At 71.9% G+C, this 111,957-nt stretch carries 107 protein-coding genes (1 of these 107 only partly in view); 53 read left to right on the top strand and 54 right to left on the bottom strand.

Annotation, left to right across the window (positions count from 1 at the left end; all coding sequences use genetic code 11):
* Positions 1 to 1,359: the beginning of a M36 family metallopeptidase gene (locus tag AB0O15_RS33505; RefSeq protein WP_364326983.1), read on the bottom strand. Its footprint begins 1,401 nt before the window's first position; the window shows 1,359 of its 2,760 coding nt (coding positions 1-1,359); the start codon lies at positions 1,357 to 1,359; its stop codon lies beyond the left edge, outside the window.
* A 145-nt stretch (positions 1,360 to 1,504) separates the two neighbouring features.
* On the opposite strand from AB0O15_RS33505, the gene AB0O15_RS33500 reads away from it, so the two are divergent.
* Positions 1,505 to 4,231 carry a hypothetical protein gene (locus AB0O15_RS33500; RefSeq protein WP_364326980.1) on the top strand — a complete coding sequence of 909 codons (2,727 nt, stop codon included), beginning with the start codon at positions 1,505 to 1,507 and terminating at the stop codon, positions 4,229 to 4,231.
* Positions 4,232 to 4,244: 13 nt separating this feature from the next.
* Here AB0O15_RS33500 and AB0O15_RS33495 read toward each other — a convergent pair whose 3' ends face one another.
* The gene (locus tag AB0O15_RS33495; protein WP_364326977.1) at positions 4,245 to 5,165 is read right to left on the bottom strand and encodes a LysR family transcriptional regulator; all 921 of its coding nucleotides are present in this window, start codon (positions 5,163 to 5,165) and stop codon (positions 4,245 to 4,247) included.
* Between the two features lie 137 nt (positions 5,166 to 5,302).
* Between AB0O15_RS33495 and AB0O15_RS33490 the strand changes: the two genes are divergently transcribed.
* From AB0O15_RS33490 to AB0O15_RS33460, 7 genes are all read left to right on the top strand, one after another.
* Entirely contained in the window at positions 5,303 to 6,214 is a 912-nt protein-coding gene (locus AB0O15_RS33490; RefSeq protein ID WP_364326974.1) for an NADP-dependent oxidoreductase, read from the top strand.
* Positions 6,215 to 6,556: 342 nt separating this feature from the next.
* Positions 6,557 to 8,020 (top strand): endo-1,4-beta-xylanase, encoded by a 1,464-nt coding sequence (locus AB0O15_RS33485; RefSeq protein ID WP_364326971.1) that lies wholly within the window; start codon positions 6,557 to 6,559, stop codon positions 8,018 to 8,020.
* Between the two features lie 83 nt (positions 8,021 to 8,103).
* Entirely contained in the window at positions 8,104 to 9,390 is a 1,287-nt protein-coding gene (locus AB0O15_RS33480) for an extracellular solute-binding protein (protein ID WP_364326968.1), read from the top strand.
* A 1-nt stretch (position 9,391) separates the two neighbouring features.
* Positions 9,392 to 10,387 (top strand): sugar ABC transporter permease, encoded by a 996-nt coding sequence (locus AB0O15_RS33475; protein ID WP_364326965.1) that lies wholly within the window; start codon positions 9,392 to 9,394, stop codon positions 10,385 to 10,387.
* Between the two features lie 2 nt (positions 10,388 to 10,389).
* Positions 10,390 to 11,220: a carbohydrate ABC transporter permease gene (locus tag AB0O15_RS33470; RefSeq protein WP_364326962.1), complete on the top strand. Its 831-nt coding sequence runs from the start codon at positions 10,390 to 10,392 to the stop codon at positions 11,218 to 11,220.
* A 30-nt stretch (positions 11,221 to 11,250) separates the two neighbouring features.
* Positions 11,251 to 11,991 (top strand): FadR/GntR family transcriptional regulator, encoded by a 741-nt coding sequence (locus AB0O15_RS33465; RefSeq protein WP_364326959.1) that lies wholly within the window; start codon positions 11,251 to 11,253, stop codon positions 11,989 to 11,991.
* Positions 11,992 to 12,112: 121 nt separating this feature from the next.
* Positions 12,113 to 12,646: a hypothetical protein gene (locus AB0O15_RS33460; RefSeq protein WP_364326956.1), complete on the top strand. Its 534-nt coding sequence runs from the start codon at positions 12,113 to 12,115 to the stop codon at positions 12,644 to 12,646.
* A 51-nt stretch (positions 12,647 to 12,697) separates the two neighbouring features.
* Here the strand turns inward: AB0O15_RS33460 and AB0O15_RS33455 are convergent, their stop codons facing one another.
* The 4 genes from AB0O15_RS33455 to AB0O15_RS33440 form a co-directional block, all read right to left on the bottom strand.
* The gene (locus AB0O15_RS33455; protein ID WP_364326953.1) at positions 12,698 to 13,852 is read right to left on the bottom strand and encodes a mandelate racemase/muconate lactonizing enzyme family protein; all 1,155 of its coding nucleotides are present in this window, start codon (positions 13,850 to 13,852) and stop codon (positions 12,698 to 12,700) included.
* A 28-nt stretch (positions 13,853 to 13,880) separates the two neighbouring features.
* Positions 13,881 to 14,756, bottom strand: coding sequence for a carbohydrate ABC transporter permease (locus AB0O15_RS33450; RefSeq protein WP_364326950.1), 876 nt, complete (start codon positions 14,754 to 14,756; stop codon positions 13,881 to 13,883).
* Positions 14,757 to 14,759: 3 nt separating this feature from the next.
* The gene (locus AB0O15_RS33445; RefSeq protein WP_364326947.1) at positions 14,760 to 15,605 is read right to left on the bottom strand and encodes a sugar ABC transporter permease; all 846 of its coding nucleotides are present in this window, start codon (positions 15,603 to 15,605) and stop codon (positions 14,760 to 14,762) included.
* Positions 15,606 to 15,688: 83 nt separating this feature from the next.
* Complete coding sequence (locus AB0O15_RS33440) at positions 15,689 to 17,050, bottom strand: carbohydrate ABC transporter substrate-binding protein (protein ID WP_364326944.1); 1,362 nt, start codon at positions 17,048 to 17,050, stop codon at positions 15,689 to 15,691.
* A gap of 142 nt (positions 17,051 to 17,192) precedes the next feature.
* Here AB0O15_RS33440 and AB0O15_RS33435 point away from each other — a divergent pair, with 142 nt between their 5' ends.
* Positions 17,193 to 18,518 (top strand): DNA polymerase IV, encoded by a 1,326-nt coding sequence (locus AB0O15_RS33435; RefSeq protein WP_364326941.1) that lies wholly within the window; start codon positions 17,193 to 17,195, stop codon positions 18,516 to 18,518.
* A gap of 83 nt (positions 18,519 to 18,601) precedes the next feature.
* Here the strand turns inward: AB0O15_RS33435 and AB0O15_RS33430 are convergent, their stop codons facing one another.
* The 6 genes from AB0O15_RS33430 to AB0O15_RS33405 form a co-directional block, all read right to left on the bottom strand.
* Complete coding sequence (locus AB0O15_RS33430) at positions 18,602 to 19,444, bottom strand: GDSL-type esterase/lipase family protein (protein WP_364326938.1); 843 nt, start codon at positions 19,442 to 19,444, stop codon at positions 18,602 to 18,604.
* 34 nt (positions 19,445 to 19,478) lie between these two features.
* Complete coding sequence (locus AB0O15_RS33425; RefSeq protein ID WP_364326935.1) at positions 19,479 to 20,303, bottom strand: carbohydrate ABC transporter permease; 825 nt, start codon at positions 20,301 to 20,303, stop codon at positions 19,479 to 19,481.
* Entirely contained in the window at positions 20,300 to 21,223 is a 924-nt protein-coding gene (locus AB0O15_RS33420) for a sugar ABC transporter permease (RefSeq protein ID WP_364326932.1), read from the bottom strand. Before AB0O15_RS33420 ends, AB0O15_RS33425 begins: the two co-directional genes overlap by 4 nt.
* Before the next feature lie 4 nt (positions 21,224 to 21,227).
* Entirely contained in the window at positions 21,228 to 22,568 is a 1,341-nt protein-coding gene (locus AB0O15_RS33415) for an ABC transporter substrate-binding protein (protein ID WP_364326929.1), read from the bottom strand.
* 183 nt (positions 22,569 to 22,751) lie between these two features.
* Positions 22,752 to 23,744, bottom strand: a complete 993-nt coding sequence (locus tag AB0O15_RS33410; RefSeq protein ID WP_364326926.1) for a LacI family DNA-binding transcriptional regulator — start codon at positions 23,742 to 23,744, stop codon at positions 22,752 to 22,754.
* Between the two features lie 115 nt (positions 23,745 to 23,859).
* Entirely contained in the window at positions 23,860 to 25,272 is a 1,413-nt protein-coding gene (locus AB0O15_RS33405; RefSeq protein ID WP_364327296.1) for a non-reducing end alpha-L-arabinofuranosidase family hydrolase, read from the bottom strand.
* A 235-nt stretch (positions 25,273 to 25,507) separates the two neighbouring features.
* Between AB0O15_RS33405 and AB0O15_RS33400 the strand changes: the two genes are divergently transcribed.
* Together AB0O15_RS33400 and AB0O15_RS33395 are read left to right on the top strand one after the other, a co-directional pair.
* Entirely contained in the window at positions 25,508 to 26,947 is a 1,440-nt protein-coding gene (locus AB0O15_RS33400) for a sigma-70 family RNA polymerase sigma factor (protein ID WP_364326923.1), read from the top strand.
* A 236-nt stretch (positions 26,948 to 27,183) separates the two neighbouring features.
* The gene (locus tag AB0O15_RS33395; RefSeq protein WP_364326920.1) at positions 27,184 to 27,915 is read left to right on the top strand and encodes a GAF and ANTAR domain-containing protein; all 732 of its coding nucleotides are present in this window, start codon (positions 27,184 to 27,186) and stop codon (positions 27,913 to 27,915) included.
* Positions 27,916 to 27,922: 7 nt separating this feature from the next.
* Here the strand turns inward: AB0O15_RS33395 and AB0O15_RS33390 are convergent, their stop codons facing one another.
* Entirely contained in the window at positions 27,923 to 28,348 is a 426-nt protein-coding gene (locus tag AB0O15_RS33390; RefSeq protein WP_364326917.1) for a hypothetical protein, read from the bottom strand.
* A gap of 308 nt (positions 28,349 to 28,656) precedes the next feature.
* Between AB0O15_RS33390 and AB0O15_RS33385 the strand changes: the two genes are divergently transcribed.
* From AB0O15_RS33385 to AB0O15_RS33365, 5 genes are read left to right on the top strand one after another with little or no spacing between them, the layout of a single operon-like run.
* A complete protein-coding gene (locus tag AB0O15_RS33385; RefSeq protein ID WP_364326914.1) occupies positions 28,657 to 29,118 on the top strand; it encodes a DUF5994 family protein in 462 nt (153 codons plus the stop codon).
* Entirely contained in the window at positions 29,115 to 29,288 is a 174-nt protein-coding gene (locus tag AB0O15_RS33380) for a hypothetical protein (protein ID WP_364326911.1), read from the top strand. The genes AB0O15_RS33385 and AB0O15_RS33380 overlap by 4 nt, the downstream gene beginning before the upstream one ends.
* Positions 29,285 to 30,433: a glycosyltransferase gene (locus AB0O15_RS33375; RefSeq protein WP_364326908.1), complete on the top strand. Its 1,149-nt coding sequence runs from the start codon at positions 29,285 to 29,287 to the stop codon at positions 30,431 to 30,433. The genes AB0O15_RS33380 and AB0O15_RS33375 overlap by 4 nt, the downstream gene beginning before the upstream one ends.
* A complete protein-coding gene (locus tag AB0O15_RS33370; protein WP_364326905.1) occupies positions 30,430 to 31,488 on the top strand; it encodes a glycosyltransferase in 1,059 nt (352 codons plus the stop codon). The genes AB0O15_RS33375 and AB0O15_RS33370 overlap by 4 nt, the downstream gene beginning before the upstream one ends.
* Positions 31,485 to 32,273, top strand: coding sequence for a TIGR03943 family protein (locus tag AB0O15_RS33365; RefSeq protein ID WP_364326902.1), 789 nt, complete (start codon positions 31,485 to 31,487; stop codon positions 32,271 to 32,273). Before AB0O15_RS33370 ends, AB0O15_RS33365 begins: the two co-directional genes overlap by 4 nt.
* Positions 32,274 to 32,276: 3 nt before the next feature.
* Here AB0O15_RS33365 and AB0O15_RS33360 read toward each other — a convergent pair whose 3' ends face one another.
* Together AB0O15_RS33360 and AB0O15_RS33355 are read right to left on the bottom strand one after the other, a co-directional pair.
* The gene (locus tag AB0O15_RS33360) at positions 32,277 to 33,338 is read right to left on the bottom strand and encodes a hypothetical protein (protein WP_364326899.1); all 1,062 of its coding nucleotides are present in this window, start codon (positions 33,336 to 33,338) and stop codon (positions 32,277 to 32,279) included.
* Positions 33,335 to 34,267, bottom strand: coding sequence for a permease (locus AB0O15_RS33355; RefSeq protein WP_364327293.1), 933 nt, complete (start codon positions 34,265 to 34,267; stop codon positions 33,335 to 33,337). Before AB0O15_RS33355 ends, AB0O15_RS33360 begins: the two co-directional genes overlap by 4 nt.
* Positions 34,268 to 34,533: 266 nt before the next feature.
* On the opposite strand from AB0O15_RS33355, the gene metH reads away from it, so the two are divergent.
* A complete protein-coding gene (metH, locus tag AB0O15_RS33350; protein ID WP_364326896.1) occupies positions 34,534 to 38,310 on the top strand; it encodes a methionine synthase in 3,777 nt (1,258 codons plus the stop codon).
* Between the two features lie 87 nt (positions 38,311 to 38,397).
* On the opposite strand, the gene AB0O15_RS33345 is transcribed toward metH, so the two are convergent.
* Complete coding sequence (locus AB0O15_RS33345) at positions 38,398 to 38,991, bottom strand: TetR/AcrR family transcriptional regulator (protein ID WP_364326893.1); 594 nt, start codon at positions 38,989 to 38,991, stop codon at positions 38,398 to 38,400.
* A 69-nt stretch (positions 38,992 to 39,060) separates the two neighbouring features.
* Between AB0O15_RS33345 and AB0O15_RS33340 the strand changes: the two genes are divergently transcribed.
* The 3 genes from AB0O15_RS33340 (at position 39,061) to AB0O15_RS33330 (ending at position 41,056) form a co-directional block, all read left to right on the top strand.
* Positions 39,061 to 39,990, top strand: coding sequence for an alpha/beta hydrolase (locus tag AB0O15_RS33340; RefSeq protein WP_364326890.1), 930 nt, complete (start codon positions 39,061 to 39,063; stop codon positions 39,988 to 39,990).
* A gap of 66 nt (positions 39,991 to 40,056) precedes the next feature.
* Positions 40,057 to 40,575: a PH domain-containing protein gene (locus AB0O15_RS33335; protein ID WP_364326887.1), complete on the top strand. Its 519-nt coding sequence runs from the start codon at positions 40,057 to 40,059 to the stop codon at positions 40,573 to 40,575.
* On the top strand, positions 40,556 to 41,056 hold the full coding sequence (locus AB0O15_RS33330) for a PH domain-containing protein (protein WP_364326884.1): 501 nt from the start codon (positions 40,556 to 40,558) through the stop codon (positions 41,054 to 41,056). The genes AB0O15_RS33335 and AB0O15_RS33330 overlap by 20 nt, the downstream gene beginning before the upstream one ends.
* Positions 41,057 to 41,066: 10 nt before the next feature.
* Here the strand turns inward: AB0O15_RS33330 and AB0O15_RS33325 are convergent, their stop codons facing one another.
* Positions 41,067 to 42,050, bottom strand: coding sequence for an aldo/keto reductase (locus tag AB0O15_RS33325; RefSeq protein WP_364326881.1), 984 nt, complete (start codon positions 42,048 to 42,050; stop codon positions 41,067 to 41,069).
* A 149-nt stretch (positions 42,051 to 42,199) separates the two neighbouring features.
* Between AB0O15_RS33325 and AB0O15_RS33320 the strand changes: the two genes are divergently transcribed.
* Positions 42,200 to 42,358 carry a hypothetical protein gene (locus AB0O15_RS33320; RefSeq protein ID WP_364326878.1) on the top strand — a complete coding sequence of 53 codons (159 nt, stop codon included), beginning with the start codon at positions 42,200 to 42,202 and terminating at the stop codon, positions 42,356 to 42,358.
* 1 nt (position 42,359) lies between these two features.
* Here the strand turns inward: AB0O15_RS33320 and AB0O15_RS33315 are convergent, their stop codons facing one another.
* Genes AB0O15_RS33315 through AB0O15_RS33305 form a run of 3 tightly spaced genes read right to left on the bottom strand, consistent with a single transcriptional unit; the run spans position 42,360 to position 44,824 of the window.
* A complete protein-coding gene (locus tag AB0O15_RS33315; protein ID WP_364326875.1) occupies positions 42,360 to 43,043 on the bottom strand; it encodes a hypothetical protein in 684 nt (227 codons plus the stop codon).
* A gap of 27 nt (positions 43,044 to 43,070) precedes the next feature.
* Entirely contained in the window at positions 43,071 to 43,586 is a 516-nt protein-coding gene (locus tag AB0O15_RS33310) for a hypothetical protein (protein ID WP_364326872.1), read from the bottom strand.
* A complete protein-coding gene (locus AB0O15_RS33305) occupies positions 43,583 to 44,824 on the bottom strand; it encodes a helix-turn-helix domain-containing protein (RefSeq protein ID WP_364326869.1) in 1,242 nt (413 codons plus the stop codon). Before AB0O15_RS33305 ends, AB0O15_RS33310 begins: the two co-directional genes overlap by 4 nt.
* 343 nt (positions 44,825 to 45,167) lie before the next feature.
* Between AB0O15_RS33305 and AB0O15_RS33300 the strand changes: the two genes are divergently transcribed.
* The 12 genes from AB0O15_RS33300 to AB0O15_RS33245 are packed head-to-tail and all read left to right on the top strand — an operon-like array spanning position 45,168 to position 56,477.
* Complete coding sequence (locus tag AB0O15_RS33300; protein WP_364326866.1) at positions 45,168 to 45,779, top strand: hypothetical protein; 612 nt, start codon at positions 45,168 to 45,170, stop codon at positions 45,777 to 45,779.
* 32 nt (positions 45,780 to 45,811) lie between these two features.
* Positions 45,812 to 46,576, top strand: a complete 765-nt coding sequence (locus AB0O15_RS33295; protein ID WP_364326863.1) for a hypothetical protein — start codon at positions 45,812 to 45,814, stop codon at positions 46,574 to 46,576.
* 5 nt (positions 46,577 to 46,581) lie between these two features.
* Positions 46,582 to 47,544 carry a hypothetical protein gene (locus AB0O15_RS33290; RefSeq protein ID WP_364326860.1) on the top strand — a complete coding sequence of 321 codons (963 nt, stop codon included), beginning with the start codon at positions 46,582 to 46,584 and terminating at the stop codon, positions 47,542 to 47,544.
* 11 nt (positions 47,545 to 47,555) lie between these two features.
* Complete coding sequence (locus tag AB0O15_RS33285; RefSeq protein WP_364326857.1) at positions 47,556 to 48,329, top strand: ABC transporter ATP-binding protein; 774 nt, start codon at positions 47,556 to 47,558, stop codon at positions 48,327 to 48,329.
* Positions 48,326 to 49,084 carry an ABC transporter permease gene (locus AB0O15_RS33280; protein WP_364326855.1) on the top strand — a complete coding sequence of 253 codons (759 nt, stop codon included), beginning with the start codon at positions 48,326 to 48,328 and terminating at the stop codon, positions 49,082 to 49,084. The genes AB0O15_RS33285 and AB0O15_RS33280 overlap by 4 nt, the downstream gene beginning before the upstream one ends.
* 19 nt (positions 49,085 to 49,103) lie before the next feature.
* Complete coding sequence (locus AB0O15_RS33275; RefSeq protein WP_364327290.1) at positions 49,104 to 49,898, top strand: ABC transporter permease; 795 nt, start codon at positions 49,104 to 49,106, stop codon at positions 49,896 to 49,898.
* Positions 49,898 to 51,082, top strand: a complete 1,185-nt coding sequence (locus AB0O15_RS33270; RefSeq protein WP_364326852.1) for an MCE family protein — start codon at positions 49,898 to 49,900, stop codon at positions 51,080 to 51,082. The genes AB0O15_RS33275 and AB0O15_RS33270 overlap by 1 nt, the downstream gene beginning before the upstream one ends.
* Entirely contained in the window at positions 51,079 to 52,101 is a 1,023-nt protein-coding gene (locus tag AB0O15_RS33265) for an MCE family protein (protein WP_364326849.1), read from the top strand. The genes AB0O15_RS33270 and AB0O15_RS33265 overlap by 4 nt, the downstream gene beginning before the upstream one ends.
* Entirely contained in the window at positions 52,098 to 53,102 is a 1,005-nt protein-coding gene (locus AB0O15_RS33260) for an MCE family protein (protein WP_364326846.1), read from the top strand. Before AB0O15_RS33265 ends, AB0O15_RS33260 begins: the two co-directional genes overlap by 4 nt.
* Complete coding sequence (locus AB0O15_RS33255; protein WP_364326843.1) at positions 53,099 to 54,109, top strand: MCE family protein; 1,011 nt, start codon at positions 53,099 to 53,101, stop codon at positions 54,107 to 54,109. The genes AB0O15_RS33260 and AB0O15_RS33255 overlap by 4 nt, the downstream gene beginning before the upstream one ends.
* Positions 54,109 to 55,362, top strand: coding sequence for an MCE family protein (locus AB0O15_RS33250; RefSeq protein WP_364326840.1), 1,254 nt, complete (start codon positions 54,109 to 54,111; stop codon positions 55,360 to 55,362). The genes AB0O15_RS33255 and AB0O15_RS33250 overlap by 1 nt, the downstream gene beginning before the upstream one ends.
* Complete coding sequence (locus tag AB0O15_RS33245; protein WP_364326837.1) at positions 55,362 to 56,477, top strand: MlaD family protein; 1,116 nt, start codon at positions 55,362 to 55,364, stop codon at positions 56,475 to 56,477. Before AB0O15_RS33250 ends, AB0O15_RS33245 begins: the two co-directional genes overlap by 1 nt.
* Here the strand turns inward: AB0O15_RS33245 and AB0O15_RS33240 are convergent, their stop codons facing one another.
* Entirely contained in the window at positions 56,478 to 58,058 is a 1,581-nt protein-coding gene (locus AB0O15_RS33240; protein ID WP_364326834.1) for a methyl-accepting chemotaxis protein, read from the bottom strand. It lies immediately after the preceding gene.
* Between the two features lie 374 nt (positions 58,059 to 58,432).
* Here AB0O15_RS33240 and AB0O15_RS33235 point away from each other — a divergent pair, with 374 nt between their 5' ends.
* Positions 58,433 to 58,864 carry a ricin-type beta-trefoil lectin domain protein gene (locus AB0O15_RS33235; RefSeq protein WP_364326832.1) on the top strand — a complete coding sequence of 144 codons (432 nt, stop codon included), beginning with the start codon at positions 58,433 to 58,435 and terminating at the stop codon, positions 58,862 to 58,864.
* 175 nt (positions 58,865 to 59,039) lie between these two features.
* Positions 59,040 to 61,133, top strand: a complete 2,094-nt coding sequence (locus AB0O15_RS33230; protein WP_364326830.1) for an MMPL family transporter — start codon at positions 59,040 to 59,042, stop codon at positions 61,131 to 61,133.
* 3 nt (positions 61,134 to 61,136) lie between these two features.
* On the opposite strand, the gene AB0O15_RS33225 is transcribed toward AB0O15_RS33230, so the two are convergent.
* From AB0O15_RS33225 to AB0O15_RS33195, 7 genes are all read right to left on the bottom strand, one after another.
* Positions 61,137 to 61,388 (bottom strand): hypothetical protein, encoded by a 252-nt coding sequence (locus AB0O15_RS33225; protein WP_364326828.1) that lies wholly within the window; start codon positions 61,386 to 61,388, stop codon positions 61,137 to 61,139.
* A 257-nt stretch (positions 61,389 to 61,645) separates the two neighbouring features.
* Positions 61,646 to 62,824, bottom strand: coding sequence for a glycoside hydrolase family 76 protein (locus AB0O15_RS33220; RefSeq protein WP_364326826.1), 1,179 nt, complete (start codon positions 62,822 to 62,824; stop codon positions 61,646 to 61,648).
* 61 nt (positions 62,825 to 62,885) lie between these two features.
* Entirely contained in the window at positions 62,886 to 64,277 is a 1,392-nt protein-coding gene (locus AB0O15_RS33215) for a hypothetical protein (protein ID WP_364326823.1), read from the bottom strand.
* Between the two features lie 63 nt (positions 64,278 to 64,340).
* On the bottom strand, positions 64,341 to 65,150 hold the full coding sequence (locus AB0O15_RS33210) for a ThuA domain-containing protein (protein ID WP_364326820.1): 810 nt from the start codon (positions 65,148 to 65,150) through the stop codon (positions 64,341 to 64,343).
* Positions 65,151 to 65,213: 63 nt separating this feature from the next.
* On the bottom strand, positions 65,214 to 66,404 hold the full coding sequence (locus AB0O15_RS33205) for a GNAT family N-acetyltransferase (RefSeq protein ID WP_364326817.1): 1,191 nt from the start codon (positions 66,402 to 66,404) through the stop codon (positions 65,214 to 65,216).
* Between the two features lie 40 nt (positions 66,405 to 66,444).
* The gene (locus AB0O15_RS33200; RefSeq protein ID WP_364326814.1) at positions 66,445 to 66,696 is read right to left on the bottom strand and encodes a hypothetical protein; all 252 of its coding nucleotides are present in this window, start codon (positions 66,694 to 66,696) and stop codon (positions 66,445 to 66,447) included.
* 84 nt (positions 66,697 to 66,780) lie between these two features.
* Positions 66,781 to 67,644 carry an MFS transporter gene (locus tag AB0O15_RS33195; RefSeq protein ID WP_364326811.1) on the bottom strand — a complete coding sequence of 288 codons (864 nt, stop codon included), beginning with the start codon at positions 67,642 to 67,644 and terminating at the stop codon, positions 66,781 to 66,783.
* A gap of 164 nt (positions 67,645 to 67,808) precedes the next feature.
* Between AB0O15_RS33195 and AB0O15_RS33190 the strand changes: the two genes are divergently transcribed.
* Together AB0O15_RS33190 and AB0O15_RS33185 are read left to right on the top strand one after the other, a co-directional pair.
* On the top strand, positions 67,809 to 68,330 hold the full coding sequence (locus AB0O15_RS33190; protein WP_364326808.1) for a sigma-70 family RNA polymerase sigma factor: 522 nt from the start codon (positions 67,809 to 67,811) through the stop codon (positions 68,328 to 68,330).
* On the top strand, positions 68,323 to 69,186 hold the full coding sequence (locus AB0O15_RS33185) for a hypothetical protein (protein WP_364326805.1): 864 nt from the start codon (positions 68,323 to 68,325) through the stop codon (positions 69,184 to 69,186). Before AB0O15_RS33190 ends, AB0O15_RS33185 begins: the two co-directional genes overlap by 8 nt.
* Position 69,187: 1 nt before the next feature.
* Here AB0O15_RS33185 and AB0O15_RS33180 read toward each other — a convergent pair whose 3' ends face one another.
* Positions 69,188 to 69,892, bottom strand: coding sequence for a GntR family transcriptional regulator (locus AB0O15_RS33180; protein ID WP_364326802.1), 705 nt, complete (start codon positions 69,890 to 69,892; stop codon positions 69,188 to 69,190).
* 130 nt (positions 69,893 to 70,022) lie between these two features.
* On the opposite strand from AB0O15_RS33180, the gene AB0O15_RS33175 reads away from it, so the two are divergent.
* Positions 70,023 to 71,375, top strand: coding sequence for an RICIN domain-containing protein (locus AB0O15_RS33175; RefSeq protein WP_364326799.1), 1,353 nt, complete (start codon positions 70,023 to 70,025; stop codon positions 71,373 to 71,375).
* A gap of 7 nt (positions 71,376 to 71,382) precedes the next feature.
* Here AB0O15_RS33175 and AB0O15_RS33170 read toward each other — a convergent pair whose 3' ends face one another.
* From AB0O15_RS33170 to AB0O15_RS33160, 3 genes are all read right to left on the bottom strand, one after another.
* On the bottom strand, positions 71,383 to 75,222 hold the full coding sequence (locus tag AB0O15_RS33170; RefSeq protein ID WP_364326796.1) for a CHAT domain-containing protein: 3,840 nt from the start codon (positions 75,220 to 75,222) through the stop codon (positions 71,383 to 71,385).
* 101 nt (positions 75,223 to 75,323) lie between these two features.
* A complete protein-coding gene (locus tag AB0O15_RS33165) occupies positions 75,324 to 76,499 on the bottom strand; it encodes a 4-hydroxybenzoate 3-monooxygenase (protein WP_364326793.1) in 1,176 nt (391 codons plus the stop codon).
* Between the two features lie 81 nt (positions 76,500 to 76,580).
* On the bottom strand, positions 76,581 to 77,330 hold the full coding sequence (locus AB0O15_RS33160) for an AraC family transcriptional regulator (RefSeq protein ID WP_364326790.1): 750 nt from the start codon (positions 77,328 to 77,330) through the stop codon (positions 76,581 to 76,583).
* Positions 77,331 to 77,392: 62 nt separating this feature from the next.
* Between AB0O15_RS33160 and pdxY the strand changes: the two genes are divergently transcribed.
* From pdxY to AB0O15_RS33145, 3 genes are all read left to right on the top strand, one after another.
* Positions 77,393 to 78,244, top strand: coding sequence for a pyridoxal kinase PdxY (gene pdxY / locus AB0O15_RS33155; RefSeq protein ID WP_364326787.1), 852 nt, complete (start codon positions 77,393 to 77,395; stop codon positions 78,242 to 78,244).
* Between the two features lie 73 nt (positions 78,245 to 78,317).
* Complete coding sequence (locus tag AB0O15_RS33150) at positions 78,318 to 78,569, top strand: DUF4242 domain-containing protein (RefSeq protein WP_364326784.1); 252 nt, start codon at positions 78,318 to 78,320, stop codon at positions 78,567 to 78,569.
* Positions 78,570 to 80,321 carry a tetratricopeptide repeat protein gene (locus AB0O15_RS33145; protein WP_364326783.1) on the top strand — a complete coding sequence of 584 codons (1,752 nt, stop codon included), beginning with the start codon at positions 78,570 to 78,572 and terminating at the stop codon, positions 80,319 to 80,321.
* Here the strand turns inward: AB0O15_RS33145 and AB0O15_RS33140 are convergent.
* Positions 80,302 to 80,907: a TetR/AcrR family transcriptional regulator gene (locus AB0O15_RS33140; protein WP_364326780.1), complete on the bottom strand. Its 606-nt coding sequence runs from the start codon at positions 80,905 to 80,907 to the stop codon at positions 80,302 to 80,304. The genes AB0O15_RS33145 and AB0O15_RS33140 overlap by 20 nt on opposite strands.
* Positions 80,908 to 81,024: 117 nt before the next feature.
* Here AB0O15_RS33140 and AB0O15_RS33135 point away from each other — a divergent pair, with 117 nt between their 5' ends.
* On the top strand, positions 81,025 to 81,492 hold the full coding sequence (locus tag AB0O15_RS33135) for an SAM-dependent methyltransferase (protein WP_364326777.1): 468 nt from the start codon (positions 81,025 to 81,027) through the stop codon (positions 81,490 to 81,492).
* Here the strand turns inward: AB0O15_RS33135 and AB0O15_RS33130 are convergent.
* The 4 genes from AB0O15_RS33130 to AB0O15_RS33115 all read right to left on the bottom strand — a co-directional run bounded on the left by AB0O15_RS33130 (position 81,458) and on the right by AB0O15_RS33115 (position 84,332).
* Positions 81,458 to 82,375 (bottom strand): HEAT repeat domain-containing protein, encoded by a 918-nt coding sequence (locus AB0O15_RS33130; protein WP_364326774.1) that lies wholly within the window; start codon positions 82,373 to 82,375, stop codon positions 81,458 to 81,460. The two genes, AB0O15_RS33135 and AB0O15_RS33130, sit on opposite strands and share 35 nt — an antisense overlap.
* 76 nt (positions 82,376 to 82,451) lie before the next feature.
* On the bottom strand, positions 82,452 to 82,631 hold the full coding sequence (locus AB0O15_RS33125) for a DUF418 domain-containing protein (RefSeq protein ID WP_364326771.1): 180 nt from the start codon (positions 82,629 to 82,631) through the stop codon (positions 82,452 to 82,454).
* Positions 82,624 to 83,412, bottom strand: coding sequence for a hypothetical protein (locus AB0O15_RS33120; protein WP_364326769.1), 789 nt, complete (start codon positions 83,410 to 83,412; stop codon positions 82,624 to 82,626). The genes AB0O15_RS33125 and AB0O15_RS33120 overlap by 8 nt, the downstream gene beginning before the upstream one ends.
* A 278-nt stretch (positions 83,413 to 83,690) precedes the next feature.
* Entirely contained in the window at positions 83,691 to 84,332 is a 642-nt protein-coding gene (locus tag AB0O15_RS33115) for a hypothetical protein (RefSeq protein ID WP_364326766.1), read from the bottom strand.
* Between the two features lie 287 nt (positions 84,333 to 84,619).
* Between AB0O15_RS33115 and AB0O15_RS33110 the strand changes: the two genes are divergently transcribed.
* Positions 84,620 to 84,823: a cold-shock protein gene (locus AB0O15_RS33110; protein ID WP_116503721.1), complete on the top strand. Its 204-nt coding sequence runs from the start codon at positions 84,620 to 84,622 to the stop codon at positions 84,821 to 84,823.
* Between the two features lie 216 nt (positions 84,824 to 85,039).
* On the opposite strand, the gene AB0O15_RS33105 is transcribed toward AB0O15_RS33110, so the two are convergent.
* Entirely contained in the window at positions 85,040 to 86,101 is a 1,062-nt protein-coding gene (locus tag AB0O15_RS33105) for a carboxypeptidase-like regulatory domain-containing protein (RefSeq protein WP_364326763.1), read from the bottom strand.
* A 123-nt stretch (positions 86,102 to 86,224) separates the two neighbouring features.
* Between AB0O15_RS33105 and AB0O15_RS33100 the strand changes: the two genes are divergently transcribed.
* Entirely contained in the window at positions 86,225 to 86,620 is a 396-nt protein-coding gene (locus AB0O15_RS33100; protein ID WP_364326760.1) for a nuclear transport factor 2 family protein, read from the top strand.
* 12 nt (positions 86,621 to 86,632) lie between these two features.
* Positions 86,633 to 87,427 (top strand): helix-turn-helix transcriptional regulator, encoded by a 795-nt coding sequence (locus tag AB0O15_RS33095; RefSeq protein ID WP_364326757.1) that lies wholly within the window; start codon positions 86,633 to 86,635, stop codon positions 87,425 to 87,427.
* Here the strand turns inward: AB0O15_RS33095 and AB0O15_RS33090 are convergent.
* Complete coding sequence (locus AB0O15_RS33090; RefSeq protein WP_364326754.1) at positions 87,424 to 88,227, bottom strand: DNA-formamidopyrimidine glycosylase family protein; 804 nt, start codon at positions 88,225 to 88,227, stop codon at positions 87,424 to 87,426. The two genes, AB0O15_RS33095 and AB0O15_RS33090, sit on opposite strands and share 4 nt — an antisense overlap.
* Positions 88,228 to 88,351: 124 nt before the next feature.
* Here AB0O15_RS33090 and AB0O15_RS33085 point away from each other — a divergent pair, with 124 nt between their 5' ends.
* Together AB0O15_RS33085 and AB0O15_RS33080 are read left to right on the top strand one after the other, a co-directional pair.
* Positions 88,352 to 88,999 (top strand): NAD(P)H-binding protein, encoded by a 648-nt coding sequence (locus tag AB0O15_RS33085; RefSeq protein ID WP_364326752.1) that lies wholly within the window; start codon positions 88,352 to 88,354, stop codon positions 88,997 to 88,999.
* A 46-nt stretch (positions 89,000 to 89,045) separates the two neighbouring features.
* Entirely contained in the window at positions 89,046 to 90,836 is a 1,791-nt protein-coding gene (locus AB0O15_RS33080; protein ID WP_364326749.1) for an ATP-binding protein, read from the top strand.
* Between the two features lie 7 nt (positions 90,837 to 90,843).
* Here the strand turns inward: AB0O15_RS33080 and AB0O15_RS33075 are convergent, their stop codons facing one another.
* Genes AB0O15_RS33075 through AB0O15_RS33045 form a run of 7 tightly spaced genes read right to left on the bottom strand, consistent with a single transcriptional unit; the run spans position 90,844 to position 95,858 of the window.
* On the bottom strand, positions 90,844 to 91,848 hold the full coding sequence (locus AB0O15_RS33075) for a HAMP domain-containing sensor histidine kinase (protein ID WP_364326746.1): 1,005 nt from the start codon (positions 91,846 to 91,848) through the stop codon (positions 90,844 to 90,846).
* Positions 91,848 to 92,561, bottom strand: a complete 714-nt coding sequence (locus AB0O15_RS33070) for a response regulator transcription factor (protein ID WP_364326743.1) — start codon at positions 92,559 to 92,561, stop codon at positions 91,848 to 91,850. Before AB0O15_RS33070 ends, AB0O15_RS33075 begins: the two co-directional genes overlap by 1 nt.
* Positions 92,554 to 92,790: a hypothetical protein gene (locus AB0O15_RS33065; protein ID WP_364326740.1), complete on the bottom strand. Its 237-nt coding sequence runs from the start codon at positions 92,788 to 92,790 to the stop codon at positions 92,554 to 92,556. The genes AB0O15_RS33070 and AB0O15_RS33065 overlap by 8 nt, the downstream gene beginning before the upstream one ends.
* Positions 92,787 to 93,974 carry a molybdopterin-dependent oxidoreductase gene (locus AB0O15_RS33060; protein WP_364326738.1) on the bottom strand — a complete coding sequence of 396 codons (1,188 nt, stop codon included), beginning with the start codon at positions 93,972 to 93,974 and terminating at the stop codon, positions 92,787 to 92,789. Before AB0O15_RS33060 ends, AB0O15_RS33065 begins: the two co-directional genes overlap by 4 nt.
* On the bottom strand, positions 93,947 to 94,591 hold the full coding sequence (locus tag AB0O15_RS33055) for a methyltransferase domain-containing protein (RefSeq protein WP_364326735.1): 645 nt from the start codon (positions 94,589 to 94,591) through the stop codon (positions 93,947 to 93,949). The genes AB0O15_RS33060 and AB0O15_RS33055 overlap by 28 nt, the downstream gene beginning before the upstream one ends.
* The gene (locus tag AB0O15_RS33050) at positions 94,588 to 95,202 is read right to left on the bottom strand and encodes a TIGR04282 family arsenosugar biosynthesis glycosyltransferase (RefSeq protein WP_364326732.1); all 615 of its coding nucleotides are present in this window, start codon (positions 95,200 to 95,202) and stop codon (positions 94,588 to 94,590) included. Before AB0O15_RS33050 ends, AB0O15_RS33055 begins: the two co-directional genes overlap by 4 nt.
* Entirely contained in the window at positions 95,199 to 95,858 is a 660-nt protein-coding gene (locus AB0O15_RS33045; protein ID WP_364326729.1) for a glycosyltransferase family 2 protein, read from the bottom strand. The genes AB0O15_RS33050 and AB0O15_RS33045 overlap by 4 nt, the downstream gene beginning before the upstream one ends.
* Before the next feature lie 112 nt (positions 95,859 to 95,970).
* Here AB0O15_RS33045 and AB0O15_RS33040 point away from each other — a divergent pair, with 112 nt between their 5' ends.
* The 4 genes from AB0O15_RS33040 (at position 95,971) to AB0O15_RS33025 (ending at position 100,390) form a co-directional block, all read left to right on the top strand.
* The gene (locus AB0O15_RS33040; RefSeq protein WP_364326726.1) at positions 95,971 to 97,014 is read left to right on the top strand and encodes an NAD-dependent epimerase/dehydratase family protein; all 1,044 of its coding nucleotides are present in this window, start codon (positions 95,971 to 95,973) and stop codon (positions 97,012 to 97,014) included.
* Positions 97,011 to 98,489, top strand: coding sequence for a hypothetical protein (locus AB0O15_RS33035; protein ID WP_364326723.1), 1,479 nt, complete (start codon positions 97,011 to 97,013; stop codon positions 98,487 to 98,489). Before AB0O15_RS33040 ends, AB0O15_RS33035 begins: the two co-directional genes overlap by 4 nt.
* A gap of 154 nt (positions 98,490 to 98,643) precedes the next feature.
* Entirely contained in the window at positions 98,644 to 99,657 is a 1,014-nt protein-coding gene (locus AB0O15_RS33030; protein WP_364326720.1) for an RNA polymerase subunit sigma-70, read from the top strand.
* Positions 99,658 to 99,688: 31 nt separating this feature from the next.
* Complete coding sequence (locus tag AB0O15_RS33025; RefSeq protein WP_364326717.1) at positions 99,689 to 100,390, top strand: SDR family oxidoreductase; 702 nt, start codon at positions 99,689 to 99,691, stop codon at positions 100,388 to 100,390.
* Here the strand turns inward: AB0O15_RS33025 and AB0O15_RS33020 are convergent.
* Positions 100,376 to 101,275, bottom strand: coding sequence for a nucleoside hydrolase (locus AB0O15_RS33020; RefSeq protein ID WP_364326714.1), 900 nt, complete (start codon positions 101,273 to 101,275; stop codon positions 100,376 to 100,378). The genes AB0O15_RS33025 and AB0O15_RS33020 overlap by 15 nt on opposite strands.
* Positions 101,276 to 101,371: 96 nt before the next feature.
* Positions 101,372 to 102,016, bottom strand: a complete 645-nt coding sequence (locus tag AB0O15_RS33015; RefSeq protein WP_364326711.1) for a TetR/AcrR family transcriptional regulator — start codon at positions 102,014 to 102,016, stop codon at positions 101,372 to 101,374.
* 167 nt (positions 102,017 to 102,183) lie between these two features.
* On the opposite strand from AB0O15_RS33015, the gene AB0O15_RS33010 reads away from it, so the two are divergent.
* A complete protein-coding gene (locus AB0O15_RS33010; protein ID WP_364326708.1) occupies positions 102,184 to 103,335 on the top strand; it encodes a beta-ketoacyl synthase N-terminal-like domain-containing protein in 1,152 nt (383 codons plus the stop codon).
* A 108-nt stretch (positions 103,336 to 103,443) separates the two neighbouring features.
* On the opposite strand, the gene AB0O15_RS33005 is transcribed toward AB0O15_RS33010, so the two are convergent.
* The 3 genes from AB0O15_RS33005 to AB0O15_RS32995 form a co-directional block, all read right to left on the bottom strand.
* Positions 103,444 to 103,599: a hypothetical protein gene (locus AB0O15_RS33005; RefSeq protein ID WP_364326705.1), complete on the bottom strand. Its 156-nt coding sequence runs from the start codon at positions 103,597 to 103,599 to the stop codon at positions 103,444 to 103,446.
* A 141-nt stretch (positions 103,600 to 103,740) separates the two neighbouring features.
* Positions 103,741 to 104,298, bottom strand: a complete 558-nt coding sequence (locus AB0O15_RS33000; protein WP_364326703.1) for a hypothetical protein — start codon at positions 104,296 to 104,298, stop codon at positions 103,741 to 103,743.
* An 87-nt stretch (positions 104,299 to 104,385) separates the two neighbouring features.
* Positions 104,386 to 105,210: an SAM-dependent methyltransferase gene (locus AB0O15_RS32995; protein ID WP_364326701.1), complete on the bottom strand. Its 825-nt coding sequence runs from the start codon at positions 105,208 to 105,210 to the stop codon at positions 104,386 to 104,388.
* 261 nt (positions 105,211 to 105,471) lie between these two features.
* Here AB0O15_RS32995 and AB0O15_RS32990 point away from each other — a divergent pair, with 261 nt between their 5' ends.
* Entirely contained in the window at positions 105,472 to 107,046 is a 1,575-nt protein-coding gene (locus tag AB0O15_RS32990; RefSeq protein ID WP_364326698.1) for a DHA2 family efflux MFS transporter permease subunit, read from the top strand.
* A gap of 31 nt (positions 107,047 to 107,077) precedes the next feature.
* Here AB0O15_RS32990 and AB0O15_RS32985 read toward each other — a convergent pair whose 3' ends face one another.
* The 3 genes from AB0O15_RS32985 to AB0O15_RS32975 are packed head-to-tail and all read right to left on the bottom strand — an operon-like array spanning position 107,078 to position 111,800.
* Positions 107,078 to 107,362, bottom strand: coding sequence for a hypothetical protein (locus AB0O15_RS32985; RefSeq protein ID WP_364326695.1), 285 nt, complete (start codon positions 107,360 to 107,362; stop codon positions 107,078 to 107,080).
* 44 nt (positions 107,363 to 107,406) lie between these two features.
* A complete protein-coding gene (locus tag AB0O15_RS32980; RefSeq protein WP_364326692.1) occupies positions 107,407 to 107,703 on the bottom strand; it encodes an STAS domain-containing protein in 297 nt (98 codons plus the stop codon).
* The gene (locus AB0O15_RS32975) at positions 107,700 to 111,800 is read right to left on the bottom strand and encodes a SpoIIE family protein phosphatase (protein ID WP_364326689.1); all 4,101 of its coding nucleotides are present in this window, start codon (positions 111,798 to 111,800) and stop codon (positions 107,700 to 107,702) included. The genes AB0O15_RS32980 and AB0O15_RS32975 overlap by 4 nt, the downstream gene beginning before the upstream one ends.
* Between the last annotated feature and the right edge of the window lie 157 nt (positions 111,801 to 111,957).

The following is a 111,957-nucleotide window of genomic DNA, read 5'->3' as shown; positions in this document are numbered from 1 at the left end:
GTAGACCACGTCGGCCTCGTCGCCCGAGTTGGCGGCCAGGAAGGGGTCCTCCGGCCAGGACGGGGCCCGGAACAGGAACATCTGCATCCGGCCGGGCACGCCGTCCGGGGTGGGCAGCATGGTTGCGTTGTCGGCGTGCTCCTCGTCCGGGAAGCCGTTCGCGGTGTCGGCGCCGTCGATCGCGTCGACCTCGATCGGGTCACCGTCCGCGGTCTCGTAGTTGCCCGCCGCCCGGGTGAAGCCGATCGGGGCCTTCTCCAGGTGGTCGTGGAAGCTGCTCACGTAGTAGAACAGCTGGGCCGCGTTCTGCTTCGCGTTGTCCTTCCACGAGTACGCGACCTTCGGGTCCCACGAGCACTGCTTGTCCGCCGCGCAGGGCGGGCCGACCTGGCCGGTGAAGTCCTTGAACGGGAACCGCCAGTCACCCGGCCTGTTCGGGGCGACCTCCTCACCGGCGTCGGCCACGTCGTCGTCGTTCACGTCGAGGAACACGTGCGCCGACTCGCCGGACAGCGTGGTCGCGTCGGGCGCGATCCAGCCCGCGAGGGATCGGCGCTGCTGGGCGCCGCCGAGCGGGGCGCCCGGGTAGTTCCGCCACACCAGCGCGGACGGGTCGTTGTCGTGCACCAGCAGGTCCTGGCGGTAGAGGACGCGGCCGGTCGCCGCGTCGACCACGTGCAGGTAGCCGGTCTTGGTGGAAAGGATCTGCCAGGCCGGGGTGGCGCCGCCCGGGGTGACGAAGGCGACCGGCTCGGCCGGGCCGTCGGCCGGGCCACCGACGTCCTGGGCCGCGGCGTCGCGGGCCTGCGCGGCGGACAGTTTGGCGCGGCCCAGCGAGGCCGGCAGCGACGCCGCCGGGGAGCCGGTGACCTGGACCAGCTCGCCGTTCCTGGTGACGTCGGCCTTGACGCCGTTGCCGAACACCGGCACGTTGCCCACGACCTGCTCGTAGCTCAGGTGGTGGGTGCCGTCGACGTCGACGTAGTCCTTGCGGAACCGCAAGGCGGCGGTGTCGCCGAAGACGCCGGGATTGGCGGCGAGGTAGCCGGCGACGATCTCCTTGGCCGGCTTGGCGCTGGCGGCGGTCAGGAACCCGTCGAGGCGGGCGACGCGCCGGGCCGTCCCGGTGACCGGGTCGATGTCGACCAGGCCCTGCGTGCCGAGGCCCTCGTGCAGCCTGGTGACGGCGGCAGGCCGGTGGGCGCCGGGGGCGCCCGGCTGGAGCGTCCGTGCGTCGAAGTGCACCCGACGGCCCGGCTCGGGGCGGGGCGCGGCGGACGCCGGGACGGGGACGACGCCGATACCGAGGAGCACCGCGGAGGCGACCGCGACCGCCCGGCGTGCTCGTGCCGATGTCATCGGATGACTCCTTCACGCCGCCTGAACGGCATCTAATGTGGAAGGCCACCGTAGGCAACCAGGCGTTGTTCAGGATCGGTCGCGATCACTGAACAACAAACGCCGAACACGGCGGGACCCAGCGACGACGACGGATGGAGGTCCGGTGCCCCGACAGGAACGGCCGCTGGAGTCCGAGGACACCCCGCTGCTGCGATTCGCCGGTGACCTGCGGCGACTTCGCCGCCGGGCCGGCCTGCCGTCGTACCGGGAGCTCGGGAAGCGGACGAACTACTCGGCGGCGGCGCTGTCCGAGGCGTTGTCCGGCCGCCGGCTGCCCAGCCTCGCCGTCACCGGGGCGGTGGTCCGCGCCTGCCATGGTGACCTCGACGAATGGACCACCCGGTGGCGTGACCTGGCCGCCGCGCAACCGGCCGCGGGCAGCGACCCGGTGGCGCCGTACGTGGGGCTGGCCCCCTATCAGGTCGGTGACGCCGACCGGTTCTTCGGCCGCGAGGCCGTCACCGACACGCTGGCCACGCTGGTCGAGGACCGCCCGTTCGTCGGCGTCTTCGGCGCCTCCGGCGCGGGCAAGTCGTCGCTGCTGCGGGCCGGTCTGATCGCCCACAGCAAACGCACTCCCCTGCTGCTCGCACCGGGCGCCGATCCGATCACCGAGCTGGCCGCGGCGGTGGCGCATCTCGCCGACGAACCCACCGACCGGGTCCGCCGCGACCTCGCGGCCGGCCCCGAGGCCCTGCGCGGCTGGCTCGCCAAGGCCGCCGACGACCTGCTGCTGGTGGTCGACCAGTTCGAGGAGGTCTTCACGCTCTGCGACGACCCGGCCCGGCTCTGGCTGATCCGGGCGCTGACCACGGCCGCGGGACCACGCGCCCGGGTCGTGATCAGCGCCCGCGCCGACTTCTACGGTCACTGCGCACGCCATCCCGAGCTGGTCGCCGCGCTGCACCGGGCCCAGGTCCTGGTCGGCCCCATGTCGACCGAGGAGCTCCGGTCGGCGATCACCGAACCGGCCGCGCGGGCCGGGGCGTCGATCGAGACGGCGCTGGTGGCCCGGCTCGTCGCCGACGTCGCCGGTCAGCCGGCCGCCCTGCCGCTGGTGTCACACACCCTGGCCGAGACCTGGCGCCGGCGGCGCGGGATGGTCCTGACCCTGGCCGGCTACGAGGACGTCGGTGGCATCGAGCACGCGCTGGCCCGGACCGCCGAACACACCTTCGAGGCGCTCTCCGACGACGACCGGGGCGCGGCGCGGCGGTTGTTCCTGCGGCTGGTGGTGCCGGGCGACGGCACCGCGGACACCAGGCGCCGGGTCCCGCGCACCGATCTGGACGTGCCGGACGCGCTGCTCGACCGGCTCGCCGCCGCGCGGCTGATCACCATCGACCGGGACAGCGTCGAGCTGACCCACGAAGCGCTGCTGCGGGCCTGGCCCCGCCTGGCCGGGTGGATCGACCAGGACCGCGACGACCTGCGCGCCCAGCACCGGCTCACCGAGGCGACCGCGGCCTGGGCCGCCCACGACCACGATCCCGACACCCTCTACCGCGGCGCCCGGCTCGACCAGGCCGCCCGGTTGCGCGACCGGCTCAACCCGGGCGAGCGGGCCTTCCTCGACGCCGGCCTGGCCGCCGAACACGCCCGCACCCTGGCCGGCCGGCGCGCCACCCGCCGGTTGCGCCGGCTCGCCGCCGGGCTGACCGCCCTGGCCGTGCTGCTCGCCGGCACCGCCACCCTCGCGGTGGCCGCCCAGCACAGGGCCGCCCGGCAGCGCAACGAGGCGCTGTCCCTGCGAGCCGCCGACGCCGCCCGGAGCCTGATCACCTCCCAGCCCCGCGAGGCCGCCGCCCTGGCCCTGGCCGCGTACCGGCTCGCGCCCACCGCCGAGTCCCGGGACGCGCTGATCCTGGCGGAGGCGGCGGCCGGCGCCACCACCCTCGGCCAGGGCTTCTCGAGCCCGCCCGGCCGGTACGCGGTCACCTACGACAAGGAGACGCAGGGCGAACGGCTCTGGCGCCGGGACGGCACGACCTGGCGACCGGCGGGCAGCCTTCCCGCCACGACCGGTTACCTCCACCTGAGCAGCCTCGACGAGCACCGGGCCATCTACTGGAACGCGGACAACAGATCCCTGCTGTGGGACCTGACCGACCTGGACCACCCTCGCCACATCCGGGCCCCGGCCGATCTGGAGATGAAGGACAGCATGGACCGGACCGGTTCCGTGCTGGGCGCGGTGGGGGCCGACCGGGCGGCCCGGGTGTGGCGGGTCGGTGACCGGTCGGCCCGCCGGCTGCCGGCCGACGGCGTGGTCGGGACGGCCGTGCTCGCCGACGGCACCGGCATCGTCCTGAGCCGGCGGGTCGGCGACCAGGACGCGATCGAGCTGTGGACCCTCGACGGTCGCCGGAGCGCCACCCTGCTGCGGGTGCCGCACCCGGCGGTTCTCCGGGCCGGGCCGGGCGGGCTGATCGCCGTCACGTCCTACGCTCGTGAGGTGTCCACGACCATCATGGACGCGACCGACCCCGGCGCCCCGCGAATCGTGGCCCGGGCCGGTGGCCTGGACGAGACGGCGGCCATCACCTTCGACGCGGCCGGCCGGGCGGTGGCCGTCGTGGACGGCACCCAAGCCCGGATCTGGGACGTCGCGACCGGCCGGAACCTGCTGACCCTGCACACCCAGGGCCTCCGCCTGAACGCGCCCCGCCTCGACGGCCATGACCTGGCCGTCATCGACGGGAAGTCGGCGATGTGGCGGATCGATCCCGACCTGACCGCGGTGATCCGGCAGGTCTGCTCCCGGCCCGTCATCGTGGACCGGGCCCGCTACTTCCCCGGCACCCCGGGCCAGCGGTTGTGCCCCGGGTGACACGGAGATCCGGTCAGCCGGGGGCCTGAGCGAGGGGCTGGATGGCGGCACGAAGACGCTCCCGGAGCCACCGGGAGGCGGGGTCGTGGTCGACCCGGCGGTGCCAGCGCAGTTCGACGTTCGCGGCCGGCAGGTCGAAGGGCACCTCGTGGCGGCGCAACGGGACGCCGCGTTCGGCCAGGTGCGCGGCCGTGACGTGCGGCACGAGGCAGATGAGGCCGTGTTCGAGGGCCATCAGAGCACCCACCGAGTAGGACGGAACGACCGCGGCGACCTGGCGGGACCGGCCGATCCGTTCCAGGGCGTCATCGAGCGGACCCCGGGCGAGGCCGCGTCGCGAGGCGGAGATGTGCGGATGGCGGCACAGGTCGTCCACCGTGAGGTGCGGGGCGCGGCCCAGGTCGGAGTCGGCGGCCACGACCGCGACGAAGTGGGCGGTGAACAACGCCGACGTCAGGATGTCGGGCGGGGGCGGGTCCGCGACCCCGACGTCGAGGTCGATCGAGCCGTCGCGCAACGGCTCCGGTTCCTTGGAGTCCTGATGGACGAACCGCAGGCGGACGCCGGGCGCCTCGTCGGCGATCCGGCGGGTGAGCCGGGGCGCGAGAACCGGGGTGAGAGCGTCGTTCAGGCGGATGGCGAAGGTGCGCTGCCAGGTGGCGGGGTCGCTGCCGGCGGGATCGGCGCGCAGGCCGTCGGCGGCGTCGAGCAGCGCTTTGACCCGGCCCGCGGCGTGCTGGGCGAACGGGGTCGGAACCAGGCCACGGCCGGCCCGGACGAGGATCGGATCGTTCAGGGCCCGCCGCAATCGGCTCAGCGCGCGGCTGGTCGCCGGCGCCGACAGGTGCAGGCGACCAGCCGCCTCCACGACGCTGCCGGTGTCCATCAGCGCGTGGAAGACGCGCAGCAGGTTGAGGTCCAGTTCCTCCGGCATGCGCGCTCCCTGTCGTGCGTACGACGCAAGTAATCCTTACCAACAATGCACTGGGCATCATGCCAGGCGGAACCAATACTGCTGTCATGCCGAGAATCGTGCGTCCTACCGCCCATGGCACACCCGATGTGCTTGTCGTGACCGAGGTGCCGGCGCCGCGCGCGTCCGACGGCGAGGTGGTCGTCGAGGTGCGCGCCGCGGGCGTCAATCCGATCGACTGGAAGATCTACAGCGGCGCCTTCCACACCGTGGACGACGACCACAAGGACGCCGCCGGGATCGCCGCCTCGATGCCGTCGATCGGGCTGGAATGCGCGGGCGTGATCACTGAGGTCGGCGCGGAGGTGACCGGCGTGCGGGTCGGGGACGAGGTCATCGTCTACCCCGTGACGGGCGCCTACGCCGACTACGTGACCGCCCCGGCCGCCTCGATCGTCGCCAAACCGGCCGGGCTCGGGTGGGCCGAGGCCGGGTCGCTGCTGCTGACCGGCACCACCGCGGTCCACGCGCTGCAGGTGACCGGCGTCGGCGCCGGTGACACGGTGCTCGTGCACGGCGGGTCCGGCGGCGTCGGCCTGATGGGCGTCCAGCTGGCGGCCGCGGCCGGGGCGACGGTCGTCGCCACCGCGGCCGAACGCAACCACGCGCTGCTGCGCGAGCTGAAGGCCGTCCCGGTCGCCTACGGCCCCGGGCTGGCCGACCGGGTACGCGCCGCCGCACCGCGGGGCGTGAGCGCCGCGGTCGACTTCGCCGGCACCGACGAGGCGCTCGACGTGTCGCTGGAGCTGGTGGCCGATCGCGCCCGGATCGCCTCGATCACCGGGTCGGCGCGGCGGGCCTCGGCGGGCATCCGGCTGCTCGGCTACGGGCCGGGGCAGGACGCGGGAACCGAGGTCCGCAACGCCGCCCGCCGGGATCTCGTCGAACGCGCCGGGTCCGGGGCGCTGCGCGTGATCGTCGAGGCCACCTTCCCGCTCGCCGACGCCGCGAAGGCCCACGAGATCGGCCTGGCCGGACACGGTCCCGGCAAGCTGGTGCTGCTTCCCTGACCGGCATAGTTCCGTAAGTTTCGGATTGAAACCTTTCGAGTCCCCGCTTCGTCGCCACCGCAGAAGAATTCGATCAGCCTAGGAAGGGGGCATAACTCCAGCTCAAGAGCCTCCGAAGGGGAAATGCGGCCAGCCGGCGCCGGAATCTACTTCCGGATGTTTTCCGGAAAGTATTGTTTCGCTGGTGTTGCGATGCCTAGCATGGCCTGACATTCACCTTCATCGCTCTCTGGTTCAGGTCGGGCAATCCACCGACATCCCCTTCACCCCGCACTGTGGCTCGATGCCCCCTGCCCGCGTGAAGCCGGGTGGCCCGGTCCGGGACCGAGAAAGGAGGCCATCGTGGCAATCAGCTCCCCCGTTCCGCCCGCCGGCTCGTCACGACGCCGGTCGCTGCCCTTCCGTCCCCTGCTCGGTGTCGCCGCGGTCGTCCTCGCCGCGGCCGGCCTGGGTCTGGCCATGCCCGCCGCCAACGCCGCGGCGAACACCCTGGGCGCCGCGGCCGCCCAGTCGGGCCGCTATTTCGGCACGGCCATCGCGGCCGGCCGGCTCAACGACTCGACGTACAGCACGATCGCCGCCCGCGAATTCAACATGATCACGGCCGAGAACGAGATGAAGCCGGACGCGACGGAACCCAACCGCGGCCAGTTCAACTTCAGCTCCGGCGACCAGATCTACAACTGGGCGACCCAGCGCGGCCTGAAGGTGCGCGGCCACACCCTCGCCTGGCACGCACAGCAGCCGGGCTGGATGCAGAGCCTCAACGGCAGCGCCCTGCGCCAGGCGATGATCGACCACATCAACGGCGTGATGGCCCACTACCGCGGCAAGCTCGCCGCCTGGGACGTCGTCAACGAGGCCTTCGAGGAGAACGGCAGCCGCCGCAACTCCAACCTGCAGGGCACCGGCAACGACTGGATCGAGGTGGCGTTCCGCACCGCCCGCGCCGCCGACCCGAACGTCAAGCTCTGCTACAACGACTACAACATCGAGAACTGGTCGTACGCCAAGACGCAGGGCGTCTACAACATGATCCGGGACTTCAAGTCCCGCGGCGTGCCGATCGACTGCGTGGGCCTGCAGACCCACTTCACCGGCGGCAGTTCGCTGCCGGGCAACTTCCAGACCACCCTGTCGAGCTTCGCCGCGCTGGGCGTGGATGTCGCCCTGACCGAGGTCGACGTCACCAACGCTTCCACCTCGCAGTACGCCGGGCTCACCCAGGCCTGCCTCAACGTGCCGCGCTGCATCGGCATCACGGTGTGGGGCGTGCGGGACAGCGATTCGTGGCGCTCCAACGAGAGCCCGCTGCTGTTCGACGGTGGCGGCAACAAGAAGGCGGCGTACACCTCGGTGCTCAACGTCCTCAACTCGGCGAGCCCCGGGCCGTCGCCCAGCGATGATCCCTCCACCCCGCCGAACCCCGGTGGCTCGGGCCGGATCGTCGGCGCCCAGTCGGGCCGGTGCGTCGACGTGCCGGGCGCGTCCCAGAACAACGGCACCCGGGTCCAGCTCTACGACTGCAACGGTCAGTCCAACCAGGCCTGGACGCTCACCTCGAGCAAGCAGCTGACCGTGTACGGCAACCGGTGCCTGGACGCCGCCGGCTCGGGCAACGGGTCGGCCGTGCAGATCTACAGCTGCAACGGGCAGGCGAACCAGCAGTGGAACGTCACCTCCGGCGGCACCATCACCGGCGTGCAGTCCGGGCGCTGCCTGGACGTCTGGGGCAGCGGCAACGGTCAGCAGATCCAGCTCTACGACTGCAACGGACAGGCCAACCAGCGGTTCAGTCTGAGCTGAGCCCCATGGACCGAGGCGGTGCGGCGTCACCACCGGGCTCGCCGCGCCGCCTCGCACCATCCCCACCCGAGAGGTGACTCGCAATGGCAGCACGCAAGACCCTTGTCCTGACGGCCGTGGTGGCTCTGGGCCTGGCCGGCCTGTCCGCCTGCGGAGGGGGCGACGACGGCGGCTCCGACTCCGGCGGCAACGTCACGATGACGTTGTGGCAGAACGCCACGACCGGCCCCGGCCGGGCGTTCTGGGACAAGGTGGCGGCCGACTTCCACACCGCCCACCCGAACGTGACGATCAAGGTCCAGACGGTCCAGAACGAGGACCTCGACGGCAAGCTGCAGACCGCGCTGAACTCCGGCTCGGCGCCCGACCTGTTCCTGCAGCGCGGCGGCGGCAAGATGGCCGCGATGGTCGAGGCCGGCCAGCTCAAGGACATCAGCGACGACATCACCGCCGAGACCAAGGCGGCGGTGGGCGCCGTGCTCGGTACCGGCACGGTCGACGGCAAGACGTACGCCGTACCGACCTCGATCCTGCCCGGCGGTCTCTGGTACAGCCAGGACCTGTTCAAGGCGGCCGGGGTGACCACGCCACCGGCCACCCTGGACGAGCTCAACGCGGCCGTCACCAAGCTCAAGGCGAAGAACACCCCGATCGCGCTGGGCGGCAAGGACGCCTGGCCGGCCGCCCACTGGTACTACTGGTTCGCCCTGCGCGCGTGCGGCAAGGCCACGCTCGACGCCACCGCCAAGAGCAAGACCTTCGACGACCCGTGCTGGACCAAGGCCGGTGAGGACCTCAAGGCGTTCGCCGCCACCCAGCCGTTCAACAACGGCTTCCTGACCACCTCGGCGCAGCAGGGCGCGGGCAGCTCGGCGGGCCTGATCGCCAACCGGAAGGCGAGCATGGAGCTCATGGGCGCCTGGGACCCGGGCGTGATCGCCGGCCTCACCAAGGACACCAAGCCGCTGCCCGACCTGGGCTTCTTCCCCTTCCCGGCGGTTCCCGGCGGCCAGGGCGACCCGGCCGCGATCATGGGCGGCGCGGACGGCTTCTCGTGTTCGGCCAAGGCGCCCAAGGAGTGCGCCGACTTCCTGAACTACCTGGTGACCAAGGACGTGCAGACGGCCTCCTACAAGGCCTTCAACTCGCTGCCGGTCAACAAGGAGGCCCAGGCGGTCATCACCGAGCCCTACCTCAAGGCGTGCCTCGAGGCCTACAACAAGGCGCCGTACGTGTCGCAGTGGCTCGACACCGTCTACGGCCAGAGCGTCGGAAACGCCCTGAACGTCGGCGTCGTCAACCTGCTGGCCGGCAAGGGCGACGTCGCCGGGATCATCAAGGCCGTCAACGACGCGGCCAAGAAGGGTTGACGTGAGCGCTGCTGTCACCGAGGGAGCGTCCAGCAGCCGCGCGCGGGACGGGGGCGACGTTCCGGCGCCGCCCCCGCTCCGGCCCCGCCGCCGCGGGATCGGCTGGGCCCAGCGCCTGGAGATCCTGCTGCTGTCCGGCCCGGCGATCGTCGTCTTCGTCGGTTTCGTGATCGTCCCGGTCCTGCTCGCCGCCTACTACGGCTTCTATCGCTGGAAGGGCTACGGGGTTCCGACGAACTTCGTCGGCCTCGACAACTACGTCACCATCCTCGAGGACAGCTCGTTCCACGAGGCGCTGTGGCACAACGGGTTGATCGTCGTGCTGTCGATCGTCCTGCAGGGCCCGATCGCCGTCGGGCTGGCCCTGCTGCTCAACCGGAGGATGCGCGGGCAGTCGGTGATCCGGGTGCTGATCTTCGTACCGTACGTGATCTCCGAGGTCATCGTCGGGACCGCCTGGAGCCTGATGCTGCAGACCAACGGCGCGGTCAACGACGTGCTGCGGTCGATCGGGCTGGGCGGGCTGGCCGAGGACTGGCTGGCCGACCCGAAGCTGGCCATCTGGACCCTGATGCTGATCCTGACCTGGAAGTACATCGGGTTCGCGGTGATCCTGTTCCTGGCCGGGATGCAGAACATCCCGGAGGAGCTGTCCGAGGCGGCGGCGATGGACGGCGCGTCGTTCTGGCAGACCCAGCGGGAGATCACCCTGCCGCTGCTCGCGCCGACGATCCGGATCTGGGCCTTCCTGTCGATCATCGGCGCGCTGCAGCTGTTCGACCTGGTCTACATCATCTGGGGCCAGTACGTCGCCTCGACCGCCGGCACCTCGACGATGGCGACGTACATGGTCGTCGAGGGCCGCAACGCCGCCAATTACGGCTACGGCAACGCGGTGGCCGTCGTGCTGTTCCTGATCTCCCTGACCATCGCGCTGGTGTACCAGCGCTTCGTTCTGCGCCGGGACACCGAGGGCGCGCTCACCGAGGGAGCCTAGGCATGGCCAGAAAGGCAAGCGGCGGAGGCGACCCGATCGTCTACGTGGCCGCCCTGCTGCTGATCGGGGTCATGCTCGGTCCCGTCCTCTACATCATCATCGGCGGGTTCCGGACCAACTCGCAGATCACCGTCGACCCGGCCGGTCTGCCCGACCCGTGGGTGGGCGGCAACTACACCGACGTGCTGACCAGCGACACGTTCTGGCGCCAGGTCGGCAACTCGACCATCGCCGCGGTGGCCACCACCCTCGGCGTCGTCATGCTGGGCGTGATGGCGAGCTTCGTGCTGGCCCGCTACCGGTTCCGTGGCCGCGGGGCGATGTACGCGCTGTTCGCCGCCGGCCTGATGTTCCCGATCACCGTGGCCATCACGCCGCTCTACATCCTGATCAAGAATCTGGGCCTGGTGAACACCCTGCCCGGCGTCATCCTCCCGCAGATCGCCTTCGGGCTGCCCACCACGGTCATCATCCTGGTGCCGTTCCTGCGGGCGATCCCCCGGGAGATCGAGGAGGCGGCGATCATCGACCGGTGCAGCCGGCTCGGCTTCTTCTGGCGGATCGTGCTCCCGCTCTCGGTCCCCGGCCTGGTCACCACCGGGATCCTGGCCTTCATCGGCAGCTGGAACAGCTACCTGCTGCCGTTGTTCATCCTGAACGACCAGGACACCTTCACCCTGCCGCTGGGCGTGCAGGCCTTCTCGTCGCAGTACTCGGTCGACACGGCGAAGGTGCTCGCCTTCACCTCGTTGTCGATGATCCCGGCACTGGTGTTCTTCAGCCTGTTCGAACGCCGCATCGTCGGCGGGCTCACCGGCGCGGTCAAGGGGTGACCTGCGGATAGTGCTCGTTAAGATGCCGTCATGACGGCATCTTCGAACGCGTTCCCGCTCCCGCCGCGCCGGCGCGCCGAGCGGCTGAGCGTCGCCGTCGTCAGCGAGCTGGCCGAGCTCATCGTGACCGGTCAGATCGCCGAGGGTGAGCTGCTCCCGCCCGAGGGCCCGCTCAGCGAGCACTTCGGGGTGAGCCGCACGGTGATCCGCGAGTCGGCGAAGCTGCTCGAGGAGAAGGGCCTGGTGCTGGTGACCCAGGGCCGGGGAACGCAGGTGGCGCGGTCCGGCTCCTGGAACATGCTCGACCCGGTGGTGATCTCGGCCCTGATCGACAACGACGAGTCCTCGGGGGTGCTCGACGAGCTGTCCATCGTCCGCGGGAACCTCGAGTCGGCGATGGCCGGCGCGGTGGCCGCCGGCCGTACGCCGGACGAGCTGACCCGCATCGAGCACGCGCTGCAGGTGATGCGGGAGATGCCGTACGAGAGCGACTCCTTCCGCCAGGCCGACGTGGTCTTCCACCTGACGGTCATGGAGCTGTCCCGCAACCGGCTGGCCGAGAACATCGCCAAGCGCCTCTACCTGCGGGCCCAGGAGAGCAGCCGGTTCCGGGGCTTCGGGTACGAGAACGCGTTCCGGTCCACTCTGGACGAACACACCGCCATCGTCGAAGCGATCTCCCGCCGGGACGTCGCCGCCGCCGAACGCGTCATGCGCGAGCACATCATCGGTTCCTGGCAGCGCCGCCGGTTCCAGCCCCCCAAGAACTGAGCCGGGTAGCCAGGGTTCTGGTCGCTCACGGCCGGCAAGATCACCACCGTGACAGGCGCCCAACAGCTTCCTGACATTCGTGATTCAGGGTGGCGTCATGCGCGTACATACCATCTGTGCCATGGCCGGACTGGCCTTGGGCCTGCAGCTCCTTACCACCGGATGCGACGCGTCGGCCGACACCGCGGCGCCGGAGGTTGCGACGTTGCAGACAGCGTCGGCCGCCACGTCGGCGGTGCCCTCCCCGGTGACACAAGAGCGTCCGTTGATCCGTCCCGATGACGACCCGGCGACGGTCGACCGGCTCACCGAAGTCTGGACCGCCTGCCTGATCCGCCAGGGGATCCCGATCACCCCCCAGAGGCCGAAGGTGGACCTTTCCGACGAGCGTTACCGGGACAAGGCGAAGGCGTGTGAGTCCAAGCTCCCGGAGCCGTGGCTCGACCGTGAACGACGTACCAACCCACACTTCGAGGACCTCATGCGGGCCGAGGTCAAGTGCCTGAAGGACAAGGGGTACGACGTGACGCTCGGCGGGGATCCGCTGTATCCGATGTACGCCGGCGGCCCGTCAGAGAGCAATCGCGCCTTCGAGGATGAGCAGGAGTGTCAGCGTCAGGCGTTCCAGGAGTCCATCGAGAAATACAAAGGGTGACGCTGACGGCCACAGGTGGCGCAGGTCGGCCGGTCGGCGATCCCCAGCTGATCAGAAGGGCTCCCGCGGCGAGTCGGGAACCAGGCGCCGGCCCGCCCACGCCGGGCGGACGTGCGGCCCGCCCACCGCGGGCACCGAGGCGGGCGGACGGATCTCGGCGATACGCTGCTCGTCGACCCGGATGCCGAGGCCCGGCTCATCGCCGAGGACGATCCCGCCGTCCTGGTGTTCCTGGTCCACCCGCAGACCGGCCGGCCAGGTGAGTGCCTGCACCTCGAAGGTCAGGTGGTTGGGCACCGCGGTGGCGGCGTGCGCCAGCGGGCTGGCGTGCGCGCCGACCGGGCTCACCGGCAGGTCGAGGCTGTGGGCCACGGCCGCCACCCGGAGGAAGTGGGTGATCCCCCAGACGTTGCCGACCTGGACGATGTCCACCGCGCCGGCGTCAAGCAACGGCCGGTACTGCTCGAGCCCGGTGAGGTTCTCGCCGGTGGCCACGGCCGCGCGGATGCCCCGGCGGACCGACGCGAGCCCGGCGGCGTCCCACCGGCGTACCGGCTCCTCGACCCAGGTGAGGTCGACCGCCCGCTCCAGCTCGGTCACGTACCGCACGGCCTGCGACCGGTTCCAGGACTCGTTGGCGTCGAACATCAGGGCCGGACGCGCTGAGTTGCGCCCGAGGACGTCCCGGAGCGCTCGCAGCCGGCGCAGGTCGTGGTCGAGGTCGCGGCCGCCCTTCAGCTTGCCGGACGCGAAGCCGCGGGCGGCGAAGTCCTCGTACAGCCGGACCAGGTCGTCGTCGCCTAGGGCGATGTCGAGGCCCGAGGCGTAGCCCGGGACGAACCGGTCCAGTCCACCGAGCAGGCGCCACAACGGTTCGCCGGCGGCCTTCGCCTTGAGGTCCCAGAGCGCCATGTCGAGCACGCCGATGGTGCCGAAGACCGCGCCGGCGTGCCCGGTCTTGAACACCGCGGCCAGCATCCGGTCGTACAGCGCCGACACGCCCCGGGGGTCCTCCCCCTCGACCACGGCGAAGACGCTCGCCACGTCCGGGTGCGGGCCGACCCCGATCCCCTCCAGCCCGGCGTCGGTCTCGACGATCAGCACGTGCACGTCGGTGCGAGGCTCGGGCATCACCCCGTTGGCGTCGCCGATCAGCCGGCCCCAGTCGTACTCGGTGGTCAGGCTGCGAAAACCGGTGACCTTCACACTCGCTCCTCTGCTGCGGGTACGCGACTCACTCCTTGGTGCCGCCCGCCGTCATGCCGGACACCAGGAACCGTTGGGAGAACAGGAAGACGACGAGTACCGGGAGCACCGAGACGACGGTGGCCAGCGCCAGCGTCGGCAGCTGCACCGACTCCGACCCGGCCGAGCTGGGGTTGAACGCCGGGGTCGAGGCCAGCAACGAGGTGAGCCCGACCTGGATCGGGTAGCCGTCGCTGGACGGCAGCATCACGAACGGCAGGAAGAAGTTGTTCCAGCTCTGCACGAAGCTGAAGAACGCCACCAGCGCCACGATCGGCGCGGCCAGCGGCAGGGCCACCTTGGTGAACACCTGGATCTCCCGGCATCCGTCGATCCGGGCCGCGGCGAGCAGGTCCCGCGGGATGCTGGTGGAGAAGTAGATGTACGTCAGGTAGACACCGAACGGGAAGAACGACATCGGCAGGATCACCGACAGCGGGCTGCCGATCAGCCCGACGGTGTTGAGCTCGAGGAAGATCGGCAGCACCAGCGCGGTGTTCGGGATCAGCATCACGACCAGCGTGACGATCAGCAGCAGGCGGCGGAACCGGAACTCGGTCAGCGCCAGGGCGTAGCCGGCCGGGATGCCGGCGATCAGGGTGACGACCAGAGCGCCGATCGCGTACACGGCCGAATTGCCGACCCACGTGGTGACCGCGCCGTCCTGGAAGCCGAACAGCTGGTCCGCGTTGGCCGCCAGGCCGGACCATCGGCCGGGCGCGAACGGGCTGCCCACCGTGAGCTCGCGGGCCGTCTTGGTCGAGGCCAGGAGCAACCACACGAGGGGTACGAGGAAGAACAGCGTGAAGACCGCCAGCAGCAGCCCGGCGATCGCGCGGCCACTCCAGCCACGGGCAGAGGTCATGGCTCAGTCCTTCTCGAACAGACCGCCGCGCGTCACGAACACGGCGGACAGGGCGAGGGCGATGACCAGCAGCAGCAGCGAGATCGCGGCGGCACCGTTGAAGTCGTTCTGCTGGAAGGCGTACTGGTACGCCAGCTGGTTGAGCGAGTAGTCGTTGGGCACGACCGCGTTGCTGGCCTGCGAGAGCAGCTGGGGCTCGACGAACAGCTGGGTGCCCGCGGCGAGCGACATGATCCCCATGTACGAGATCCACTTACGCAACAAGGGAAGCTGGATCCGCCAGGCGATCTGCGCCGGGCCGGCGCCGTCCATCCGGGCGGCCTCGATCACCTCGGCCGAGATGTTGTTCAGCGCCCCGTACATGATGACGATCCATCCGCCCGCCCCGGTCCAGAACGCGATGATGGCGAAGATCGGCGGCAGGTTCGCGGGCACGATGACCTCGACGAAGCTGCCGAAGCCGAACAGGTGCAGCAGACCGGCGGCCGGTCCGGCGGCCGGGTCGAGCACGAACAGCCACAGCAGGACGCTGGAGGCGCCGGCCAGGGCGCCCGGCAGGTAGAACACCAGCCGCAGCGTGCTGCTCAGCCAGCGCACCGACACGGCGTGCACGACGATGGCCAGGAAGGTCACCAGCACGATCAGTGCGACCAGCCAGATCACCAGGTAGAGGGCGACATGGCCGACGGCCGGGAGGAACCGGAAGTCACCGATCGCCCGGGTGAAGTTGTCCAGCCCGGCGAACCCGCCCTCGGCGTCGGTGAACGCCAGCCACAGCGAGTAGAGGGCCGGCAGCACGCCGAAGGCCAGCGTCAGCACCGCGTACGGGGCGACGAAGCCGTAGCTCATCGCGTTCCCGGGCCGGCCCGCCGGCCGCCGGCCCGGCCGGCGACGTTGAACCGCCGCCGGCCGGACCGCCCCTTCGACCGCTGTCACTTGGCCGTGTAGCCGTTGACCTGGGCCTGGTTCTTGATCGCCGTCTCCCACTCGGGCAGCAGGTCGACCAGGCTCTTGCCGTCGGCGATGGCCGGGGTGATCGTCTTGGCCCAGACGGCCTCCTGGCTGAACGTCCCGGAACCCCAGCCGTCCCAGATCTGGGTGCCGGCCTTGACCAGGTTCTGCAGGTCGGTGGCGTAGTAGCCGCTGGACTCCTGCTTCTTGATCCACTTCTCCCCCGCCGAGGCGAAGGCCGGGTAGCCGGGAGCGACGTTCACCTGGTAGTCGTCGGCGGTCGTGACGAACTCGGCGAACGTCGCGGCTGCCTTGAGGTTCTTCGAGTGGCTGCTGATGAACCAGGTGCCGCCACCGACGTTGCCGGTAACCGCGGGATCCGACGACCAGGCCGGCGGGGCGCCGACGCCGAGCTGACCCTTGGGGACGTTCAGCGCCTGCGGGTTGTTGAAGATGGCGCCCGCATACCAGGCCGGGCCGGGCATGACGAGGACCTTGCCGGCGTACTTCTTCACGAACTCCGGCGTGAAGACGCTGATGTTCGGGGTGGTGCCGTTCTTGATCAGGGTGTCCAGCATCGCCGCGGCGCGCTTGCACTCCTCACTGCCGGTGACGACGGTGACCGTCTTGGGCCCGGTGACGCCGTTCGCCTGGCACTTGCTGGCCCAGAAGAAGACCTCCGGCGTCCAGGCGTCGCCGACGGTGCCGACGATGTAGCCCGGGTGCTCCTTGGCCACCTTCTCGCCGAGGGCCTGGTAGTCCGGCCAGGTGGCGGGGACCTGATAGCCGAACTTGTCGAGGAGCGTCTTGTTGTACCAGAGGACGGCCTGGGCGAGGTCGTTGCGCAGGCAGTAGACCTTGCCCTCGACGGTGCAGGGGTTCAGCGAGCCCGCGGTGAAGCCGTCCAGCGTGGCCTTGGGCACGAGCCCGTCGCTGAGCGTGGCCGCGAACGCCTGCTTGCCGTTGGTCTTCTGGCTGGCCCAGGCCGCGTCGTTGTTCTGGCTGGAGAAGACGACGTCGGGCCAGCCGCTGCCGGCCCGGTCGAACAGCTGCATCTTGGTCCGGAAGGAGTTGGAACCGTTGGCGGAGCCGTCGTAGCTGACCGCCTTGACCGGCACGTCGGGGTTGGCCTTCTTGAAGGCCTCGACCGCGCCCGCCCGGTCGGCGTCCACCCAGACCGTGATCTCGGCCTTCTCGTCCTGGGTCACCTGGGGGAAGCCGTACGAGCCGGCCGAGTCGTTCGTGTCGCCACCACCGTTGCAGGCGGTCAAGGCCAGGGCGGCGGCCAGGAGCCCGGCGGCCATGGCCCCACGCCCCCGCCACAACCGTGTCGTATCACCCATGTCGGATCCTTGTCGGTCAACGTGTTGATGGTCCGTTCATCGTCGCGAAATGTAAGGGCATACGTATCACCTTTGCAATAGGTGATACGTATGCTGTTTCCGTCGGCGCGAGTCTGTCGTACCCATGAACGACACTGGGGCGGTGAGGACGTCGAGGCGGGAGGCGAGCATCGCCCACGTCGACCTCGACGCGATGTTCGCCGCGGTCGAACAGCGCGACAAGGTGTCGCTGCGCGGCCGGCCGGTCATCGTCGGCGGCGTGGCGGGTCGCGGCGTCGTCGCCACCGCGTCCTATGAGGCTCGCCGTTACGGAGCGCGCTCGGCGATGCCGACCGCCGAGGCCCGGCGGCGCTGCCCACCGGGCACCGCCTTCCTGGCGCCCCGGTTCGCCGCCTACCGGCGGACCAGCGAGGTGGTGATGGCCGTCCTGGCCGATCTGTCACCCCTGGTGGAGCAGGTCTCCATCGACGAGGCCTACGTCGACCTGGCCGCCGCCGGCCGGCACGACCTGTCCGGGCCGGGCGTCACCGCGCTCGCCGAGCAGGTCAAGCAGATGATCGCCGCCGCGACCGGCGGCGTCACCGCGTCGATCGGCGTCGGCACCTCGAAGCTGGTCGCCAAGATCGGCTCGGATCTGAACAAGCCCGACGGGCTGACCGTGGCCCCGCCCGGCGGCGAACAGGCGCTGCTGCACCCGTTGCCGGTGACCCGGCTGCCCGGGGTCGGGCCGGCCACCGCCGAACGGCTGCGCCGCGCCGGTGCCCACACCATCGGCGCGCTGGCCGCCGTGCCGCTGCCCGAGTTGATCGACTGGTTCGGCCAGGCCCACGGGGCCGGGCTGTACCGGCTGGCCCGCGCCGACGACGACCGCCCCCTGGTCGGGGAACGCGAGGCGAAGTCGGTGTCGGCCGAGGAGACCTTCGACGTCGACCTGACCGACCGGACCCGGCTGAACACCGAGATCGACCTGCTCGCCACCCGGGTCGGCGGCCGGCTCCGGGCCGGGGGCGTGTCGGCCCGCACGGTGACGATCAAGGTCCGGCACTACGACTTCACCACGATCACCCGGTCGGTGACCCGGGCCCAGCCCACCGACGACCCCCGGCTCGTCGCCCAGCTCGCCCGCCGCCTGCTGGCCGAGATCGACACCTCCAGCGGCATCCGCCTGCTCGGCGTCGGCGTCACCACGCTGGCCGACTTCGTCCAGGACGACCTCTTCGCCACACCGGCCGAAGCCCTTCCGGTGGCCCCGGCCGCCGCCACCGAGGAGAGGACCGAGGCGCCGGTCGAGTGGCGGCCCGGCCAGGATGTCCGGCACGACGTGCACGGCGCCGGCTGGGTGTGGGGCAGCGGTCAGGGCCGCGTGACCGTCCGCTTCGAAGGCCCCACCACCCCGCCCGGACCGGTACGCACCTTCGCGATCGGCGACCCGGCCCTGCACCGGGCCGATCCGCCCGACTGGACCTGATCCGGTCACTCCGCCGCGAGGTGGGGCCTCCGCCGCGAGATGGGGCCTCCGCCGCGAGATGGGGCCTCCGCCGCGAGGTGGGGTCACTCCGCCGCGAGGTGGCTGACGACGTGGGTGAGGATGAGTCGCTGACCGGCCGGTGCGGGATGGACGCCGTCGGCCTCGAGGAACGAGCCGACGTCCGCACCCCGGGTCGCGGCGTGCAGGTCGAGACCGGCCGGGTCGACCTTGCGGACGATCTCGGCGACCTCGGCGATGTCGCTCGCCCGCCACCACACCGGGTCACCGGCGAAGAAGTCGTCGATGCGTCGTTGGTCGGCCGCCGGTGGGGTGATCACCGTGGTGGCGGCGCCGAGACCGGTGATGAGGTCGAGGAGCACGCGCAGGTTGCGCTCGGTCTCGGGTCCGGTGGCCATCCGGTGTCCGGCGGCCCGGCCGTGGACGCGGACGTCATTGGTGCCGAGCATGAGCAGGACCCGGGTCGGCCGGCCGGCTTCGAGCAGATCGAACCGTTCGATCACGTCGGCGGTGGTGTTGCCGCTGACGCCCAGGTTGATCATCGTGGGAGCCTCCGCGCCGGCCGGCGTCACGGCGGCCGACAGGATCTCGAACCAGCCGATGCGGTCGGCGGTGATGGAGTCGCCGATCGCGACCACCCGGTCCTCCGGGCGGAACGGCAGGGCGCGGAGCAGGTCCCGGAAGGCCGCGTCGGCGAGCATCTCGGCCGCGGTCTCCCGCACCTGGGCGGCGAAGGTGTCGACGATCGATCGCACGGCCGGCACGGAGCACCGGAGCATCTGGGCGAGCAGGTCGTCGTGCAGATCGTCGGTGACCGGGAAACGCCGCAGCATCGGCCAGTTGCGGGTGTGCGTGTAGCGGACGAAGTTCCGGCGCTCGTCGTCGGTCGGGCCGTGCGTGCTGGTCATGTGTCGGTTCCGGTCGTGAGAAGGTGCGGTCGGATCAGCCCTTGATCGAGCCTTGGAGCAGCGCGGCCACGAACCGGCGCTGGAAGACCAGGAACACGGCCAGGGTGGGCGCGAGGATGAGCAGCGAACCGGCGCAGAGCAGCGGGATGTCGGTGCCCCACTGGCCCTGGAAGGCGCCGAGGGCGCCGGCCATGGTGCGTTTCGCCGGGTCGTCGACCAGCACGATGGCCAGCAGAAACTGGTTCCAGGTCCAGAGGAACAGCAGGATCGCCAGGGACGACAGGGCGGGCCGGGCCAGCGGCAGGTGCACCCGCCGGAACAGCTGCCAGGTGGTGGCGCCGTCGAGGCGCGCCGCCTCGGACAGGTCTTCCGGCATGGTCACGAAGTGGGCCCGCATCCAGAGCACCGAGAACGGCATGAACAGGCCGATGAGCGGCAGGATGATCGCCCAGCGGGTGTTGAGCAGTCCCAGGTCGCGAACCTGGTAGTACAGCGGCGTGATGATGCCCTCGAACGGCAGCGTCAGCCCGAGCACGAAGATCAGGAAGCCGATGCGGTGACCGGGCATGCGCAGATGGCCGAAGGCGAACCCGGCCATGGTGCCGAACAGCAGCGAGATCGGGACGACGCCGGCCACGATCAGGGCGCTGGAGACCAGCAGCTGGCCCATCCGCGCCGACCGGAAGGCGTCGGCGAAGTTCCCCCACTGTGGATCGTCCGGCCAGGACAGCCCGGCCGGATAGCTGCCCGACGGGTGCAACGCGGTGACGAACAGGCTGACGAAGGGCACCACGGTGATCGCCATCAGGAGCAGCAGCAGGACGCGCCCGATCAGGGCCTCGCGGCGGTTGACGATCATCGGGATCCGTCTCGGGTGAATCGCTGGACCGGCAGGACGCAGGCCAGGACGAGCAGCACGAGCACGACCGCCAGGGCGGAGGCCCGGCCCACCTCACGCTCGGCGAAGGCCAGATAGAAGATCTCCAGCCCGGGAACCATGGTGGAGTTGCCCGGCCCGCCCTGGGTGGCGATGTAGACGATGTCGAAGCTGGCCAGGGCGGCGATGATGGTGACGGTCACGCAGACGCCGATCTCCTGGCGCAGGCTGGGCAGCGTGATGGCGAAGAACTCGCGCACCGGGCCGGCCCCGTCGAGGCGCGCCGACTCGTACAGCGCGACATCGATCTTGCTCATCCCGGCCAGCAGGAGCAGCGTGCACAGCCCGACGAGCACCCAGGCGCCGATCACCCCGACGGCCGGCAGCGCGGTCCCGAAGTCACCCAGCCACGCGCGGGTGACGCCGCCCAGGCCGACGGCCGACAGGAACTCGTTGGCCAGACCGGTCGTGGACAGCAGCCAGCTCCACATGATGCCGGCCGCGACCAGCGGGATGACCTGCGGCAGGAACAGCACCGTACGGGCGACCAGGGCCAGCCGGCTCTGCGCGATGCCGCGGATCGTGGCCGCCACGAACAGGCCGAGCAGCACCGGGATTCCGCTGAAGAACAGGATCAGCTCGAACGCGTGCAGGATCGGCGCGAACTGCTCGGGATCGGTGAACAGCCGGGTGTAGTTCGCGGCCCCGACCCAGCGGGACGCGCCGATGCCGTTCCAGTCGTAGAACGAGTACTGGACGGTCAGCGCCAGGGGACGCAGCACGAAGACGGCGTACATCACGGCCGCGGGGGCGGCGAACAGCCAGCCGAGCCAGGCCCCGGGGCGGCGCGAACGCCGCACCGGAGCCGTCGCGGTCCGGGTCGCGGATCGAGGACGGGTCACCTGATCAGCCCTTGACCTGACTCTCGTAATCCTTTTGCACGGACTTCAACAGGGCGTCCGCGCTCTGCTGACCGGCGGCCAGCTTCTGCAGTTGCGGGGTCCAGCTCTTGGCGTAGATCGCGCCGGTCGCGTTGGCGATGAAGTCCATGGCCCCGTTGTCCTTGCCGATGGTGGCGCCGGCGGTCAGCGTCGCCGCGGTGACGGTGCCCTCCTTGACCGGGGGCATGTAGGCGTCCGACGGGCCCATCGGGTGTGAGCCGCCGACCGTCACGGCGATGTCGCGGGCCTTCTGATTGGTCGCCACCCAGTTCAGGAAGTACGCGGCGCAGTCCGCGTGCGGCGCCTTGGCGCTGATCCCGTAGGTCAGGGGCGCCGACATCGCGGCCTGCTTGCCGCCCGGCGCCTGCGGGGGCATCAGGAAGAAGCCGGCGTTGCCCGCCATCTGCTTGTCGAGGTTGCCGGACTCCCAGTCACCGTTGAAGATGAACAGCGCCTTGCCGCCGATGAAGCGGCTCATCATCGTCGCGTAGTCCTGCGAGTTGATGTCCGGGGCGAAGTAACCGGCCTTGATCCACTTCTCCAGGTGTTGGGTGGCCTGCAGGTTGCTCGGGGTGTCGATGGTGGCGCCGGGCTTCTGGAAGATCCAGTCGTTGATCGCGGCCGGATCGCCGTACGCGGCCATCAGGTTCTGCAGGGGGAAGGCGAGCCCGCCGGTCGCGCCGCCGTTGAACTGGTTGATCGGCGTGAGCCCGGCGTCCTTGGCCTTCCGCAGAACGGTGTCCAGCTCGGCCAGCGTGGCCGGCGGTTGCGTCATGCCGATCTGGGCGGCCAGCTTCTTGTTGTAGAAGACGCCGGTCATGCTGAAGTTCAGCCCCTGCGCCTGCAGCGGACCGTCACCACGCTGACCACCGGGGTTGACCCGCATCTGCTCCAGCTGCGACGCCGGCCACTTGTCCCACCCGTACGCCTGGGCGTAGGCGTCCAGGGGCTTGAGCAGGCTGTCCTTGACCAGCTCGGAGACCTGCGGCAGCCGCATCAGATCGGGCGGGTCGTCGGCCAGCACCCTCGGCGCGTTCTGGGTGATCACCGCGAACTGGTCCTCGCGGACCTCCCACTTGACGTTCGGGAACTGCTTGGTGAACTCGTCGGCGAGCTGCTTGGGTAGCGGGAAGCCGGTCTCGAAATAGCCCTTCAGGGTGACCGGATCGCTGCCGCAGGAGGTGGTCACCGCGGCCGCGCTGCTCGCCGCGTCCGGGGTTCCGGAGTCGCTGCCCGGAGCGCTGCAGCCGGCCGCGGCGATCAGGAGACCGGTGCAGGCCAGCGCCGCTATCGTCGGATATCTCATGCTTCACCACATTCTCGGATGGACGTAGCCCGGCCGCGAGGGACATGGCCGGTGGGGCGTCGACACATCTGCGTTACAAGCACGAAACCCCACCTCGAAAGCGGTGTCAAGAGATTCTATCGAAGCACTTTTCTAGGCGGCCGCACTCGTCCCGATCAGGGCTTCCCCGGGTTTCACCGCTGGTCAGGTGGTCGACCGCGCGACCAGGCGCACGTCGAGCGTCGTGGTCGAACGCAGGTCCGAGCCACCGAGATGACCCAGCAGGACGCTGAGCGCGGCACTGCCGGACTCCTCGAACGGCTGGCGCACGGTGGTCAGGTCGGCCGCCATGGCCATCTCACCGTCGTCGAAGCCCATCACGGCCACGTCCTGCGGGACACGCAGCCCCCGCTCACGGGCCTCCAGCAGCACGCCAACGGCCAGCGTGTCGTGGTGCGCCATGACGGCGGTGGGACGGTCGGCGTCGTCGAACAGGCCGGCGGCGGCCCGGCGCGCCGCCTCGATCGCGTTGTCGCTGCTGGTCACCACCACCGAGCCGCCGGCCGCGGTGATGACCTCGCGGAAACCGGTGAGCCGCTTGACGGCCTGTGACTCGTAGTCCGAGACCTGCCTCTCCAGCAGGTAGCCGACACGGCGGTGACCACGGTCGCGCAGATGTGCGGCCGCGATCCGCCCGCCGTCGCGGTCGTCGATGACCACCCGGCTGAACAGGGCGCTGTCCGCGTCGACGGCCACCGTGGGCAGGCGCCGCTCCCGCAGCCGATCGGCGATGGCGTCCTCGATGCGCAGACCCATCACGATCAGGCCGTCCAGCCGCCCGTGCACCGGCATACTGGCCAGCACCGGGGAGGACGCCAGCGCCGCCGACTCGTGGTCGAAGACCAGGACGTCGATCTCCAGCTCGGTGGCCGCCGTGAGGAGCCCGGACAACCGGCGCAGATACGATCCGTAGGAGGTGAAGGGCGCCATCACCCCGACCCGCCCGGTACCCCGCCGCGCCAGGCTGACCGCCTGCACCTTCGGGACGAACCCGAGCTCGTCGACGGCCGCGAGGACCCGCTCCCGGGTCGCCGCGCTGACCCGGTCGGGCTTGTTCAGCACGTTGGAGACGGTCGAGATGCTGACCCGCGCACGATCGGCGACCTCGTAGATCGTGACCCGATGACCCGTCGTCAACGCCCCGCCCGCCTCACGTAGAGCCCGCCTGCAAACGGCTTTGTCAGAAGGACTCTACAACCGCGTACGCCCAGCCCGGGGCAACGGCCGCGACCGTCGCCCCGGCTGGGAACCCTCAGCGCTGGAGGGTCAGCAGGCCCGGCCGGTAGGGCAGGCGGCCGTAGTCGCCGCCGGAGCTGGGTGACCGGCCCTGGTAGAGCAGTCGCAGGTTGCAGGGGTCGATGGTCATGGTCTGATCGGCGCTGACCCGCACCAGCTCGCCGTGGCTGATGTCGTTGGTCCAGGTGGCGCCGCTGTTGGCCTTGCCGGCGAACGGGTTGCTCTCGGTCGAGGCTTGCGGCGTCCACGAACCGCCCAGGCTGCTGGCCGTGAACGAGCGGAAGTAGCGCCCGTTGGCCCCGATCGCCTCGACGATCATCAGGTACTGGCTCTGACCCTGGACCTTGTAGACCTGGACCGCCTCGAACAGGTTGTTGGTGGAGTCGCTCAGCACCACCGTCGACGCCGTGCCGAAGCTGCCCGGGAAGTTCCCGATCGGCATGCTCGCCCGGTAGATCTTGCCGTTGTCGCCGGCGAAGAACAGGTACATGGTGCTGGAGTCACCGATCACCGCCTGGTCGATCGGCCCGGTGCCGGAGCCCGAGATGGTGCCGGAGAACAGCGTCTGCGGCGCCGACCAGCCGTTCGCGTTGGTCGGGTCGCTCGACGTGCGGTAGGAGAAGGCCGGGCCACCCCACTGGTACGCCAGCACCCAGAGGCCGCGCGGCGCGAAGTAGAACAACGAGGGCGCGACGGTGGCCGACGACATCGCGTTCTGACCCGCCGAGGCCATGTCCGACCAGTTGGTGAACAGGTTGAAGTTCATCGACCCCCACGTGGTGCCGTTGTCGTGGGTGGTGGCGTAGACGAGCTGCCGGCCGTTGTAGGGGACGGTGGTGAAGTCCTTCAACGACACCCAGCCCGACCGGGGCTGGGCCAGCGCGCCCGTCGACGACCAGCGGTAGCTCGACGGGAGCGAGCACGGGGCGGAGCTGTCGCCGACCCGGACCAGTTGCCACTGCTGGTTGGTGCCGCCCCAGTCGTCGTACTGCACGACGTTGGCGCCATCGGCCGTCGACGCGCCCTGGACCTCGACCGCCTTGCTGCTCTGCCGGCCGATCAGGCGGACGTAGCCGTCGGCCGAGTCGGCCAGCCGGAACTGCTGGTTCTGCCCGTTGCCGTCGGCCCACTGCACGATGGCGCCGCCGTTGACCGTCGAGTAGTTGTAGACGTCGAGCACCTTGCCGGAGTGCCGTGACCGGACCCGGTAGAAGCCGTCGCCGGAGTCGACGAACTGCCACTGCTGCTGGTTGCCGTCGTTGCGGGCCCACTGGGTGATCCGGCCACCGTCGGCGGTGGACTGGTTGTACACGTCGAGCGCCTTGCCGCTGTTGCGGTTCACCAGCACGTACCACGCGGCCGGATCGACCGTCGCGGCCGACGCCGGCGTCGGCGACACCACCGCCGGGAGAACGCCGGCCAGCAGCATGACGGTTATCGCACCCAGCCACTTCCGGGCACCATGAAACGCGGACATGAGACTCCCCTGGTTGTTATCGCTAACAGGTCTGACGGAGCTGCTCAGCATGCAGATGGTGCACATCTGTGGGAACGCTCCCATCGAGTACGGCCGATGTTGCCAGAATGTTTCCGCGCCCTCAAGTGCGGCCGATTCGGGGCGTCCCGCGTAACACTTTCCGGCCGCCTCGAGGAAGGAGCGGGCAATGGCGGTGGACGGCTGGACCGACCTCGTGGACGCCGCCCGCGCCGGTGACCAGCGGGCCGCCGAACGGCTGATCACCCACTGCCTGCCGCTGCTGTACCGCATCGTCGGCGAGGCGCTGGGCGATCACCCCGACGTCGACGACGTCGTGCAGGAGACCGTCCTGCGGGCCCACCGGGACCTGTCGGCGCTGCGTACCCCCGAGGGTTTCCGGCCGTGGCTGGTCGCCATCGCGATGCACCAGATCAGCAACCGCCAGCAGGCCTGGCGACGGCAGCGGAGCCGGGTCACGTCGCTCGACCAGGCGGTGCGCGTCGCCGATCCGGGCGCGGAGTTCGCCGATGCCACCCTGCTGCGGCTGAGCCTGTCCGACCAGCGCCGGCAGATCGCCGAGGCCGCCCGCTGGCTCGATCCCGGCGATCGGGACCTGCTTCCGCTCTGGTGGCGGGAGGTCGCGGGTGACCTCAGCCGCGCCGAACTGGTCGCGGTCCTGGGGGTCGGCTCCGGCCACGCCCGGGTCCGGATCCAGCGGATGCGCCGGCAGCTCGAGCTGACCCGCCTGCTGGTCGCCGCGCTGGGCGCCACGCCCCGCTGCCCCGGCCTGGCCGCGATCGCCCACGGCTGGGACGGCACGCCGGGCCCGCGGTGGCGCAAACGCTTCGGCCGGCACGTGCGCGGGTGCGACCGATGCGGGGCGGCCCGATCCGGATTCGTGCCGCTGGACCGGCTGCTGGCCGGCGCGGCCGCCGTCTCCGGGCCGGCCGGCGCGGCCACCGAGGTCCTCGCCGGCGGCGCCGGGTGGCTGGGTCAGCTCGCGGGGGCGAAGATCGCCGCCGCGCTGCTGGTCGGCGCGACCGTCTCCAGCGGCATCTACCTCAACCTCCCCAGTGAACAACCACGCGCCGCGGACGCCGCCGAACCGGCCCCTCCCCCAGCGGCCCGGCCCGGCCCAGCCTCCCGGCCCGGCCCGACGGCCCGGCCCAGCCCGGCGCCCCGGCCCAGCGCAGCGGCACGGCCCAGCCCGGCGGACCCTCTTCCGCCCGGCCGGTTCGTGATCCGCCCGGTCGCCGGGGCGGGCACCGTCGTGGCGCTCGACGGTGCCCGGCTGGTCGAGGCGGCCGGCCCGCCCGGCCTGACGGTCACCGTGACACCGGGCCTCGCCGACCGGAACTGCGTATCGCTGCGCGCCGCCGACGGCCGGTACGTCCGGCACTCCTCCTTCCGCCTGCGGCTCGACCCGGACGACGGGCAGGTGCTGTTCCAGATGGACGCCACGTTCTGCCCGGCGCCCGGGGCCACGCCGGGCAGCGTCCGGCTCGCCTCCTACAACTTCCCGGTCCGGTTCGTGCACGCGACCGGCGACGGCCCCCTGGGCCTGGACCCGGAAGAGACCGGCGCGGCGTACGCCGGGGAGACGTCCTACCGGTTCACCGGGTCGTAGCAGGCCGGGAAGGGCCGGTGTCCACGACGAGCCGGCCGCGGAAGATCTGGCTCACCGCCAAGGCGTGCCGGGCCGCCGGCGTCACCATCGGGCCGAGCCGCGATCCGCTCGGTGGCCAGGGCGGCGGCGGTCGGAGGCTCCCGCTCGGTGTCGGGATCGGCCCACCGGCGCGAGCGCTGATCGATGCGCCGGACCGGAGTAGGGTCAGGCTCAATCGACCGAGTGGAAGGCAGGGCATGGGCACCGTTTCGCCCCAGCGGCTGGCCGCGATCTTCGTGGAGGTCGCCGACACCCTCGTCGACGAGTTCGAGCTGCTCGACTTCCTGCAGATGCTCACCGACCGGGCCAACAACCTGGTCGGCGCGGCCGCGACCGGCCTGATGCTGGCCGACGAGCGGGGGCGGCTGGAGTTCGCGGCCGGCTCCGACGAGAACGTCCGCCTGGTCGAGCTGTTCCAGCTGCAGAACGGCGAGGGCCCGTGCTTGGACGCCTTCCGCAGCGGCACGCCGGTGGTCAATGTCGACCTCGCTGCCGCCGTGGATCGCTGGCCCCGCTTCGCCGTCCGGGCCGCGGAGGCGGGTTTCCAGTCGGTGCACGCGTTTCCGCTGCGGCTGCGGTCGCAGGTGATCGGCGCGCTCAACGTGTTCGGCGGCACCACCGGCGGCGATTTCGACGCCGCCGATGTCCCGATCATGCAGGCCCTGGCCGACGTGGCGGCGATCGGCCTGATCCAGCAGCGCGCGATCAGCCGCGGCGAGACCTTGACCGAGCAGTTGCGCGGGGCGCTGAACAGCCGGGTCGTCATCGAGCAGGCCAAGGGCGCGCTGGCCCAGATCGACGGGATCTCGGTCGACGAGGCCTTCCTGCGGATCCGGGCGTACGCCCGGAACAACAACCGCAAGCTCACCGAGGTGGCCCACCTGGTCGTCACCAACATGGGAAGCCTGCCGGGGCTGAGCCGGCCATGACGCCGGGTCAGCCCGGCGCCACCCGCGTCAAGCGGTCCACCGGCCGCTGGAGCAGGGCCGCGAGTTCGAGCTCGGCGTAACTCAGCCGGGAGACGGTCAGCGCGGCGGGCCGTCCCACGAGCCGGGCCGCGTCGCTGATCCGCCGGCGCAGGATGCTGACGATCCAGCTCATGCCGTCGACCTCCGGCGCCCGCTCACACCCGGCCAGCCACCACACTTCGACGTAGGTGGCCGCGAGGACCTCGCTGACCCGGCGGTCATCCGGGAGACCGGCGGCCAGCTCGGCCCGGGCGGCCTCGGACGTCCGGTCGAACAGCGCCACGAAGGCCGGAACGCTGCCGCGGGAGATCAGCTCGATCAGGGTGGAGTCGCTGGACCCCTCGACGTCGATCTCGGCCGGGGGTTCGACGGGTTCGGGAGAACCGGCGCTCATGCACGCTCCAGGACAGGCGGAGGCAGACGGGGCCGCCAGAGTCCGGAGCGACTCGCCCGATGTCATCGAGCGTCACGGCAACGCTACGCCGGTGGAACATGCCGAGGCTACCGTCGTCCTCAGAAGGGAGCACAAGAGTCCGATTGGTCATCCGGACCCGTCCAACGCGAAACATGGCTTCCCTCGGCGGAGGGCTCCGGCCCCAGAGCGCGTACGGTTGGGGTCACACCGGCTCTTCGGCTTCCTGCGACGTGCGCATCGCGCCCGCCCCTTGATGGCGCGGATGTCGTCGACAGGAAGGCAGCTCGATGACCGAGACCACGATGACGCGTGTCCCACAGACCCCTGACCAGGGCGTACGTCTGCGTCTGGACCCGAAACCGTCCCGCACCACCGTCCTCGACGGCGCCTGGTGGCCCCGGTCGACGGATGCGGTCGCCGAACTCCCCGCCCTCCTGGAGGGCCTGCACGACCTCCGGGGCGAGATCACGCACGTGCTGTTCAACACCACGGAGTGGAACCAGCCCCACCCGCGCCGGGCCGCCTCGGGCCGCCGGGTCGTCCGGCTGGGCTGGTTCACCTCCCAGCCGCCCGGCCTGGTCACCCTGATCAGCGGCTCGGGTGACCGTTTCGATCTGCTGGTCGTCCCACCGGCCACGACGCCGGCCTCGGCCGAGCGGGTCATGGCCGCCGCGGCCGACGCGGCCGACAAGCGACGCACCCCCGAACTCCTCGGCACCGCCGACATCACATCGGAGAGCAGGCCATGATCATTTCACGGACATCTGTCGTCACCGCGCTTCGCGAGCGCGGCCAGCAGGACCGGGCCGACTTCGTCGAGAAGGAACTGCCCGAGCAGGTCGACTCGACCCGGCACACCGGGCTGCTGGCGATGCTCCGGCTCGATCCGGCCGAGCTGGCCGCCTCGGAATCCGCGTGACCGCCGGGACGATCAGATACGGATTTCTCAGCACCTACCCGCCGACCCGATGCGGTCTGGCGACGTTCAACGCCGCCCTCGCCACCCACCTCGGCGAGGCCGGCGTGGCCGGCGGCATCGTCCGGGTGATGACCCGCGCTGACGGCTCCACACCGCCACCCGGCGTCGTACACACCTGGACGGCCACCACACCGGCCGGCTGGCGCGACGCCGCCGAGGTGCTCAACACCTTCGACGTCGCCGTCGTCCAGCACGAGTACGGCATCTACCCGGGCCGCGACGGCGGCGAGGTGCTGCCTCTGCTGCGGCGGCTCACCGTGCCCAGCGTGGTGGTGCTGCACACCGTGCTCACCCGCCCCACCCCCTCGCAGAAGTCGTTGCTCGAGCAGATCGTGGCCGCCGCCGGCGCGGTCGTCACCCTGACCACGACCGCGCACGACCGGCTGCTCATCGGGTACGCCGTCGACGCGTCGAAGATCTCGGTGATCCCGCACGGCGCCTCCGGGTACGCCGGCGCCCCGCCGGCCACCCGCCCGCAGCGGCACCTGCTCACCTGGGGCCTGCTCGGACCCGGCAAGGGCATCGAATGGGCGCTCCAGGCCCTGGCCCGGTTGCGCCGGCTCGACCCCACGCCCACCTACACGGTGGCCGGGCGGACCCACCCCAAGCAGGTCGAACTGCACGGCGAGGCGTACCGGACGGGTCTGCACCAGCTGGGCGCCACCCTCGGCATCGCGCACATGGTGAACTACCGGTCGGAGTACCTCGACGACGCCAGGCTCGGCGAACTCATCCGCTCGGCCGACGTCGTCGTGCTGCCGTACGACTCCACCGAGCAGGTCACCTCCGGCGTCCTCGTCGAGGCGGTGGCGGCCGGCGTCCCGGTCGTCGCGACCACATTCCCGCACGCGGTGGAAGTGCTCACCGACGGCCCCGGCATCCTCGTGCCCCACCGGAACCCGGCCGCCCTCTCGACCGCCATCCGGCGGATCCTGACCACTCGCGGCCTGGCCGCCTCGCTGCGGGAGAGCGCCCGCCCGGCCGGATCGGCGCCGCCCTGGCCGGTCGTCGCCGAGCAGTACCACGCGCTGGCCGCGACGCTGCTCGCCGCCGACCACCGCGCGGCTGCCGTTGTGGCCACGTGACCACAACCGACGAGGTCCGGACCGTACCGGCGCCTCCGTTCGCGCACCTCTCGCGGCTCACCGACGACACCGGGCTGTTCGAGCACGCCCGGCACGGCATCGCCCGCCGCCAGCACGGCTACTGCACCGACGACGTCGCCCGGGGGCTCGTCGTCACCTGCCGTGAGCCCGACCCGCCGCCCGAGGTTCTGCGCCTGGCCGAGCGCTACCTGACCTTCCTCACCCACGCCCAGGACGACGAGGGCGCCTTCCACAACCGGCTCGACTTCGAGCGGCGGTGGACCGACCAGCCCGGGCTCGGCGACTGGTGGGGACGGGCCCTGTGGGGTCTGGCCACCGCGGCGGCCCGGAGCCCGGCCTCCTGGATCCGCGAGGAGGCGCATCTCGCGTTCGTCCGGGGCGCGTCCCGCCGGTCCGCGGCCCCGCGGGCCATGGCCTTCGCCGCGCTCGGCGCCGCGGAGCTGCTCCGGGCCGACCCGGACGACGATCTGGCCGCCGACCTGCTGGCCGAGGCGTCCACGGCGATCGGACGACCCGGCCACGACCCGGGCTGGCCGTGGCCGGACGGGCGGTTGACGTACGCCAACGCCGCCCTGGCCGAGGCCGTCATCGCCGCCGGCGATCTGCTGGACGACCCACCCACCCTCGCCGCCGGTCTGCGGATGCTCGGCTGGCTGGTGGACATCCAGGTCAGCGACGGCCACCTGTCGGTCCTCCCGTCGGCCGGCTGGCAGCGCGGCGGCCCCCGGCTCCGGCACGACCAGCAACCCATCGAGGTGGCGGCCCTGGCCGACGCCTGCGCCACCGCGGCCGCGGTCACCGGCGATCCGGGCTGGGAGCGGGGCGTACGCCAGTCCATCGACTGGTTCCTGGGCGACAACGACGTCGGCGAGGTCATGTGGGACCCGGCCACCGGCGGCGGGTACGACGGGCTGACCCTGCTGGGCCCGAACCGCAACCAGGGCGCCGAGTCGACCCTGGCCCTGGTCGCCACCCTGCAGTTGAACCGGCATCTCCCCGCGCGCGTACTGGAGGAGGTGGCGGTACTGCGGTGAACCGGCTGACCCAGGGCGTGGTCATGCTGCTGTTCGGCGGCGCGATCATCCGGGCCACGCTGACCGACATGTTCCTGCGCTACGTCAAGGAAGGCCTGCGGCCCTTCCTGCTGGCGACCGGCGCGTTGCTGATCGCGGCCGCGGTGATGACCATCGGGTACGAGCTGCGCTCCCTCCGTACCCACCGCGAAGAACCCGATGACACCCACCGCGAAGAACCCGATGACACCCACCGCGAAGAACCGGACAGCACCCACCGGGAAGAACCGGACGACGGGCACGGGCACGCGCATCACGAGCCGAGGGTCGGCTGGCTGCTCCTGCTGCCGGTGGTCGGCCTGCTGCTGATCGCCCCGCCGGCCCTGGGCGCGTTCTCGGCCGGGCAGGCCGGATCGATCGCGGCCGAGCCGTCCGACTACCCTCCCCTGCCGGCCGGCGACCCCGTACCCGTGGGCCTGCTCGACTACGCGTCCCGGGCGGTGTTCGACCAGGGCAAGAGCCTGTCCGGCCGCACGGTGCGGCTGACCGGTTTCGTCACGAAGGGCCCGGGCGGCCGGCCGATGCTGGCCCGGATGGTGCTGAACTGCTGCGCCGCCGACGGCCGCCCGATCAAGGTCGGGCTGACCGGCGAGGCGACGGTCGACGCGGCCCCGGACACCTGGGTGCAGGTCGACGGCGTCTACAGCGGCAAGGTGGGCAAGGACCCGGTCAACGACGCGAAGGTCGCCTATCTCGAGGTGAGGTCGTGGCGGGAGACCACGGAACCGGCCCAGCCGTACGCGTGAGGGTCAGCGGAGGGTACGCAGATCCAGGCTGTGCCGCAGGAACAGATCCTGGGTGCCGGTCGACCACCACAGCATCCCGCCGCGGTAGGTGACGTTGGCGGCGTCCGGGCTGATCTGGACCGTCCGCTTCCCGGCGATGTCGTAGGCCATCAGCCGCACGTTGCCCGAGTAGTCGGCGTTGCCGCCGGTCTCGGCGTAGAGCTCGAGGCGATCCAGCACCCCGACGTCGGCCACGATCGTCTCCACCGAGCCCGCGGCGACCTCGCGCCGGCCGGTGCCGTCGGGACGGATCAGCCGGATCAGCGCGCCGTCCTCGGTCAGCGAGACGGCGCGGCACCAGCGTGGACCGCAGTTGGTCACCGCCCGGGGATCGCCCGGCACCGCCTGGCGCTGCCCGGTGACCAGGTTCTTCAACGTGGTCGCGCCGGAACCGGAGGTGACGCCGTCGACCAGCCAGGGCCACGCCGACAGCTGCCAGGTGCCCGGCTCCGAGGTGCTCTCCACCGCGCCACCGGTCAGGGCGATCGACCGCACCTCGGTGGTCCCGTACCGGCCGGCGGCGACCCACCGCACCCGGCCGCCGGCGATCACCAGGTCGAACTCGGACTGGTAGAAGCGGGCCTCCCCCATGTCGGCCGTCACCCGCCGCGGCGCCCGCCGGTCGCGGAGGCCGGCCGCCCACAGCTGCGGCCGCAGGTCGCCGTCGCCCTCGGCCCAGGCCACCACGCCACCGTCGGCCGTGACCGCCGAGAAGGACGGGTTGGCCCGGGTGGGCAGGCGCCGGAGCTGCCGCAGCGATCCGTCCGGCCGGCGGATCAGCAGCCGCAGGTAGGCGCCGTCGCGGGTGAGCGCCGTGCCGATCGAGGTGCGGGCGTCGAGGAACCAGGCCGGGGTGTACGCGCTGCCGTCCGCCAGCAGCGCGGGCACGTTGCCGCGCTGGGCCTGGGGCCAGGCCACCCCGGCCGTCAGCGGGGCGGCCGGCTTACCCTGCCCGGGCGGCGCCAGCACCAGCACGCCGCCGGCCGCGGTGGCGACGAGCAGGCTCAGCAGCGTCTGCCGGATCACAGGATCACCGCCGCGACCGCCACACCGACGCCGATGGCCAGGACGAACGTGGCCGGGGCGAAGCGGACCATGAACCGCCGGCCGAACACCCCCGCCTGCATCGAGATGAGCTTGAGGTCGACCATCGGCCCGACCACCAGGAACACCAGCCTGGAGGTGAGCGAGAACTGCGACAACGACGCGGCGACGAAGGCGTCGGCCTCGCTGCAGATGGACAGCAGGACGGCCAGGACGGCCAGCGCGATGACCGAGAGCACCGGGTTGTCGGCCAGGGTCTGCAGCCAGGCCTCGGGCACCAGCACGTTGATCGTGGCGGCCGCGGCCGCACCCACCACCAGGAATCCGCCCGCGTGCATCACGTCGTGCCGGCAGGCCGCCCAGAACGCCTGGGCCTTGGACTGCCCGTCCAGGTCGGGCCGGTGGGGCAGCCTGATCCATTCCGCCTTGCCCAGGCGCAGCCACAGCCAGCCCATCACCACCGCGACGATCAGGCTGGCCACGCCGCGGGCCACCACCATCTCGGGGTTGCCCGGGAAGGCGACCGCGGTGGCGGTCAGCACGATCGGATTGATCGCCGGCGCGGCCAGCAGGAAGGCCAGCGCGGCGGCCGGGGTGACGCCACGACGGATCAGGGACCCGGCGATCGGCACGCTGCCGCACTCGCAGCCCGGCAGCACCACGCCGGCCAGGCCGGCGGCGGGCACGGCCAGGGCCGGGTGCCGCGGCAGGGCGCGGGCCCAGAACGACCGGGGCACGAACACCGCGATCACCGCCGAGAGCGCCACGCCGAAGACCAGGAAGGGCGCCGCCTGGATCAGGACCGAGACGAACACCGTGGCCCAGGTCTGGAGGCCGGCGCCGGACAGCAGCCGCGACAGCGGGCCACGGAAGATCACCAGCAGGACCAGGAGCGCGGCCAGCACCTCGATGGAGCCGAACCAGCCCCTCTTGCGGCCCGGTTTCGGCTCCTCGGCGTCCCGCGACGCGTGTGGTCGCGCCTTCGTGCTCTCACCTGTGGTCAAGACTGCTCCTTCACCGGCCCGGCGACCGGGGGACCGGCCCGACGACCGGGACCGGGGCCAAAATAGCGTGATCTCACGAGCACGCGATGACGTCGCTCACATCCGGCCCTCCCCGAGGACCGTACGGGGGGTTCGATTGGCTGGTTCAGGCGGAAAGCTGTCAGAATCTTCCGATGCTCTTGCGCCCGGATGCCACGGAACAGCTGACCGAGCTCCTGCGGTCCCGGATTCTCGTCCTCGACGGCGCGATGGGCACGATGATCCAACGGCACGTCTTCACCGAGGAAGACTTCCGGGGCGAGCGGTTCGCCGACTGGCCGTCCGACGTACGCGGCAACAACGACCTGCTGTCGATCACCCAGCCCGAGGCGATCCGCGAGATCCACCGCGACTACCTGCGGGCCGGGGCCGACCTGATCGAGACCAACACGTTCAACGCCCAGCGGATCTCGCTGGCCGACTACGGCATGCAGGACATCGCGTACGAGCTGAACCTCGCGGCGGCCCGGCTGGCCCGGGCCGAGTGCGACGCCGCGACCGAGGCCGAACCGGCCCGGCCCCGGTTCGTGGTCGGCGCCCTGGGCCCGACCAACCGGACCGCGTCGATCTCGCCCGACGTCAACGACCCCGGCGCGCGCAACGTCACCTACACCGAGCTGGTCGAGGCCTACCTGGAGCAGGCGAACGGCCTGGTCGACGGCGGCGCCGACATCCTGATGGTCGAGACGATCTTCGACACGCTGAACGCCAAGGCCGCGATCTTCGCCCTGGAGACCCTCTTCGAGGAGCGCGACCGCCGCTGGCCGGTGATGATCTCGGGCACCATCACCGACGCCTCCGGCCGCACGCTGTCCGGTCAGGTGACCGAGGCGTTCTGGAACTCCGTACGCCACGCCCGGCCCTTGCTCGTCGGGCTCAACTGCGCCCTCGGGGCCCAGGAGATGCGGCCCTACCTGGCCGAGGTGTCGCGCCTGGCCGGCTGCTTCGTCTCCTGCTATCCGAACGCCGGCCTGCCCAACCAGTTCGGCGAGTACGACGAACTGCCGGCCCAGACCGCCGCGATCGTGCGGGAGTTCGCCGAGAGCGGCCTGGTCAACGTGCTCGGCGGCTGCTGCGGCACCACCCCGGAACACATCGCGGCGATGGCCGCGGCCGTCGACGGCCTCGCGCCGCGGGTGCCGGCCACCCCGGCGACGGCCACCCGGCTGTCCGGCCTCGAGCCGCTCAACATCACCGCCGAGTCGCTGTTCGTCAACGTCGGCGAGCGGACCAACATCACCGGCTCGGCGCGGTTCCGCAACCTGATCCGCGACGGTGACTACCCGGCCGCCCTCGCGGTCGCCCGTCAGCAGGTCGAGAACGGCGCCCAGGTCATCGACATCAACATGGACGAGGGGATGATCGACGGCGTCGCGGCGATGGACCGCTTCGTCAAGCTGATCGCCGGCGAGCCCGACATCAGCCGCGTCCCGCTGATGATCGACTCGTCGAAGTTCGAGGTGATCGAGGCCGGGCTGCGCTGCGTGCAGGGCAAGCCGATCGTGAACTCGATCTCGCTGAAGGAGGGCGAGGAGAAGTTCCGGGCCCAGGCCCGGCTGTGCCGCAAGTACGGCGCCGCCGTGGTCGTGATGGCCTTCGACGAGGACGGCCAGGCCGACAACCTCGAGCGCCGCCGGCAGATCTGCGAGCGGGCCTACCGGATCCTGGTCGACGAGGTCGGCTTCCCGGCCGAGGACATCATCTTCGACCCGAACATCTTCGCCGTCGCCACCGGCATCGAGGAGCACGCGAACTACGGCGTCGACTTCATCGAGGGAACCCGCTGGATCAAGCAGAACCTGCCCGGCGCCCTGGTGTCCGGCGGCGTGTCCAACGTGTCCTTCTCGTTCCGCGGCAACAACGCCGTCCGGGAGGCCATCCACGCGGTCTTCCTCTACCACGCCGTCGCCGCCGGCATGGACATGGGCATCGTGAACGCGGGCGCCCTGGTCGTCTACGACGAGGTCGATCCGGTGCTGCGCGAGCGCATCGAGGACGTGGTCCTCAACCGCCGTCCCGACGCCGGGGAACGATTGCTGGAGATCGCCACCGAGTTCGCCGGTGACGGCCGCAAGGCCGAGGCGGTCAACGACGCCTGGCGCTCGCTGCCGGTCGGCGAACGCATCACCCACGCCCTGGTGAAGGGCATCGACGACCATGTGGCGGCCGACACCGAGGAGCTTCGGGCGCTCATCGAGGCCCGCGGCGGCCAGCCCATCGAGGTCATCGAGGGCCCGCTGATGTCCGGCATGAACGTCGTCGGCGACCTGTTCGGCGCGGGCAAGATGTTCCTGCCCCAGGTGGTCAAGTCGGCGCGGGTGATGAAGAAGGCCGTCGCCTACCTGATCCCCTTCATCGAGGCGACCAAGACACCGGAGAGCGCCGGCCGCAGCAACGGCGTCGTGATCATGGCCACCGTCAAGGGCGACGTGCACGACATCGGCAAGAACATCGTCGGCGTCGTCCTGCAGTGCAACAACTACGAGGTCATCGACCTCGGCGTGATGGTGCCGGCCGAGAAGATCCTGGCCGCGGCCGAGGAACACGGCGCCGACATCATCGGGCTGTCCGGGCTGATCACCCCCTCGCTGGAGGAGATGGTCACCTTCGCGGCCGAGATGGAGCGCCGCGGGCTCGAGATCCCGCTGCTCCTCGGCGGCGCCACCACGTCCCGGGCGCACACCGCGGTCAAGGTCGACCAGAAGTACCACGGGCCGGTCATCTGGGTGAAGGACGCCTCACGCTCGGTCCCGGTGGTCGCGGCGCTGCTGTCCGACGAGCAGCGCCCCGGCCTGCTGGCCGAGATCGAGACCGACTACCAGGCGCTGCGGGAGCGGTACGCCGCCCGCAACGACACCAAGGTGATGCTCCCGATCGCGGCGGCGCGCGAGAACCACACGCCGATCGACTGGGATGGCTACCGCCCGCCGCGGCCCCGGCTGCTCGCCGCGCAGTCGCCCCGGGTCCACCAGGACGGCCGGCCGGCCCGGGCGGCACACCAGTTCGTCAAGACGTTCACCGACTACCCGCTCAGCGAACTACGCGAGTACATCGACTGGCAGCCGTTCTTCAACGCCTGGGAGATGAAGGGCCGGTTCCCCGACATCCTCAACAACCCGGCCACCGGGGAGGCCGCCCGCCGGCTGTACGACGACGCCCAGGCCATGCTCGACAAGCTGATCGCCGAGAAGTGGATCACCGCGTCCGGCGTCTTCGGGCTGTTCCCGGCCAACGCGGTCGGCGACGACATCGAGGTCTACACCGGCGAGGACCGCGGCTCGGTGCTCAGCACCCTGCACCAGCTGCGCCAGCAGACCGAACACCGGGCCGGCGTGCCCCACCGCTCGCTCGCCGACTTCGTCGCGCCCCGCGAGACCGGCCTGCCCGACTACGTCGGCGCGTTCGCGGTGACCGCCGGCCTCGGCATCGGCGACAAGATCACCGAGTTCAAGGCCGCGATGGACGACTACAGCGCCATCCTGCTCGAATCGATCGCCGACCGGCTGGCCGAGGCCTTCGCCGAGCGGCTCCACGAGCGGGTCCGCACCGAGTTCTGGGCCTACCAGCCCGACGAGAAGCTCGACAACGAGGCGCTGATCAAGGAGAAGTACGTCGGCATCCGGCCCGCTCCCGGCTACCCGGCCTGCCCCGAGCACACCGAGAAGCAGACCATCTGGCAGCTGCTCGACGTCCAGGCCAACACCGGCATCGAACTGACCGAGAGCATGGCCATGTGGCCGGGCGCCGCGGTCAGCGGCCTGTACTTCTCGCACCCGCGGTCGCAGTACTTCGTCCTCGGCCAGATCGGCCGGGACCAGGTCGAGGAGTACGCCCGCCGCAAGGGCTGGACGGTCTCCGAGGCGGAGAAGTGGCTCGCGCCCAACCTCGGTTACCGCTCGGACAACGACTGACGGTGGCCGACCGGCACCCGGCCGGATCGGTGCGGCTCAGGCCGCGCCGCCTTGCGGTTCAGGCGTGGTCCCGCCTCGGCCTGACGGTCAGGCGAGCGCGCGCCCGAGCATGGCGACCAGGTCTTCGGCCGCGCGGACGGTGTCGAAGGCCGGGTCGTCCAGGCTCTCCGCCACGATGGCGTCCAGCGCGCCGTTGACGATCACCGCGGTGACCCGCGGGTCGACGCCGGAGCGGTAGTCGCCGGCCGCCGACGCCGCCGCGACCAGGCCGGCGACCGAATCGCGGCGGCTGGGCGCGCCGTCCATGTCGCCGACGTCGGTCCCGGCGGCCACGTTCTCGATGATCATGCGGGTGTGGGCGGGGTAGTCACGCAGGTAGGCCACCATCGACCGGATGTACGCGTAGAGCGCGGCCGCTCCGGAGCTCGCGTCGACCGCGGCGCCGACCTGGCCGGTCAACGACTCCAGGACCGAGGTGTACGCGGCCCGCACCACCGCGTCCTTCGACGGGAAGTGGTAGAGCACCGCGGCCTTCGAGATGCCGGCCGCCTCGGCGATCCGGGCCAGCGAGGTGCCCGTGTACCCATGCTCGGCCACCAGGTCGATCGTCACGCCGATGAGCTGCGCCCGCCGGGCCTGCTCGGTGATGGTGAGTGGCTTGGCGGTGTTGTTCGAGGTCACGACCCTGATCCTACCCTGCGGTTGCAATTTCTACCGCGTGGTCAGTAATCTAACCGCATGGTTAAGTGGATGCTCGGCATACTCCTGGTGATCGTCGTCGCGGTCGCCTACGGGCTGCGCGACCCGTCACCGGTCGGCTACTTCACGTCGGCCGCGGCGCACGACCGGTTCATCACGACATATCAGGCGGCGATGGCCGACCTGCCACGGCCCGACCGCACGGTGGACGTCCGCACGAGCTTCGGCGTCGTGCGGCTCTACCACTTCGCCGGCGGCGCCGATCCGGCCGCCGCCCCCCTGCTGCTCCTGCCGGGGCGGGCCTCGGCGTCACCGGTCTGGGCCGACAACCTGCCGTCCCTGCTGCGGCAGCGCAGCGTGTACACGGTGGACCTGCTCGGCGAGCCCGGCCTGAGCATCCAGGAACGGCCGATCGGGACCAACGCCGACCACGCGCAGTGGCTGCACGAGGTGCTGGTGGCCCTGCCCGAGCCGCGGATCCACCTGTTCGGGCTGTCGTTCGGCGGCTGGACGGCGATGAACCTGGCCGTGCACCGGCCGGAGAAGGTCGCCGGCGTCGTGCTGCTCGACCCGATCATGGTCTTCGCCGGCCTGTCCCCCGGCGTGGTGCTGCGATCCATCCCGATCAGCGTCAAGTGGGCGCCGCGGTCGTGGCGGGACGGCTTCGCCAGCTGGACCGCGAACGACGCGCCGGTGGCCGACGTGCCGGTGGCCGACATGATCGAGGCCGGGCTGCACGCCTACCAGGTGAAGGTGTCCGCGCCCACCCGGCCGTCCGATCAGGAGCTCGCCGCGGTCGGCGTCCCGGTGCTGGTCCTGATGGCCGGGAAATCCCGCATGCACGACTCGGCCGAGGCGGCGGAGACCGCGCGGCGGCTGCTGGCCCACGAGACGGTGAAGATCTATCCCGAGGCGTCGCACGCCATCAACGGCGAATACCCCGACGAGATCGCCGCGGACATCGCCGCGTTCCTCCGGTAGACCGACGGCGCCGAGCGGATACCAAAGTTGATATCCGCTCCGGACGGCCGCCGATAGCGTGAGGCGATGGTTCCGGAAACTGAGGCCTGGGAGATCCGGCCGCCACAACACCGGGTGGACCGGCGGTTCATCGTCTGGCAGACGTTGGTGGCGGTGCTCTGGAGCGCCGGTGTGCTCGGCGTACTCGGCGCGATCCATCGTTTCGCCGAGGTCACGCGGCCGTGGCTGGGTCCGGTGCTGATCGTGCTCGCGGTGCTCCTCGCCGTGCAGATCCTCGTCGCGCCGACCGCGCGATACCTGGTCCACCGCTGGCAGGCCACCGACGACGCGGTCTACGCGCTCGAGGGGTGGCTCACCCGGCGATGGCAGATCGTGCCGATCAGCCGCATCCAGAGCATCGACACGAGATCGGGCCGCTGCAACAGCTTCTCGGGCTGGCGACCATCCGGGTCACCACCGCGTCGTCCGAGGGCAAGATCTCGATCGAGGGCCTGGACGCCACGGTCGCCCGGACGACGGTCGACCGGCTGCGCGAGGTCACCGCGGCGACCGCCGGCGATGCGACGTGACCGCGGAGGCCGTTGACGCGTACCCCTGGCGGCGGTTGAGCATCCGGGCCGTCTACCTCGACCTGGTCCGGATCGCCGGCTCGCTGGTGCCCGGATACCTGGGCGTCACACTCGGCGAGGACGGACCCATCTGGTTCCTGGTCGCCGGATCCGCCCTGGGTCTGCTCGGCGCGGCCGGCGGCCTCGTGCGCTGGATGACCACCCGGTACCGGATCGAGCCGGAGCGGGTCGAGATGCGCAGCGGGCTCCTGCAACGCAAGCACCGCACGGTCGCCCGAGACCGCATCCGCACCGTCGACAGCACGGCGACGTTCCTCCAGCGGGCCCTCGGCCTGCGGGTCGTCCGGGTCGGGTCCGGTGACGCGGGCTCGTCGTTCGATCTCAACGCCCTGGACCACCGGCAGGCCGCCCTGCTGCACCGCGAGCTGTTGCCGGGCGCCACACCGGAACTGGCCGCCCAGATCCTCGTACCTCGGTCCAAGCCGTCCGGCAGGTGACGCCGTCCGGTCAGCGCTCGATCAACCGCATCTGCTCCTCGGTGTGGTGACCACCCTCGGCCACCGGCAGCGCCGTCAGGGTCGCGAGCTGCTCGGGCGTGAGCGTGACGGCGTCGGCGGCGGCGTTCTCCTCGAGCCGGGACACCCGCTTGGTGCCGGGAATCGGAACGACGTCGTCGCCCTGGGCGAGCAACCAGGCCAGCGCCACCTGGCCCGACGTGGCGCCGACCTGATCGGCGACCGCCTGCACCTGGTCGGCGAGGCGAAGGTTGCGCTGGAAGTTCTCGCCGGTGAAGCGCGGGTGGTTCTTGCGGAAGTCGCTGTCGTCCAGGTTCTGGACGTCGGCCGGGGTGCGCAGGGCGCCGGTGAGGAAGCCGCGGCCCAGCGGGGAGTAGGCGACCAGCCCGATGCCGAGCTCGCGCAGCAGCGGCAGGATCTCCTCCTGGTCGCGGGTCCACAGCGAATACTCGGACTGCAACGCCGTGACCGGGTGCGCGGCGTGGGCCCGGCGGATGGTGCCGGCCCAGGCCTCGGACAGGCCGACGTACCGGATCTTGCCGGCCTGGACGAGCTCGGCCAGCGCGCCCATGGTGTCCTCGATCGGGGTGTCCGGGTCGACGCGGTGCTGGTAGTACAGGTCGATGTGGTCGGTGCCGAGCCGCTTCAGCGAGCCGTCGACCGCGGCGCGGATGCTGTCCGGGCTGCTGTCCGCCCGGCCGGCGTCGCGTCCGGTGTGCGAGATCAGGCCGAACTTGGTGGCCAGCACGACCCGGTCGCGGCGGCCGCTCAGCGCCCGGCCGACCAGTTCCTCGTTGACGTACGGGCCGTAGAATTCGGCGGTGTCGATGAGCGTGACGCCGAGGTCGATCGCCCGGTGGATGGTGCGGATGGATTCGGCGTCGTCGCGGCCGGCGCCGCTGTAGCCGAACGACATCCCCATCGTGCCCAGGCCGATCCGGGCGACCTCGAGCCGGCCGAGTTTCGCGCTGCGCATGGTGTTCCTCCGTGATGTTTCGTCGATGTGGGGCCAGGCGGGATCAGGCACCACGTACCCGTCCCGAATCCAGCAAACCCCGGCGGGCCCGCTGCCGGGAGGTTCCGCTGTAACGGGTAACAACAGGACCTCCCACCGTCCCCGCCACCGTGCTGGCGCTGGACGAGGCGCGGCTGCGCGCGGCCGGCCTCACCCGGCAGAGGGCGCGGTACACCCGGGCGGTGGCCGCCGCGGTGATCGACGGCTCGCTCGATCTGGACGGGCCGGCGCGGCTCGACGACGACGCGGCCCTGCTGCTCCCGGGCTGAGTCAGCGGCAGCTGGAGGTCTGGGTCTCTCCGTTGAAGGTGTCGATGTTCCCGACCTTCCAGGATCCGCCCTGGCGCACCGCGTCGACGGCGAACATCGCGCCCGCGGTGGCGGTCTGCTTGCTCGCGGTGCTGGTGTCGCTCTGGGTGGCGAAGACCAGGACCCGCGCCCGGTCGCCGGTCAGCATCTCCACCCCGCTGTTGGTGACCGTGACCGTGACGACCAGACGTTGCTTCGGCGCGTGCTGCCGGACCACCGCGAACAGCTGGTCGTACTGGCAGACCGCCTTGCCGGTGAGCAGGGTCCGGGCCGCCTGCTGGGTCTTGTCCAGGTCGTCGTAGCGGTAGGAGAAGAGCGTGTTGACCGCGCTGGCGACCTGCCCGTTGGCCTCGCTGGTGGCGGCGTTGTCGGTGAGCGCGGTGTTCGTACCGGCCGCGGCGCGCACCTGCTGCGCCTGCTGGGCGAACCACACCGCCAGCGCGCCCAGGACGAGGGCGCACACGCCGAGGATCAGGGCCGGCCGCAGGGACCGCGGCTCGCGAGGCGGTTCGGGAGCCGACTTGGGAGCCGGCTTGGGAGCCGGCTCGGGAGGTTCCGCCGCCGCCGGGGCCGGGTCGACGGCCGCGCGGCGCCGCATCATGCGCCGGGTGACGCTCCGGCTGGGTGGCTGGGTCGAGGTCGGCATGCGGGCTGATTCCTTCCGTGCGCGGGCTCAGGCCGCGGAGACCGGCACCTGTCCGATGGAGCTGAGCTTCCAGATCGTTCCGGTGCGGGTGAGCTGGCCCGCCAACCGTTCCCGCTTGGTGGTCGCCCGGCCGGTCGCCGGGGTCACCGTCAACTCGATGGCCACGATGACGCTCGCCTTGCCGGCGCGATCGTCCAGCTCGGTCACCGCGCCGTCGAGGATCTTGGCCGTGGTGACGGTCTTCGCCTTCTTGATCTGGGTGAGGAAGTTCTGGCGGCCCTGGCTGAGCTGGTCGTGCAGGGCGCCGGTGGTGGACTCGGCCCAGAGGTCGACACCGCTCTCGGCCGTACGGTAATCGAGGGTGTTGAGATTTTGGATCGCCTGCTCGGCGCTGCGCAGAACCTCGTCGCGGGTGTGCGAGTAGCGCAGCGAGTCGTCATGCGTGGCCGACCACCACGACCAGCTGGTCCAGCCGGCGGCCCCGGCGGCGATCAGGGCCAGGACGAGGGCCAGAGACACCAGGTGGCGGCGCAGGAAGGTCATCGGACGGCTCCACTCGCGGCGCGGTCGGCCCGCTCATGCAGGCGCCGGGCCCGCAGGACCAGCTCCATGGCGAACCGGGAGTCGGGGTCGTCGAGCTGGTCGCCCAGGCTCTGCTCGAGCTGACGCATGCGGTAGCGGACGGTCTGTGGGTGCACCCGCAACCGTTCGGCGATCTTGGCGGCCGAGCCGCGCGCCTCCAGCCAGGCCTCGAGCGTCTCGATCAGCCGGTCGCGGCGGTGGGCGGTCAGGTCACGCACGGCGGCGAACTCGCGGCCGGCCAGCTGCTCGACCAGCGCCCGGTCGGAGAACAGCAGCATCTCGCAGAGATGGTCCTCGCACAGGATGGCCGGCTCGGCGTCGATCGCGCCCGACTCGGCCAGCGCGAGCGCCTGCCGGGCCCAGCGCAGCGAGTCGGACGCCGCGCTCAGCCGCACGGTCGGGCCGACGGCCAGGCGGCTGCCGGGGAACTCCGCGATCAGGCCGGCCCGGCGGTCGGCCGAGAGCCGCCCGGGCACCAGCAGGTAGGGCTCGACGGCGTCGAGATCGGACAACACGTCGTCCAGCGGCGGCGTCGCCTCGGGGCTGCCCAGGCCCACCGCGATCATGGTCACCTCGTCCGGCACGGTCCAGCCGGCCAGGTTGGCCAGGTCTTTCACGGCGCTGACGGGGGCCGGCGGAGACTCCAGGATCAGCCGCAGCAGCCGGCGGCGCCACTGGTTCAGCGCGTCGGCCGAGCGCGCCTTCGCCTCCACGTACCCCTCGACCGACAGCGCGGCCAGCTGGTCGATGTAGGCGAACAGCGCGTCGGCGAGCTGGAACATGATCGCCGACGGGAGGCTCTCCCGCCGGCCCACCTTCACCGCGCGCTGCCAGGCCACCCGGGCGCCGACCCGGTAGGCCGCCTGGAGGCTGTCCAGGCTGCGGTCCTCGTTGGCCTCGTACCGGCCGAGCCGCCGGAACACCCAGTCCCAGCCCTGGTGCGGGGCGGACGGGTCGGCGACCTGGTCGACGAAGGACTCGAGCGCGTGCTCGACGCCCAGCCGCAGGGTCTGGCCGTAGGGGCCGTCCATCGGGCGGGCGTACTCGGGGATGGTCTCGCGGATCTCGGCGATCACCTCGCCGGCCAGGCTCGGGAGCTCGGCCCGCATGATCACGGCCATCTGGCGGGGGAACATCTCGGCCGGCTTCAACCGGCCGTTCCTCGCGGCCTGGCTGTCGACCTGCAACGGACGGGTCATCGACGTCTGCCCCTCCTTGACACCCTGCGGCCGGCTCGACGTAGGCATCGAACATAGTCCATCTCGACCGGCTTGGCTCAAGTCCCTGGATTGCGCGAGTTGTGACAACTCGCGGGTCGACATCGCGCGGCAGATGACAAGAAATCGAGGCCGGGCCGGCGCCGACACAATTCATTGACATGACCGCTTGTGGCCCTATGTAACCCGCCAGTAACCTACCGCCGAGGCCGCCTCCGAGCCACTGACGGCCATCGATCCGAAGTCCTGCCTACGGCGCCGGGCGGGCTCGGAAAGCCAGGCCCAGCGGCCGTTCAGCCGGGGGCCTTTCCACAGGAGAGTGCCAATGCGCGTACGGAAAGCAAGTGTTCTCCTCGTCGCGGCCATGGCCGCCTCGGCCCTCGGCGTCAGCGCCTCACCAGCCTCCGCCGCGGCCGAACTCAGTGCCACCTACCCGATCAACGGCGTCAGCCACATCGCATCCAACGACTCCGACCTGCCGCTCGGTCCGGGCAGCCTGCACGCGACCGTCAACCTGGACAGCGGCGCGCTCGCCGCCGAGGTCTCCCTGCCCGCGGCGACCGGCGAGTTCAAGGAGCTCGGCTTCATCCCGGTGACCGCGACGGTCGAGCTCACCGAGGCCGAGCCGACCACCGGGCAGCTCGACCTCAACACCGGCCAGCTGCGGACCACCTCGCACATCACCATGCGGCTGACCCGGCTCACCATCGCCGGCCTGCCCGCACCGGTCGGCAGCCGCTGCCAGACCAGGGAGCCGGCCGAGGTTCCGCTGACCTCGCAGCCCGGGTTCAGTGTGCTTCGCGGTGGCGTTGTCACCGGGACGTACACCATCCCGCCGTTCCAGCACTGCCTGCTCAACACCGGGCTGATCAACCTGACCATCCCCGGCTCGGGCAACACCCTCTCCCTGACCCTCGGCCCGGCCGTCGTCGGCTGAGCCACAGTGCATCCCCCCACTGAGGAGGCAAGATGAGAATCCGCAACCGCGTCACCCGCGTCATGTTCTCGTGCGCCGCCGCGACCAGCGCGGCCGTGCTGGCCGGCGCCGGCTCGGCCCACGCCGCGGACGACGCCACGATCAGCATCACCAGCACATCGCCGGACGGCGCGTACACCGCCGTCACGTCGCACAGCTCGTTCCTGGACCTCAACTCCGGTGTCACGCTGACCTGTACGGGCGGCGGAGGCCAGAACTACGGTTCGCAGGGCACCGGCGCGCTGCCCGACCAGTCCGGCCAGCCTTTGCCGTCCACGCAGGCCACCGGCATCTCGAGCCTGCTGTTCAACACCGCCGGCGGCTGCACCAGCCTGCTCGGGTCGGTGACCTCGATCGCGACGGACACGCCGTACGAGATCGTCATCCAGAACTACCCGGGCGTGAAGTCCGACGGCGTCACCCCGGCCAACGGGGACGGCTACATCCACATCAAGAACGTCAACGTCTCGATGCCGGCCTGCTCGTTCACCGTCTCGGGCGACGCTCCGATCTACTACGACAACGCGACCCACTCGCTCAACGTCACCCCGGACGTCGCGCCGGAGTACGGCACCGGCGCCGGCGGCGACGTCACGCTGCCGGACGGGCCGCTGACCATCAACAACGTCCGCGGCTGCCTCGGTGAGGTGAACAACGGCGACATCGGCGCGTACTACGCCACCGCCGACGCCGAGGACCCGTTCGGCAACGACACGCCGTACGTCCTCGACTCCGGTCTGCAGATCACCTCGCCGTAGTGCTCATGAGAAGAATCCCCACGCCCCGGTCGCTGCGGCGACCGGGGCGCTGGCTCACCCGGACAGCCGCGGTCGCGGTGCTGATCGCCGCGACCGGCGCGCTGAGCTCGGCCGCGCCGGCGGCTGTCGAGGAGAGCCGCCGGGTGCCGGGAGCGGCGCCGCGAGCCGAGCCGGGCATCCCGCCGGCCTGCAGCGCCTTCCACATACCGGGCGAGCTCCAGCAGCTGGGCTGCGCGTTCGTGGTCGGCTACGCCAACGTGAACAAGCTGAACGGCGCGGTCCTGCTCGGCGTCCCCGACCCGGGTCTGGTCAGCGTCGTCATCGTGGCCAACCGGAGCTTCTGCGTGCCGTCGACGATCTCGCTCCCGCTCTGCGTCATCCGCGGCGGTGTGCGGCACACCCTGACCGAGTACAAGTTCATGCTGGAACCCAACGGCATCACCCCCGACATGGCGGAAGGGGAGTTCCCGCCGGCCGCCCAGACGCTGCTGACCTTCGGCTTCATGCCGGTCAGCGCGAAGATGCACCTCCGGCAGCTCGGCCCGATCAGCGGCACGGCGGAGACGACGCAGGCGAACGGCCGGCACACCCTGATCTCGACCACGCTGTCCGGCAAGGTCACGATCCAGCTCACCGACGTCAAGGTCAACGGCGTGCCGATGAACACCGGCGTGTGTCACACCCTCGATCCGGAGGAGGACAACCTCCACCTCTCCGGATCGGGCGACAACTCCACCATCCCGCCCGCCGGATACACCGTCGCCCGCGGCGGTCCGCTCATCGGCACCACCGACATCCCCCCGTTCACCGACTGCGTGGGCGACGACGGTGAAGACCTGACCCCCCTGTTCACGGCGTCGGTGTCCGGTCCGGGCAACTACACGAAGATGATCCAGGGGAACCTCTGCTCCCCCGACATCAGCGGCGCCAACGGCTGCCCGCCCCAGATCCCGGTGCCGGAGCGATGAAGGGACATTCGATGGGCATCGAAGTGCAGGCCGACGGTCTGACCAAGTCCTTCGGCGGGCACACGGTGTGGCGGGACGTCTCGCTGACCCTTCCGGCCGGCGAGATCTCGGTCATGCTGGGCCCGTCCGGCACCGGCAAGACCGTCTTCCTCAAGACCCTCGTCGGCCTGGTCCGTCCCGACCGCGGCCGGGTCGTGGTGAACGGCGTCGACATCGTCTCCTGCCGGGAACGCCAGCTCTACCGCAGCCGACGGCTGATGGGCGTGATGTTCCAGGACGGCGCGCTGTTCGGCTCGATGACCCTGTTCGACAACATCGCCTTCCCGCTGCGCGAGCACACTCGCCGCAACGAGCGGGAGGTCCGGTCCATCGTCGAGGAGAAGATGGCGATGGTCGGCCTGAGCGGCGCCGAGTCCAAGCTGCCCGGTCAGATCTCCGGTGGCATGCGTAAACGTGCCGGCCTGGCCCGGGCGCTGGTCCTCGACCCCGAGTTCGTCCTGTGCGACGAACCCGATTCGGGGCTGGATCCGGTGCGTACGGCGTACCTCTCCCAGCTCCTGATCGACCTCAACGCCCAGATCGCGGCGACCATGCTGATCGTCACCCACAACATCGACATGGCGCGCACCGTCTCGCACAACATCGGCATGCTCTACCGGCGGGAGCTGGTCGCCTTCGGACCGCGCGAGGTCCTGCTCACCAGCGGCGAACCGGCGGTGGAGCAGTTCCTCGGTGGCCGGCGCCACGGGCCGATCGGCATGTCCGAGGAGAAGGACACCGCATGAACGTTCTGGCTGACACCGGCCGGGTGTTCACGCTCGCGGCCCAGGTGGCTCGGATGTCGTTCAGCACCCGGCCGCAGATTCGCGAGACGGTCGAGCAGTTCTGGTTCATCGCCAGCGTGACGATCCTGCCGGCCGCGCTGGTCTCGATCCCGTTCGGCGCGGTCATCGCCCTCCAGGTCGGCTCGCTGACCCGGCAGCTGGGCGCCGAGTCGTTCACCGGCGCGGCCAGCGTGCTGGCCATCGTCCAGCAGGCCAGCCCGCTGGTCACCGCGCTGCTCGTGGCCGGCGCGGGCGGCTCGGCCATCTGCGCCGACCTGGGCGCCCGCACCATCCGGGAGGAGATGGACGCGATGGAGGTGATGGGCATCTCGCCGGTCCAGCGCCTGGTCGTGCCGCGGGTCTGGGCCGCGATGGGCGTGGCCGTGCTGCTCAACGGGCTGGTCTCCACGGTCGGCGTGGCCGGCGGCTACTTCTTCAACGTGGTCATGCAGAACGGCACTCCCGGGGCGTACCTGGCCAGCTTCTCCGCCCTGGCCCACCTGCCCGACCTGTGGATCAGCGAGCTCAAGGCGCTCATCTTCGGCTTCATCGCCGGGGTGGTCGCGGCCAACCGCGGGCTCAGCTCCAAGGGCGGCCCCAAGGGGGTGGGCGACGCGGTGAACCAGTCCGTCGTCCTGGCCTTCCTGCTGCTGTTCTTCGTCAACCTGGTGATCACGGCCATCTACCTGCGGGTCGTACCGCCGAAGGGGGCCTGAGGTGAGGTGGGACCGGGCGCTGTCCCCGGTGGACACCCTGGGCGACTCGCTGGCCTTCTACGTCCGCGTCGCGCTGTGGGTGCCCCGCGCGCTGTACCGCTACTCGCGGGAGATCCTGCGCCTGCTGTCCGAGGTCGCCTTCGGCAGCGGCGGCCTGGGCGTCATCGGCGGCACGGTCGGCGTGATGATCGCGATGACCATGTTCACCGGCACGGTCGTCGGGCTCCAGGGGTACGCCGCGATGAACCAGATCGGCACCTCGGCCTTCACCGGCTTCATCTCGGCCTACTTCAACACCCGGGAGATCGCGCCCCTGGTGGCCGGCCTGGCCCTGTCGGCCACGGTCGGCGCCGGCTTCACCGCCCAGCTCGGCGCGATGCGCATCTCCGAGGAGGTGGACGCGCTCGAGGTGATGGGCATCCCCAGCCTGCCCTACCTGGTCACCACCCGGGTGGTGGCCGGGTTCGTCGCCATCATCCCGCTGTACGGCATGGGCCTGATCAGCTCGTACGCCGCCTCCCGGTTCACGACCATCGTGTTCAACGGGCAGTCGGCCGGCACCTACGACCACTACTTCGCGCTGTTCCTGCCGGCCCAGGACGTGCTGTGGTCGGTCGCCAAGGTGCTCGTCTTCAGCGTCCTGGTCATCCTGACGCACTGCTACTACGGCTACCGGGCGAGCGGCGGCCCGGCCGGCGTCGGCGTGGCCGTGGGGCGCGCCGTCCGCAGTGCCATCGTGCTCATCAGCCTGACCGACTTCCTGCTCAGCCTGGCCATCTGGGGCGCCACCACGACGGTGAAGGTGGCCGGCTGATGACCACAGTGAGCCGGCGCCTGGCCGGATTCGCCTTCCTCGCGGTCATCGTGCTGCTGGTGTGGCTGGTCGTCGCCCGCTACCAGGGACGGTTCACCCCGGCGGCGATGGTCGTGGTGGAGACCGACAGCGCCGGCAACAACATCCACCCCGGCGCCGAGGTGAAGGCCCGCGGCATCGTGGTCGGCCAGGTCCGCCGGATCTCGTCGACCGGCGACGGCGCCCGGCTCGACCTGGCGCTGCGGCCCGACCAGTTCCCGCTGCTGCCGGCCGACGTCAAGGTTCAGCTGCTGCCGACCACCCTGTTCGGCGAGCGGTACGTCGCCCTGGTCCTGCCGAGCCGCCCCGGCCCGGCCCGGCTGGCCGAGCACGCGGTCATCCCGCAGGACCGGTCGGCCAACGCCATCGAGCTGGAGCGGGTCCTCGCGAACCTGCTGCCCCTGTTGCAGGCGGTGCAGCCACAGAAGTTGTCGGTGACGCTGACCGCCATCGCCCAGGCCCTGGACGGCCGGGGCGCCCAGCTCGGCACGACGCTGCGCGAGCTCAACGCGTACCTCACCGAGCTGGAACCGTCGTTGCCGGCGCTCAACGAGAACATCACCCGGCTGGTCGAGGTGGTGAACAGCTACGCCGACGCGGCGCCCGACCTGACCGACGCGCTGACCCATCTGAGCGTCACCAGCCGGACCCTGGCCGAGCAGCAGAACAACCTGCGCGCGCTGTACGCCTCGGTGACCACGACCGGAGGTGACGTGAACACGTTCCTGCTGACCAACAAGGACACCATCGTACGGTTGTCGGCCGACAGCCGGCCGTCGCTGGCCGTGCTGGCCAAGTACGCGCCGGAGTTCCCGTGTGTCCTGCAACAGCTCACCGACACGGCGTCCGACATGGACAAAGCCCTCGGCAAGGGTACGACGCAGCCGGGCCTGCGCGTGAAGCTGCACGTCTCCCCGTCCCGCGGGGCGTACCTGCCCGGGAAGGACGACCCCGTCTACCAGGACAAGGACGGGCCCGCCTGCTACCCGACACCGTACGGCCTGGCCAACGCCCCGCCGGAGAGTGAGTACCTGAACGAGCTGATGGCCGCGTCGATCGGCGTGCCGCCACGGTCGCTGCCGTCCTGGAGCAGCCTGCTGGTCGGCCCGATCTTCCGCGGCCGGGAGGTGACGCTGACCCCATGACCAGGAGCATCGCCGGCCCGGCGATCAAGGGCACCGTGTTCGCCGTCATCACCGTGTTCACCACCGCCGTGCTCGGCCTGAGCATCGCCAACACCGGCGTCGGCGAGACACAGACCTACCGCGCCCAGTTCACCGACGTGACCGGCCTGTCCGACGGCGACGACATCCGGATCGCCGGGGTACGGGTGGGCCAGGTGACCGGCATCCGGGTGGTCGACCGCCGGGTGGCCGAGGTGCGGTTCACCGTCGACGCCGCGCGTACCCTGCCGGCCTCGGTGACCGCCACCATCAAGTACCGCAACCTGGTCGGGCAGCGCTACATCACGCTGGCCCAGGGCGTGGGCCCGGTCGGCCGGACCCTGCCACCCGGGCAGACCATCCCGCTCGGGCGCACCACGCCGGCGCTCGACCTCACCGCGCTGTTCAACGGGTTCCAGCCGCTGTTCCAGGCGCTGGCCCCCGAGGACGTCAACCAGCTGGCCAACGAGGTCGTCCAGGTGCTGCAGGGCGAGGACGCCACGGTGGAGAGCCTGCTGGCCCACACGGCCTCGCTGACCTCCACCCTGGCCGCCAAGGACGAGGTGATCGGCCGGGTCATCGACAACCTCAACGCCGTCCTGAAGACCGTCAACGGGCGCGGCGACAAGCTCTCCACCCTGGTCGCCACCCTGCAGGAGCTGGTCTCCGGGCTGGCCCGCGACCGCAAACCGATCGGCGAGGCGATCGACGCGATCGGCGACCTGACCACCAGCACGGCCGGCCTGCTGAAGGACGGCCGGGAGCCGCTGCGCCAGGACATCGTCGCGCTCGGCCAGGTGTCGGCCAACCTGTCGGAGGGACCCGAACTGGACACGTTCCTGCAGACCCTGCCGGTGAAGATGGAGAACATCGGCCGGGTCGCGTCGTACGGCTCCTGGCTGAACTTCTACCTCTGCTCGGCGACGGTCAGCGGGGTCGCCGCCACGGACGGGTTCCCACCGCCGACCGGGCTGCCGGTGACCGAGGCGAGGTGCCGATGACCGGCCGCCGTCCCATGCTCGCCGGTGTGCTCGGCATCGTGCTGGCCGCCACGCTCGCATTCCTCGCGTTCAACGCCGAGAACCTGCCGATCGTCGGCGGCGGCACCACGTACACGGCTGATTTCACCGAGGCGGCCGGCCTGCACACCGGCAACGAGGTGCGGGTCGCCGGGGTGAAGGTGGGCAAGGTGACGCGCGTGGCCCTGCACGGCGGTCTGGTGCGCGTCGGCTTCCGCGTCAAGGACACCTGGGTCGGCGACGCCAGCACCGCGGCCATCCGGATCAAGACCCTGCTCGGCGAGAAGTTCCTCGCCCTCGACCCGCTCGGCGGCGCGGCACAGAACCCGCGGACCACCATCCCGGCCGCCCGGACGACGTCGCCGTACGACGTCACCGAGGCGTTCGGCCAGCTGTCCGACACCGTGGATCAGATCGACACCGACGCGCTGGCCCGCAGCTTCGAGGCGATGTCGCAGACCTTCCGCAACACGCCCGACTCGGTCAAGGGGGCGTTGCGGGGACTGTCCGACCTGTCCCGCACCATCTCCTCCCGGGACACCCAGCTGGCCGAGCTGCTCACCGCGACCAGGCAGATCACCGGGCGGCTGGCCGACGACAACACGCGGTTCCAGGCGCTGCTGGCCGACGGCAACCTGCTGCTGGCCGAGGTCCAGCGGCGGCGTGACGCGATCGCCGCGCTGCTGACCGGCACCCGGCAACTGGCCGCGCAGATCTCGGGGCTGGTCGCCGACAACACCGCGACGCTGGGGCCGGCGCTGGCGGCGCTCGACCGGGTCACCGACGTCCTCCAGCGCAACCAGGACAACCTCACCCGGGCGCTCGCGCTGGCCGGCCCTTATTACCGACTAGTTGGTAACTCCATCGGCAACGGCCGCTGGTTCGACGCGTACCTGTGCGGCCTGGTGCCCGTCTCGTACCAGGCGCCCGGCACCGCGCCGCCCAGCGGATGCCTGCCACCGAGGACGGGGAGCACCCGATGAGCCACCACTACCCGGCATCGGATCGGCGGACCGTCCGGCTCCTCGCCGCCCTCGTCGCGATCTCGGTCGTCTTCGCCGGCTCCATGGTCTGGCTGGTGATCCGCGACGTCGGCCTCAAGCACATCGTCGCCTACTTCGGTGAGGCCGTCGGCGTCTACGCCGGCTCGGACGTCCGGGTGCTCGGCGTACCGGTCGGCACCATCACGTCGGTCGAACCGCAGGGCACGCGGGTACGGGTGGGAATCACCATCGACCGCGGGGTCGACGTGCCGGCCGGCGCCCTGGCCGCGGTCGTCGCCCCCAGCGTCGTCAGCGACCGGTACGTGCAGCTCAGCCCGCCCTACACCGGCGGGAAGAAGATGGCCGACGACGGCGTGATCCCGGTCGGCCGCACCGCCACGCCGGTCGAGCTCGACCAGCTCTACGAGAGCCTCAACCGGCTGGCCACGGCCCTGGGACCGGACGGCGCCAACCGCACCGGCGCCCTGTCCGACCTGCTGGACACCGGCGCCGCCAACCTGGACGGCAACGGCCGGGCGATGGGCACCAGCATCGCCGAGCTCGGCAAGGCCACGCGCACGCTGTCGGGCTCCCAGGCCGACCTGTTCGACACCATCGCCAACCTCGAGCGCTTCACGGCCATGCTGCGGGACAGCGACGACCAGGTGGCCAAGGCGGAGACCCAGCTCCGCGACGTGGCCGGGTTCCTCGCCGACGACCGGCAGGAACTGGCCGCCGCGCTCCGCGAGCTGGCCACCGCCCTGATCCAGGTGCGCGACTTCATCCGGGACAACCGGGGGCGGCTGAGGTCCAACGTGGACAAGCTGGCCTCGATCACCGAGACCCTGCTCCGGCAGCGCGCCTCGCTCGAGGAGGCGCTGGACGTGGCCCCGCTGGCGCTCACCAACGTGGCCGGGGCGTACAACCCGGAGACCGGGTCCTTCGAGGGCCGGGGGAATTTGAGGGAGCTCACGCCCCTGCCGCTGCCCGCGGTGGGAGGCCGCTGATGCGCCGCCTGCTGGTTCTCCCGGTCGTTCTGGCGCTGCTCTCCGGCTGCTCCTTCTCCGGCGCCGCCGACCTGCCGCTGCCCGGCGGCGCCGACCTCGGCGATCACCCGTACCGCGTGGTCGCCGACTTCGCCGACGTCCTGGATCTGGTTCCGCACGCGGCGGTCCGGGTGAACAACGTGCCGGTCGGCCGGGTGTCGAAGATCGAGCTGCCGGACGGGAGCTGGACCGCGCGGGTGACCATGGAGGTCAACGGATCGGTCCACCTGCCGGCCAACGCCGTGGCCCGCCTGCACCAGTCCAGCCTGCTCGGCGAGAAGTACGTTCAGCTGGCCGGCCCGGCCGACGGATCGGGCGCCGGGACGCTGAGCGACGGCGCCGAGATCCCGTTGTCCCGCACGAACCGCAACCCGGAGGTGGAGGAGGTCCTCGGCGCCCTCTCCATGCTGCTCAACGGGGGCGGGATCGCCCAGCTGCGCACCATCACCGTGGAGCTGAACGACGCGCTGGACGGCAACGAGCCCGAGATCCGGGCGCTGCTGACCAACATCGACACGCTGATGTCCAACCTGGACGCTCATCGCAAGGACATCACCGCGGCGATCGACGGGCTCAACCGGTTCGCGGGCACGCTGGCCCAGCGGGATCGGCAGATCGGCACCATCCTGGACGACCTCTCCCCCGGGCTGCGGGTGCTGGAACAGCAGCGCGGCGAGCTGGTCACGATGTTGCAGTCGCTCGACTCGCTGTCCCGTACGGCGGTGGACACCATCGAGCGGAGCCAGGCCGACGTGGTGGCCGACCTGAAGCTGCTTGAGCCGGTGCTGCGGCAGCTCAGCAACGCCGGGCAGACCCTCCCGCAGGCGCTGCAGATCCTGCTGACCTACCCGTTCACCGACGCCGCCCTCGACGCGATCAAGGGTGACTACCTCAACGCGTACCTGTCGCTGGTGGCCGCGCCCGGCACCACCGTGATCCCGCCGCTGACCCCCGGCGACGTCCTCGCCATGGCGGCGAAGAAGGCCCAGGCGCGTCGTACGCCGGCCTCGACCCGGCCCTCGCCCGGCGCCAGCCCTCCGCCGCTTCCGCTGCCCGCCGTCAGTTCGACCCCGCCGCCGTCCACCTCGACGTCTCCTTCCCCGACCGGCCCACCTCCCGCGTCTCCATCGGAAGCTCCCCCTTCCAGCCCTCCGGCGCCATCGGAACCCCCTGCGCCGCCGGAGGCCTCCCCGGAAGCCGGAGGTGACGGCTGATGCTCACGCTCGGCGCGAAACTCAAGATCGTCCTGTTCGTCGTCCTCGGCGCGCTCGTGGTCGGGTTCATCGGGCTGCGGTACGCCGACCTGGGCCGATTCGTCGGGCACACCGGCTACTACGTGGTCCAGCTGGAGCTGGGCGAGGCCGGCGGCATCTTCACCAACGCGGAGGTGACCTACCGCGGGGTGGCGATCGGGCGGGTCGGCGCCATGCGGCTGACCGCCGGCGGCATCGAGGCCGACCTCAAGATCGACGATTCCGCGCCGCGCATCCCGGCCGCGGTCCAGGCCGTGGTGGCCAACCGGTCGGCGGTCGGCGAGCAGTACGTCGACCTGCGCCCGAAGAGCGACGGCGGACCGTACCTGGCCGCCGGATCGCTCATCAAGCGCGCCGACACCCGCCTTCCGCTGCCGGTCACCACCCTGCTCACCTCGGTCGACGGCCTGGCCGCCTCGGTGCCCAAGGACTCGCTGCGCACCGTGGTCGACGAGCTCGACCTGGCCCTGGCCGGCCAGGGGCCGAACCTGCAGATCCTGCTGGACACCGGCGGGGACCTGACCCGGGCCGCGACGGACAACCTCGGCCCCATCACCCAGCTGCTCGACAACGGCCGGGTGGTGCTCCGGACCCAGCAGGACTCGAGTGACGCGCTGCGCTCGTTCAGCCGGGACCTCAACCTGCTCAACGCGCAGCTGGAGAGCTCCGACCCCGACCTGCGGCGGCTCATCCTTGCCGCCCCCGGCGCCGCCGACCAGGTGAGCGGGCTGCTGGAGGACACCGATCCGGGCCTCGGCGTGCTGCTGAGCAACCTGCTGACCACCTCGGACATCGTGCTGATCCGCCGCGACGGTCTGGAGCAGGCGCTGGTGACGCTGCCGGCGGTGACCGCGGCCGGTTCGACCGCCGTCACCCCGGACGGCATCGAGATGGGCCTGGTCACCACCTTCTTCAACCCGCCGCCGTGCCTCAGCGGCTACGACGACACGGCGTACCGCAACGGGCTCGACACGTCGCCCGCCCCCGAGCTGAACACCGCCGCGCACTGCTCGCTGGACCCCAGCACCGGGGTCGAGGTCCGCGGCCCGGCCAACGCGCCCCGCCCGAAGAAGTAGCTAGTAGGTGAAGCGGGAGACCAGGGTCTGCAGCTGGCCGGCGGTGGTGGCGAGGTTGTCGGCGGCGCTGCGGGTGTCGCCGACGGTCTCGGTGGTCCGCCGGGCGGCCTGGGAGACGCCGGTGATGCCCGCGGCGATGTCGCCGGCGCCGCTGGCCGCCTCGGACAGGGTGCGGTTCATCTCCTGGGTGGTGGCGGTCTGTTCCTCGACGGCGGAGGCGATGGTGAGCTGGATGCCGTTGATGCGCTCGATGATGGCCGAGATCTCGCCGATCGCGGTGACCGCGCCATCGGTGTCGGCCTGGATGGTCTGCACCCGCCGGGAGATGTCCTCGGTCGCCTTGGCGGTCTCCTGAGCGAGGTCCTTGACCTCGCCGGCGACCACGGCGAAACCCTTGCCGGCCTCGCCGGCGCGAGCGGCCTCGATGGTGGCGTTGAGCGCGAGCAGGTTGGTCTGTTCGGCGATCGAGGTGATCACCTTGACCACGGTGGCGATCTCGCTGGACGACTCCCCCAGCCGGGAGACGATGGTGTTCGTCGCGGTCGCCACCTCGACCGCCTTGGCCGCGACCTCGGAGGCCTCGCTGGTGGACACCGAGATCTCCCGGATCGACGAGTCGACCTCGGTGGAGCCGGTGGACACCACGTGCAGGTTGTCGGACACCACCTTGGCCGCGTCGGCCACCGACCCGGCCTGCGACGACGCCTCGGACGCGGCCGCGTCGACCGCCCCGGACACCGCGGTGAGCTGCCCGGCGGCGGTCTGCAGGGTGCCGGCGGTGCCGGCCAGCTGGACCACGTCGGCGCGCAGCCGGGAGATGGCCTGGTCGAGGGACGCGGCCATCCGGCCCACCTCGTCGGTGGTGGTCACGCCGGAGGTAAGGGTCAGGTCGCCGCGGGTGAGGCCCTCGGCCAGGCGGCCGACCCCCTGGACCGCCCGGCGGACGTTGTTCATCACGCGCAGCCCGATCAGGGAGCTGACCAGGATGCCGGCGGCGAGCAGCACGCCGATGATCCACATCGCGTTGCGCGCCCGCCCCTCGGCGGCGTCGATGCTGTCCTGGGCCAGCTCGCCGGCCCGCTGCTGCAGGGCGGTCTGATCGGCGGTCAGCGCCCCGTACACGGCGTTGTACTGCTGGAGCAGCGCGTTCATGTCCTGCGACGGGGACGGCACGGGGCCGGTGGTGATGAACGTGACGAACGCCTGCCAGTCTTTCTCGGCCTTGGCCACGGTCTGCGCGCCCTCCGAGTCGGCGCTGAGCGCGGCGCGCAGCTGGGTCAGGGCGTCCGTGATGGCCTGACGATTGGCGGCCAGCCCCTTGTTGATCTCGGAGGCGATGGTGGGATACAGCTGTGCCGCCGAGATGCCGCCGCTGAACGCCTCGACGTTCTTGCTGAACGATCCCACCGCGCTCTCGACGGCGATGGTCTGCCGTTGCGCCGTCTCGGCGTCCCGGTTGAGCCGCTGTACGGTGTAGATCGCTACCGCGCCGACGATCAGGCCGCTGATGATCGCCGCCAGCATCGCCGCACTCATCTTCACCCGCAGCGAACGGTTGTCGAACGCCCCCGCGATACCCATCCCGACGCCCTTCCTGATCAGAGTCCCTTTTCGCATCCTCGTCCGGCGGCGTCGTTCGTGCTGGTCATTGGCCATGCTCCCGGCAATTTGGCCTTCCTTATAACCACATACACCTACAAACCGGGCAGAAGTAGCAGCTCGCCCAAGCCGCCGGCCGGCCGGCTTCGGCGCGCACCGCCACCTTGAGGCGACAGGGCCGGCCGATCTCCGGCCGGCCGCCGTCGACCCACGTCGACGATGTCGTACCGAACATCTGACTCACTTCTCCATAGCGGGCCACCGGCCGCCGTTGTTCCACTGTGGACTTTGATGAGTCTCGATGCGAGAATCCCGCCATGACATCGAAGAGAGTGACTGCCGTTCTGGTTGCCGTCATGATCGCACTCACGGGGTTCTTCACGATCGCGAACTCGCCCGCCTCGGCGGCGTCCAAGCCCGTCCAGGTCCTGGCCTGGTACCACCTTCAGCACATCAAGACCACCAAATGCCTGGAGGGCAGCATCTCGGTCGGCATCCGGCTCGGCACCTGTTCCGCCACCAACTCCTACCAGCAGTTCCTGTTCGACGACGGGACGTGGGACTCGCTGGCGAACTCGAACGGCTTCTGCGTGGAGGCCGCCCCGAGCGTCGGCGTCCGGCCGGGCGACTGCAACGGCACCGACTACCAGCAGTGGTACTACTACCCGGCGACCGGCGCGGTCCAGCACATGCGGAGCAGGCTGTGCCTCGAGGCCGCCACCACCGTCGCCCCCCGGCTGGGCGAGTGCGGCATCAACGAGTATCAGCAGTGGTGGCTCTACGCGTGACGCATGAGGGCCATCGAGCCCCGGCCGGTGGCGGGCACGGCCTGCCACCGGCGGCGCTCTGGTAGGCCGCCGACCGAGAGATTCCGCTCGATGGCCGGACGGTAGTTGCGCGGCGCGGGCCGGTGGTGATTGCATGGCCCGCGGCTGTCCCTCTGACGCCGGTCAGGAGGCCGTCATGCTCACCGCGCTGGGTCGCACCGTCTACCTTCGCCGCTTCGTCGTCATCGCCGTGTGGGCGGTGGTCGCGGTGGCCGGCGGCGTGTTCGGCGGCTCCATCTACGACCGCACACAGTCGATCGACCCGCTGCCCGCCGGAGCGCCGGCCACGGTGGCGCAGGAACGCGTGGACAAGGTGTCGCCCGAAGGGGACCGGCTGGTCGCCGTGATCTCCGGGCGTGACGTCGGCGCCATCGCGCTGATCAACAGCGTCACCCAGATCTCGTACGAGATCCGCGACTACCCCGGGGTCGCCGAGGTCCAGGACGCCTACACCACACCGTTCCGGGAGATCTCCACCGACAACCGCAGCTCCCTGATCACGGTCGAGCTCGACCCGGGCCTGAGCGACGACGACGCGTTGCGGGTCGCCGACCAGGTCAGCGCCGCCCTGCTCCGCATCGACGCGCCGGAGATCCTGATCGGCGGCGAGCTGCTGGCCGAACGGGAGTTCGCCGACCAGGCCGTCCGGGACGCGGCCCTGGGCGAGACCGTGGCGCTGGTCTGCGTGGCGCTGCTGCTGATCGTGGTCCTGGGCGGCCTGGTGGCGGGGCTGCTGCCGCTGGCCGCGGCGGTCGGCGCCGTCACCGCCACGCTGCTCACGCTGACCGGGCTGGCCCGCCTGCTGCCGGTCAGCGAGTACACGGTCAACGTGGTCACCCTGCTCGGCATCGGGCTGGCGGTCGACTACAGCCTGCTGATGATCGCCCGGTTCCGGGAGGAACGGGCCGCCGACCCGGACGCGCCACTGGTCGAGCTGATGGCCCGGACGGTGGGCACCGCCGGCCGGGCGGTGCTGGTGTCCGGCTCGGCCGTCACCGCGGCGCTGGTCGGGCTGTTCGCCTTCGGCGACCCGCTGCTGGCCGCGATGGCGCTGGGCGGGGCGCTGGTCGTCGCCCTGGCCACGGCGACCGGGCTGACGCTCGTACCGGCCTTGGTCGCGGTCTCGCACCGCCGCATCCCGGCGACCGGCCGGGGCCGGGGCTTCGGCCTGCTGAAACGTCAGGCCTCGTTCGCCCAGCGCCGGCCCGCCCTGGTGGCCCTGGCCGCGGCGGCCGGCCTGCTGGCGCTGAGCACCCCGCTGTTCTTCGTGGAGTTCGCCAACTCGGACGTCCGCGCGCTGCCGCGGAGCAGCGAGGCGCGGCAGACGTACGAGGCGGTGCACGGCCGGTTCGCCGACCCGCCCAAGGCGCCGCTGACCGTGGTCATCGAGGCCGACCCGGCCCAGCTCGGGGAGCTGTACGAGACCATCAAGCGGATGCCGGGCGTCTCCGACGTGTTCGAACGGGACCAGCTGCCGCCCGGGGTGAGCGTCGCCGACGTGGTGCCGCGCGGCCCGGCCGACGGCGAGCAGGCCCAGGGGCTGGTGGCCGACCTCCGGGCCCTCGACGCGCCCGCTCCCGTGCTGGTGACCGGCCCGGCCGCCGAGCTGGTCGACGAGAAGCGGTCGGTGGCCGACCGCCTGCCCGTCGCCCTGCTGATCATCGTCCTGGCCACCGGGGCGCTGCTGTTCGCCCTCACGCGCTCGGTGGTCGTGCCGGTCAAGGCCATCGTGATGAACATCCTCACCCTGCTGGCCACCATGGGGGTGCTGGTCGCGGTCTTCCAGTGGGGCTGGGGCGCCGGCGTGCTGGGCTTCGAGCCGTGGGGCGCGCTCGACCTGACCACGCCGCTGCTGCTGTTCGTCTTCGCGTTCGGCCTGTCGATGGACTACGAGGTGTTCCTGCTGGCCCGCATCAAGGAGGAATGGGACCGGCGGACGGCGACCGACCGGGCGGCCAGCGACCGCGCCGTCCTGGCCGGGATCACCGCCACCGGCCCGGTGGTCACCGCGGCCGCCCTGGCCATCGGCATCGTCTTCCTCGGCTTCGTCCTCGGCGACCTGGTCGCGGTGAAGGAGATCGGCGTCGGCATGGCCGTGGCGGTCCTGCTGGACGTCACGGTGGTGCGCGGCCTGCTCCTGCCGGCGACGATGTCGCTGCTCGGACGATGGAACTGGTGGCGGCCGGGCACGAAACCCGAGGTGCCGGCGCCGCCGGTGCCGGTGGGCTGATCGTCAGCCGAGGTCGCGGAGCTTCGCCTCGATGCTCTCGCGGCGCTGGGTGAGAACGTCGATCACCGCCTCGTTCTCGGCGATGCCGGTGAGGTCGGTGGCCAGCTCCTCGGGCTCCACGACCCCCTCCGACCGGGTTCCGTCCGAGCTGCGGCGGGCCTCGGCGTCCTCATCCAGCCGGCGTAGTTCCACGAGCTGCGTGTCGATGTCGGCGAGTTCCTGACGGAGCTGGTCGGCGTTCGTCTGATCGGTCATGACCCTCATAGTAGGTACGACTCGCTCCCTACGGCGTGCGTCGACGGCGGCGACCATCGGCATGGCGTCCGGGCCGGCCGCCCGTGCGTGGCCCAGGTCAGGCCGGCAGGCGCTCGCGCGGGCGTTGTCGACACTGTGAAAGAGGGTGACCACGCACGGACGCGGAGGCGTAGCGGAGCGAGCCGACCCTCGGCGGGAGCGACGGTCGGAGCCACCCGCTCGGCTACGACCTCACGCTCTTGATCGTGAAGCCGTCGTCAGTAGAGGGTCGGCCATCGGGCCGGCGGCCAGGCCAGCACCGCGTAGATCTGGACGAGCGCCGCCTGCTGGATCGCCTCGGTGCCGCCGTCGGCGTTGAAGTGCACAAGACCGGTGGCGGGATCGCGGTTGGTGGCCCACACCTGGTCGGCGTACCGGGCCATCGCCTGCCGATTTTTCCGGCCGCCGGTCACCGATTCGAGCAGCAGCAGGTTTTTGAAGTAGATCGAGTTGAAGAAGATCGGCTGGCGGTGCAGGCGGCCCTGGGTGACGTAGTAGGTGTAGGCCGCGTCGGCGATCCGCTGCGCCCGCCGCAGGTAGGTGCGGTCGTGGGTCACCTGGTAGAGCAGGACGTTCACGCCGACCGGCACGCCCTGGTTGTACGACCAGATGGTCTTCTCCAGCGTGCCGTCGAGGTCGAGGTGGTCCCAGTAGAGGCCGCTGGGGCTCTGCAGATAGGTGTTGGTCCAGTGGTAGAACCGGAGCGCGGAGTCGAGGTAGTGGCGCTTGCCGGTGATCTGGTAGAGCCGGATTCCGAGCTGGGCGCCCGGCATGTTCGACACCGTGTTCCGGTCGTTGCTCCAGGTGGCCTGGGTCCAGAACACCCCGCCGGGAGCGGCGTGGCTGGTGTCGGTGTCCCAGCCGGACTCGACCAGGGTGAAGATCTCCTTCGCGCGCTTCAGCGCCGCGGCGTCACCGGTCTGCAGGTAGCGCTGGATCTTGGCCAGGCCGACCCATTCGTTGTCGTCGTAGAACATGTCGCCGCCGGCGCCGTAGGGCGCGACCGGGTACGAGTCGTAGCCGGGCAGGCCGGTCGTGCCGCCGGTGGCGTTCCAGTACCGTTCCTGGGCCTTGGCCCGCGCGGCGTAGGCACGCTCACCGCGCGGGTTCGCCACGGTGAGGTCGAGCGCGGCGATGTGGACCTGGGAGTACGGCCACTCGTAGGAGTACGGGTTGTCGCCGGCCTCGACCGGGTACTGCTCGCGGTAGAGCCCGGAGCCGTCAGCGGTGCCGAAGTATCGGTCGAGGGCCGAATAGGCGGCCAGCGCGCGGGCGGTCTGTGCCGACCGGCCGGGTTCGTGGTGGCCCGGCGCGGCCGACGCCGGCGCGGTCAGCACCATCAGGGTCGCGCTGAGGACGGCCCCCGCGAACACGAGCCGATGTGAACGTAGGCGCACGTGGACTCCCAACGTTGACAACGTTGCCATCCTCGCCCCCGTTATTCAACGTTGTCAATGATCAGCGGTGGTAGGTGCTTCTGGTGTCCTGGCCGCTGACGGCCTGGTAGGCCCGGAGCCCCCGCTGCTCGGCGCCGTTCCAGAAGTAGGACTCCTGGCCGGCCGGCACCCGTCCCCGGTAGGTGTTGTCGTTCAGCACCACGCGGGCGTTCTTGGCGGCGCCGCCGGCCGGGGCGTTCCGGAACAGCAGCACGGCCTGGTCCGGGTTCGTCGCGATGACGGTGTTGTGCCTGATCGTGGTGTCGTGCACGTAGTACTGCAGGAGCATCTCGGGCGACCCGTCGTTCAGGGTGTTGTTGCCGCGCAGGAGGTTGCCGGTGACGGTCACGTCGTACGCCTCGCCGCGGTCCTGGTCGTAGCCGCCGATGGCCAGGCCGGTGTAGCGGCTGCCGGTCACGGTGTTGTCCTTGACCGTGATGTCGTTCGTACGGCCCTGACGCCATTCCGACGCGACCTCGATGCCGATGTCCGAGGCGTCCACCCGGTTGCCGGTGATGGTGATGGCGGCGCCGCCGTCGACGTAGATGCCGTCGGCGCAGTTGCACCAGGAGCCGTCGTCCCAATAGGCCGGGTTGCCCTCGCTGATGATGCGGGACACCCGGTTGCCCGCGATCAGCCCGTTCCGGGCCCGGTTGACCTCGGTGAACCGGGCCGCCCCGCCGATGGTCGACTCGAACCCGATCGCGTCGATGCCGATGTTGTTGTTGTCGTGGATGACGTTGTGGGTCACCGACCAGCCGTCGACGTTCCCGTTCAGCACCAGCGTCTCGCTGGCGCCGAGAACGAGATGGTCGAGCTCGTTGCCGGTGATGCTCACGTCGGAGAGCGACCGGGCCGCGCTCGTGCCGAACACGGCGATGCCGTGCGCGTTCATGTCGAAGCTGCCCAGGGTGCCGTTGTCGTTGCCGAGATGGTGCACGTGGTTGCCGCTGAGCCGGATCGCGTGGCCCGAGCCGATCACCAGGATGCCGATCGGCACCGCCGTGAGCAGGCTGGTGCGGTAGCCGGTCACGGTCAGGCCCGAGACGGTCACGTCGGAGCTGTCGCGGATCTCGACCATGCCGCTCTGCCCGGCGAGCGGCGCCAGGCCCGCCCCGTCGAGCACCGCTCCGGCGTCGGCCCGCACCGTGAGGTGGGCGCGGTCCTTGATGACGATCCGCTGGCGGGCGTACCGGCCGCCCAGCAGCCGCACGGTGCCGCCGGGACGGCCGAGACGATCAACGGCGAGCTGCGGGGTACGCAGCGGATGACGAGCCGTCCCGTCGGCGGTGTCGGATCCGTGAGGGGACACGTACAGCGTCGTCCGGCCTCTCGCCTCGGCCCCGGCGCCCGACAGTCCAAGGACGACGGCAGCGGCGGCGACAACGGCGACGACACGTCTGATGGTCGGCATCCTGCGACTATCGCGCGCCACCACTGACCAGCGCAAACGCACAAAACGTGATGAGCGTTTGGGTTAGTTCTCGGTGCCGCAGTTGAAGGGGGTCACGCCGGCTGCCATCCGGATGCCGCCGTAGAGGTGGGCCAGCAGCAGCGGGTCGGAGTAGTACTCGCTCTTGTGGCCCATCGCGGTGTAGAAGGCGCGACCGCCGTCGAACGGCTGGCACCAGGAGACCGGGTGGTGCGGGCCCATGCCGGGCGAGCCGCCGGGGACGCTGTAACCGCGGGGGTCGTACGTCCGCTCGTCCACCTCGGCCAGGACGCGCACGGTGTGCCGGGGGTTGGTGCGGAAGTTGTACCACTCCTCCTCCCGGTCCCAGTAGCGCGGCAGCGGCCGGGTGGCCGGGGTGTCCCGGCCGAGAACGTTCACGGTCGCGACCTGGAACTGGGCGTTGACCGAGCCCGGGTGGTCACGGAAGTACGCGCCGACCAGCCGGCCGTACCAGGGCCAGTCGTACTCGGTGTCCGAGGCGGCGTGGACGCCCGCGTAGCCGCCGCCGGCACGGATGTAGCGCTTGAAGGCCGACTGCTGCTGGTCGTTCAGCACGTCACCGGTGGTGCTGAGCCACACCACGACGTCGTACCGGGCCAGGTTGGCGTCGGTGAACGCCGACGCGTCCTCGGTGGCGTCGACGGTGAAGTTGTGCTCGGCGCCGAGCTGCCGGATGGCGGCCACCCCGGCCGGGATCGAGTCGTGCCGGAAGGCCGCGGTCTTGGAGAAGACCAGCGCGGTGAACCGGGGGTGCGCCGACGCCGTCGCGGCCGCCGGACCGGCCAGCCCCACCGCCACCACCATGGCCACCAGGTACGTGAGCAAGCGCTTCATGACCCCTCCTCGGCGTCGTACGCCATCGAAGCCTATGACTTATGCCCAGGCCTGGGAAGAGCGCTAGAAGTAGTCGTGCAGGGTCGGCGCCGGGCCGGCGGTCGCGGCGCGCAGCAGCTCGTCGGTGCCGGCGTCCCCGCCGGTCAGGAAGCCGCTGCGGCGCAGTTGCTGCGGGGTGGCCGCGCCCGCGTACCAGGCGGCCAGGCCGCGCGGCGCCAGCCGGACCGTGCCCTCGCCGCCCGGCTCCAACCGGCCGTTCCCGCCGGCGAGCACCAGCCGGTGGCGGCCCTGATGCCACGGGCAGACGTCGTCGGACAGCTCGAGGTCGACCTCGCCGGTCAGGTGCCGCGGCCAGCCCCGGGCGGCGACCGCGCCGGGGGCATCGACGACCCGCAGCATCCACGGCCGGGCCGACTCGGGCTTGGCATCACCCCGCGCCACCAGCGACCAGACCGGATCGGCGGCGCCCAGCCGGATCAGCACGGTGGGCGCGACGCTGGCCCAGGCGCCGAGCATGGCCAGCAGCGTGCGTGTCGCCTCCGGCGTCCGTCCGATCAGGTCGTCCACGGTGAGCCGGCCGTTCGCGTCGTAGCCGGGGCCACGGTTCCAGCTGGCGTACCCGGCGATCGTGCCGGTGTCGTCCACGGCGACGGTGAAGCCGTGGTACGCGGCCAGCACCTGCGCCGGGATCGCCCCGAAGGCCGGACCGGACCGCTCCATCAGCCCGCTGCCGGCCCGCGCCACCTCGCGGTAGATCTCGGACACGGCGGGGAGGTCGGCCTCGGTCGCCGGTCGCAACGTGGTCGTGGCATCAGGCCGGATCTCGGCCAGCACCCGGGCCGGCACCCGGTGGTGAACCAGCGCGCCGACCTCTTCCCACCCGAGGGCCCGGTACGGCGCCGGCGTGGTGTCGAACAGGGTGCTGATCACCGCGCCCCGCTCCCGGGCGCCTTCCAGCAGCCGGGTCAGCACCAGCCGGGCCAGGCCACGCCCGCGCAGCTCGGGTGCGGTCGACACACCGGCGATGCCGCTGACCGGCACGATCCGGCCGCCGAACCACTGGCCCTGCTCGCGATCGTCGGCCTTGGCCACCAGCCGCCCGGCCGGGTCGAAGACGCCGAGCACGCGCCGGTCCGGCGAGTCCGGGGTCCAGCCCTCGGGAACGGGCTGTTCGGCGTAGCCGAAGGCGAGGCTGCCGAGGTGCCACGCGAGCTGCCGATCCGCCGGCCCGAGCGGCCGTACGTGGTACGTCATGCCGGCCATCCTGCCAGCCCGCCCGGTCAGCGGGCGGCCCTCAGTCCTCCGGCGCGGCGGGGGTGGTCCGGGCGATCGCCTTCTCGAGGAGCAGCCAGGCCAGGAGCGAGACGACGGTCAGCCCGGTGAGCACGTACCAGCGGCCCAGCAGGCCGAAGTCGCCCGAGCGGCCCATCGTGTGCAGGACGCTGGCGGCGGCGAGCGGGAGGCAGGCGACGGCGAGGAGCACGCGGCGGCGCCAGACCCGGAACCGGCCGGCCGGCGCGCTGTCGGTGGTGGACGGAGCGTTCATGCCGGAAAGTCTGGCCGACGCGGCCCGGCCGGCGGATCGGGCTCCGGAGGGAGATCCGTCTATAACCTTGGGTGGAGGCCGCCTTCAGCCGGCGACCTCCACGCGAGCCGTGGCCCGGTGGAGGCGCACGGCCATCGCGGCGGCCAGGACCAGGAAGGCCAGGACGACGATCATCGCGTTCCGCAGGCCGTAGTGGTCGCCGAGGAAGCCCAGGGCCGGCGGCCCGACCAGGAAGGCCACGTATCCGACGGTCGCCACCAGCGACACCCGGGCCGCCGGGTGGTCGCCCGACTCCCCGGCCGCCGACATCGCCACCGGGAAGCCGAGGGCGGCGCCCAGGCCCCAGAGCAGGACGGCGGCGAACGCCACGAGCCGGCTGTCGACGACGATGACCAGGGCCACGCCGGCACCGCCGATGATCGCGCCGGCGGCGAGCACCCGCGCCCGGCCGTACCGCTCCAGGAAGCGGTTGCCGGTGAACCGGCCGAGCGTCATCGCGGCGGCGAAGACGACGTAGACCGCCGAGCCCAGGGCGGCGCCGAAGCCGTGGCCATCCACCATGATCAGCGGCAGCCAGTCGTTGGCGGCGCCCTCGGTCAGGGCCATCGCGAGCGTGATGACGCCGATGATCAGCAGGATCGGGTCGCGCCAGACCGGAGCGCTCCCCCGCTCGCGGTTCCCGGCGGCGGTTCCCCGGCCCAGGCCGGCCGGCAGGTGGCGGACCGAGAGCACCGCCACCGGAACGCTGATCAGGCCGATCACGAGAAGATGCCAGGCCGCCGGGTACGCCACGGCGGTGAGCACCATGCCGGCGGTGGCGCCGACGACCGTGCCGAGGCTGAAGAAGCCGTGCATCGTCGGCAGCACCGGCCGCCCGAGGATCCGCTCGACGGGTGGGGGCGCGGTCCATGCGGTGGTTCCTTCCTGAGTGCGTACGAACGTACGCACTCCCCATCGCTTTGGGCCCCTAGAGCGAGCAGGATCACGGCGCTGAGCTGGGCCTCCGGGCGGCCGGCGGGCGTCCGCGAACTCCCGCCGGGCGAACGGCGAGATACCGGGCCGCCCGGACATGTGCTGGGTGAAAGATCATTCCCAGCTCGAGTGGAGGTGGCATGGACGAGGAGCATTTCAGCGCGCTCTTCGCCGCGCAGTTCCCCGATGTGTGGCGATTCGCCCGCCGGCGTACGACATCCGAGACCGATGCCGACGACATCACGGCCGAGACGTTCGCGGTCGCCTGGCGGCGGCGCGACGACATCCCCGGTGCGGACGCGCGGCTGTGGCTGTTCGGGGTGGCGCGGCGCATCCTGGCCAACCACCGGCGCGAAGGGGTCCGCCGCGACCGGCTGCACCTGCGCCTGGTCAGCATCGACCGGCCGCCGGAGGCGTACGAGGACGCCGAACCGTCGCCGCAGGGCCTGTGGTCGGCGCTGGCCGCCCTCGACGAGGACGACCGTGAGCTGCTGCTCCTGCGCGCCTGGGACAGCCTCGGCGCCGGTGAGATCGCGACGCTGCTCGACCTGACCCCGGCGATCGTCTCGTCGCGGCTGCACAAGGCGCGCCTCAAACTCGACCGCCACCTGCGGAACATGGACCCCCGACCCGCCCTGAACGAACGGAGACGTCATGCCTGAGCTCGAGGACGACGACCTGACCATGCTGCGCACGCTGGACCCGTCCGTCAGCGACCAGCCACCCGCCCCGGGCTCCGCCCGCTACCGGGACATCCTGCACCGCGCGATGTCCACGTCCGCGACCGCCGAGCCCGTCGCGGCCGGCCCGGCGCGCCTGGCTCGTCCGGCGCGTTCCTGGCGATGGCCGCTGACCTGGGCCGCCGCGGTCACCGCGGCCGCGGCCGCCGCGGTGCTGACCGTGGTCACGGTCGGCGGGAGCGGCCCGGCGCCGGACCAGATGGTGCTGGCGGCGGCCAACACCACGGCCGACGTCACCTCCCTGCGGGGCGTCACCCAGGTGCGGGCGGAGGACGGCCGGCCGAGGTCGGCGACGATCGAGGTCTCCGGCGAGAACATGTCGCTGGTGTCGCGCGACGGCCCGGTCACGGTCACCTCGGTCATCGTCGGCGGCCGGTTCTACGAGCGGGCCAGCGACGACCCGAAACCCCGGACCGGAAAGGTCACCCCCGAGTCGAGCCTCGCCCCGTTCGCCGAGTCGACCGGCGCGGTGGTGCGGGCCGCGTTGGCGGACGCCGAGGTGGAGGACCTGGGCGAGGAGAAGGTCCGCGGGTCCGAGGCGACCCATTACCGGCTGGAGATCACCACCGGCGCCCGCGCCGCCCTGGCCGCCCTGCCGGCCGGCCAGACCGCGTGGTTCGAGCTGGAGAACGCCGACGAGATCGCCTCGATCGACGTGTGGGCCGCCGGCAACCTCATCCGCCGCGTCACCGTCGACCGGGGGCCGGCCGGCTCCTCCAGCACCGAGTTCTACGACTTCAACCAGCCGATCACCGTCACGGTCCCGCCGGGCTTCTAGCTCAACCCGAATTCGGGCCCAGCTTGAGGTGACTGGTGATGCGGTAGCGGTCGCCGCGGTAGATGGACCGGGTGAACTCGATCACCCGGCCTCTGCCGTCGCGGGTGGTCCGTTCGAAGAGCAGGGCCGGTGAGTAGAGCGGCACGCCGAGCAGCTGGGATTCCTGGGCGTCGGTGACCGTGGGCTCGGTGATCTGCACCGCGTCGGTCGCGTCCACGCCGAAGCGTTCGCGCATCAGGCGGTAGAGCGAGCCGGCCACGAAGTCGTCGGCCGTGATGCCGGTGACCAGGGCGGCGGGCAGCCGGATCTCCTCGATGGCCATCGGTTCGCCGTCGACCATCCGCCGGCGCGTCACGTGGAGCAGGTCGTCGCCCGGGGAGACCCGCAACCGCCGGCCGAGCCGGGCGCCGGCCGATTCGGTGCGGAACACGAGCACCTCGCTCGTCCAGTCCCCCTCGGCCGGCGGGACGGGCTGCCCGGAGGCGGACGGAACCTCCTGCGAGATCTTGTGCGGGCTGGTGAACGTGCCGCGCCCGTGCTGACGGACGAGCAGGCCGTCGCGGGCCAGCTCGTCGATGGCCGCCCGGACCGTCGGCCGGGAGACGCCGAGGTGTTCGCACAGCGACCGCTCGGACGGCATGGGATCGCCCGGCGCGCGCACCTCGATCAGCTCGCGCAGTTTCTCCCGTACCTCAGCCCGCCGCACAGCATCACCCTATGCCCTGCCGAGATTGACCAGTGGTAACACAGGACTTGACGTGGGCTGGTGGCATGGAGGACGGTCAATACCTTACCACTGGTCAGTTCGGCGCATCCCCACGAAGGAGCCCACCCCCATGGGACTCGAGCCAAGACGCAAGACCGTCATCGGTACGACCATCGCCCTGGCCGCCGCGGCCCTCACCGGCCTCGGCATCGCCTCCGCGCCGAGCAGCAGCGCCGCGGTCGGCTGCGGCGTGCTGTTCGACGACTTCAGCTATTCGTCGCGCACCGACCCGGCGCTGAGCCAGCGCGGCTGGAGCATCCGGACCAACGCCGGCGGCCCCGGCGTACCCGGCGCGCAGTGGCTCGCCGACAACGTGGCCTTCCCGACCGTCGACGGGCAGAAGGTCGCCCAGCTCAAGGCGGTCACCAACGGCGCCGCCGGCGGCACGTCGCACGCCGAGTTCTCGCAGAGCAACCGGCGCTTCTTCGAGGGCACCTACCTGGCCCGGATCAAGTTCTCGGACGCCCCGGCGAGCGGATCCGACGGCGACCACGTGAACCAGACCTTCTACACGATCTCCCCGCTGGCCGCGCCCCGCGACCCCACCTACTCCGAGCTGGACTTCTCCGAGTACCTGCCGAACGGCGGCTGGGGCGAGGCGGGCCCGATCAACTACCAGACCACCTGGTACACGTACGTCGCCGACCCCTGGTACGCCGACAACCAGCACAGCCAGCAGGCGAGGAGCATCAACGGCTGGCACGACGTGATGGCGACCGTGTCCGGCGGCCACGTCAAGTACTACATCGACGGCGCGCTGGTCGGTGACCACTCGGGCAAGTACTACCCCCGGCAGAACATGTCGATCGACTTCAACCAGTGGTTCATCGACCTGGCCGGGCACGCCGGCGGCACCAGCACCTACCTGCAGTCGGTCGACTACCTCTACCACGCCAAGAAGCAGGTGCTGACCCCGGCGCAGGCGACCGCGACGATCAACGGCTACCGGTCAGCGGGCAGCACGCACACCGACAGCGTGGTCAGCACCAACGACTGCGACGCCGGCACCCCGCCCGGCAACGACCCTCCCCCGGCCTCCGGCGCGACGATGCTCCAGTCCAACTTCAGCGGCCGCTGCATCGACATCCCCGGCGCCAACCCGGTCGACGGGGCGCTGCTCCAGATGTACGACTGCAACAACAGCGCCGCGCAGAAGTGGTCGTCCGAGTCCGACGGCACGCTTCGCGCGATGGGCAAGTGCATGGACCCGGCCGGCGGCGCACTCACCAACGGCACGCCGATCCAGCTGACCGGCTGCAACACCAACCCGGTCCAGCGGTTCACCCTCACCTCGGCCCGGACCCTGGTGAACGTCTCCTCGGGCCGGTGCGTCGACATCAAGGACTGGAACGGCAGCAACGGGGCGACCCTGCAACTCTGGGACTGCGGCGGCGCCGCCAACCAGATCTGGGGCCGTCTCTAGATCAAGATCAAGGGCCGATGTGTACGTACGGCGCCCACAGGCTGGGTGCGGCCGGCCGCCGGTCGCGCAGGGACCGGACCGCGTCGTGCAGGGCGGCGGCCGTGCCGGTCAGGTCGCCGGCCTCGGCGATGCCCGCGTACACGGCACGGGCCACCCGTGGGGCGTACCGGTCACTGACCGCCCACAGGGTGCCGATGACCTGGCGGAACCCGGCGAGCTGCACCGTGCCGGCCAGGCTGATCGCCTCGTCGGGCAGCCGCCGGCTGCCGCTGAACGTCTCGCAGGCCGACAGGTACGCCAGCTCGGCCTGACCGGCCCGGTGTGCGACCAGGTCGCGCACGGTCAGCGGCCGGTCGTGCAGCAGCAGCCGGCTGGCCGACGGGGCGTTCAGGTCGTGCGCGGCGTGGCAGGCGAAATGCGCAAGGTCGCACCCGGCCACGGCGGCCAGCACCGCCGCCCGGGTGGCCGCGGGCCCGACCGCGAGGGTCGCGTCCGGATATCGGGCGGTGACCTCGGCCAGCTCCTCCTCGGCGCCGGGGAGGTCGGCGTACCCCTCGGTGTGAGGCATGGCGACGACCAGCGCGCGCGTTCCGGTGGAGGCGGCCGCACGGGGCGGCCGGGCGTGCAGGAGCGCCCGTGCGGTCGGCGTGTAGGACGACACGACCCGGTCCAGCACGGTGTCGCGCCCGCCGGCGCCGTGACGCCCGGCGGCGTGCAGCGGCAGGATGGCCAGCCGGCCGGTCGGGCACCACCACAGCCGGGTGTCCGGCCCGGCGACGTCCAGGTCGGCCAGGATCGGCGCGGCGATGACGTCCCACAGCCAGCCCAGGATCTCGCCGAGCTCGGCCTCGGGCCGCCTCCGGTCGCCGTCCCGGCCGGCGACGAAGCGCAGCAGCTCGTCCGCGCGGCGCCCCACCTCGGCGTGGTCGAGGCCGGGCAGCGCGGTCACCCGTACGTCGTCCGGGGTGACCGTGATCGCGTCGCAGCGGAGCCGGCTGACGTTGACGATGACCAGCGGGCCCCCACCAGCGCCGGCCGAGAGCCGCTCGAAGGCGGGCGGGCGGAGGAAATCGGCGAAGCCGGGCAGCTCGCGGATCTCGGCCAGCAGCCGGTCCTGTTCGCGCACGAGCGCGTGCACCCGATCGGCGTCCGGCTGGTCGCCGCCCTCGGCCGAACGGGCGCCGAGCTCGTCCTGGACCGCGCGGAGCCGCTCGGCCGGCTCGGGCGCCGCGGCACGCAGCCGGTCGTACCCGGAACGCCCGTCGATGACCTGGGTGAGCAGCACGCCGCGGCCCTGTTCGAGCAGCTCCACGGCGAGCCGGGGCCGTCCCGCGGTCAGCGCGCAGGCGGCCGCGTCCACCGCCACGTCCTCGAACTCGGCCAGCAGGCGTTCCTGGTCCGGCCGGCTCAGCCCACGCCAGGCGATCGCCTCCAGCAACCCGACCGCGGTGGCGTACGCCTCCACCGCCTCGGCCGGTCGGCCGGTCTCCACGATGAAGTCGCCGAGCAGCCGGGCCACGAACGCCCGGAAATCGGCCGGCGCCACCTCCACCGCGACCGACGCCCGGAGCGCCTCCTCGGCCTCCGCGCGGGTGCGGTCGTCGTGGCGGCGGCGCCATACATCCATCAGGACCCGGCCGAGGTACGAGAGCGCGACCGCATGGATCCGGCCCGGTAGCGGCGCCTCGACGGTGGCCCGGCGGAGTTCCCTCGCCGCCCGGTTGAGGTTGCGGGCCTTGCCGGTCAACCGGTACCGGATCCACAGCGCGGACCCGAGGCTGCCGACCGACAGGGAGCGGTCCGCGGCGGTGGCCGACCGGTCGGCGATCGCCTCGGTCAGCACGCTGACCGCCTCGTCCAGCGCGGCGATCTCCGCGCCCTCGTTCGCTCCGGTCTGCTCGGTGGCCCTCGCGAACGGTTCACCCGCCTCGCCGCCGGCCAGAACGGCGGCCAGCTCGGCCAGCACCGCGCGGCGGCGGCCGTCGCTCTCGGCGTGCTGGGCCCGCAGCACCAGGCTCCGGCCGAGGCTGTTGAGCATCAGCGTCCGCTGCGTGGAACCGGACGGCTCGGCGGCGACCGCCTCGCGAAGCACCCGCACCGCCTCGTCGATGGTCGCGCCACTCTCCTCGCCGGTGACGATCAGCGCGTTCCCCAGCATGTGCAGGGCCTTCGGCCGGGCGACATGCCCGGCGGGCATCAACGTCGTCACCTCACGGAACACCCGCACCGCCTCGTCCAGCGACTCGGTCTGTCCGGTCTGGAGGCCGCGCTCGGCCAGCGCCTCGCCGAGGTTGCCGAGGTAGAGCGGCCGGGTCGCCGGCGGCGTTCCCGCGGCCTCGGCGGCCAGGCGGCCGAAGCGGATGGCCTCGTCCAGGTCGGCGATGTCGCCGTCGTCGCGCCACCGGCGGCTCAGCGCGCCGGAGAGGTTGCTGGCGTACATCCCGCGGTTGACATGGGTGGCGGTGGCCGAGGCGACCGCGCGATGGTGCGCGTCGATCGCCTCGTCCAGCGCGGGCGCGTCGGAAGTGCGCTCGTGCAGCCGGAGCAGCGCGCCGCCCAGGTTGGTCCAGACGATCCCCGGCTCGGCGAAGTCGTCGGGCAGGGCGGCCGCGGCCGCGCGGAAGGTGGCCACCGCCTCGGTCAGGGTGGCCAGGTCGCCGGTGGTGTCGAAGGACAGCACCAGCGCGTTGCCCAGGTCGGACTGGAAGCCGCCGCGGGCGGGGTCATCGGCCGGGGAGGCCGCCACCGCCCGGCGTAGCACGTCGACCATCTCCGGCAGGTCGTCGCGCCGGCCCAGCCACTCCATCCGCTGGCCCAGCGCCGCACCCAGCAGCCCGAGGACGGCGTACCGGAACGGGTGGTCGTCCGGTGTCGACGCGACGGCGTCCCGGGCGGTCGCGACGGCCTCGTCGAACAGCCGCGGGTCGCCGGACGCGGCCGCCCGCCTGAGCATGCCCGCGACATTGCCCGCCTGGTACAACGGCGCCATCGTGCGCGCGTCGCTCTGGCGAACGATCGCGGACACCTCCTCGAGGACGGCGGCCGGAGTCGGCTCGCCGGTCTCCGGGCCGGGCGCGTCGGTGGCCGGTGGGCCGGCCAGCAGCGGGCCGATCAGGATCCGGGCCTGCTCCGCGAACGACGGGAGGGCGCCGGGCAGCGCGGCGCGGATCTGATCGAGAACCTCGGTCACGCCGCTCGCCGGGTCGCTGTCGCCGCCCAGCGCCGCTCGGCCGGCCATCGCGCTGGCCAGCCGGGACGCCCGCCACGGGTAGAAATGGCTGCCGGTCGGCGTCAGCGACACCGCGGTCCGAAGCAGCTCGATCGCCTCGTCCAGGGACGACAGATCCGCGGCGTACAGGCAGCGCAGCTCCAGCGCGTGGCTGAGGTTGACCAGGCGCATGGCCCGGAGGTCGGGATCGTCGGCCGGGTCCTCCAGCGCGGCCCGGTAGTAGCCGATCGCCTCGTCCGTCACCGCCAGGTCGCTGTCCCGCTGGGCCAGGTGGCTCAGGGCGCTGCCCAGGCCGGTGTACACGGTGTAGAGGTGTGGATGGGCCGGGACGGCCGCCACCAGCGTCAGCGCCCCCCGGTGGATCGCCAGCGCCTGCTCCAGGCCGGCGACGTCGTGGTTGCGCTCGTACCGCATGCACAGCACGTCGCCCATGGTCGACAACCGCTCGGCCAGCTCCGGCGAATCAGGCGGGGTGTACGCCACCGCCCGCCGGGTCCACACCAGCGACGCGTCCAGCAGCCGCGGGTCCTCATTGGCCAGAAAGGCGGCCTGCAGGCGCAGGGCGAGCCGCTCGGACCCCCGGACCTGGGTTCGCGCCCACCACGACCGCACACCCATCCCGGGCCCTCCCCCTTCGAGGTGAACTGAGGATAGCCAGCACACCGGGCCCGGCCGATCCCTCCAACGGGTGCCGTACCCCAGGTGGGAAATCGACCAGGCTAGTTGACTCCGGAGGTGAGCTCGCCGAAGAGGCGGTTCGCGGTGGGCGAGGCGAACTGGCGCTGCAATTCGGCTCGGGCGATCTTCCGGCGGAACTCGCCGGCGTAGGAGGGGTCGCCGGCGTCGTGCATGGTGTCGGTGATCCACGCGGCGAACGCCTGGTAGTTCCAGACGTGGCGCAGGCAGTCCTCGGAATAGCGGCCGAGCAGGGTCGAGTCGCCGGTCCGCTCCTTCTCGATGACGGCGCGGGCCAGCGTCTCGGCGTCGTTGAGGGCGAGGTTGATGCCCTTGGCGCTCATCGGCGGGACGATGTGCGCGGCGTCGCCGAGCAGATGGAGCCGGCCGTGGGCCATGGGCTCGTGGACCACACTGCGCAGCGGCACGATCTGCTTGGTGATGATCGGACCGGCCTCGCGGGGGCTGCCGTAGCGGGCCGCCAGCTCACTCCAGATCCGCTCGTCCGGCCACTGCTCCAGCGTGGCGTCGAGGGGGATCTGCAGATAGATGCGGCTGGCGTTCGCCCCGCGGGGAATCAGCCCGGCCAGGCCGCGCGAGTGGATCGCCATGCCCGCCGAGGTTCCCGGCACGGCGGCCAGGACGCTGAGCCAGGCGTAGCCGTACTCGTGGGAGTAGCGGGTCAGGACGCCGGCCGGGATCGAGGCCCGGCTGACGCCGCGGTCGCCGTCGCACCCGGCGATAAAGTCGCAGCGGACGGCCCGGTCGGCCCCGCCGGCGTCGCGGTAGCGCACGAACGGGTGCTCGCTGTCGAGGTCGCCGAGGGTGACGTCGGCGGCCTGGAAGCGGAGGTCTCCACCCTCCCGCAGGAAGACGTCGGTGAGGTTGCGGACCAGGATCTGTTGCGGGCACAGGATGCTGTCCTTGTTGTCCTCGTCGTCCAGGTCGATCGGCAGCTCGTCGCCGTCGATCCAGAAGCCGCCCGCGACGTCGGGCAGCGATTCGCCCTCCAGCACCTCGTCGAGGCCCCACGCGCGGTACATGCGCACCCCACGGGCGTCGACCGTGCCGGCCCGCTGGCGCTGTTCGACGTACTCCCGGCTGTTCTTCTCGACGATGACGCAGCCGACGCCGTTACGCCGCAGGAAATTGCCGAGGGTGAGCCCGGCGACGCCGGCGCCGACGATGACGACGGTGGTCTGATCGCTTGGTTGAACCATGCGACCACTGTGAACGCGCCGGTTTCCGCCTGCCACCGGTGAATGACCGGCGGGCACCGGAATCCCGCCAACTTTCCGCGGCTACCTCAGCCGGGCCTGATATCGGCCCGGGGTCTGGCCCACAACCTCGGTGAACGCCTCGATGAAGCTGGTCGGGTTCGACCATCCGCAGGCGGTCGCGGTCTCGGTGACCGACCGTCCGCCGGTCAGGTGGATAAGGCCGTGATGAATCCGCAGCATGGTGCGCCAGCGATGGAAGCTCATCCCCAGTTCGAGGTGGAACAGGCGGCTGAGCGTTCGCTCGCTTGCGCCGGTCAGGCGCCCGAGGCCGGCCAGGGTCGTGTTCCGGCCGGGGTCGGCGTGCAGGACATCGGTCACGGCGCGAAGCCGGTCGTCGCGCGGCTCGGGCAGGTGCAGTGACTGCTCGGGCGTCTCGGCCAGTTCGTCGATCAGCACCGTACGCAGCCGGTCGTGGGCACCGGCGCGGGTCTCGGGCCGGTCGGTCAGCGCGAGCAGAACCTCACGCAGGAGCGGGCCGACCGCGAACACGCTCGGGTGGGCCACCAGCTCGCCGCACAGGCTCTCCGGGACGGCGACGAGGCGGACGTCGGTGTCGCCGTAGAAGCGGTGGGCGTGCTGAAACCCCGGTGGCGTCCAGGTCACCCGGTTGGCCGGCGCGACCCAGGTGCCACGTTCGGTCGTGGTGGCCAGCGCGCCCGCCGCCGCGTACACCAGCTGCCCTTGACGGTGTGAGTGGTGGTCCAGGTGGAAGCCGTGCGGCAGCCGGCCGGCGCCGCTGGGCGTGTCCTGGGGCTGGCGGGTTTCCGGCATAGGGCGTCAGGTTACCGGTGATGCTCCGGGACAGCCCCCGGCCGGGTCTCTAGGCTGAGGTGATGAAGGTTCTGTCCATCCAGTCGGCGGTCGCGCACGGTCACGTCGGGAACTCCGCGGCCGTGTTCCCGCTGCAACGCATCGGTGTCGAGGTTGTGCCCGTCCCGACGGTGAACTTCTCCAACCACACCGGCTACGGCGCCTGGCGGGGGCCGCTCATCCCGCCGCCCGATGTGGCCGAGATTCTGCTCGGCGTGGAGGAGCGGGGGGTGTTCCCGCAGATCGACGTCGTGCTCTCCGGCTACCAGGGCGGGGTGGGCATCGGCGACGTCATCATCGATGCCGTACGCCGGGTGAAGGCCGCGAACCCGTCGGCGCTCTACGCGTGCGACCCGGTCATGGGCAACGCCAGGTCCGGCTGTTTCGTGGCGCCGGAGATCCCCGACCTGCTGCGCGACCGGGTCGTGCCGGTGGCCGACATCATCACCCCGAACCAGTTCGAGCTGGGGTTCCTGACCGGCACCGAACCGGCGAGCATCGAGACGACCCTGGCCTCGGCCGACCTGGCTCGCGCCATGGGCCCGTCGACCGTGCTGGTGACCAGCGTGGAGCGCCCCGACCGGGCGGACGGCACGATCGAGATGCTCGTGGTCAACGCCGCCGGGGCCTGGCTGGTCGGCACCCCGCACCTGCCGTTCAAGGCCAACGGGTCCGGCGACGTCACGGCGGCCCTGTTCACCGCCCACTACGTCAAGACCGGCGACGCGGCGGTGGCGCTGGAGCGTACGGTCTCCAGCGTCTTCGATCTGCTCGAGACCACCCACCGATCCGGCGAGCGCGAACTCCAGCTGGTGCAGGCCCAGGAGTTCTACGCCACGCCGCGCATGCAGTTCCGCGCCAAGCAGGTTCGCTGACCCCAGGCGTCAAACGCTCCGTCAAACAGTGCGGCTGTGTCCTGGACGCAGGCATTGAGCGAAGGAGAATGCGATGTCGCTGTTCATGGATGTGCACCACGTCGAGGGTGGGGTCGCGGCGGCCGATGTCGCCGCCGCACACGACGCCGACCTGGCGACGCAGGGCGAGTTCGGCGTGAACTACCTGAAGTACTGGGTCGACGAGGAGGCCGGGAAGATCTTCTGCCTGGTCGACGCGCCGGACGCCGAGGCCGCGAACGCCGTGCACCGCAAGGCGCACGGGCTGGTCGCCGACGAGATCTACCCGATCAGCTCCGAGGGCTGAGTGGCTCTCACCGTCCATCTGCTGGGTGCCCCGTCGGTCGAGCGGTCCGACGGGGTGACCTACCAGGTCCGCAGCCGTAAGAGCTGGGCGTTGCTGGCCTGCCTGATCCTCAGCGAGCGTCCACCGGCCCGCGAACGCCTGGCCGGCCTGCTCTACCCGGACGCCGACGACCCGATGCGGGCGCTGCGCTGGGGACTGACCGAGATCCGCCGCTGTCTGGGCGTCGCCGTGGACGGTGATCCCGTGGTGCTCAGGCTGCCGCCCGAGGCGGTGGTGGACGTCGACGTGCTGACCCACGGTTCCTGGTCCGCCGCCGCGACACTGCCCGGCCTGGGCGCCGACCTGCTCGAGGGCGTGGCCGTACGCGGCGCGCCGGTGTTCGAGTCGTGGCTGCTGTCCGAGCGCCGCCGGGTCGCCGCCGCCTCCGAGGCGATGCTGCACGAGGCGGCGCTGGGCCGGCTGGCCGGCGGAGACCTCACCGGCGCGCGCGACCTGGCCGTCCGCGCGGCGGCGATGAGCCCGCTCGACGAGAACCATCAGGCCCTGCTGATCCGCCTGTACCGGCTGGCCGGGGACGACGCCGCGGCGGAGAAGCAGCACCGGGCGGTCACCGAGCTCTTCGCCACGGAGCTGGGCGTACGCCCGGGAATCGCGGTCGACGAAGCCCTGCGCGAGTCGCGGCAGGACCGCGACCCGGCGGCCGACGTCGCGTCCATCGAAGCCGTGATGGAGGCCGGCGCCGCGGCGGTGGCGGCCGGCGCGGTGGACACCGGCGTGCGTTCGCTGCGCACCGCGGTCCGCCTGGCCGACCGGGCGAGACCCGAACCGGTGCGGCTGCGGGTGGTCGCCCGCCTGCGGCTGGCCGAGGCCTTGATCCACTCGCTGCGCGGGATGGACGAGGAAGGTCTGGCCGCGCTGTACGAGGCCGAACGGCTGGCCGCGGACGATCGCGCCGCGGCGGCGCAGGCCAGGGCCGAGATCGGGTACGTCGACTTCCTGCGCGCACGCTACGACCGGGCCGAGCGGTGGCTGACCGGCGCGCTCGCCGTCGCCGACGGGTCCCCGGCGATCGCCGCCCGGGTGACCACCTACCTCGGTGCGGTGCACAGCGACCGCGCCAACTATCCGGAGGCGCGTGACCTGCTCGAACGCGCCGCCGCGACGGCCCAGGGGCCGCGGACCGAGGCCTACGCCCTCTCCATGCTCGGCCGGGTCCATCTGCTCACCGGCGACCTCGACGCGGCCGCCACCCACCTCGACCAGTCGATCCGGGTCGCCGAGCGCGACCACTGGCTGGCGTTCCTGCCCTGGCCCCAGGCCATGCGCGGCGACGTGCACCTCGCGGCCGGTGACGTCGCGACCGCGGCGGCCGTGCTGGAGCAGGCCTTCGCCCGCGCGTGCCGGCTGGGCGACCCCTGCTGGGAGGGCATGTCGGCCCGGTCCCTGGCCCTGGTCGCCGACGCGCGCGGCGAGCAGGACCGGGCCTTCGAGCTGCTCGCCGACGCGCGGACCCGATCGACCCGGCTGGCCGACCCGTACGTCTGGCTCGAAGCGCACATCCTCGACGCGCAATGCGACCTCGGCCTCCGGCACGGCCACCCCGACACCGCGCGCTGGGTCGACACGCTGCGCCGGCTGTCGTCGCGGACCGGGATGCGGGAGATGGCCGTCCGCGCGCTGCGGCACAGCGCGGCTTTGGGCAACCCCGCCGACGGCGAGGCGGCGAGCCTGCTCAGCCGGCGATCCGGGTGATCAGGAAGTCGACCCGCTCTGCCTGCCGGTCCGGGGGGATGCGGCCGCTCTCCGACAGGACGGCCATCCCGTGCAGCGCGCTCCAGAGGACTTCGGCGTACAGCCCGCGCCGGTCGTTCTCGGGCGGGAAGCAGCTGACGAACTCGTCGAAACCGGCCCGCAGCGGGGGCGGTGTCTCGGCGCTGCCGAACGTCAGGTCGGTGGGCAGGATGAACATGGCCTGGTACAGGGCCGGTCGCTCGGTCGCGAACCCCAGGTAGGCGCGGCAGACGGCGCGCAGGGGCGCTTCGGGCTCGGTGGCTTCTCCGGGCTCGGTGGCTTCTCCGGGCTCGGTGGCGGCCAGCCGCGCGCGGCGCAGGTGGTCGGCGAGCTCGCCGAATCCGGCCAGGGCGACGGCGCTGACGATGGCGTCCTTGCCGTCGAAGTGGCTGTACAGCACCGGCTGGCTGTACTCGACCCGGTCGGCCAGCCGCCGGGTCGTGACCGCCTCCCAGCCCTCGCTCTCGGCGAGTTCGCGCGCGGCCGTGATGATCAGCTGGTGACGGTGAGCCCGTTCCCGCTCGCGGCGCTCGCTGATGGCGGACATGACGCAATCCTAGCAGCGCTAGACATCCTAACGACGACAATCTACCGTTGCCGCCAGCGGCGCTGGCCGCCACCGGGGCCCGCGCCTTCTGGGTGCCGTAGGAAGGAGCCGCCACTCATGCCCAGCTTCGAAATCACCCCGATCGGTACGGTCCGGAACGACCGCACGGACGTCCAGCACACCGACAACTGGGGCGCCGTCCGCAGCACGATCACCGTCGACGAACGCTTCGGTGATGCGTGCCTGCAAGGCCTGGAGGGCTTCTCCCACGTGGAGGTCCTCTTCGTCTTCGATCAGTTCCCGGACGACGGCGACCACCGCGAACCCCGTCCCTACCGCGGCCGTTCCGACCTGCCGCCGGTCGGCGTGTTCGCCGGTCGCGGCCCCCGCCGTCCGAACCGCATCGGAGTGACGAGCTGCGCCATCGAGTCCGTCCACGGCCGCGAACTGACCGTGCGGGGCCTCGACGCGGTCACGGGCACCCCCGTCATCGACCTGAAGCCGACGATGACCGAGTTCCTCCCGGTGGACGTCAAACAGCCGGACTGGGTCAGCCCTCTGATGTCGGAGTACTTCCAGCCGTGAACGCGGCGTTCTCCCGTTCCGTGGGCGCGGCCTTCTCCCGCTCCACGGGCGCGGCGCTCTCCCGTTCCACCATGGCGGCGCTCTCCCGTTCGGCGATGGCGGCCTGGATACGACGGAGCGTACGCAGGGCTTTCTTCGCCGCGGCCCGAACCTCGCCATCGAAGACGGTCACGCCACGGTCGCCGGCCATCAGCCGCTCCAGCGTGGCAATGGCCCGGTCGTCGCCGGTCGATCCCAGCGCGACGGCGGCCCAGTAGCGCTGATCCGGATCCGGGCTGTCCGCCGCGGCCAGCAGCCGGGGCAGCACCTCCGGGGTGAACAGGGCCAACGCGCTGGCGATGTGACCGATCCGGGGGAACCGCCGATGCTCGAACTCGTCCCAGAGCGCCTCCAGCGCCGCGTCGCCACCGATGGCGGCCAGCGCGTCAGCGGTCTGCGCCCGTAGCCAGTCGGCCTCATCGCCGAGCAGCGCCCGCAGCCCCGGCACGGCCGAGGCGTCCCCGAGGCGGCCGAGGGCAGTCACCGCTTCACTCCGGACCATCCACTGCGAGTGGTCGAGCAGCGTGATCAGCTGGGGCACGGCCGCCTGGATGTCCATCGCCGCGCATCCCATCGCGGCCCAGGCCTGGCAGTTGTACCGGGTGTCACCGAGCGCGGCCAGCAACGGCTCCTGCAGCTCGGCATCGGCGAAGACCGCCGCCTGGTTCATCGCCCGCGAATACAGGGACCGGTGGAAATCCCGATAGTCGCGGACAAGCACCTGCAGGGCAGCGATGGCCGACTCGTCGCCGTGCTTCCTGGCCCGGTCGAGCAGCTGGTAGACATGCGCTTCGCGCGTCTCGAGATCTCCCGATCGAAGGCCTTGCAGGTCAGCGGGATTCACCGCACGACCATACGCGCCACCACCGCCCCGGCCGGACCCGCCCGCCGCGCCGGTGGTCAGCATCTCGCTCCGGCGGTCAGCAGGTGAGGCAGCGCCACGCCCACTCGGCCGGGCCGTAGCGGAACGAACGCAACCACGGGACGCTCCACACCGCCTGGACGGCGAGGATGCCGGTGGTCAGGCCGTTCTCAAGGTGCCGGCGGCCGCGGTGGCCTGGACGGCTTCGCGTCAGCGGCGGATCGGCCAGCTCAATCATCGGCCTGCGGGCCGGGGCATCGGCACCGCATCAACGGGTCGAGCTCGTCGGCGCGTTCGTGCCGTAGCGCGTGTCCGCGTTCTCCGACCGCTTCCCACTGGGCGGCGGTCAGGCGCCGGGAGTTCCAGAAGAGCCGGGCGGCTTCGGCCGCGTCCGGGTGCACCGGCCGGTGATCGCCGGACACGTCCACGCCGGTCAGCGCGGCTAGATCGAGGATCGGTATGTCGATGGCCGCGCCGAGGCCGATGAGCAGGTCGGGTGTCAGCTCCTTGGTACCGCGCCCGATCGCGCCGATGGTCGCGGCCGACAGCGCCGGCCGGCGGCCCAGACCGAGCATGGCCTTGGCCGCGTTCATCCAGCCGAGGTCGCGGTTCTCCAGCAGCCGCAGGACCAGACCGCCGGGGCCGTCCGGGTATTGCCGGTGCGGCGGCGTCGGCTGGCGGGGCACGAAAGGCGCCGGCAGCAGCGGCATCGCCCGGATCAGAGCGCCGAGATCCGGTACGGCGCCGGGGATGTAGGTCAGCGTCCAGATGAGACTGCCGAGCCTTGCCGCCCCGGGCCGTCTGCGCATGGCGAGGTCATCCGGCACCTCCTGACCGGCGATGGCGAACAGGTCGCTGGTGTGCAGTCCGAGCGCGGGCGCCAGCCGCCGCAACTGGTCCGGGCGGGGCCCGCCGCCGTCGCTATCCCCCACCGGGCCGGCGGCCAGCCGAGCCAGCTCTCCGGAGTCAAGGCCGCGCCGAGCCGCAAGCCGCATCAGCCGCACGTCGAACTCCGTCACCGCCGCAGCCTACGAGGTCCGCCCCCGCCCGCGCAGGTGAGCTTGCCGCGTTGATCGACCGTTGCGGATCGCAAGTCAACGTGAACGTCGTTCTTACTCTGAGCACCCGACCCATCGGGCACCGCGCTTTCGCAAAGCGACTCAGCAGGCGTTCGCCCAGGTCCGTCACGTCCGGGCCGACTCGGCCCAGCCCCCGACCGTGCCCGGCAAAGGCGCGGTCGTCGTGGACGATCACGGGGCGAGCGCGGTCGTCCGTGGACGATCACCGGGCGAGCCGCTCAGCGCGTCAAGGCGAGCGCCAGGACGATCGGCCGCGGCTGGCCCGGCCAGGCGCCGGTGAGTGCGGGAAGCGTGGACGGCGGCGGGACGGTGAGTTCGAGGCCGCGTACGACGGTCAGGATCAACGGGGTGCTGATGATCGAGGTGACCTCGTCGCTGTCCAGTACGCCGTCGACCTGGCCGATCGCCGGGACGGGGCGGGCGTCGGCGACCGTCGAGGCGATGCTCATGGACGGCTCGCGGCGTTCGAGCCGGCCGTCCACCTCGATGTGTTCCTCGGCCTGCCCGTCGCCCCGGAGAACCGCGGCGGCCAGGGCGGCCACGTAGACCGGATCGCCGCACGCGTCGTAGACCCAGCGCTTGCCCAGGACCGAGTGCTCGCAGGTGCCGACGAGCGAGGCGTCGCGGCCGGGCAGCGGGGCGTCCCGGTAGGTCAGGGGAACCTGGTACACGAGTTCGTCGCCGGCGCTGACCAGCAGGGTCTCCACGCCGACCTCGCCCGCCGGGTCGTCGAACCGGAAGGCGGCCAGCCGGGTCAGCCGTGGTTCCGCCGGGCCACGGAACCACCGCTTGCCGGGCAGCCAGCCGGCGAGCAACTCAAGCTTGGACGGGTGAATTTCCGCTCGATGCAGGATCGCCATCCCCGGATCATCCCAGGACACACCGACGGACCGGACCCCACGGGCAGGCGCGGGGACCAGGAAAAGTTGGCTAGAAAAGGTTACTTCGAGCCCGTTGGCGGGGTCCGCGGCGATCATGTGCTACCTTGGCCTGGTTGCAGATTTGGTTTCCGTAGACGTTTTGGGCGCCTGATGGGTTATCTGAAACCCCGTGCAGGCGCCTTTTGTCGTGTCGTTCCGACGCGGTTGATCAAGCGGCGGCGAATGAATCCGCACAGTGCGGATTCCAACAGCCTGAAAGGGCAGACATGGCTACAGGTACCGTGAAGTGGTTCAACGCCGACAAGGGCTTCGGCTTCATCAGCCCGGACGATGGCGGCGCTGACGTCTTCGCCCACTTCTCCGCGATCTCGGCGAGTGGCTTCCGCAGCCTCGACGAGAACCAGAAGGTGGAGTTCGACATCACCCAGGGCCAGAAGGGCCCGCAGGCGGAGAACATCCGCCCGCTCTGATCCACCATACGTACGGCGGTCCGACTGGTTCAGCGGGCCGCCGTTCGGCTTTCTAAGATCACGTACGGCGGCCCGGCTGATTCAGCGGGCCGCCGTTCGGCGTTTCATGTGGCGATCGTCACCGGCACGGAGGCCGCCTCACGCGGCAGTCGCCACCTGGACAAGGGCCGCTTCATGTGACGGTGGTCACCTGGACGCCGCCTCAGGCGGCGGTCGTCACCGGGACGGGGGCGGCACGGTACGCAGCACCGCGGTCGGGGCGTCGGCGATGCGCGGACCGCCTGCGCCGACCGGCGCCGGCGCCGGGCCTGCGGCGGGGGCTGGGGCCGGGAGCACGGCATCGGGGCCGTTCCGGCGGCGGAGCAGCATCAGCACCAGGGCGCCCAGGCCCACGGCGACCAGCAGACCGCCCAAAATCGAGAACAGCAGCAGCGAATCACCGCCACCCTGGCCACCGGCGGCCCGGAGGGCGGCCGGCGGCGACGCCACGGCGGCGACTTCCTCGGCCGCCGGCGACTCGGCCGCCACGGGCGCACTCGCCACCGCGGAAGGCGACGGCGGTGGTGTGGACGGCGCGGCCACCGCGGCCATGGTCAGCCGCACGGTCGCGGCGCCGCCGGCGGTGCCCTGGGCCGACGCGCGAGCGGCGCGGTAGCCGTCCTTGCCCGCGGCGACCGTGATGAGGCCGGTGGCGATCGGCTTGCTGTCGCTCGACCTGATCGAGAACATGCCGTTCCCGTCGCTGGTCGTCCGGAAGTTGTGCCCGGCGCTGTCCCGCACGGTCACGTTCGCGCCACGGATCGCCTTCCCGCCGGCGTCGCGGACCCGGCCGGAGACCTGGCTCACCGCGGACGGCGCGCGGTCCGAGCCGCGTACGAGAATCATCTTGTGGGCGAAGCCGGTCCGCCGACCGATCCGCACGGTGACCGCGAGGTTAAGACCGCTCTCCTGCCCCTCGCTGACCTGGGGCGCGACCACCGTCGCGGTGAAGGACGCGCTCTGACCGGCCCCGAGGTCCTTGGTCGCGGAACACCCGGCGGTGCATCGCAGGCCGCCGGACACGGCCACGAAAGCCCGTTCGGTCCCGCGATCGTTGTTGGTGACCCGGAAGCGCACCCGCACCGACGCGCCGGACTTCACGTTGTCCGACGACACGCTCTCGATGCTGATGGCGGGAGGGGCCGCCGCGACCGGGGCCGCGGACACCGCGAGGGCCGCGCCGGCCAGCACGATCAAGGCGGCGCCTCGGGCCCACCCGGCACGTCTACGCGTCGTCACGTCAGTTACCTTCCCGCGAGCGAGCGACACCGGTCGATGACGCCGCGGCCACTATGCCCTGTCGCGGGTGGGGGTACAAACTGGCCCAGGTAGCCGGCTCGGAGCGTGGTTACGGTTGCCGCCATGGATTTCCCTGTCGTCCAGCGACTGATCGACGCCATCAACGCGCACGACCTCGACGCGCTCGTCGCCACCTTCGCCGAAGACTTCACCTGCACCTGGCCGGCCCATCCGGCCCGATCGTTCGACACCCCGGACCAGGTCCGCCGGAACTGGGCCTCCATCTTCGAGCGGTTCCCCGAGGTCGACATCTCGGTGACCCGGTCGGTCGTGTCGGCCGACGAGTTCTGGGGCGAGTTCCACTACGTGCTGCCCGGCGCGGCCGACATGCGCGGCGTGATCATCATCAAGGTGCGCGACGACGCGATCGTCCAGTCACGGTTCTACATGGAGGAGGTCGAGCACACCCCGGTGCCGCACCCCATGCCGAGCGTGGCGGCCGGTACGTCCGCGGGCTGACACAATGGCCGGGTGCCAGAGGACGACTTCGGGAGCGCGCTCCGAGAGCTGCGGGCGCGGGTCTCGCCCGAGTCCGCCGGGATCCCGGCCTCGCCGCCTCGTCACCGCCGGGTGCCCGGCCTGCGCCGCGCCGAGCTGGCCGGCCGGGCCGGTGTCTCCGAGGAACACCTCAAACGGATGGAGCAGGGCCGCCGCCGGCCGTCACCGAGCGTGGTCGACGCGCTCGCCGGGGCTCTGCGGCTCAGCGCCGGCCAGCACGAACACCTGCGTACGCTCGCCGGGTACGCCCCACCGCCGGCCCGGGCCGGCCTGGTGCCACGCGAGATCACCCCGGCGGCGAGGCGGATGCTCGACCGGCTGACCGAGGTGCCGGCCTGTGTCTGCGACGCGACCTGGTCGGTGCTGGCCGGCAACGAGCGCTGGAACGCGTACGCCTGCCCCTCGCGGTCGGCGCACGGCCGGGACCGGAACATGGCCTGGCGGGTCTTCACCGAGGCGGAGACCGATGTCTTCCGTACGCCCGGCCACCTCGCCGCCGTCCGCGCCTCGATGGTGGCCGGGCTGCGCGCCGCCGCCCACCGTTATCCCGCCGACCCCGAGCTCCGCGCGCTGATCGCCGACCTCCGCGCGCTCGGCGACGGGTTCGTCCGGCTCTGGGAGGACCCGGCCGCCCACCCGGACGGCCTCGACCGGCTGCTGGTCCCGGACGGCCGGGGCGGGCGTACCTCGTTCGACAAGGACGTGTTGACCCTCACGCCGGGAGACCTGCGGGTGGTCGTCTTCACGCAGCCCGCGACCGCGGCCTAACGGGCCTGTTCCACGCTGCACCACCAGCTCGTACGCCCACCGACCTTGCTCATCGCCATCGGCGCGCCGTCGCGCGGGCAGTGGCCGCCCGCGACCCGGAACGGGATCACCTCGAGCGTGTGCACCCCGCCCTCCTTGATCGCCGACCGCACGGCCCGGCGCGTCGCCCGCAGCAGGCGATCGATGTCGTCGCTGGCGAGCCGGTCGACGCGGCGGCCGGGGTTGATCCGCGCCGACCACAGGATCTGGTCGGCCAGCAGGTTGCCGATGCCGGCGACCGCGCCCTGGTCGAGCAGCCGCGCCTTGACCGGGGCGGTGCCGCCCGCGAGCGCCGCCCGGAACTGGCCCGGTGTCATCGTCGCCGCGTCCGGGCCCAGGGCCTCCACCGGCGGGTCCAGCCGGACACGGCCGAGCCGGCGGGGGTCGACCAGCATCAGGCGCCCACCGTCGGCGAAGCTCAAGGAGAAGCGGGACCACCGGTAGTCGCCGGCCCGGCGGCGGCCCTCCCAGTAGTCGCCGCCGTCGATCTCGCTGCCGTCCGGGTCGGCGATCACGATCTTGCCGGACATGCCGAGGTGAATGCCCAGCTCGGGGCCGTCGTCGCTGGTGTCGCACCACATGCTCTTGCCCCGGCGATGGGCCACCACCAGCTCCAGGCCGACCAGCGCGTCCCTGATCTGGCCGGGAAGATGAGGGCGGCAGACGTACGGGTCGGAGTCGTCCACGTCGACGATCTTGCGACCGAGGCCGGCCCGTTCGATGACCGCGCGGGCCGACTCGACCTCCGGCAGCTCCGGCATGTTTCCTCCCGACCGACAGGTGCTCGCCCCCCGGCATGGTTACCTCAAAGTGCCTTCTTCCCGACGGAAACCTGCTCTCCTACGGTAATCAAGAACCTTGAACGCCTCGAGAGAAGAGCAACCCATGTCCCGCATCACCGTCATCGGCGGCACCGGGTACGCCGGATCGGCCATCGTCGCGGAGGCCGCCGCCCGTGGTCACGACGTCACCGTGCTGAGCCGCTCGCTTCCGGCCGAGGGCGTCCCGGGCGTGACCTACGTCCAGGGCGACGCCGCGGACGAGGCGGCGCTGTCCTCGGTCATCTCCGGTGCGGAGGTCGTGGTGGGCGCCCTCGCGCCGCGCGGCCCGCTCGCCGAGTCCTTCCGCGACGTGTACCGCTCGATCGCGCGGCTGGCCGACACCAACGGGGCGCGGCTGTACCTGGTCGGCGGCTTCTCGTCGCTGCGCCCGGCGGCCGGGGCCCCGCGGTTCGTGACCGACCTCAGCCACGCGCCGGCCGAGTTCCACCACGAGATCCGCGCCGGGGCGGCCGTCGTCATCGAGGATCTCCCGGCCACGCCGGAGTCGCTCAACTGGGTGTTCGTGAGCCCGGCCGGCGGGTTCGGCTCGTACGCGCCCGGCGAGCGGCGGGGCGAGTACCGGCTCGGCGGCGACATCGCCGTTCAGCCCGACGGCGGCGGGGAGATCTCCGGTGTGGACTACGCGCTCGGGTTCGTCGATCTGATCGAGAAGGGCGACCACCACCGGGCGCACGTCAACCTCGCGTACTGAGTCGAATCGGTGCGGCCCGCGCGGCCGCGGGCGTAGCGTCTAGGTGGTGATCAGGCGTGGGCTCCCTGCCGCGCCGGGACGCCGGCGCTCCGCGTGGCTGCTGTTGTCGGTGGTCACGCTGGGATTGTGCGGGACGCTGCTGGCCGCGGCCGCGCTGCTGCACGCGGAGCGCGAGCGGGTCACCCGCGCCCTGGCGCTGCAGGCGGCCCTGGTGCAGACCCTGGTCACCGGGGAGATCCGCCGGTACACCGGGTTCCTGTCCGACCTCGCCGCGGCGCTGGGCGCCCAGTCCCGGCTCGAGGCGCCCGAGTTCGCCGCGATGACCGCGCAGGTGGACCGGGAGCGGCTGCCCGGCGCGTCCGCGCTGAGCATGGTCGTGCCGGCGTCGCTGGACCGCATCCCGCAGGTGCAGGCCTACTGGCGGGCGCGGGGCGTGACCGGGCTGACGCTGCGGCCGAACGGCGCCGCCGACGAACACCGCTTCGTCGTGCTCAGCCGCACCCTGGACGGCACGGGCTCGGCGGTGGGGCGCGACCTGACCGCGTCGGGTGAGGCGTCCGAGGCGCTCCGGCAGGCCCGCGACACGGGTACGGTGACCGCGAGCCGCACCTACCGGCTGTTGCGCGACGCGTTGCTGCCGGTCGAGGACCAGCAGTTGTCGTTCCTGTTCGCCGCTCCGATCCGGGCCACCTCACCCGAGGCCGCGGACGTCGGCGAGTTCCGCGGCTGGCTGGTCATGGGCCTGCGGGGTGAGGATTTCCTGCGGCAGACGATCGGGCTCGCCGCCGGTGACGGGGTGGCCGTGACGCTGTCCGACGGCACGGCCGGCGATGTCGTCCCGGTCGCCGGGTGGCGGCCCGCCGTCCGGCTCGACACCACGACCCCGGCGCTCGTGGTCACCGTTCCCGCGGCCCAGCGGGCCTGGCAGCTCGCGGTGGCGCCGACCGTGCGGCTGCTGCCCGGCGGCCGGCACAGCAGCGTGCTCGCCCTGCTGATCGGGGGCACGCTGACCGCGTTGCTGGCGGTCCTCATCCGTACGGTGCTGACGTCCCGCGACCGCGCGGTCCGCCAGGTCGAGGTGGCCACGGCGGCGCTGCGTGAGGACATCGCCCGCCGGGAGGCGGTCGAGGCCCAGCTGCGGCACCGCGAGATCGAGCTGAAGGGCTTCGCCGGGGTGGTCGCCCACGACCTGCGCAATCCGCTGGCCCGGGTCATCGGGTACGCCGACGTGCTGCGCGAACACGTCGCCACGATGCCGCCGGAGCAGGGGATGTTCCTGGACCGGTTGCAGGCCGGCACGAGTCAGATGCAGCAGTTGATCGACGACCTGCTCGACTACGCCACCGCCGACAACCGGGTCCTGGAGCCGGTCCGGGTCGACCTCGACGAGCTCGTCGCCGCGGTCCTGCACGACCGCGTCGGCCCGGGACCGGGGCCGCGGCCGACGGTCGTGCTGGGCGCCTTGCCGGTGGTCGAGGGTGATCCCACGCTGCTGCGGCAGGTGTTCGACAACCTGATCGGCAACGCGCTCAAGTACACCCGGAGCGGCGAGGCGGCCCAGGTCGAGATCGACGCGATGCCGGCCGGCGACGACGGCTGGCGGATCGAGGTCCGCGACCGTGGCATCGGCATCCCGCCGGATCAGCGGGCGGCCGTGTTCGACGCTTTCGTCCGCGCGCCGGGCGGCCGCCCGTACCCGGGAACCGGTCTTGGTCTGGCCATCGTGGCGCGCATCATCGAGCGGCACGGCGGCCGGATCGACATCGAGGACAACCCGGGCGGCGGCAGTCTCTTCTGGTTCACCCTCAAGCAGCGGGTCCGCGAGGTCGTGGCGTAAGCGCAGGTCAGGCCGCGGGGAGGCGGACCTCGAACCGGCAGCCGCCGGTCACGTTGCGGACGCCGACGCGGCCGCCGTGGGCCTCGACCAGGCCGCGCACGATGGCCAGGCCGAGCCCGCCGCCCGCGCCGGACGGGGTGCGGGCCCGCTCGCCCCGGAACGCGACGTCGAACACCCGGCCCAGGTCGTCGGCCGGGATGCCGCCGCAGGTGTCGGAGACGGCCAGCCACACGTCGCCGCGGTCGTGCCCGGCCGCGATGTGCACGGTGCCGTCGGCCGGCGTGTAGCGGACCGAGTTGATCAGCAGGTTGCGGACCACCCGGGCCAGTTCCGGTTCGCCGGCGCGCACCACGGGCCAGCCCGTCTCGGGGGCGAGCACGGTGATCCGGCGGCTGGCGGCCAGCGGCGCCACCCCGGCGATCGCGTCGGACACCACGTCGTGCAGCGGCACCGAGGTCGGCACCAGGCGCAGGGCGCCCGCGTTGATCCGGGACAGCTCGAACAGGTCGTCGACGAGCTGGGTCATCCGGTCGGTCTCGACCCGGATCCGCCGGTGGTAGTCGGCGGCGGTCACCGGGTCGGCCACCACGCCGTCCTCCAGGGCCTCGGCCATCGCGCGCAGGCCGGCCAGCGGCGTACGCAGATCATGCGAGACCCAGGCGACCAGCTCGCGCCGCCCCGCCTCGAGCGAGCGCTCGCGTTGCCGCGCCGCCCGCGCCCACACCGCGGCGGCGGCCAGCCGCCGCCCGAACAACCCGCCGACGAGCAGGCTCACCACCGCCGACGCGGCCACCGTGACCAGCACGACGTTCAGGTCGTGCCCGGACAGGAACATCGCGAACGCGACCGCGCCCACCCCGGCCACGACGGCGAGCACGGTCACCGCGAGCAGCACCATGATGTGCACCAGGATCGACCGGCCCCGCAGCAGCCGCAGGACGACCGCGCCCAGCCCGGCCACCACCGCGCCGGCCAGCAGCGCGTAGAGGCCGATCAGCAGCATGTCGGACATCAGCGCACCGACTCGTAGCGGTAGCCGACGCCCCACACGGTGAGGATGCGGCTCGGCGCGGCCGGATCGGTCTCGATCTTCTCCCGCAGCCGCCGCACGTGCACCGTGACCGTCGACTGGTCGCCGAACTGCCAGCCCCACACCTTGCCCAGCAGGTCGGTGCGGGACCAGGCCCGGCCCGGGTTGCGCAGCAGGAACGCCAGCAGGTCGAACTCGCGGCCGGTCAGCGCGAGCGGCGCGCCGGCCAGCGTCGCGGTCCGCCGGGCGGTGTCCGCGGTCAGGTCGCCGTCGGCCAGCATGGCCGGCCCGTCCGGGTCCTCGACCGGCGCGGCGGTGCGGCGCAGCACCGACCGGATGCGCAGGACCAGCTCGCGCGGCGAGAACGGCTTGGTCACGTAGTCGTCGGCGCCGACCTCGAGCCCGAGCACCCGGTCGGCCTCCTCGCCGAGCGCGGTCAGCATCACCACCGGCAGGTCGGGGTGTTGCCGGCGCACCCGGCGGCACACCTCGATGCCGTCGATCCCGGGCATCATCAGGTCGAGCACCACGAGGTCGGGCCGGCGGGTGGCGATGGCGGCCAGCCCGTCGGCCCCGTCGCCGGCCAGCGTCACGTCGTAGCCGGCCTGTTCGAGGTAGCGGCGCACGACGTCGCTGACCGTGCGGTCGTCATCGACCACCAGCACCTGATGTCCCACGCCGGACAGGCTACCCATCGCCGCCCGATTCAGGGCTTTCCGAAGTCTTACGGTTGCGGACACGCGCCACCACCGTGGTCACCGCGAGCAGGATCGGCATCCACACCCCGTCGTGCAGGACCAGCACGGCGGCGAGGAAGATCACCACCCCGGCCAGGCGGATGTCCGGGTCGGTGAGCAGGCCCAGCGCGGCGAAGGCCAGGACGGCCACCCCGGCCAGGACGAGCAGGGTACGCCCGCGGGTCACGACTCCTCCCGTACGGTGATCCGCCCGACCCACTTGGTCTGCAGCACCCCGGGCCGGTTGGGGGCGATGAGCCGGGCCGGATAGCCGTGGTCGGCGTGCAGCAGGTCGCCCCGCAGCCGCAGCGCGATCAGGGTCAGCGGGTCACGGACGTGTTCGGACGCCACCGTCGACACCCGGTAGCGGCCGCCGGCCTGCAGCGACTCGACCTCGGCGACGGCGTGCTCGGGGTCGGCGCCGGCCAGGGCGACGAGGTCACGCAGCCGCACACCGGTCCAGGTCGCGGTCGAGCTCCAGCCCTCGACGCAGGCGATCGGCAGGATCGCGGTGTGCTGCGGCAGGGCGTTCAGCGCGGCCAGGTCGAAGCTGAGCTCGCCGGTGGGTCCGGCCACGATCATCCGGTACGCCGGATCGTGGATCGCCGCGGCCACGCCGGCCGCGGTGGCGGTCTTGTTCACCGGCAGGCCCTGGGGACCCTCGTTCGGGCGGCGGGGCGCGAGCAGCGCGATCGGGGCGAGCGGCCGGACCGTCTGCCCGGCGGTGAACAGCGTGATCAGCCCGGCGGCGGCGCCCACCCCGAGCAGCAGCCGGCGCCGGTCGGGCGACATCCGCTCCGACCGCAGCCGCCTGGTGCCGAGGTGGATCAGCATCGCGCCGATCAGCAGCCAGGCCACCCAGTGGTGCGCGGCGGTGAAGAAGAAGGGCATCAGCGCGTACGTCTGGAAGATGTTGAGAATGCCGCTGACCACCTGGAACAGCGACGCGGCGACGAGCGCGGCGACGGCGCCCCGTTCGGCCGCGTGCCCGACCGTCCGGGCCGGTGGCCAGGTGAACAGGCGCGGGTAGACCGACCACAGCTTGGCCACGAGCAGCGGCGCCGAGGCGAGCCCGGTGATCACGTGCAGGCCCTGGGTGACCTGGTAGAGGCGGATCGGGCGGGACGGCCACCAGAACCAGCCGGGCGGGTGCTGGATGAGGTGGCTGAGCAGGCCGGTGACGAAGCAGACGGCGAACGCGAGGCCCAGCCACATCCCGAGGCGGCTGGTCAGCGCGGTGGACCGGAGCCCGGACGGGAAGGCGCCGGGCCGCCAGGGTCCGCGCCGCCACCGTCCCGGGGGCGCCGGCAGCGGGCTGAGCCAGTACCGCGTCAGCCGGCTGATCACCGCGGCGCGAGAGTGGCGAACCATCGCCCGGCCTCCGTCCAGACCCGCAGCGGGCGAAGCTCGGCCGCCGCGGCCAGGTCACCCACGTCGTTGGCGGCGACCGTGGCCCAGGCCAGCGCGGCCACCTCGCCGCGGTGGGCGACGTGGTGCGCGGTGGCATCGCCGGCCCAGCTCGGGGTGCCCGGCGGCGCCAGCTCCAGGTGCAGCCGGCCGTCGTCGCCGACCAGGTCGCGGCAGCGGCGCAGCAGCCGGGGCGGGTCGCCGCCGATGCCGATGTTGCCGTCGGCGAGCAGCAGGTGCTCCCAGCGGCCGGTGCCGGGCAGCGGGCCGAAGACGTCCCGCCGGACGGCCGTCGCGCCGCGCCGCCGGGCCATCCGCACGGCCGCGGCGCTGACGTCGATGCCGAGGCACGTCCGGCCCGCCGCGGCCAGGGCGGCGGTCAACCGGCCCGGACCGCAGCCCACGTCGAGGGTGGGGCCGGTGCAGGCGGCGAGCAGGCCGGCGTCGCCCGGGATGTCGTCACGGCACCAGAGGGCCGGGTCGAGGATCAGCCCGCCGCCGGGGCCGTGCACCGCGAACGACGCCGGGACCTCGGCCTCGGCCCGGCGGAACACGGCGTCGAAGACCGCGGCGGCGCTCATCGGGCGGCCGCCACGGCCCGGGCGAACCGGCTCCGCGGCGGGCAGCCGCCGGCCACCGCGTACGCGTCGTCGGCGGTGTCGACATCGCGCAGGACGGGAAGCGCCGTGACCCGCAGGCCCTGGCGCCGCAACGCCTCCAGGGTCATCGCGCCGGTCTCCGGGGTCGAGGTCGGTATGTCGCGCAGCACCTCGGCGTACTCCCGGCGCCGCAGGCCGAGCAACCACCAGCCGCCGTCCGCGGCCGGGCCCAGCACCGCGTCGGCCCGGGTCAGCGACCACATCGCCTGGTCCAGCGTGGCGGCCGTCAGCTGCGGGGTGTCCATGCCGATGAGCAGGGCGGGAGCGTCGTGGTCGGCGAAGGCGTTGGCCAGCCGCTCACCCAGCGGCCCGCCGCGCTGCGAGCTGGTCCGCCACCCCGGCGGGGCCGGGTAGAAGCCGTCGACCACCAGGACCCGCTCGGCTGCGGCCGACCCGGTGACCACGTCGAGGGTGTCGGCCAGCGCGGCGGCCGCGAGCCCGGCGGCCTGCTCCGGCGTCCAGGGTGGGCACAGCCGGGTCTTGACCCGGCCCGGCACCGGCGCCTTGGCCATCACCAGAATCCGCACGCTCATCGGGCCAGCACCACGCTCATGTCGCGGACGGCCCGCGCCGTGCCGCGCAGCGTGCCGGTCACCTTCGAGCGGGTGCCCGCGGCGCGCGGATGGTAGTCGACGTCCACCTCGACCACCGGCCAGCCGGCCCGTCCGGCGCTGATCAGCAGCTCCAGCGGGTAGCCGAACCGCCGGTCGCGCAGGCCGAGCGCGAGCAGGTCGGCGCGGCGGGCCGCGCGCATCGGGCCGATGTCGTGCACCGGCAGGCCGGCGGTGCGGCGCAACCGCCAGCTGAGCGCGGCGTTGGCGAGCCGCGCGTGCGCGGGCCAGACCCCGGCCGCCACCGGCCGGCGCCGTCCGACCGCGAGCCGGGCCGTCCCCTGCCGCACCGGGCCGGCGACCCGCGGCAGCTGGGCCGGGTCGAACGAGCCGTCGGCGTCCATCACGCAGACCACCCCGTCGTCCGGGTCGGCGGCCATCGTCCCGGCGTGCACCGCGGCGCCGTAGCCCGGCTCGGCCACCTCGATGACCATCGCGCCGTAGGCCCGGGCCACGTCGGCCGTGCCGTCGGTCGACCCGTTGTCGACCACGATCGGCCGGTAGCCCGGCGGCATCCGGGTCAGCAGGCCGGGCAGGGCACGAGCCTCGTCCCGGCAGGGCAGCACCACATCGCTCATACCGGAAAGCTAGTGACGGCCCGGCCGGAAAGGCCTTACGCGCCGATGACGAACCCTTACCGAACGATGACATCCGGTGAATCGGCCGCCGATCGCTCCTAGGGTCGGCACTATGGTTCATGTGCTCGTGACCGGCGGCGCCGGTTTCATCGGTTCCCATGTCGTCACCGCGTTGCTCGCGGAGGGACACGACGTCACCGTCATCGACTCCGGCAACCCCGCGGCCCACCGCGCGCCGCTGCCGGCCGACGTCGCCGGCGTCCCGGTCCGCCAGGTCGACGTGCGCGATCGCGCGGCGGTGGCGGCGGCGCTGACCGGTGTGGACGCCGTCGTGCACCAGGCGGCCATGGTCGGGCTCGGCGTCGACCTCGACGACCTGCCCGACTACGTCGGCTGCAACGACCTCGGCACGGCCGTGCTGCTGGCCGAGATGGCGCGCGCCGGGGTGCGGCGGCTGGTGCTGGCCAGCTCCATGGTGGTGTACGGCGAGGGCGCGTACACCTGCCCGCGGCACGGCCCGGTGCGCCCGCCGGCCCGCGACCGGTCCGATCTCGACGCCGGCCGGTTCGAGACCGCCTGCCCACGCTGTCATGCCGACCTCGCCTCCGAACAGGTCGACGAGGACGCCCCGCTCGACCCGCGCAGCGTCTACGCGGCCACGAAGGTCGCCCAGGAGCATCTGAGCGCGGCGTGGGCCCGGCAGAGCGGCGGCGCGGTGACCGCCCTGCGCTACCACAACGTGTACGGCCCCGGCATGCCGCGGGACACGCCGTACAGCGGGGTCGCGGCCATCTTCCGCTCCGCGTTGCAGGCCGGGCGCCCGCCCCGGGTCTTCGAGGACGGCGCCCAGCGACGCGACTTCGTGCACGTCCGCGACGTGGCCGCGGCCAACGTGGCGGCGCTGGAGGCCGACCGCCCCGGCTTCCGCGCCTACAACGTGGCGTCCGGCCGGCCCGCCACGATCGGCGCGATGGCCACCGCGCTCGCCACCGCCGCGGGTGGACCGGCGCCGCTGATCACCGGGGAATTCCGCCTCGGCGACGTCCGGCACGTGGTCGCCTCGGCCGACCGGGCCTCGGCCGAGCTCGGCTTCGCGGCGTCGATCGGGCTGGCCGACGGGATGGCCGAGTTCGCCACCGCCCCGCTCCGCGGATGAGGCCGGTCCGGTCACGGGCCGACCTGGCCGTCGCCTCGGGCGCGTTCGGGCTCTTCGCCCTCGCGTCCATCGCGGGCGTTCTGCTCTGGCTGGCCGGGCGCCCGGTGCACGCCAGCACCGCGCCGCTGTTCGCGCACTGGCGGCCCCATCTCGGCCCCGGCACCGTACCCGCGCTGGTGATCGCCGTTCTGGTCTGCCGCTACGGCTTCGAGCTGTCCCGCCGCCTGTCCTGGCGGAAGCTGTGCCTGCTCGCCTACGCCACCGCGGCGGCCTGGATCACCGCCCTGGCCCTGGTCGACGGCTGGCAACGCGGCCTGGCCGGGCGGCTCACCACCAAGTGGGAATACCTGCACGAGGTCCCCGGCGTCACCGACGTCGCGGCCATGCTGCGCGGCTTCACCGGCCGCATCCTCGACTTCCAGCCCGACTCGTGGACCACACACGTGTCCGGCCACCCGCCCGGGGCGCTGCTCGTCTTCCTCGCCCTCGACCGGATCGGCCTGTCCGGCGGCGGCTGGGCCGGCGTCCTCTGCATCCTGGCCGGCGCGGCCACCGCGGTCGCCGTGCCGCACACCGTCCGGCTGCTCGGCACCGAGGACGCGGCCCGGGCGGTCGTGCCGTTCCTCGTGCTGTTCCCCGGCGCCGTGTGGATCGGCGTCTCGGCCGACGGCCTCTTCGCCGGGGTCACCGCCACCGGCCTCGCCCTGCTCGCCGCCGGGGTCCGGCGCCGGTCGCCGCTCCGGCTGGTGGGCGCGGGCCTGCTGCTCGGCGCCGGGTGCTACCTGTCGTACGGGCTGGTGCTGATCGCCCCGATCGCGCTGGCGGTGGTCTGGCTCGGCCGGGCCCGGCTGCGCGACATGGCCTGGGTCACCGCCGGGGCGGTTGTGGTCGTGGCGGCGTTCACCCTGGCCGGCTTCAACTGGCTGACCGGCTACCACCTGGTGGTCGAGCGCTACTACCAGGGGGTGGCCGCGGACCGGGCGTACGCGTACTGGATCTGGGCGAACCTCGCCATCGTCCTGGCCGTCTCCGCGGGCCCGGCCGCAACCGTCATCCTGCGCCGCGCCGTTGTTCTGCTCCGCACACCCGCCGATCTGCTCCGCTCACCCGCCGGTCCGCCCAGCTCATCCGCCCGTCCGCTTCGCTCCCCCGCCGGCCTGTTCCGCTCCCCCGCCCGTGTGCTTCCCGCCGACCTCCCTGATCACGCCGGCCTTCGCGAACACGCCGGCCTTCGCGAACACGCCGGCCTTCGCGAACACGCCGGGCCGCTGCTGACCCTGGCCGCCGCGGCCGCGATCGTCGCCGCCGACCTCTCCGGCTACAGCAAGGCTGAGGTCGAGCGCATCTGGCTGCCCTTCGTCGTCTGGCTGCCCGCCGCGGCCGCCCTCCTGCCGGTCGACCGCCGCCGCACCTGGCTGATCGCCCAGGCGACGGTCGCGCTGCTGGCCAACCACTTGTTACTAACTGGTTGGTAGCAAGCCGGCGCGCCTGCGTTGTCACCAACCAGAGAGCGAGGGCCGGCACCCAGCGAGAGCAGGCACGACGCGAGGGCGGGCACCGACGCGAGGGCCGGCCGGTGCGGATGGGACGGACCTTCAGCCGGAAGGGTGTCCAGTTGGTGACGGGCCGGTGAGTCTCAGCCTCGGCCGGGATCAGTACGGGCCGGAGGTGCACGTGGAACGTAGTGTCGAGATCGTGGCCGACTTCGCCGAGCTGGCCCAGCCCTGGCGGCGGGAGATCGTCGCCCACTGCTACCGGATGCTCGGTTCGGCGGCCGATGCCGAGGACGCCGCCCAGGAGACGTTCCTGCGGGCGTGGCGGGGCTTCGACCGGTTCGAGGGCCGGTCGTCCCCGCGGACCTGGCTGCATCAGATCGCCACGAACGTGTGCCTGCGCCAGCTCGAGCAGCGCGCCCGCCGGGTGTTGCCGGCCGGGCTGGGCGACCCCGAGCCGGACTGGCGCCGTCGAGCCCGGCCGGCCGACGCGGGCACCCCGTGGATCGCGCCGTTCCCGGTGGATCCGGCCGAGGTGGCGGCGACCCGGCAGCAGGTGCGGCTGGCGTTCGTCGCGGCGTTGCACCACCTTCCGGTACGCCAGCGGGCGGCGCTGCTCCTGCGTGACGTCGCCCAGCTCTCCGCGGACGAGGTGGCGGCCGCGCTGGACACCACGACCGTCGCGGTGAACGGCGCCCTGCTGCGCGCCCGCGACCGGATGGCCCGGCTGTCCCCCGATCCGGACGAGCTGAGCGAGCCGGACGACCCTGCGACCCGGGCCCGGCTGCGGCGTTACGTCGAGGCCTTCGAGAACGCCGATGTCGGCGCGCTCACGGCGGTGCTGCGTGAGGACGTGACCCTGGAGATGCCGCCGCACGCCACCTGGTTCGCCGGACGCGGTGCGGTCCTCGGCTTCCTCGGCGCGCATGTGCTGCGCGAGCCGGGCCGCTTCACCGTCCTCGAGGTGCGGCCGGGGGCCAACGGCCAGCCGACGCTCGCGATGTACGCCGGGGCCGAGGCCCACGCGCTGCAGGTGCTCGACCTGGACGCGGGCGGCATCCGGCGGATCCACATCTTCCTGCAACCGGAACTGTTCCCGATCTTCGGGCAGCCGGTGAGTCTGGGCGCCGGGCGGGATCTTCCTGGGTGAACCCGATGCTCTGGAGGAACCGATGACGACAATGACCGGCAGAACTGTAGTGGTGGTCGGCGGCAGCCGCGGCCTGGGACTCGGCGTCGCCGTGGCCGCCCGGGACGCGGGAGCGCACGTGACCGTCGTGGCCCGCGACCTGTCACCGCTCGGAGATCTGGACGGCGATGAGGGCGATGCCACCGACGAGGCCTTCGCCGAGAAGGTGCTGGCCGGCCGGAACCCCGACCTGCTGGTGCTCACGGCCGGGGCGGTCCCGCCGATGGCGCCGCTGAGCGGGCACACCTGGGAGACCTTCTCGGCGCACTGGCACGCCGACGTACGCATCGCCTTCGCCTGGCTGCGGGCGGCCTTGCGCGTGCCGCTCGCGCCGGGTTCGCGGGTGATCGTGTTCGGCAGCGCGGCCGAGCTGCGCGGTTCGCCGCTCAGCGGTGGGTACGCCGGCGCGAAGGCCACCGTCCGGCTGATCACCGGCTACGCCGCGGCCGAGGCGACCGGCATCACGATGACCACGGTGCTGCCGGTCATCACGCCGGGAACCACGGTCGGGGAAACCGCGATCCGGGGGTACGCCGAGAAGTCCGGCTCGACCCCGGAGGCCTTCCGGGCGGCCCTGCCGGCGGCGCCGACCCCGGAGTCCGTGGGCGCCGCCGTTGTCCGCCTCGCCCTCGAACCCGCTGGTTCCCTGGCCGGCGCCTACGTCGTGGACGGCACCGGGTTACAGCCCCGATAGCTTCTGCTGCCGGCCGAAGCGGCGGATCTTGGCGAACATGTCCTCGAGCAGGAACCGGACGTCGACGGCCTCGACGACCCGGATGGGATGCCCGGAACCGGGCAGGTAGTGGCCCTCTCGCCCGAAGCGGGGCGCCGGCACGGTGCGGAACTGGCCGCCGCGCGGATAGAGCATGAGGGCGATGGCGGGCGAGTCGCCCAGCGACCGGGACTCGATCGGTTCCGGGTGGTGGGCGGCGTTCCACTCGACCATCTGCCGGATCAGATAGTCGGCCAGCTCGGAGGTGCCGCCGATCTTCTCCTCGAGCTCGGCGTAGCTCACCGACACCTGCGAGTACACATCGGACGGCACCTGCCACACCGTGATGCCGGAGTCGAAGACCACGTTGGCGGCGGCGATGTCGTTGCTGAGGTTGAACTCGATGCCGGGCGAGGTCTCGACGCCGCCGTGGCCGACGCCGCCGATCCAGATCACCACGACGTCGCGGCCGACGATGGCCGGGTCGAGCAGGATGGCCGAGGCCATGTCGGTCAGCGGGCCGAGGAAGGCGACGTAGAGCTTGTCGTCCGCGGTGGCGAGCTTGCTCTCCTCGATGATCAGGCGTGCGCCGGGGCTGTCCCGCGGCGACGACTCGTCGGTGATACCGGCGGCGGCGCCGTCGGCCACCACGACCTGACCCGCCTGGCCGGTGAGCCCGAGCAGCAGGTCGATCTCGGCCCGGGAGTCCGCCATGCTGTGCTCGCTGCGACGGTCGCCGAAGTGCGCGGCGATCAGCCCTCGTACGTCGAGCGTCGGCGACATCAGCGCGTGCACGATGGCGAACTGGTCGTCGGCCTCGTTCTTGGCGTCGGTGTCCAGGATGACCCGTCGACGGCTGGCGGGCATGGTCGCTCCTCGCGCCGCGCATATCAATTCATAGGTGAATCGAAACGTTATTCGGCGCGTGAGCCCGCCGTCAAGATCGGGTCCGGATGCGGCGAGTCACGAGCGCGAGGTCAGGTGGGCCACGACCAGGTCGCCGATCATCGTGCGCAGGTGGTCGCGCAGGCCCGGGTCGAGCAGGTCGCGGTCGAAGATGGCCCGGAACGTGTACCGGTTGGCGCCTCGGAAGACACAAAAAGCACTGATGACCATGTGTACGTCGAGAGCGTCGAGATCGTCGCGGAAGATCCCGGCGGCCCGGCCGCGGTCGATGATCCGGGTCAGCACATCCAGCGCGGGCGCGGCGAGCACCTCACGGGAACTCGACTGACGCAGGTGCTCGGCGTAGTGGATGTTCTCGATCGCGACCAGCCGCACGAAGTCCTGATGTGACTCGTGGTGGTCGAAGGTCAGCTCGGCCAGCTGGCGCAACGCCTCGACCGGCTCCAGGTCGTCCACGTCGAGCTGCTGCTCCAGCGACCGGATGTGCCGGTACGCCTGCTCCAGGACGGCCAGGTAGAGCCCCTCCTTGCCACCGAAGTAGTAGTAGATCATCCGCTTGGTGGTGCGGGTCTTGGCCGCGATCTCGTCGACCCGGGCGCCGGCGTACCCCTGGTCGGCGAACTCGTGCGTGGCCACGTCGATGATCTCGGCCCGGGTCCGCTCGGCGTCCCGGACCCGTGGTGTGGTGGCGTCCGATGCCATCTGCCGCCCTCCGGTCGTGTCACCGCCGACTGTACGGCCGGACCGCACCGGCGGCGCCGTAGCACCCCTGATGCATGACAGCCACGAAGCACCGGCGGGCTGAGCCGGCCTTTCGACCTCGCTCGAAAGGCTGGCCGCGAGGTGCCGCCCGCACGACGGTTGGGTCCATGATGACGGGGATCCACGGCGTCGGCGCCGTGACCGGCTACGGCTGGGGACGCGAACAACTCTGGGACGGGCTGCTCACCGGGCGGTCGGCCTGCACGCCCAGCCCGGGTTACCGGCCCGGACCGGACGATGCCGGGTACGCCGCCCACGTGCCGGACGGCGGCGACCCCGCCGACGGGCCCAGCCGCTTCGCCCGGGCCATGCGCGCCGCGGCCCGGGAGGCCATCGAGGACGCCAAGGCGAACGGCTGGGTGCCCGGGTTGCGGGTCGGCCTGCTGCACGCCACCGTCCTCGGCGAGGTCGACCTGTGGCGGGACTTCTACACCGTCCGCGACCGCAGGGTCTCCACCCGCGACTACCTGGCCCTGATGCCCTCCACCCCGATGTCGTTGCTGATGCAGGAGTACGGCTTCCGGGGCCCGGCCATGGCCGTCTCGGCGATGTGCGCCTCGGGCAACGCCGGCGTGATCACCGCCAAGGCCTGGATCGACGCGGGCGTGGTGGACGACGTGATCCTCATCGCGACCGACCTGTCCTGCACCCCCGAGACGCTGGAGCACTTCGTCGGGCTCGGGGTCGCGGTCACCGACACGGCGCCGCTGCTGGCGTCCCGGCCGTTCCAGGCCGGCAGCCGCGGCTTCGTCATGGGCGAGGCCTCGGTCGCCTTCGTCCTGTCGGCCGGCGACGGCCGCCCGTACGCACGGGTCCACGGCGGCGCCATGACCCACGACGCCTACCACGTCACCTCGATCGAGCCGGGGCTGGACTCGGTCCGGCGCTGCTTCACCGACGCCATCGCCGGCGCCGGTGCCAACGCCGGCGAGGTGCGCTATCTCAACGCGCACGGCCCCGGCACCCGCCAGTGTGACGCCGCCGAGTCGGCGATGCTCGCCTCGCTGTTCCCGCCGGCCGCCCGGGTCTTCTCGGTGAAACCTCTCACCGGGCACTGCCAGGGCGCCGCCTCGGCCGTGGAGATCGCGGTCAGCGCGCTCGCCTACCGCCGCGGCGTCATCCCCGCTCCCCCGGCCGTCGCCGAGGCTCACCCACAGCTACTGGCCGGCGTGCAACCGATCGAGCCGGGCCTGACGGTCAAGTCATCGCTCGGCATGGGCGGCCACAATGCGGTCATCGTGATCGGCCCGCCCGATTGATGCCGGGCGCATCGCTTGACTCCGGGCGCGCATCGCTTCATTCCGGGCGCGCGAAAGGGCGCCCGCTCGAAAGCGGGACGCCCTTTTCACCTTTTCCGAGCGGCCGGGTCAGAACCAGACTTTTCGGCCACCGACCGGACGGCCGACGGCGCCGAGGATCCAGAGCACAGCACCGATGACCAGGAGAATGATGCCGATCGTGTAGAGGATCGACACCTTCAGGAAAATGCCCAGCAGCAAGAGGATGAGGCCCAGAATCAGCATGACTTTGCTCCGTTTCGACGGCGGGCATCTCCCGCAGACGCATCCCTTGTACCCAACCCGTCGAAATACCAATCCGCCTCGATGAACGACTCTTGGCGGGGCCGCGATGACGCCGGGACCGGCGTCATCGCGGGTCGCCGATCACGAGACGGTCTGCTCGCAGGTGGCGGCGAAGGTGTCGTTGCCGCCGTTGCCGATGCAGAGGTCGCTCACCCCGCCGACCGTCTCGGCCTGGCCGGTGCCGCCGTCGAGGTAGTCGCCGCCGTCGCCGCCGCCCTTGACCGTGTCACTGTCCTTCTCGCCGTGCAGGCTGTCGTCGCCGATCTGCCCGTCGAGGTAGTCGTTGCCGTCGCCGCCGTAGATGCGGTCGGCGTCACCGAAGACGGTCGCCGGCGACCCGGAGTCGCCCCAGATGCCGTCCGCGCCGGGGCCGCCGAAGATGAGGTCCTCGCCCTTGCCGCCGTAGACCGTGTCGACGCCGCCGCGGGCGCAGATCGTGTCGTCGCCGGCGCCGCCGTCGATGGTCTCGCCGCTGTCGGTCCCGATGATGACGTCGGCGCCGCCGGTGCCGGTCACGCCGGCCACGGTCGCCGCCAGTCCGTTACAGGTGACCGTGGCCGAGGCCGGGGCGGGCGCCGTCAGGGTCGCGGCCGTGGTCGCGATGATCGCCGCGGCCACCATGATGATTCGTCGTCCCATGAGTCAGTCCTCCGCTACTGCCGCCGCCCGGGTGGCGGTGGCGGTAGTCAGAGTCGGCGCGTTCGTCAGCGCCGCCTCACGGTGGCGTCAGGGTTTGCGGGCGACGCCGCCGATCATGCTGTAGTACGTGTCCTTCTGGTCGACCGGCGCCTCGTCGCCGGGGCGCCACTCGACCGGCGGCACCAGGCCCGGCTCGACCATCTCGAAGTCGCCGAAGTACGCCTGGATCTCGTCGCGGCGCCGCCACCGGCCGGTGCCCATGGTCGTGTTGAACACGTGCTCGGCCTCGCGCACCTTCTCGGAGATCTCCGGGTGCTCGTCGGCCGGGTCCCAGAAGTGGATCAGGGCCAGGTGACTGCCCGCGGGCAGCGCGTCGCGCAGCGTGGCGGCGATCCGGCCCGGGTCCTCGGTGTCGTGCACGTGGTGCAGGATCGACAGCAGCAGCAGGCCGATCGGCTCGGTGAAGTCGAGGCACTGGCGGACCACGGGGTGTTCGAGGACCTTCTCGGGCGTGCGGATGTCGGCCTCGATGACCGTGGTGTTCGGCTCGTCCGCGAGCAGCGCGCGGCCGTGCACGAGAACCATCGGGTCGTTGTCCACATAGACCACGTGGGCGGTCGGATCGACCTCGTAGGCGACCTGGTGCACGTTGGTCTGGGTGGGCAGCCCCGAGCCGATGTCGAGGAACTGGCGGATGCCGGCCTCGGCGGCCAGATAGCGCACCGCGCGGCGCAGGAACGCCCGGCAGGCGCGGCCGGCCTCCTGCGCGTCGGGCATGATGGCCAGCGCCTGCTGGGCCGCCATCCGGTCGACCGCGAAGTGGTCCTTGCCACCGACCATGAAGTCGTAGACGCGGGCGACGCTGGGCCTCGTGACGTCGATTCCCGCAGGCGCGAACTCGTTGTCGGTCACGTCGGCGCCCTCCCGTGGATCTCCGTACGGCCGACCGAATTGTAGGGGATTTTGTCGATGTCTTCCGTCCGCGGCGGCGGCCGGACGTGTTGATCGTCACGCTCGAAGGCGGGGCGACGAGTAACAAACCCAGTTCAGACTAGGTTTCGGGCCGGTGCGAATTGCGGAAACGGGCTGTCCGCGTTCGCCCGGGATGGCAGCATCATCGCCTGCCCGGGCGGTCTCACCGACCCAAACGTCAGACAGAATCTGGAGCTACCCGTGACCGATCAAGCCGCCGCGCCACCGCAGAAGCTGGACGCCGCCGTGCTGAAGATCGCCGGCGTGGTGGTCCTGGGCGCGATCATGTCGATCCTCGACATCACCGTGGTCAGCGTCGCCCTGCCGACCTTCCAGACCGAGTTCGACGCGACGTACGCGCAGGTCGCCTGGACCATGACCGGCTACACGCTGGCGCTCGCGACGGTGATCCCGCTCAGTGGCTGGGCGGCCGACCGGTTCGGCACCAAGCGGCTCTACATGCTCGCGCTGCTGCTGTTCACCCTCGGGTCGGTGCTCTGCGCGACCGCCGACTCGATCGAGCAGCTCGTCGCCTACCGGGTGCTGCAGGGCCTCGGCGGCGGCATGCTGATGCCGCTCGGCATGACGATCATGACGCGGGCGGCCGGGCCGCAGCGGATCGGCCGGCTGATGGCCGTGCTCGGCATCCCGATGCTGCTGCGCCCGATCGGCGGCCCGATCCTCGGCGGCTGGCTGATCGAGGCGGCGAGCTGGCACTGGGTCTTCCTGATCAACCTGCCGATCGGCATCATCGCGCTGATCTACGCCCAGTTCGCGCTGCCCAAGGACAGCCCGCAGCCGGGCGAGTCGTTCGACTTCCTCGGCATGCTGATGCTCTCGCCGGGCCTCGCCCTGTTCCTGTACGGCGTGTCCTCGCTCCCCGAGACCGGCACGATCACCACGCCCAAGGTGTGGATCACCATGCTGGCCGGGCTGATCCTGCTGGTCAGCTTCGTCCTGTACTCGTTCAAGCCGAAGCACCCGCTGCTCGACCTGCGGCTCTTCCGCAACCGCAACCTGAGCGTCTCGTCCCTGTCGCTGTTCGTGTTCGTGATCGCGTTCATGGGCGCCGGCCTGCTCTTCCCGAGCTACTTCCTGCAGGTCCGCGGTGAGTCCACACTGCACGCCGGTCTGCTGATGGCGCCGCAGGGCATCGGCGCGATGATCACCATGCCGATCGCCGGAACGCTGGCCGACCGCATCCCGGTCGGGCGCACCGTGCCGTTCGCGATGGCGCTCATCGCCGCCGGCTTCTTCACCTTCACCCAGGTCGGCACCGACACGTCCTACCTGCTGCTGTGCGGCTCGCTGTTCGTGATGGGCCTGGGCATGGGCGGCACCATGATGCCGATCATGACCTCGGCGCTGCGGACGCTGACCAGCAACGAGGTGGCTCGCGGCTCGACCCTGGTGAACATCCTGCAGCAGATCGGCGGCTCGATCGGCTCGGCCATCATGTCGGTGGTCCTCACCAGCCGGCTCAACCAGTCCGACCCGATCCCGGGCCTGACCAACCCGCGGACCGGCGAGCCGATCACCGAGGCGGGCGCCGCGATCGCCCACCAGCAGGGCGCGCAGCTGCCGGTGCCGCCGAACATCCTGGAGCGGGGCCTGGCGTTCGTGGCCGACTCGTTCGGCACCACGTTCTGGGTCGGTTTCGCGCTGGTGCTCGCGACGTTCATCCCGATCGCGTTCCTGCCGCGCAAACGGCCGGCCGCGAAGGTGGGCGAGGGCGACGCCGGCAACACCGTCGAGGCGCCAGTGATGATGCACTGACGCCTGCGACGGGTGGGGCTAGGACAACGCCCTAGAACGGAGTGGGGCCGCGGCCGACCAGCGACATCAGGATCTGCGTGGCCAGCAGCTTCCGGACGCCGGTCACCGTGACCTCGCCGATCCGGTCGTAGGGCAGCTCCAGCTCCACCTTCAACTTGTCGCTGGCGTTGCGAAGGTCGGCGCTGGCCTGGTCGGGGCGGAACTTGCCGCCCCAACCGTTGATACCCCTGTTCTGGTTGGTGCTCAGGGAGGCCATGCCGACCACGGTCGTGCCGTCTTCGAGGATCAGCTTGGCCGGGCCGGAGTAGGTCGTCATGGTGAGAACGGTACGCCGATGGGCCAATCCCGGTGGCGCGGAGGTCAGGCGATGGTCGTGATGTCGTCCAGTCCGGCCACCGCGAGCAGCGGCGCGAGCAGTGGGCCGGCCACCAGCCGCAAGCTCTCGACGTGCGGGAACATGGCGGCCAGGCCGGCGCTGTCGAGGTATTCGACCCGGGTCAGGTCGAGCACCAGCGGGCCGTCGGCGGCCTCGCCGCGGGCGTCGGACAACGCCGTACCGAACCGCGCGGCATTGCTCATGTCGATCTCGCCGACGGCGGCGAGGACGACGGCGCCGTCCGGGCCGCGGCCCGTGCTGAACGTCAGTTCGGTGCTCATCCGGAAATCCTCGCCTGCAGGCCGACGACCGTGCCGGCCGCGCTGGTGGTGACGGTTACCTCGGTCATCAACGCTCTCATCAGGATCAGTCCTCGTCCCCGATGCGGGTCGGCGGCCGGCTCGGGTGGTTTCCAGCGGCCACTGTCACTGATGGTGAGGTTGAGGTGGCCGGCTGTTGCCGCGGCCCGCAACCGGATCTGGCCGCGGGTGAGGTGCCGGTGGCCGTGCTCGACCGCGTTGGCACAGGCCTCACCGGCGGCGACGAGCACATTCTGGGCCGTCGTGGGGTCGATGCCGCAGCGGGCGAGCCAGCCCCGCAGCGCCGACCGGACCGGCGCCAGCACCGCCGCCTCGGCCGGAAAGTCGATCTCCAGCGGGCCGGGATGCCGGTAGAGCAGCAGGGCCACGTCGTCGTCGTAGCCGGAAGGCGGGGCCATGCCGGCCATCACCTCGGTGGCGAGCTCCTCCAGAGCCAGGGCGCGCCCCTGCTGGACCGCGGCCGAGACCCGCTCGATGCCGGCGGTCAGCGGCTGCCGGCGGCGTTCGACCAGCCCGTCGGTGTAGAGCAGCAGGGTGGCGCGGGACGGGACGGCGTACTGCGCCTGCGGGCGATCGCCGCGGGAGTTCACCCCGAGCGGGCGGGACCGCCCCTGGTCGAGCAGGTCGGTGCTGCCGTCGGCGTGGGTGACGACGGCCGGCGGGTGACCGGCGCTGGAGTAGGCGAGTTCCCCGGTGGCCGGGTCGAGGACGCCGCAGAACACCGTGGCGCACATGGCGCCGGGAAGCTGGGCGGCGAACCGGTCCAGGGCCGTCAGCGTCTGTGCCGGGTCGGTGTTCTGCAGCAGCAGCGCCCGGCAGGCGCTGCGGAGCTGGCCCATGACGGTGGCCGCCTGCAGGCCGTGGCCGACGCAGTCGCCGACGACGATGCCGATCCGGCCGCCGGTCAGCGTGACCGTGTCGTACCAGTCGCCGCCGACCTTCAGGGGCCGGGTCGCGGGCGCGTAACGCACGGCGAATCCGGCCGGCAGCTGGGCCGGGCCGAGGATGGCCCGTTGCAGGGCGAGCGCCGTCTCGCGTTGCTGATCGATCTGATGTATCCGGCGCAGGCCCTGACCGAGGTGGCCGGCCAGCAGGGCCAGCAGGGTCCGGTCGTGCTCGGTGAACGGCCGGTTCTCGGCCAGCTCGATCCACAGCACCATGGTGCCGCCGGGGTGTTCCAGCGCGATGCCGGCGCCGCCCGGCTCGTCGGCCACCGGGGTGAGCAGCGGACCGTCACGCAGGGCGGTGAGCGTGGCCCGCCGGCTCTCGGGCAGCTCGTCGAAGCCCGGCGGGCTGGGCGAACCGTCGAAGACCACCGCGTGCGCCTCGGTCGCCCGCCACAGCCCCTTCAGCGTGTGCAGCACGCCGTCCAGCGCGTCGGCCAGGCTCTCGGCCTGTGCCAGGCGCACGCTGACCGCCGCCAGGGCGCTCTCGCGCTGGACGGCGTAGTGCTCGGCGGTGACGTCGCGGAAGGTGCCGACGATGACCCGCCGGCCGGTGTCCGGGTCTTCCACCTGGTTGAAGGCGGCCGCGACCCACAGTCGGTGGCCGTCCCGGTGGATCACCGGGATCGTGTACGAGCCGCGGGTCTGGTCGATCAGCTGGGCCAGGGCCGCCTCGACCTGCCGATGACCCTCGGGGTCGGTTTCGGGGTCGGGCCACCACGGCGGCAGCGACGCGTACGGCAGGCCCTCCGGCCCGTACCCGAGGATGTCGGAGAAGGCCGAGTTCATCTCGATGACCGCGCCGCTCTCGTCGCAGACGAAGAACGCCTCCTGGAGCGAGTCGATCAGCGCCGTACGGAACCGGGCGTGGTGGTTGCGCAGGCGGGCGAGTTCGACGTTGGCGCGGACCCGGGCCAGCAGCTCGGCCGAGGAGAACGGCTTGACCAGGTAGTCGTCGGCGCCGGCCTCCAGGCCCTCGATCGACGCCTCCTGCCCGGCCCGGGCCGAGAGCAGCAGCACCGGGGTGCCCGCCGTACGCGGATCAGCCCGCAGGGCCGCGACCAGCGCGAGACCGTCGAGGCGCGGCATCATGACGTCGCTGACGATCAGATCGGGGTTCTGGGTACGGGCGGCCTCCAGCGCGTCGCGCCCGTCGGCGACGCCGTGCACGTGGTGGCCGGCCGAGCGCAGCAGCCGGAGGAGGTAGTCGCGCATGTCGGTGTTGTCGTCGGCGACCAGCACCCGGGCCGGCGTACCCACCGACGGGCCCCGGCCGTCCGCGGCGGCCGTCCCCTCCGGAGCCGACGGGGCGTCCGGCAGCCAGCGCAGGGCCTCCTGGACGTAGGGCTCGGCGACCGAGGGCCCGGTCGCGGCGCCGGCGCCGGTCAGCGACTCGGCCGGGAGGTGCTCGGCGCCGTAGGCCAGCCGGATGGCGAAGGTCGTACCCTCGCCGAGGGGGCTCTCCGCGGTGATCGTGCCGCCGTGCAGTTCGACGAGTTCCTTGACCAGGGCCAGGCCGATGCCGCTGCCCTCGTTGGAGCGGGCCCGGGCGTTCTCGATGCGGTGGAAGCGCTCGAACAGGCGCGGCATCTCGGGTTCGGGCACGCCGACGCCGGTGTCGGTCACGGTGACCAGCGCCCGGTCGCCGGCCGGCCGCACGGCGATGCGCACGCCCCCCTCGAAGGTGAACTTGAGCGCGTTGCTGAGCAGGTTGAGGATGATCCGCTCCCACAGCGCCCGGTCGACGTACACCGGCCGCGGGAGGGGCGGACAGTCGACCTCCAGGGTCAGGCCGGCCCGCTCGATGGCCGACCGGAAGACGCCGGCCAGCTCGGCGGTGGCGGTGGCCAGGTCGACCGGCTCGTACCGGGCCTGCATCCGCCCGGCCTCGATGCGCGAGAACGCGAGCAGGGTGTTGACCAGCTTGCCCAGCCGTAACCCGTTGCGGTGGATGACATCGAGCTCGGCCGCGAGCCGTTCGTCGCCCGGGCCCAGGCGGTTCCGCAGGTCTTCGAGCGGTCCCATGATCAGGGTGAGCGGGGTGCGGAACTCGTGGCTGACGTTGGAGAAGAACGCGGTCTTGGCCCGGTCGAGCTCGGCCAGCTCCTCGGCCCGCCGCTGCTGGGCCTCGTAGCTGCGGGCCGACGCGATGCCGGTGGCGACGTGACCGGCGGCCAGTTCCACGAACCCGCGGTAGCCGTCGTCCAACGCCCGGTAGCGGTTCAGGCCGGCCACCATGAACCCGTACGGCGCGCTCCCCTGTTGCAGCAGCGGCACCAGCAGCGCCTGGGTCGGTGGTTCCGGCAAGTCCCCCCGCGGCAGCTCGGCGAACGCGTCGCCGGTCAGGGCCACCTCGGCCGACTCGCCCCGGGCCAGGGCCGCCACCGGCCACACCGGCGAGTTGGCGCCCAGCACCGCCGGGGCGGCCGGATGACCCGCGCCGAGGCCGGACGAGCCGGCCAGCCGGGCCCCGGGCCCGTCGAAGAGGTAGGTCAGCGTGAACGGCAGATCGCGCGGGTTGCGGGCGAGCTGGGCGCTGGCGAACGCCAGCATCTGCTGTTCGGTCCGCACGACGCTCGGGTCGGAGCCGAGATCGCGCAGGGTGCCCATCCGCCGAGCGCCGATCACCCGCTCGGTCTCCTCGCTGACCACGCACAGAAGCCCGACGAGCGCGCCGTCGTCGTCACGCAACGGGCTGTACGAGAAGGTGTGGTAGCTCTCCTCGCTGTACCCGGAACGTTCCAGGAACAGCAGCAGCGCCTCGTCCCAGGTGGCCTCGCCGGTGGAGAGGACGGTCTCGACGCGGGGGCCGATGTCGGGCCAGATCTCGGCCCACACCTCGCTGGCCGGCCGGCCCAGGGCCCACGGGTACTTGCGGCCCAGGGTGTCGCGCCGGTACGAGGCGTTGCAGAAGAAGGTCAGATCCGGGCCCCAGGCCATCCACATCGGGAACCGGGACGAGAGCAGGATGCTGACCGCGGTCCGCAGGCTCTGGGGCCAGTCCGCCGGTGACCCCAGCGGTGTCGCCTCCCAGGGCACGGTCGCGAGGTCACGGCCGACCTCACCGCCACCGGCGAACACCCCGCTGCCGGGCCGGGGCTCAACCTCGCCCATCGATCGCGCCCTCCCCCGTTCATCAGGCGCGGACGGCCTGGTACGTACCCCGGTCCACACCCTAAGGGCTCGACGATGAATTAGCTGGTCGGCGGTTTTCATGATCGGCTCGTTGGGTTTGGTGTGATGAGTGAGGATGCCTTGGCGGTGAAGTTGG

Origin of the sequence: Actinoplanes sp. NPDC089786 (assembly GCF_040684855.1) — a bacterium.
Taxonomy (GTDB): Bacteria; Actinomycetota; Actinomycetes; order Mycobacteriales; family Micromonosporaceae; genus Actinoplanes.
This window is presented reverse-complemented; position numbering and strand designations above follow the sequence as displayed.

Bases quoted from the DNA above. Each gene is read 5' to 3' on its own strand.
- AB0O15_RS33020 (WP_364326714.1), bottom strand. From the start codon at position 101,275: ATGCCCGCCAGCCGTCGACGGGTCATCCTGGACACCGACGCCAAGAAC.
- AB0O15_RS32975 (WP_364326689.1), bottom strand. From the start codon at position 111,800: ATGGGCGAGGTTGAGCCCCGGCCCGGCAGCGGGGTGTTCGCCGGTGGC.
- AB0O15_RS33040 (WP_364326726.1), top strand. From the start codon at position 95,971: ATGGTTCATGTGCTCGTGACCGGCGGCGCCGGTTTCATCGGTTCCCAT.
- AB0O15_RS33430 (WP_364326938.1), bottom strand. From the start codon at position 19,444: ATGACCAGCACGCACGGCCCGACCGACGACGAGCGCCGGAACTTCGTC.
- AB0O15_RS33445 (WP_364326947.1), bottom strand. From the start codon at position 15,605: ATGAGCTACGGCTTCGTCGCCCCGTACGCGGTGCTGACGCTGGCCTTC.
- AB0O15_RS33050 (WP_364326732.1), bottom strand. From the start codon at position 95,202: ATGAGCGTGCGGATTCTGGTGATGGCCAAGGCGCCGGTGCCGGGCCGG.
- AB0O15_RS33025 (WP_364326717.1), top strand. From the start codon at position 99,689: ATGACCGGCAGAACTGTAGTGGTGGTCGGCGGCAGCCGCGGCCTGGGA.
- AB0O15_RS33070 (WP_364326743.1), bottom strand. From the start codon at position 92,561: ATGGGTAGCCTGTCCGGCGTGGGACATCAGGTGCTGGTGGTCGATGAC.
- AB0O15_RS33395 (WP_364326920.1), top strand. From the start codon at position 27,184: ATGGGCACCGTTTCGCCCCAGCGGCTGGCCGCGATCTTCGTGGAGGTC.
- AB0O15_RS33045 (WP_364326729.1), bottom strand. From the start codon at position 95,858: ATGAGCGATGTGGTGCTGCCCTGCCGGGACGAGGCTCGTGCCCTGCCC.
- AB0O15_RS33185 (WP_364326805.1), top strand. From the start codon at position 68,323: ATGCCTGAGCTCGAGGACGACGACCTGACCATGCTGCGCACGCTGGAC.
- AB0O15_RS33150 (WP_364326784.1), top strand. From the start codon at position 78,318: ATGTCGCTGTTCATGGATGTGCACCACGTCGAGGGTGGGGTCGCGGCG.
- AB0O15_RS33390 (WP_364326917.1), bottom strand. From the start codon at position 28,348: ATGAGCGCCGGTTCTCCCGAACCCGTCGAACCCCCGGCCGAGATCGAC.
- AB0O15_RS33425 (WP_364326935.1), bottom strand. From the start codon at position 20,303: ATGATCGTCAACCGCCGCGAGGCCCTGATCGGGCGCGTCCTGCTGCTG.
- AB0O15_RS33090 (WP_364326754.1), bottom strand. From the start codon at position 88,227: ATGCCGGAGCTGCCGGAGGTCGAGTCGGCCCGCGCGGTCATCGAACGG.
- AB0O15_RS33400 (WP_364326923.1), top strand. From the start codon at position 25,508: ATGGCGGTGGACGGCTGGACCGACCTCGTGGACGCCGCCCGCGCCGGT.
- AB0O15_RS33010 (WP_364326708.1), top strand. From the start codon at position 102,184: ATGATGACGGGGATCCACGGCGTCGGCGCCGTGACCGGCTACGGCTGG.
- AB0O15_RS33000 (WP_364326703.1), bottom strand. From the start codon at position 104,298: ATGGGACGACGAATCATCATGGTGGCCGCGGCGATCATCGCGACCACG.
- AB0O15_RS33225 (WP_364326828.1), bottom strand. From the start codon at position 61,388: ATGACCGATCAGACGAACGCCGACCAGCTCCGTCAGGAACTCGCCGAC.
- AB0O15_RS33055 (WP_364326735.1), bottom strand. From the start codon at position 94,591: ATGAGCGCCGCCGCGGTCTTCGACGCCGTGTTCCGCCGGGCCGAGGCC.
- AB0O15_RS33035 (WP_364326723.1), top strand. From the start codon at position 97,011: ATGAGGCCGGTCCGGTCACGGGCCGACCTGGCCGTCGCCTCGGGCGCG.
- AB0O15_RS33265 (WP_364326849.1), top strand. From the start codon at position 51,079: ATGACCAGGAGCATCGCCGGCCCGGCGATCAAGGGCACCGTGTTCGCC.
- AB0O15_RS33280 (WP_364326855.1), top strand. From the start codon at position 48,326: ATGAACGTTCTGGCTGACACCGGCCGGGTGTTCACGCTCGCGGCCCAG.
- AB0O15_RS33255 (WP_364326843.1), top strand. From the start codon at position 53,099: ATGAGCCACCACTACCCGGCATCGGATCGGCGGACCGTCCGGCTCCTC.
- AB0O15_RS33125 (WP_364326771.1), bottom strand. From the start codon at position 82,631: ATGATTGAGCTGGCCGATCCGCCGCTGACGCGAAGCCGTCCAGGCCAC.
- AB0O15_RS33380 (WP_364326911.1), top strand. From the start codon at position 29,115: ATGATCATTTCACGGACATCTGTCGTCACCGCGCTTCGCGAGCGCGGC.
- AB0O15_RS33315 (WP_364326875.1), bottom strand. From the start codon at position 43,043: ATGCCGACCTCGACCCAGCCACCCAGCCGGAGCGTCACCCGGCGCATG.
- AB0O15_RS33230 (WP_364326830.1), top strand. From the start codon at position 59,040: ATGCTCACCGCGCTGGGTCGCACCGTCTACCTTCGCCGCTTCGTCGTC.
- pdxY (WP_364326787.1), top strand. From the start codon at position 77,393: ATGAAGGTTCTGTCCATCCAGTCGGCGGTCGCGCACGGTCACGTCGGG.
- AB0O15_RS33160 (WP_364326790.1), bottom strand. From the start codon at position 77,330: ATGCCGGAAACCCGCCAGCCCCAGGACACGCCCAGCGGCGCCGGCCGG.
- AB0O15_RS33175 (WP_364326799.1), top strand. From the start codon at position 70,023: ATGGGACTCGAGCCAAGACGCAAGACCGTCATCGGTACGACCATCGCC.
- AB0O15_RS33285 (WP_364326857.1), top strand. From the start codon at position 47,556: ATGGGCATCGAAGTGCAGGCCGACGGTCTGACCAAGTCCTTCGGCGGG.
- AB0O15_RS33405 (WP_364327296.1), bottom strand. From the start codon at position 25,272: ATGCTGCTGGCCGGCGTTCTCCCGGCGGTGGTGTCGCCGACGCCGGCG.
- AB0O15_RS33310 (WP_364326872.1), bottom strand. From the start codon at position 43,586: ATGACCTTCCTGCGCCGCCACCTGGTGTCTCTGGCCCTCGTCCTGGCC.
- AB0O15_RS33270 (WP_364326852.1), top strand. From the start codon at position 49,898: ATGACCACAGTGAGCCGGCGCCTGGCCGGATTCGCCTTCCTCGCGGTC.
- AB0O15_RS33060 (WP_364326738.1), bottom strand. From the start codon at position 93,974: ATGGTTCGCCACTCTCGCGCCGCGGTGATCAGCCGGCTGACGCGGTAC.
- AB0O15_RS33190 (WP_364326808.1), top strand. From the start codon at position 67,809: ATGGACGAGGAGCATTTCAGCGCGCTCTTCGCCGCGCAGTTCCCCGAT.
- AB0O15_RS33245 (WP_364326837.1), top strand. From the start codon at position 55,362: ATGCTCACGCTCGGCGCGAAACTCAAGATCGTCCTGTTCGTCGTCCTC.
- AB0O15_RS33340 (WP_364326890.1), top strand. From the start codon at position 39,061: ATGCTCGGCATACTCCTGGTGATCGTCGTCGCGGTCGCCTACGGGCTG.
- AB0O15_RS33170 (WP_364326796.1), bottom strand. From the start codon at position 75,222: ATGGGTGTGCGGTCGTGGTGGGCGCGAACCCAGGTCCGGGGGTCCGAG.
- AB0O15_RS33290 (WP_364326860.1), top strand. From the start codon at position 46,582: ATGAGAAGAATCCCCACGCCCCGGTCGCTGCGGCGACCGGGGCGCTGG.
- AB0O15_RS33140 (WP_364326780.1), bottom strand. From the start codon at position 80,907: ATGTCCGCCATCAGCGAGCGCCGCGAGCGGGAACGGGCTCACCGTCAC.
- AB0O15_RS33250 (WP_364326840.1), top strand. From the start codon at position 54,109: ATGCGCCGCCTGCTGGTTCTCCCGGTCGTTCTGGCGCTGCTCTCCGGC.
- AB0O15_RS33325 (WP_364326881.1), bottom strand. From the start codon at position 42,050: ATGCGCAGCGCGAAACTCGGCCGGCTCGAGGTCGCCCGGATCGGCCTG.
- AB0O15_RS33210 (WP_364326820.1), bottom strand. From the start codon at position 65,150: ATGAAGCGCTTGCTCACGTACCTGGTGGCCATGGTGGTGGCGGTGGGG.
- AB0O15_RS33465 (WP_364326959.1), top strand. From the start codon at position 11,251: ATGACGGCATCTTCGAACGCGTTCCCGCTCCCGCCGCGCCGGCGCGCC.
- AB0O15_RS33260 (WP_364326846.1), top strand. From the start codon at position 52,098: ATGACCGGCCGCCGTCCCATGCTCGCCGGTGTGCTCGGCATCGTGCTG.
- AB0O15_RS33235 (WP_364326832.1), top strand. From the start codon at position 58,433: ATGATCGCACTCACGGGGTTCTTCACGATCGCGAACTCGCCCGCCTCG.
- AB0O15_RS33205 (WP_364326817.1), bottom strand. From the start codon at position 66,404: ATGACGTACCACGTACGGCCGCTCGGGCCGGCGGATCGGCAGCTCGCG.
- AB0O15_RS33300 (WP_364326866.1), top strand. From the start codon at position 45,168: ATGCGCGTACGGAAAGCAAGTGTTCTCCTCGTCGCGGCCATGGCCGCC.
- AB0O15_RS33115 (WP_364326766.1), bottom strand. From the start codon at position 84,332: ATGGCGATCCTGCATCGAGCGGAAATTCACCCGTCCAAGCTTGAGTTG.
- AB0O15_RS33215 (WP_364326823.1), bottom strand. From the start codon at position 64,277: ATGCCGACCATCAGACGTGTCGTCGCCGTTGTCGCCGCCGCTGCCGTC.
- AB0O15_RS33165 (WP_364326793.1), bottom strand. From the start codon at position 76,499: ATGGTTCAACCAAGCGATCAGACCACCGTCGTCATCGTCGGCGCCGGC.
- AB0O15_RS33335 (WP_364326887.1), top strand. From the start codon at position 40,057: ATGGTTCCGGAAACTGAGGCCTGGGAGATCCGGCCGCCACAACACCGG.
- AB0O15_RS33450 (WP_364326950.1), bottom strand. From the start codon at position 14,756: ATGACCTCTGCCCGTGGCTGGAGTGGCCGCGCGATCGCCGGGCTGCTG.
- AB0O15_RS33110 (WP_116503721.1), top strand. From the start codon at position 84,620: ATGGCTACAGGTACCGTGAAGTGGTTCAACGCCGACAAGGGCTTCGGC.
- AB0O15_RS33480 (WP_364326968.1), top strand. From the start codon at position 8,104: ATGGCAGCACGCAAGACCCTTGTCCTGACGGCCGTGGTGGCTCTGGGC.
- metH (WP_364326896.1), top strand. From the start codon at position 34,534: ATGCTCTTGCGCCCGGATGCCACGGAACAGCTGACCGAGCTCCTGCGG.
- AB0O15_RS33085 (WP_364326752.1), top strand. From the start codon at position 88,352: ATGTCCCGCATCACCGTCATCGGCGGCACCGGGTACGCCGGATCGGCC.
- AB0O15_RS33415 (WP_364326929.1), bottom strand. From the start codon at position 22,568: ATGAGATATCCGACGATAGCGGCGCTGGCCTGCACCGGTCTCCTGATC.
- AB0O15_RS33440 (WP_364326944.1), bottom strand. From the start codon at position 17,050: ATGGGTGATACGACACGGTTGTGGCGGGGGCGTGGGGCCATGGCCGCC.
- AB0O15_RS33460 (WP_364326956.1), top strand. From the start codon at position 12,113: ATGGCCGGACTGGCCTTGGGCCTGCAGCTCCTTACCACCGGATGCGAC.
- AB0O15_RS33305 (WP_364326869.1), bottom strand. From the start codon at position 44,824: ATGACCCGTCCGTTGCAGGTCGACAGCCAGGCCGCGAGGAACGGCCGG.
- AB0O15_RS33100 (WP_364326760.1), top strand. From the start codon at position 86,225: ATGGATTTCCCTGTCGTCCAGCGACTGATCGACGCCATCAACGCGCAC.
- AB0O15_RS33240 (WP_364326834.1), bottom strand. From the start codon at position 58,058: ATGGGTATCGCGGGGGCGTTCGACAACCGTTCGCTGCGGGTGAAGATG.
- AB0O15_RS33295 (WP_364326863.1), top strand. From the start codon at position 45,812: ATGAGAATCCGCAACCGCGTCACCCGCGTCATGTTCTCGTGCGCCGCC.
- AB0O15_RS33005 (WP_364326705.1), bottom strand. From the start codon at position 103,599: ATGCTGATTCTGGGCCTCATCCTCTTGCTGCTGGGCATTTTCCTGAAG.
- AB0O15_RS33200 (WP_364326814.1), bottom strand. From the start codon at position 66,696: ATGAACGCTCCGTCCACCACCGACAGCGCGCCGGCCGGCCGGTTCCGG.
- AB0O15_RS33470 (WP_364326962.1), top strand. From the start codon at position 10,390: ATGGCCAGAAAGGCAAGCGGCGGAGGCGACCCGATCGTCTACGTGGCC.
- AB0O15_RS33135 (WP_364326777.1), top strand. From the start codon at position 81,025: ATGCCCAGCTTCGAAATCACCCCGATCGGTACGGTCCGGAACGACCGC.
- AB0O15_RS33015 (WP_364326711.1), bottom strand. From the start codon at position 102,016: ATGGCATCGGACGCCACCACACCACGGGTCCGGGACGCCGAGCGGACC.
- AB0O15_RS33075 (WP_364326746.1), bottom strand. From the start codon at position 91,848: ATGTCCGACATGCTGCTGATCGGCCTCTACGCGCTGCTGGCCGGCGCG.
- AB0O15_RS33385 (WP_364326914.1), top strand. From the start codon at position 28,657: ATGACCGAGACCACGATGACGCGTGTCCCACAGACCCCTGACCAGGGC.
- AB0O15_RS33495 (WP_364326977.1), bottom strand. From the start codon at position 5,165: ATGCCGGAGGAACTGGACCTCAACCTGCTGCGCGTCTTCCACGCGCTG.
- AB0O15_RS32980 (WP_364326692.1), bottom strand. From the start codon at position 107,703: ATGAGCACCGAACTGACGTTCAGCACGGGCCGCGGCCCGGACGGCGCC.
- AB0O15_RS32985 (WP_364326695.1), bottom strand. From the start codon at position 107,362: ATGACGACCTACTCCGGCCCGGCCAAGCTGATCCTCGAAGACGGCACG.